The sequence below is a fragment of the Streptomyces eurythermus genome (assembly GCF_014649115.1).
GTDB classification, from domain to species: Bacteria; Actinomycetota; Actinomycetes; order Streptomycetales; family Streptomycetaceae; genus Streptomyces; species Streptomyces eurythermus.
In genome coordinates, this window is sequence record NZ_BMSK01000018.1 from 125,895 (window position 1) to 218,642 (window position 92,748).

Sequence of the window (92,748 nt, forward strand, 5' to 3'; positions counted from 1 at the left end):
CACCCCAAGGGGCCGTGCGAACCCGCGTAATGCCCCGGGGCCGCCTCCCTCTCACCTCTCGACGCATCCGCGTCCATGACCGAGAGGGAGGCTTTTTCGATGACTGGGACGAAGACGGCCGTCGCGTGGCTGGCATCCGTCGCACCGGACCCCGAGGCCTGCCGCCGGGAGTGGGAGCGCAACCCCCTCGGGGTCGCCCTGCTGCCCGCCGGCAAGGCCTGGGACGTCCTGATCCTGCCGGGCGACCTCGGCCATCCGACCCTGGACGTGCTCACCCGCCTGCTCGACCGGCCCGGCCCGGTGCTCGCCGGATTCGGTGACAGCCGGCTCGGGTTCCTGGTGCCCGCGGGCACCGCGGCCCGCTGGGTCGGCACCGGCGTCCGCACCGCGGGGGCCGGCACCTGGATCGTCGTGCCGTACCCGGGCCGGGCGGCCCGGGGCGTGCGCTGGCTGGTGCCGCCGGACGGCTCCGGCACGCTGACCGACCCGGCGCTGCTGGAACTGGCGATGCACGAGGCGGCGGCGGAGCGGGCCCGGCGCGGTGATGCGGACCGGTAACGCCCGCACACCTTGACAGCGGGATTGGTCTGGACCAAATTGTGTGCGCTCCGCTCCTCCAACTCCCCCGGCCCCGGAGGCCCTTGTGGAACGCACCAGACGTCGCAGATCCGTCCTCGCCGCGCTCACGGCCGTAGCCCTGGCCGTGCCCGGCATCACCGCGCTCTCGTCGGCCGCCCGTGCGGCCGACGCGGACGTCGCCGTCAACGGCGGGTTCGAGTCCGGCCTGACCAGCTGGACCTGCACCGCCGGTACGACGGTCGGCTCACCCGTGCACAGCGGGAGTTCGGCGCTCCAGGCCACCCCGGCCGGCGGCGACAACGCCCAGTGCTCCCAGACGGTGACCGTCCAGCCCAATGCCCAGTACACCCTGTCCGGATACGTCCGCGGCTCCTACGTCTACCTCGGCGCGAGCGGCACCGGCACCACCGACGTCTCCGCCTGGACCCAGTCCGCCCCCGACTGGCAGAAACTGAGCACCACCTTCCGCACCGGGGCCACCACCACCAAGGTCACGATCTACACCCACGGCTGGTACGGCACCGGCGCCTACCAGGCCGACGACATCACCCTCGTCGGTCCCGGCGGCAGCGGCACCACCCAGCCGCCCGCCGCCCCGGCCGGCCTCAAGACCACCACCGTGACCTCCTCCTCCGTCGGACTGTCCTGGTCGGCGGTGACCGGCGCGACGAGTTACGCGGTCTACCGCGACGGCGTCAAGGTCCAGACGGTGACCGGGACTTCGGCGACCGTCTCCGGACTCGCCGCCTCCACGGCGTACGGCTTCCAGGTGACCGCGGTCAACGAGGCCGGCGAGTCCGCGAAGTCCGCGGTCGTCACCGCGACGACCAGCCCCGGCACGGGCGGCGGCGGGGGCGGCGGCTCGTCCGACCTGCCCGCCCACGCCCTCGTCGGCTATCTGCACGCCAGCTTCGCCAACGGCGCCGGCTACACCCGGCTCGCCGACGTCCCCGACAGCTGGGACGTCATCGACCTGGCCTTCGGCGAGCCCACCTCGGTCACCTCCGGGGACATCCGCTTCAACCGCTGCCCGGTCACCGAGTGCCCGAACGTGGAGAGCGACGCCGAGTTCAAGGCGGCGATCAAGGCCAAGCAGGCGGCCGGCAAGAAGGTGCTGATCTCCATCGGCGGCCAGAACGGCCAGGTCCAGCTGACCACGGCCGCGGCCCGCGACGCCTTCGTCTCCTCGGTCTCGAACATCATCGACACCTACGGCCTGGACGGCCTCGACATCGACTTCGAGGGCCACTCGCTGTCGCTGAACGCGGGCGACACGGACTTCAAGAACCCGACCACACCCGTGATCGTCAACCTGATCTCGGCGCTGAAGACCCTGAAGGCCAAGTACGGCGCCAAGTTCGTCCTCACCATGGCCCCGGAGACGTTCTTCGTGCAGAACGGCTACCAGTACTACGGCACCGGCAAGTGGGGCGGCCAGGACCCGCGCTGCGGCGCCTACCTCCCGGTGATCCACGCCCTGCGCGACGACCTGACCCTGCTGCACGTCCAGGACTACAACTCGGGTCCGATCATGGGCCTGGACAACCAGTACCACTCCATGGGCGGCGCCGACTTCCACATCGCCATGACCGACATGCTCCTGACCGGCTTCCCGGTCGCCGGCGACCAGAACAACGTCTTCCCGCCGCTGCGCCCCGACCAGGTCGCCATCGGCATGCCGGCGTCCACGAACGCGGGCAACGGCCATGTCTCCCCGGCCGAGGTCACCAAGGCCCTGGACTGCCTCACGAAGAAGACGAACTGCGGCTCGTACACCACCCACGGGACCTGGCCGGCCCTGCGCGGCCTGATGACCTGGTCGGTGAACTGGGACCGGTACGCGAACTGGGAGTTCCAGAAGAACTTCGACGCGTACTTCGGCTGACCGCGCCTACTTCGGCTGATCGGCCTGCTTCGGGTGACCGCGCCCGCTCCGGCTGACCACGCGGGCGAGGAGGGCCAGCGGCACGGCGCCCAGGCACCAGCCGGCCAGCACGTCCAGCGGCCAGTGGTAGCCGTGCCGGACCAGGCCGTAGGACACCCCGAGGACCAGGACCCCGCAGCCGGCCGCCAGCGCGCGGCGGGCGGCGGGGGAGCGGAGCCAGGGCAGCAGGAGCAGGGCCGCCGAGCCGTAGGCCACCACCGCCGTCGCGGTGTGACCGGACGGGAAGTAGCCCGTCGCCGGGGGCACCGCCGGTGTCCCCGGCCGGTCGGTCCACTCCTTCAGCGGTACGACGACCGCCGGGACCAGCGCCATCAGCACGGCGGCGGTCAGCGGCGGCAGCCACCAGCGGGGGGCGCCCCGGACCCGGCCGAGCCACAGGGCGGCGGCGAGGGCGAGGGCCAGCACCGGGACGGCGACCTGGACGTTGCCGAGGTCGGAGAGGAACCGGGAGAACCTGTCCGGCTGGACCAGGGCCCGGCTCACCTCGGCGTCCGGCCGCAGCAGCGGGCCATCGGCGACGACCTGCCAGGTGATCAGGGCGAGGAGGACCACCGGGAGGACCAGGAGCAGCATGGGCCCAGCTTGGCAGGTCGAATCCGGCGGGGAGGAAGGAGGTCGGCCGCCCCGGAACAGGGGGGATGGTTCCGAGGCGGCCGTCCGGACCGGTGTGCCGCGCGCCCCGGGGGGTTTGGGGCGGCGACCGTCCGATCGGTGAGGAGATCCCGGAGCCGGGAGGCACCGGAGGTGTGCGCGAGGGCACGACCGGATCGAAGCTGGGGAGGCCTCGGCCCGGATCCGTCCACGGTCCCCCGTGGGCGGGGTGTATCTCTCATCGGGAGAGAACCTACGGCAGGCGGGGGCGGTTGGGCAGACGGAATCCCTTCCTCTCATCCACCCCGCACACGTTCTTCACACGGCCTGCCGCAGGCACCTCCACAGGTCCGGACCTCTCGGCCGGCGCACGCTCGGACGCGAGGTCGGACGTGGGGCCGGACGTGAGGCCGGACGCGCGGGTCAGATGCGCGCGAAGGCCTGCTCGATGATGTCGAGACCCTCGTTCAGCAGGTCCTCGCCGATGACCAGCGGGGGCAGGAAACGGAGCACGTTGCCGTAGGTGCCACAGGTCAGGACGAGCAGGCCCTCGGCGTGGCAGGCCTTGGCGAGCGCGGCGGTGGCCTCCGGGTTCGGCTCCTTGGTGGTCCGGTCCTTGACCAGCTCGATCGCGATCATCGCGCCGCGCCCGCGCACGTCGCCGATGATGTCGAACTTCTCGGCCATCGCGGTGAGGCGACCCTTCATGATCTCCTCGATGCGCTTGGCCTTGCCGTTGAGGTCCAGCTCCTTCATCGTCTCGATCGCGCCGAGCGCGCCGGCGCAGGCGACGGGGTTGCCGCCGTAGGTGCCACCGAGGCCACCGGCGTGCGCGGCGTCCATGATCTCCGCGCGGCCGGTCACGGCGGCGAGCGGCAGACCGCCGGCGATGCCCTTGGCGGTCGTGATCAGGTCCGGGACGATGCCCTCGTCCTCGCACGCGAACCACTGGCCGGTCCGGCAGAAACCGCTCTGGATCTCGTCGGCGACGAAGACGATGCCGTTGTCGGCGGCGAACTGGCGGATCGCGGGCAGGAAGCCCTTGGCGGGCTCGATGAAGCCGCCCTCGCCCAGCACCGGCTCGATGATGATCGCGGCGACGTTGTCCGGGCCGACCTGCTTGGTGATCTGCTCGATGGCCTGCTTGGCGGCCTCCGGGCCGGCGTTCTCCGGGCCGGTCGGCCAGCGGTAGCCGTACGCCACCGGCACGCGGTAGACCTCGGGGGCGAACGGACCGAAGCCGTGCTTGTACGGCATGTTCTTCGCGGTCAGCGCCATGGTCAGGTTGGTCCGGCCGTGGTAACCGTGGTCGAACACGACGACGGCCTGCCGCTTGGTGTAGGCGCGGGCGATCTTGACGGCGTTCTCGACGGCCTCGGCGCCGGAGTTGAACAGCGCGGACTTCTTGGCGTGGTCGCCCGGGGTCAGCTCGGCGAGGGCCTCCGCGACCGCCACGTAGCCCTCGTAGGGGGTGACCATGAAACAGGTGTGTGTGAAGTCGGCGAGCTGGGCGCTCGCGCGGCGCACCACGGCCTCGGCGGAGGCGCCGACGGAGGTCACGGCGATACCGGAGCCGAAGTCGATGAGGCTGTTGCCGTCCACGTCCTCGATGACACCGCCGCCGGCGCGGGTGACGAAGACCGGCAGCGTGGAACCCACACCCTGGGCGACCACGGCGGTACGGCGGGCCTGAAGCTCCTGCGACTTCGGGCCGGGGATGGCGGTGACGACGCGGCGCTCCTGCGGAAGTGCGGTCATGGGGGCTCCCTGATGATCTTGCGTACCGGGCGGTCCCGGGCGGTTCCGGGCGGTGCGTTTACGGACGCATACCTTCTTTTCTCGCAGGCTAAGACCGGTTCCGGGGGGTGGGCATGCTCCATGTGGGCGTTGTCGGCGCGTCCCCTTGTCCGCGGTGGACATAGCCCGCCCGGACGGCTGTGGCCCGCTTTAGCCGTGTAAGCGGTGAACTCCCCTTGCCGGGGCGTTAGATTGGCTCGCTGATGGCGGACGGAACGGCTGGTCAGGGGGCAGGGTCCATGGACACCGACGGCACACGGGACGCACGCGAAACGCCTGCGACACCGGTACCGCGCCCACCAGCACCCCGAGAGGCACCCGCGGCACCGCCGGCGGGGGTGGGGGTGCCGCCCATGCCGCCGGGGCTGCCCCCGGCGCCCCTCGCGCCCCCCGGCGCGCCTCCGAAGCCGGAGACCTCCCCCTTTCTGACCTGGCTGCGGACCCCCCGTCCGGAGGCGGCGCCCGGCATCTGGCGCTTCGGGCACCGGCCCAGGCCCCAACAGGAGCCCGAGCAGATCCCGACCCGGCAGCTGCTCAGCGGAGCCCTGATCGCCTTCCTCGTGGGCTGGCTGGTGTGGTCCCTGCTGTGGAACGGCTACTTCGGTACCTGGTGGGTGCTGCCGCTGGACCTGTTCACCCCGGACTCCTGGCGCCGGAGCAACGACCGCGTCGGCAACGCGATCCTCTGGTACTCGTACTACGCCGTCATCGCCTTGGCCATCCTGCTGGTGGTCGGCCGGCTCGGCCGGTGGGGTGAGGTCTGGCGCCGTTTCGGACCGCGCACCTGGGGTGCCACCGCCCCCGCGACGGCGCCCCCGCCCACCCCCGACCAGGACCCTGCCGAATGGCCCCAGCTCCGGCAGGCCGGGGCCTATGAGGCTGCGGAGCGGCTTGCCGCCGAGGCGAAGGCCGGGCTCATGCGGGACGTGGACCACGCCCGGCTCAGCCGGGCCTGGCAGGGCGTACGGACCGGCCGGCACAGCCTCGCCACCTTCACCGGTGCCGTACTGAAGGACGGCGCCGCCGCCTGCCCGCACCCCTCGGGCGCCCGCGACCTGCCCGCCCGGCACGCCCGGCACGACCTGCTCACCGGCCAGGTCCGGCTCGGCACCACGGCCGACGACCCGCGCAACCCGTACCACTACCGCGGCGCCGGCCTCGCCCTCGGCCCGGACCTGCTGGGCACCTCCCTGCTCGCCGTCGGCCCGGCCGGCTCCGGCAAGACCGGCGCCCTGGTGCGCCCGCTCGCCGAGTCGCTGTGCCTGCAGGCGCTGGCCGGCCAGGCGTCCGTCGTGGTGGTCGGCGCGGCGGGCGCCGGACTCGGCCCGTCGGAGTCCTATGACGTCGTCGTACGCATCGGCCACCCCGACTCCGTGTACGACCTCGATCTCTACGGCGGAACCACCGACCCCGACGAGGCCGCCGCCATACTCGCCGAGGCCCTCGTCGGTGACCTCGCCGACCCGCACCCCGGCAGCGACAGCCGCCGTTCCACCACCGTCCTCGCCCAGTTGCTGGGCCCCTTCCGCGCGGTCCACGGCCGATTCCCCTCCGTGCCGGAGCTGCGGCAGCTGCTCGACGGCGCCCCCGGACCGCTGGCCGCGCTGCGCAAGGCGCTGACCGACGCCGGACACGCCTCCCTGCTCAGGGAGCTCGACGCCCGGGAGCGGCAGCTGGCCCACCCGGGGGACGTCGGTTCGGTCCTGGCCGACCGGATCGCCCTGCTCGACCGGCCCGCCTTCGCCGCCTTCTTCGACACCTCCGGCCAGAGCCGGCCGTTCTCGCTGCGGTCCCTCGACCACCCGGTCCGGGTCCGCATCGACCTGCCCCAGCGTGGCCACGCCGACGCCTCCCGGATCCTGGCCCGGCTGGTGCTCGCCCAGTTCACCGCCTCCGTGACGGTGCGGGAGGACCGCTCGCTCTTCGCCTGCCTGCTGCTCGACGACGCCTCGGGGGTCGTCACCCCGGAGGCCGTGCGCGGCATCCAGCGGCTGCGCAGCGCCAACGCCGGTACCGTGCTCACCCTGCGCTCCCTGGACGACGTACCCCGGCCGCTGCGCGGTCCGCTGCTCGGTGCCACGGGCTGCAGGATGGCGCTGTCCGGGCTCACCCCCTGGGACGGTCAGGACTTCGCCGAGGTGTGGGGCAAGGAGTGGATCGAGGCCCGGGACGTCACCGATCGCCAGATCATCGCCGAGACCCCGGCCGGCAAGGCCGTGCACATGCTGCGCCGGGTCATCACCGGCCAGGCGCCCACCGCCCGTGCCGTCACCGTCCGTCAAGTGGAGCGGGAGCGCTGGTCCGCGTCCGAGTTGGCTCATGGGGTGCCGCCGGGGCACGCGGTGTTGTCGTTGACCACCGTGCGGGGCGAGCACGCGCCGCCGTTGCTGGTCGATCTGCGGGGGTGAGCGGTCGTACGGTGAGGCAGAATCGGGGTGGGCCGTTCATACACCGCGGCCAAAAGATCACCGGATCCCTCACCGTGAAGGCCCCATGCCCCCGACTCTCGCCTCGCTCGTCAACCACTCCGCGCTCAAGCTGACCGTGCGCGCGGGCGAGGACCACCTCGACGTGCCCGTCCGCTGGGCGCACGTCAGCGAGCTGGCCGACCCCGTGCCCTACATGGAGGGCGGCGAGCTGCTGCTGATCACCGCGCTCAAGCTGGACGCGGAGGACCGGGAGGCCATGCGGCGCTACGTGCGCCGGCTGGTCGGCGCCGGCGTCGTCGGGCTCGGGTTCGCCGTCGGGGTGAACTACGACGAGACGCCCGAGCCGCTCGTCGACGCCTGCGCGCAGGAGGGCCTGCCCCTGCTGGAGGTGCCCCGCCGCACCCCGTTCCTCGCCATCAGCAAGGCCGTCTCCGCGGCCATTGCCGCCGACCAGTACCGCGCCGTCACGGCAGGTTTCGCCGCCCAGCGGGAGCTGACCAGGCAGGCCCTCGGCGCCGGCCCCGAGGGCGTCCTCGGCGCGCTCGCCGCCCAGGTCGACGGCTGGGCGGCGCTCTACGACGCCTCCGGCGCCGTCGTCGCCGCCGCCCCGGAGTGGGCCGGCCGCCGCGCCGCCCGGCTCACCGCCGAGGTGGAGCGGCTGCGTGAACGCCCCGCCCCCGCCTCCTCCGTGGTCGGCGGACCGGACCACGAGGACCGGGTGGAGCTGCACAGCCTCGGCACCGGCCGCCGCCCCCGCGCCGCGCTCGCCGTCGGCACCGCCGCCGCCCTCGGCACCGCCGAACGGTACGCCGTCCACTCCGCCATCGCCCTGCTCACCCTCACCACCGAGCGCTCCCGCTCCCTGCACGCGGCCGAGCAGCGCGTGGGCACGGCGGTGCTGCGCATGCTGCTCGCCGGGGAGCCGGACCACGCCCGGGCCGTCGCCGGCGACCTGTACGGCGCGCTGCTGGACGCCCCGTTCCGGATGATCGTCGCCGAGTCCGCGTCCGGTCCGGCGGGCGAGCACCTCGACGAGCTCGCGGAGACCGTGGAGTCCGCCGCGGCCCGGGCCGGGGAGGCCGTACTGGTGGTGCCCGAGGGGGAGCGGCTGGTGGTGCTGGCCGCCGACGAGGGCGCGGCGGTGGCCGCGTGCACCGCCTACGCCGCCGCGCGCGAGACCGCGCGCGAGACCGAGCGGGCGCGGCCCGAGCAGGCGCGGGCGGACGAGGACGGCCTGGTCGTGGGCCTGTCCGCGCCCACCGGGCCCACCGCGGCGTCGGCGGCGTACAAGCAGGCCGAACAGGCGCTGTCGGTGGCGCGGCGGCGGGGCCGGGTGTTCGTGGAGCACGAGCAGCTGGCGGCCGGGTCCGTGCTGCCGCTGCTGGCCGACGACGCGGTGAAGGCGTTCGCCGACGGGCTGCTGCGGGCGCTGCACGAGCACGACGCCACCGGGCGGGGGGATTTGGTCGCCTCGCTGCGGGCGTGGCTGTCCCGGCACGGGCAGTGGGACGCCGCCGCGGCCGATCTGGGGGTCCACCGGCACACCCTGCGGTACCGGATGCGGCGGGTCGAGGAGATCCTCGGGCGCAGCCTGGACGATCCCGACGTCCGCATGGAGCTGTGGCTGGCGCTGAAGGCGACGGCGACCGAGTGACCGAGGGGGCCCAGTCCCTCCGGCCGGCGTCCCGGCGCCGATTACCTCGCCAAACCGGCGCACCACCCGCACCGACTGCTACGACTCGGACAAACGACCCCCGGCCGCCCCCGCCCTACCGTGGACCACGCAAGCCAAGCACACCCCCAACGCGGAAGGGCCGGGACTCGTACATGACTTCCACCCATGCCTTCTGGCTCGCCGGCCGCCAGGTCACCGGCGAGGACAGCTTCGACGTCACCTCCCCGTGGGACGGCCGGCTCGTCGCCTCGGTCAGCGTGCCGAGCGAGGCCCAGGTCGAGGAGGCCGTGGCCGCCGCGTACGCCGTGCGGGACGAGTTCGCCGCCACCCCGGCGCACGTACGCGCCGCCGCCCTGGACCACGTCAGCAAGCGGCTCGCCGAGCGCACCGAGGAGATCGCCCAGCTGATCTCCGCCGAGAACGGCAAGCCGATCAAGTGGGCCCGGGGCGAGGTCGGCCGCGCGGTCTCGGTGTTCCGGTTCGCCGCCGAGGAGGCCCGCCGGTTCAACGGCGGCGAGGCCCAGCGGCTCGACACGGACGCCGGCGGCCAGGGCCGGCTCGCGCTCACCCGCCGCTTCCCCAAGGGCGTCGTGCTCGGCATCGCGCCGTTCAACTTCCCGCTGAACCTGTGCGCCCACAAGGTCGCCCCGGCCATCGCCGCCGGCGCTCCGATCATCCTGAAGCCGGCTCCGGCCACCCCGCTGTCCGGCCTGATCCTCGGTGACCTGCTCGCCGAGACCGAGCTGCCGGCCGGCTCCTGGTCGATCCTGCCGGTCCCGAACGACCGCATGCCCGCCCTGGTCCAGGACGAGCGCCTGCCGGTCATCTCCTTCACCGGGTCCGACAAGGTCGGCTACGCGATCATGGACTCGGTGCCGCGCAAGCACTGCACGCTGGAGCTGGGCGGCAACGGCGCCGCGGTCGTCCTCGGCGACTTCTCCTCCGACGCCGACCTGGACTGGGCCGCGACCCGCATCGCGACCTTCTCCAACTACCAGGGCGGCCAGTCCTGCATCTCGGTGCAGCGGGTGATCGCCGACGCGTCGGTGTACGACCGGCTGCTGCCGCGCATCGTCGCCGCCGTCGAGGCCCAGGTCACCGGCGACCCGTCCGACCCCAAGACCGATGTCGGCCCGCTGGTCAGCGAGGACGCCGCCAAGCGCGTGGAGTCCTGGGTGGACGAGGCGGTCGCGGCCGGCGCCACCCTGCTCACCGGCGGCAAGCGGGACGGCGCCTCCTACGCGCCGACCGTCCTCGCCGACGTGCCGGCGGATGTCACGATCGCCTGCGAGGAGGTCTTCGGCCCCGTCCTCACCGTGCGCAAGGTGAACGGCGAGGAGGAGGCGTTCGCCGCGGTCAACGACTCCAAGTTCGGCCTCCAGGCGGGCGTGTTCACCCACGACCTCCAGATCGCCTTCCGTGCCCACCGCGCCCTCGAGGTCGGCGGTGTGGTGATCGGCGACGTCCCGTCCTACCGCGCCGACCAGATGCCGTACGGCGGTGCCAAGCAGTCCGGCGTGGGCCGCGAAGGCGTCCGGTACGCGATGGAGGACTACACCTACGAGCGCGTACTGGTCCTGACCGGTCTCGCGCTCTGACCTGCCACGGACAGGTCAGGAACAGAACGGCCGCAGCCTACTGTGCGGAGGCTGCGGCCGTTCGCATGTCCGGGTACCGGACTCTGGTTGATGGGAACCGTTTTCAGGTAGCCTGGGTGTGGACCGCCGATCCGAAGGGGCCCGGTGCCGCTGCCTTCCGGTGCCGGGCCCCTTCCTCGTGCCGGGCTTCTCCGGACCCTCAACCGGAGAAGCCGGCGTGCGCGAGCCGGACGGGGCCGCGCAGTCCGAGGCGGACGTCGTGAACGCCCTCGGCGGTGAGGCCGGCCGAGAGGGTGGTGTAGGTGTACGGGTCCGCCGTGGGGGACTCCAGGGTGAGCGCCGCCAGGGCCGGGCCGCCGTCCAGGGAGATCTCCACCGTGCCCCGGCCCGCCACCTGCACGGTCACCTCGCGCACACCGGTGCCGAAGTCGCAGTCCTGGTAGACCAGTTCGGCCGTGGTGCCGTGCGCCGGGGTCACCGCGTCGCCCGCCGTCTTCGTGCGGTCCACGATCGCGGCGCCGGACTGCTCGTCGAAGTCCGCGGCAGGCAGGCCGTGTCCGCGCACCGCGCGCGGGGCCGGCGGCTCGCCGTCGAGGTGCACGGTCGTCCGCAGCCGCACATCCTCGCTGGACGCGCCCAGCAGTAGTTCGTACGGGCCCTCCTCCAGCCGCCACGCGCCCCGCCGGACGTCCCAGAACCCCAGTTCCTCCAGCGGGACCTCGAAGGAGACGGCGGCCGTCTCGCCGGGGGCGAGCGTGATCCTGCGGTGTGCCAGCAGCTCGCGGCGCGGGCGCGGCACCGACGCCTGGACCGCCCGGCCGTAGAGCTGGACCACCTCGTCGGCCGTGCGGTCCCCGGTGTTGGTGACCGAGCACTCCACCAGCACCGAGCCCGCCGTCACCCGGGCGGCCGGGCCGGCGTAGGCGAAGGACGCGTACGACAGGCCGTGGCCGAAGGGGAACAGCGGGGTGCCCTCGAAGTACAGGTAGGTCTGGCGGCTGCCGATCACGTCGTAGTCGAACAGGTCGGGCAGGTCGGCGTCGGCCGCGTACCAGGTCTGGGGCAGCCGGCCGGCCGGAGAGACGTCACCGGCCAGCACCCGGGCCAGCGCCGTGCCCGCCGCCTGCCCGCCGTGCGCCGTCCAGAGCGCGGCCGGCAGCCGGGCCGTGTCCACCGCGTACGGGTACGCCGACACCAGCGCCAGCACCGTGCGCGGGTTGGCGGCGCGGGCCGCGTCCAGCAGCCGCCGCTGGTGCCCGGGCAGCAGCAGGGTCGTACGGTCCTCCGTCTCCCGGCCGTTGATGTGCGGGTCGTTGCCCGCCACCACCACGACGACGTCCGCCCCGGCCGCCACCCGGGCCACGGCCTCCTCGCCCCGCTCGACCGTGACCACCTCGAAGACATCGCCCTCGTCGGCAACCTTCACCCCGTCGGCGGCGACCCGTACCCGGCGGCCCGTGCCCAGATGCTCGAGGAGGTGACCACCGGCGTGCGGCTCCAGACGGAACGTCTCCTGCACGACCCAGCCGCCGGGCTGGTCGGCGGAGGCGCGCAGGAAGCCGTCCTCGGCGACCGAGAGGTAGCGGCCGTCGGGGGCGCGCAGGGTCAGCACCCCCTCGCCCCAGTCGACCAGCGCGAACTCGCTGCCGGTCGCGTCGGTGGTGAGCGGCGGCAGATCGGTGCGCCCGGACAGCCGCGCCGGGTCCAGCGCGCCCTCGGCGCCGCGCGCCCGGTCCGGGGCGTCCGCCGCCGGCACCGCCAGGAACGCGCCGGCCGCCGTCCGCAGCCGGATCCGGTCCACGCCCTCCGCGAACTCCACCCGCCGCGCCCCGAACCGCTTCCGCAGGCCCTCCAGCGGGGTGGAGCGGCGCAGGAGACCGCCGCTGTACCAGTCGAGCTTGCACTCGTCGGCGAGCGGTCCGACGACCGCGATCCGGGTGTCCGGGGCCAGCGGCAACAGGCCGCCGTCGTTCTTCAGCAGGACGATCGCCTGCTCGGCGGCCTCCTGGGCGAGCGCCCGGTGCTCCGGGGTGTCGAACGCGCCGGTGGCCGCGTGCGGATCCCCGTCCGGGTCGAACTCGCCGAGCCGGAACCGGACGGAGAGCTGGCGGCGCACGGCGGCGTCGATGTCCGCCTCCGTCAACAGCCCCTGTGCCACGGCCCCCTTGACCCGCGCGGTGATCAGCGAGCCGTCCGTGCCGTGGTCGGTGAAGCTGTCCACGCCGGCCAGCAGGGCCGCCGCGGTGGCCTCCTCGTGGGTGTCGAAGTAGTGCTCGGCGTCGACCAGGTTGGACGGCGCGCCCGCGTCCGAGCAGACCAGCAGCTCCTCGTCGGTCCAGGTGCGCAGGTGCTCGCGCAGATACGGGGAGACGTGGTTGGGGCGGCCGTTGACCAGGTTGTAGGCGGGCATCACCCCGGCCACCGCGCCCGCCCGGACCGTCTCCCGGAAGGCGCGCAGGTCGTACTCGTGCAGCACTCGCGGGCGCACGGAGGCCGACGAAGTGGCCCGGTCCGTCTCGTTGTTGTGCGCCAGCCAGTGCTTGAGCACGGGCGCGGTACGCCAGTACAGGGGGTGGTCGCCGCGCAGGCCCCGGGTGTACGCCGTGGCGATGGCGCTGGTCAGCTTCGGGTCCTCCGCGTAGCCCTCCTCGTTGCGGCCCCACAGCGGGTGGCGCAGCAGGTTGACCGTGGGGGACCAGACGTTCAGGCCGACGCGGTCGTCCCGGGCGCGCATCGCGCGGGCCTCCTTGCCGACGGCCTCGCCGATCCGCCGGACCAGCTCCGGGTTCCAGGTCGCACCGAGGCCGACGGCCTGCGGGAACACGGTCGCCGGGCCCATCCACGCCACCCCGTGCAGAGCCTCCTGGCCGGTGCGCCAGGCGGCGATGCCGAGGCGCTCCACGGCGGGCACGAACTGGTGCAGGAAGGAGATCTTCTCGTCCAGGGTGAGCCGCCCCAGCAGGTCGTCGACGCGCTTCGCGAACGGCAGCCGCGGATCGCGGAAAGGCGGTGTGGACGGCGAGTCAACGGTCACGAGTGGTTCCCCTTGCGCATGGAGCGGCTGACGCTTTCGAAGCGCTTCGATGCTCAATGCGCGGGAGCCGGAGTGTCAAGGTGCCGGTCCGAAACAGGGCCGACAACTCTCCGGCAGTGCAAGGAGCTACGCGGAGCCGGAGGCCCCTCGGGCATCCGAGGAAACTTGGGATCGACCCTTGTGCGCCCCCAGGTGTTCACTTAACCTCGCAGCAACATCGAAGCGCTTCGACTGCTGCCCACGCACCCCAGCGCTTCCGCTCAGCCGATCCACTGAAGACACCGCAACCGACGGTCCGCCGCCGGGTGTCTGGTGCGCCATGAAGGGTTGACGCAATGACGCCGAACGCCGCCTCCTTCGCCCCCAGCAGGAGAAGCTTCCTCGCCTCCACCGCGGTCGCCGCCGCGGCGGTGGCCGGCGGACTCCCGCTGCTCACCGCCTGCGGCGGCGGGCAGGAGGGCCGCAAGGAAGGCACCACCTCCGGCAAGGCGGCCCGGAAGATCCTCCCCGCGTACGTGGCATCGAGCGTCGTCGCCCCCGACATCCCCGCGAAGAACGGCTCCTCCGCCGGCTTCACCAAGGCCATCGCCCTCGACCGGCTCAAGACGTCCGTGCCGAAGAAGCTCGGCAGCGGCGGCGAGCTGACGGTCATGGCACCGCTGTGGGGCACCCCGCCGGACAACGACAACCCGTACTACAAGGCCATGAACGAGGCCATCGGCGTCCGGACCAGGTGGCAGAACCAGGACGGCAACACCTACGACGAGAAGCTCGGCGCGATCCTCGCCTCCAGCGACATCCCGGACGTCGTGGTCGTCCCCGGCTGGAACCTGAACGGCAAGATCCCCAACGCGGTCAACGCCAAGTTCGCCGACCTCGGCCCCTACCTGTCCGGCGACAAGGTCAAGGACTACCCCAACCTCGCCGCCGTCCCCACCGACGCCTGGCAGCGCTGCATCTTCGGCGGACAGCTGCGCGCGATCCCGCTGCCCGGCTCCTACGTCCCCAACATCGCGCCCTTCTACCGCAAGGACGTCTTCGACGAGCGCGGCTGGCAACTCCCCAAGAGCACCGACGAGTTCCTCGCCTGGGCGAAGGAGGCCACCGACGCCAAGGGCGGGGTGTGGGCCTGCTCCGACATGAAGTGGACCGCGTTCAACGCCTTCGGCGTCCTCAACGGCGGCGACAAGGCGCTGTGGTGGAACCTCCAGGGCGGCAAGCTGATCAACCGCATCGAGACCGAGGAGTACCTCGAAGCCCTCGAATGGGCCCGCAAGCTGTTCGCCGCCGGCGTGGTCCACCCCGACGACAAGGCCGGCAAGACCACCAACCCGGCCGGCACCCGCTTCACCGCAGGCAAGCTCCTCGTCTACAACAACGACCTGTCCGACTGGTTCGGCAAGACCTCCGAACAGCACGCCCAGAACCCGGACTTCGAGATGGCCGCGATGGACATCTTCACCCACGACGGCGGCGACCCCGTGCTGTGGGCGGGCCAGCCCTGCAACATCTTCACCTTCGTCAACAGGAAGGCGTCCGAGCAGAAGATCAAGGACTTCCTCGCCATCGCCAACTTCTGCGCCGCCCCCTACGGCACGAAGGAGCGCCTGCTCGCCGAGTACGGCGTCGAGGGCACCGACTTCACCCTGGACGACAAGGGCGTACCCACCAAGACCACGAAGGGCGTCAACGAGGTCCTCGGCGCCTTCGACTACACCGGCAAGCCCGCCGCCTACGTCGCCCACCCCGACTTCCCCGAGGTCACCCGGGGCATGATCGAGTGGCAGCAGCGCATGGGCGCCTTCACCAAGAAGTCCTCCTTCTACGGCCTGACGATCACCGAACCCGGCCGCTGGTCCAACCTCGCCGACGACTTCGAGCAGCTGGAGGACGACGTCGTCCGCGGCCGGAAGAAGATCGGCGACGTGCAGCAGGCCGTCTCCGAGTGGAAGAAGCAGGGCGGCGACGACCTGCGCGACTGGTACCGCAAGCTGCTCGACACCACCGGTTCGGCGCGGTGACCAGCACGGTGCCCCGCAGCGGCGCCGGGGCGAAGCGGAAACCGGTGGCGTCCGGCGGCGCCGCCGGACGGCGGGAGCGCACCCGGGGGCACGGCCTGCACACCAGGTTCCGGCGCGACCGCACCCTGATCCTGATGACCCTGCCCGTGGTGGTGCTGCTCCTGGTCTTCAACTACGTCCCGATCCTCGGCAACGTCGTCGCCTTCCAGGACTACGACCCCTACCTCAGCGACAACGGCTTCATCGCCGTCTTCCAGAGCCCCTGGGTCGGCCTGGAGCAGTTCCGGCGGGTCTTCGAGGACGCCGGGTTCTGGCACGCCGTGCAGAACACGTTCGTCCTGTTCCTGCTCCAGCTGGTGCTGTTCTTCCCGATCCCGATCGCGCTGGCCCTGCTCGTCAACAGCGTGATCCGGCCCCGGGTCCGCGCCGTCGCCCAGGCGGTGATGTACCTGCCGCACTTCTTCTCCTGGGTGCTGGTCGTCACCGTCTTCCAGCAGATCTTCGGCGGCGCCGGCGTCCTCGCGCAGACCCTGCGCCAACACGGGCACCCGGGCTTCGACATCATGACCGATCCGGCGGTCTTCAAGTACCTGGTGACCGCCGAGATGGTCTGGAAGGACGCGGGCTGGGGCATCATCGTCTTCCTCGCGGCCCTCGCCGCCGTCCCCCACGACCTGTACGAGGCCGCCGCGATGGACGGCGCCGGGCGCTGGCGCCGCATGTGGCACATCACGCTGCCCGCGCTGCGGCCGGTGATCGCCCTGCTGCTCGTGCTGCGCGTCGGCGACGCCCTCACCGTCGGCTTCGAGCAGTTCCTGCTCCAGCGGCAGGCGGTCGGCCCCGACGCCTCCGAGGTGCTCGACACCTACGTGTGGTGGAACGGCATCCGCAACCAGGACTTCAGCTACGCGGCGGCGGCCGGCCTGATCAAGGGCGTCGTCGGACTGTCCCTCGTCCTCGTGGCGAACAAGGCGGCCCACCTGATGGGCGAGCAGGGGGTGTACAAGAAGTGAGCGCCGTGGTCGGCCGGCCGGTGCCGGAGGGCGTACGGGAACGGACCCGGTGGGCCGCGCCGCCCCGGCCGGTCTGGGAGGAGGAGCCGGCGAGGGCCGGGCTCGCCGCGAAGGGGCTGGTCCTCGGGATCGCGTGCTTCGCCGTGCTCTTCCCGCTGTGGATCGTGATCGTCACCAGCCTGTCCCCGAAGAAGGTCATCGACGACACCGGCGGCCTCGTGGTGATCCCCAAGGGCATCACGTTCGTCGCCTACCAGGAACTGCTCGGCGGCGGCCAGGTGCAGCGGGCCGCGCTGGTCAGCCTCGGGGTGACCCTCGTCGGCACGCTGTTCAGCATGACGGTGTCGGTGCTGTGCGCCTACGGCCTGTCCCGCCGGGACTCGCTGGGCCACCGCTGGATCCTGATGACGCTGCTCGCCACGATGTTCTTCGGCGCCGGGCTCATCCCGACGTACCTGCTGGTGCAGGCGCTCGGCCTCACCGACACCTACCTGGCGCTGATCCTGCCGAGCGCGGTGAGCGTGTTCAACATCCTCGTGCTGCGCGGGTTCTTCATGGGCATCTCGCCCGAACTCGTCGACAGCGCGCGGATCGACGGGGCGGGGGACTGGCGGATCCTGTGGCGGATCGTGCTGCCGCTGTCCCGGGCCGTGCTCGCGGTGATCACGCTGTTCTACGCGGTCGGGTACTGGAGCGCGTGGTTCAACGCGTCGATCTATCTGACCGACCAGAAGATGATGCCGCTGCAGAACGTGATGATCCAGCTGGTGCAGAAGCAGGAACGGCCGGTGGGGCTGGCGGCCCAGATCAACACCGGGCAACTGTCGCCGCTGGCGATCCAGATGGCCGTGATGGTCCTGGCCCTGCTGCCGGTCGCCGTCCTCTCGCCGTTCGTCCAGAAGCATTTCCGCAAGGGGATGCTGACGGGAGCGGTGAAGGGGTGACGGGGGCGCCTGATCAAAGGGGCGGTGCGGATCGTCGGCGACTGCGGCCCCGCGTGGGTCGCTCGCGCAGTTCCCCGCGCCCCTAGGGAACTGCAGCTCCGTCGGCCGCACAATGCCGCCCCAGTCTGCGGGCAGTCGTGCCGCTAGGGCGGCACGGGTGGGCGCAGGCGGCACCCCGCCAGCGCAGGTGAGCGTCCCCACCCCCACCTCAGCACCAGTACCGGACCACCCCACCAAGACCCCCACCCGAGGTACCCCATGCCCACCCGCAGAACCGTCCTCGCAGGCACGGCAGCCGCCGCCGCACTGGCAACCCTGCCCGCCCGAGCACACGCGGCCGAAGCCGGAAGAGCCGCCGCCTACCGCTGGCGCACCGCCGTCATCGGCGGTACCGGATTCGTCACCGGTCTCCTCTTCCACCCCGCCACCCCCGGCCTGGCCTACGCCCGCACCGACATCGGCGGCGCCTACCGCTGGGACCGGGACACCGACCGCTGGACCCCCCTGACCGACCACCTCGGCTGGGACGACTGGAACCTGCTCGGCGTGGAGGCCCTGGCGGTCGACCCGGCCCACCCCGACCGGCTGTACCTGGCGCTCGGCACGTACACCCAGCCCTGGGCCGGCAACGGAGCCCTCCTGCGCTCGGAGGACCGCGGCCGCACCTGGCACCGCGCCGGCCTCCCCGTACAGCTCGGCGCCAACGAGGACGGCCGAGGCACCGGCGAACGGCTCCTCGTGGACCCCCGCGACAGCGACACCCTGTGGCTGGGCACCCGCCACGACGGGCTGCTCAAGTCCACCGACCGGGGCGGCACGTGGCAGCGGCAGACCGGATTCCCGGGCACCCCGGCCGGCACCGGCCAAGGCGTCACCCTGCTCGTCGCCGCCGGCCGTACCCTCTACGCCGGCTGGGGCGACGGCGACGGCACGAGCGCGCACCCGAACCTGTACCGCACCACCGACGGCACCACCTGGGAGGCGGTCCCGGGACAGCCGGCCGGCGCCTCCGCCAGGGTTCCGGTACGCGCCGCCCACGACCCCCGCGCCCACGCGCTGTACGTCACGTACGCCGACGCGCCCGGCCCGAACGGGCAGAGCACCGGCAGTGTGCACAAGCTGGACACGGTCACCGGTGCCTGGAGCGATGTCACCCCGGTCGTCCCGGGCGGCGCCGACACCTTCGGGTACGGCGGGGTCGCCGTGGCCGCCCGCCGTCCGGGCACGGTCGTGGTGTCCACCAACAACCGCTGGTCGGCGGTCGACACCCTGTACCGCAGCACCGACGGCGGCCGCAGCTGGGTCTCCCTGAAGGACACCGCCGTCCTCGACGTGTCCGAGACGCCGTACCTCGACTGGGGCGCGGAGAAGCCGAAGTTCGGCTGGTGGATCCAGGCCGTCGCCGTGGACCCGTACGACAGCGCGCACATCCTCTACGGCACCGGCGCCACCGTCTACGGCACCCGCGACCTCGTCCACTGGGCGCCCCGGGTCCGCGGCCTGGAGGAGACCTCGGTCCGGCAGCTGATCTCGCCGCCCGCCGGCCCGGCCCACCTGATCAGCGCCAACGGGGACATCGGAGTCATGTACCACGAGCGGCTGACCGCCTCCCCGAAGCCCGGCATGGCCACGAACCCCGTCTTCGGCACGGCGACCGGTCTCGCGCTGGCCGCGGCGAAGCCGTCGTACGTCGTGCGCACCGGCTGGGGCGACCACGGCAACGGCGCCTTCTCCACCGACGGCGGACGCACCTGGGCGCCGTTCCCGGCCCAGCCCGCCCTCGCCGAGGACGCCCCCGGGCCCATCGCCGTCAGCGCCGACGGCCGCGTGCTGCTGTGGAGCCTCGGGCAGGGGAACGGGACCGAGCACCCCGCCCACCGCTCGGCGGACGGCGGGCGCACCTGGACCGAGGTGCCGTCCTTCCCCAAGGGCGCCACCCCGGTCGCCGACCCCGTCGACCCGGCCGTCTTCTACGCCTACGACACCGGCACCGGGACCCTGTACGGCAGTACCGACCACGGACGTACTTTCGTCGCCCGGTTCTCCCGACTGCCGTCCGGTGACAGCCAGTTCCAGCTGGCCGTTGCGCCGGGGCGGACGGGTGACCTGTGGGTGAGCGCCAAGGAGAACGGGCTGTACCGGTCCGCCGACGCGGGGGAGAGCTTCACCAGGGCCGACGGGATCCGGGCCTCGTACACCGTCGGGTTCGGCAAGGCCGCCCCCGGCGCCCGCTACCCGGCCGTCTACCACGTGGGCGCGCTCACCGGCTCCGGCGCGGCCGTCCTGCGCTCCGACGACGGCGGCCGCACCTGGGTCCGCATCAACGACGACGCCCACCAGTGGGGCTGGACCGGGCAGACCGTCACCGGCGACCCGCGCCGGTACGGCCGGGTCTACCTCGGCACGAACGGGCGGGGCATCCAGTACGGGGAGCCCGCATGAGGCCCACCCTCGACGATGTCACCCGGGGCCGCATCCTCTTCGGCGGCGACTACAACCCCGAGCAGTGGCCGGAGCAGACCTGGCACGAGGACGTCCGGCTGATGCGGGAGGCCGGGGTCAACTCCGTCACGCTCGGCGTCTTCTCCTGGTCCCGGCTCGAACCGGAGCCCGGCGCGCGGGAGTTCGGCTGGCTGGACCGGCTGATGGACCTCCTGCACGAGCACGGCGTCGGGGTCGTCCTCGCCACGCCCACCTCCTCCCCGCCGCCCTGGATGGGCCGCCTGCACCCGGACACCCTGCCCCGGGACGCCGACGGCCGGATCGAGTGGTGGGGCGGGCGGCAGCACTTCTCGCACTCCAGCGCCACCTACCGCCGCTACGCCGCCGCCATCACCGAGGACCTGGCCGCCCGTTACGCCGGCCACCCGGCGCTGACCATGTGGCACATCAACAACGAGTACTGCACCTTCGACCACGGCGACGAGGCCGCCGCCGCCTTCCGCCGCTGGCTGCGGGAGAAGTACGGCACCCTGGACGCCCTCAACTCCGCCTGGGGCACGGCCTTCTGGAGCCAGGGCTACGACACCTGGGGCGGCATCCTGCCGCCGCGCCGCCCGCACTACATGAGGAACCCCGGCCAGACGCTGGACTTCCGCCGGTTCACCTCCGACATGCTCCTGGAGTGCTGCACCGCCGAACGGGACATCGTCCGCCGGCACACCCCGCACCTGCCGGTGACCACCAACTTCATGCCGCTGTGGACCGGGCAGGACGGCTGGCGCTGGGCCCGCGAGGAGGACGTCGTCTCCGTCGACCTGTATCCCGACCCGCGCGACCCGCTCGGCGGGCAGCGCGGCGCGCTGGTGCAGGACCTCACCCGGTCGCAGGCGCGCGGGCCGTGGATGCTGATGGAACAGGCGGCCGGGCCGGTCAACTGGCGCGGGGTGAACCACCCCAAGCCGCGCGGGCTGAACCGGCTGTGGTCCCTCCAGGCCGTCGCCCGCGGCGCCGACGCCGTCTGCTACTTCCAGTGGCGCCAGTCCCGGCAGGGCGCCGAGAAGTTCCACTCCGGGATGGTCGGCCACGCCGGACCCGAGGGGCGCACCTTCCAGGAGGTCAAGCGGCTCGGCGCCGACCTCGCCCGGGTCGCGGACCAGGTGTCCGGCACCCGGATCACCGCCGATGTGGCCATCCTGCACGACTGGCACTCCTGGTGGGCCGGGGACCACGAGGGGCGCCTGTCGACGCGGGTCGACTACCCCGAGGTGCTCACCGCCTGGCACCGCGCCCTGTGGGAGGCCCACCTCACCGCCGACTTCGCCCACCCGGAGGACGACCTGTCCGGCTACCGGCTCGTCGTCGCCCCGCAGCTGTACCTCCTCACCGACTCCGCCGTCGCCGAGCTCCTCGCGTACACCCGTGAGGGCGGCACCCTCGTCTGCGGTTTCCTCACCGGAGTCGTCGACGAGGACGACCGGGTCCGCCCCGGCGGCATGGACGCCCGGCTGCGCGAGCTGTTCGGCATCCGCACCCTGCACGAGTGGTGGCCGCTCCAAGAGGGGGAGACGGTCGACTGCGAGGGCTTCCGCGGGACGCTGTGGTCGGAGGAGATCGAGCCGGAGCCCGGGGCCGCCGAGACCGTGCCCTACCGGGGCGGGGAACTGGACGGGCTGCCCGCCGTACTGCGCCGGGACCGCGCCTGGTACCTGTCCACGCTGCCCGAACCGGACGCGCTGCGCTCCCTGCTGGCCGGCATCGCCGCCGGGGCCGGGGTCCGGCCGGTGCTGGACGGGCTGCCCGGGGGAGTGGAGGCGGTGCGCCGGGGCGACCTGCTGTTCCTGCTGAACCACGGGCGGGAGCCGGTCACCGTCCCGGTCCCGGGCACCCACCGCGAGCTGCTCGGCGGCGCGGACGTCACGGACGCGGTCACCCTCGGCCGCTACGGCGTGGCGGTGCTGCGGTCATGAGCGCCACGCCGGTCCACGGCACCTGGGAGCCGGCCCCGGCCGCGCGCTGGGAGGACGCCTTCCTGAGCGGCAACGGCCACCATGGCGCCCTTGTGTCCGGCGACCCGGACGACGAGCGGGTCATCGTCACCCAGCACACCCTCGTCCGGCCCAACGGCGCCGAACACGCCCGGCCGCCCCGGCTGGCCGCCGCCCTGCCCCGGGTCCAGGACCGGCTGCTCGCCGGCGACCTCACCGCCGCCGAGCGCTTCACCGACGGCCGCCCGCTCCAGTGGGTGCAGCCCTTCCACCCCGCCTTCCAGGTCCGGGTGCGCCGGCCGGCGGGCGGCGGGCGGGAGGTGCGCCGGGCCGTCGACTTCACCAGCGGCGAGGTGACCGCGGCCGGCCGCGGCGCCGCCGGCCGGGTCTTCGTCTCCCGCGCGGACGACGTGATCGCGCACGAGGTCTCCGCCGGCGACCTGGCCGTCACCCTGGACCACCGGCTGCCCGGCGCCCCGGCCGGGCTGCGCGTCGGACACGGCGCGCTGCTCACCCCCGAGGGCGCCCTGCTGAGCCTGCGCGTGCGCTACCCGGACAGCGACCGCGCCTACACCGGTGTCACCCTCGTCGCCGTCACCGGCGGCCGGACGGAACTCACCCCGCCGGGCGTCCGTGTCACCGGCTGCCGTTCCGCGCTGCTGCTCACCCGGGTGCTGAGGCACACCGGCGAGGCGGACGTCATCGCCGAGTCCCGGCGTCTCCAGGACCTGCTCGACGGCACCGAACGCCCCTACGAGGGCCTGCTCGCCCGCCATCTCGACCACCACCGCCCCGCCTATCTCCGGGTCACCCTCGACCTCGGCGCCGACCCGGCCGAGCGCGCCCTGCCCGGCTCCGAGCTGCTGACGCGCCCGCACAGCCCGGCCCTGCTGGAACGGCTGTTCGCGGCCGGCCGCTACCACCTGCTCTCCAGCAGCGGCCACCACCCGCCCCGGCTCACCGGACTGTGGACCGGCGACTGGGACACCGCCTGGTCCGGGGCGTTCACCACCAACGCCAACCTCAACCTCCAGACCGCCGCCGCGCCCGCCGCCGCACTGCCCGAGGTCACCGAGGCGCTGGCCGGCTTCGTCACCCGGCAACTGCCGCACTGGCGGGCCAACGCCCGCGCCGTCTTCGGCACCCGGGGCGCGGTCGCGCCCTCGCACAGCGACGGCGAGTCCGGGCTGACGTACCACTTCAGCCGCGAGTACCCGCTGCACCTGTGGACCGCGGGCGCCGACTGGCTGCTCAAACCGCTGGTCGACCACGACGAGATCCGCGGCGAGCAGGATCCGCGCACCGCCGCCGCCCTCGCCGAAGCGGCCCTCTTCTACGAGGACTTCCTCACCCGCACCGACGCCGACGGCCGCCTCGTGATCGTGCCCTCCTACTCCCCGGAGAACCGCCCCGCGAACGGAAGCTGGGGAGCGCTCAACGCGGCCATGGACCTCTCCGCCGCCCGGCACACCCTGCTCACCGCCGCCCGCTACCACCCCGAACACGCCGAGAGGTGGCGGGCGTTGGCCGAGCGGCTGCCCCCGCACCGGATCAACTCCGACGGCGCCCTCGCCGAATGGGCCTGGCCCGGCCTCCACGACACCTACGACCACCGCCACCTCAGCCACCTCTACGGCGTCTGGCCCCTGGAGGAGATCACCCCGTACGGCACCCCGCGCCTGGCCGCCGCCGCCCACCGGGCTCTGGACCTGCGCGGCGCGGAGAACGACTCCGCCCACGGCCATCTGCACCACGCCCTGATCGCCGCCCGGCTCGGCGACGGGGAGCGGGCCGGGCGTGCCCTGCGCCGGGTCCTCGACGGCGACTTCTTCCACGCCTCCCTGATGAGCGCCCACTACCCCCACCGCGACGTCTACAACGCGGACGCCGCGCACACCCTCCCCGGCGTGCTCATCGAGACGCTGCTCCAGTCCACCCCGGACCGCCTGATCCTGCTCCCCGCCGTCCCGGACGCCTGCCCGCGCGGCGAACTGCGCGGCATCCGCACCCGGTTCGGCGCCGAGGTCGACCTCGCCTGGGGCCCGGACGGCGCCCGGGCGGTCGTACGACCGGGCCGCACCCACCGCGTCGAACTGCGGACTTCCTCCGGCACCGAACCCCTCGAACTGGTCGCCGGGGAAGACCGCGTCCTCACCCTGAGGGCGCGGTGAACTCTCCCCACCACCCCCACCCATGGAAGGGACGCCATGGCAACGAGCACCGTCAGCAGGGTCGCCAAGGCCCTGATCGCCCCCGCACTCGCCCTCGGCGCCACCGTCGGCCTCGCCTCGGCACCGGCCTCCGCCGCCGTCTGGAGCACCTGCGACCAGTGGGGCAACACCACCCTGAACGGCTACACCCTCTACAACAACATCTGGGGCTCCGGCGCCGGCAGCCAGTGTGTCTGGGCCAACTCCGGCACCAACTGGGGCGTGCACGCCGACCACCCCAACACCGGCGGCATCAAGTCCTACCCCGACGCCAAGAAGGTGATCAACAAGCCGATCACCTCCCTGACCTCGCTCACCAGCAACTACAACGTCACCGTCCCGTCGTCCGGCGCGTACAACACGTCGTACGACATCTGGGACACGGACTACGACTACGAGATCATGCTCTGGGTCAACAAGACCGGACCCGTCGGACCGCTCGGCACCTCGCAGGGCAATGTCACCCTGGGCGGGCACACCTGGACCGTCTACAAGGGCAGCAACGGCGCCAACGAGGTCTTCTCCTTCATCCGCACCTCCAACTCCGCCTCCGGCACGGTGAACATCCTGCCGATCCTGAAGTGGATCAAGGACACCAAGCACTGGTTCGGCGACGAGACCATCGGCGACGTCCAGTTCGGCTACGAGATCACGTCCGCGTCCGGCGGCCTGGACTTCACCACCAACAACCTGACGGTCAGCAGCAGCTGACCGACCGGGGCCGGCCCCGCGCCATCAGGACGCGGCCGGCGCCGGCCCCGAACTCGCCCGCCGGGTCAGCCCGGGCGGGAGCAGGACGACCTCGTCGCCGCCGCGCCCGTCCAGCTTGGCCACCAGGCGCTCCACGGCCCGCCGGCCCATCTCCTGGGCCGGGATGGCGACCGAGGTCAGCCGCACCGAGGCCTGCACGGCGACCTGGTCCGGGCAGATCGCGACCACGGACACGTCCTCGGGCACCGCCCGGCCCTGCTGGCGCAGCAGCGCGAGCAGCGGCTCCACCGCCGACTCGTTCTGCACCACGAACCCGGTCGTCGCCGGGCGCTCGTCGAAGACCCGGGCCAGGGTGAGGGCCATCGCGTCGTACCCGCCCTCGCACGGCCGGTGCAGCAGCCGCACGCCGGTCTCGCGGGCCGCGGAGCGCAGCCCGTCCAGGGTGCGCTCGGCGAAGCCGGTGTGCCGTTCGTAGACCGCGGGGGCCTCGCCGATGACAGCGATGTCGCGGTGTCCGAGCCCGGCCAGATGCTCCACGCACAGCGCGCCGGTCGCGCTCCAGTCCAGGTCCACACAGGTCAGTCCGCCGGTGTCGGCGGGCAGCCCGATCAGTACGGAGGGCTGGTCGGTGCCCCGCAGCAGCGGCAGCCGCTCGTCCTCCAGCTCGACGTCCATCAGGATCATCGCGTCGGCGAGCCCGCTGCCGGTGACCCGGCGCACCGCGTCGGGGCCCTCCTCGCCGGTGAGCAGCAGCACGTCGTAGCCGTGCGTGCGGGCGGTGGTGGCCACGGCGATGGCGATCTCCATCATCACCGGCACATACAGGTCGGTGCGCAGCGGGATCATCAGCGCGATGATGTTCGACCGTTTGCCGGCCAGGGCGCGGGCGCCCGCGTTCGGGTGGTAGCCCAGTTCCCGGATGCTCTGCTCGACCCGCTGCCGGGTGCCGGCGGAGATGGACCGCTTGCCGCTGAGGACATAGCTCACCGTGCTCGCCGAGACTCCGGCGTGCTGGGCGACCTCGGCGAGGGTGACCATCCAGCTCTCCAAGCTTTGTGAAGCGCTTCGACACTGCGCGTTTCCGACAGGGTGGGTGAGGGTGGAAACGACCCTAACGCCAAGGGAGGCGGGGTGTCCATAGGCTGTCGAAGCGCTTCGACAGCCACTCGCACCCCTGACACGGCAACCTCCGCGCCGGACGGCCGTCATGGAAGCTCCACGCTAGACCCGGCCGGCTCCGCCCGGGTGGTGGGCCCCGCCCGTTTCGGGTACCAACGATCCAGTAGCACCGGTCGGTGCCGATCGGTCCCGGTCGTCCTTCTCAGCGGCGAGGTGAGCCTCGATGTCCGCCACCACCACCCCACGCACCACCGTCACCGAGCGCGAGGCCCGCCGGGTGGCGGAGGCCGCGCGGCAGCGGGACTGGCACAAGCCGAGCTTCGCCAGGGAGCTGTTCCTCGGGCGCTTCCGGCTCGACCTCATCCACCCGCACCCGCTGCCCGACGAGGAGTCCGTCCGGCGCGGCGAGGAGTTCCTGGCGAAGCTGCGCGCCTTCTGCGAGACGGAGATCGACCCCGCCCGCATCGAGCGCGAGGCCCGCATCCCCGACGAAGTGGTGGCGGGCCTGAAGGAGCTGGGCGCCCTCGGCATGAAGATCGACCCCCGGTACGGCGGCCTCGGCCTCACCCAGCTCTACTACAACAAGGCCCTCGCCCTGGTCGGCTCCGTCAGCCCCGCCGTCGGCGCGCTGCTCTCCGCCCACCAGTCGATCGGCGTGCCGCAGCCGCTGAAGCTGTTCGGCACCCAGGAGCAGAAGGACGCCTTCCTGCCCCGCTGCGCCCGCACGGACATCTCCGCGTTCCTGCTCACCGAGCCGGACGTGGGCTCCGACCCCGCCCGGCTGGCCACCACGGCCGTGCCCGAGGGCGAGGAGTACGTCCTGGACGGGGTGAAGCTGTGGACCACCAACGGCGTGGTCGCCGACCTGCTGGTGGTCATGGCACGGGTGCCCGAGTCCGAGGGGCACCCGGGCGGCATCACCGCGTTCGTGGTGGAGGCCGCCTCCGAGGGCATCACCGTGGAGAACCGCAACGCCTTCATGGGCCTGCGCGGCATCGAGAACGGCGTCACCCGCTTCCACCGGGTCAGGGTCCCGGCGGCGAACCGGATCGGCCCCGAGGGCGCGGGCCTGAAGATCGCGCTCACCACGCTGAACACCGGCCGGCTGTCGCTGCCCGCGATGTGCGCGGGCGCCGGCAAATGGTGTCTGAAAATCGCCCGCGAGTGGGCGGCGGAGCGCGAGCAGTGGGGCAAGCCGGTCGCGCTGCACGAGGCCGTCGGCTCGAAGATCGCGTTCATCGCGGCGACCACCTTCGCCCTGGAGGCCGTGCTCGACCTGTCCTCCCAGATGGCCGACGAGGACCGCCACGACATCCGCATCGAGGCCGCCCTCGCCAAGCTGTACGGCTCGGAGATGGCGTGGAAGATGGCCGACGAGCTGGTCCAGATCCGCGGCGGACGCGGCTACGAGACGGCCGAGTCGCTCCGGGCGCGCGGCGAACGCCCGGTCCCGGCCGAGCAGATCCTGCGCGACCTGCGCATCAACCGCATCTTCGAGGGCTCGACGGAGATCATGCACCTGCTGATCGCCCGGGAGGCGGTGGACGCCCACCTGTCGGTCGCCGGCGACCTCATCGACCCCGACAAGTCCCTGGCCGACAAGGCGAGGGCGGGCGCGAACGCGGGCGTCTTCTACGCCAAGTGGCTCCCGAAACTCCTCACGGGCCGCGGCCAACTGCCCACGTCGTACGGCGAGTTCCGGCACGGCACCGATCTGTCCGGGCACCTGCGCTATGTCGAGCGCACCTCCCGCAGGCTCGCCCGCTGCACCTTCTACGCCATGTCCCGCTGGCAGGGCCGGATGGAGTCCAAGCAGGGCTTCCTCGGCCGGGTCGTGGACATCGGCGCGGAACTGTTCGCGATGAGCGCGGCCTGCGTACGCGCCGAGCGGCTGCGCGCCGAGGGCCGCCACGGCCGCGAGGCCTACCAGCTCGCCGACGCCTTCTGCCGCCAGGCCCGCATCCGCGCGGACGAACTGTTCACGCGCCTGTGGGCCAACACCGACGACCTGGACCGGCGGCTGGTCAAGGCGGTCCTGGCCGGCTCCCACACCTGGCTGGAGGAGGGCGTCCTCGATCCGTCGGGGCAGGGCCCGTGGATCGCCGACGCGACCCCCGGACCCTCGGCGCGCGAGAACGCCCGCCGTCCCTACGGGAGTTAGCAGTACTTGTCGCTCGGGTCCCGCGTCGTCCAGGAGCAGGAGGAGACCTTGCTGCCGCTCGCCTTGGTCAGGGTGGCCGTGTCCTTGTCGTTGTTCCAGACGTAGGCGCGGCGCCCCTGGTACCGGTCGGAGGCGGTGTTCGTGCCGCTGCCGGTGTGGATCTTGAGGTACTTCCCGGCGCCGATCTTGACGTCAGGGAAGACGTACTTGTGGTTGGAGGCGTCCTTCAGGATCCAGCCCTTGAGCGAGACGGCCTGGCCGCCGGTGTTCTTCAGCTGGACCCACTCGCCGTTCAGGCTCTTGTTGGAGCGGTTGTCCGTGCCGGGGCTGTCGAACCACACGTGGTGGATCCTCACACCGCCGGCGGCCTGGGCCGGGGTGCTGAGCAGGGTGCCGGTGAGCAGCGCCGCGCCCGCGAGCGCGGGCAGGGCGGCGCGGAGGCGCACAGAGCGCATGGAGATATCCCCCCAGGATGTCGTCCGTGAATCATGCGGAACGAAGTGTTTATCACAAGATCTTCATGCCGGTTTCACAGGAGGAATTCCGGCCACCGCACCCGCCCGGGGGACGCACTGTCCGGCCCGCCGCCGCTTGCCGCAACAATGGGGGGATGACCGACAGTCCCGCCCATCCGGCACCCCTCGCCGATCCGCACCTCGTCTACGACCCCGTCGCCGCCGACGGACCCAAGGACGTGGTGATCCTCGGCTCCACCGGATCCATCGGCACCCAGGCCATCGACCTCGTGCTGCGCAACCCCGACCGCTTCCGGGTCACCGCCCTGTCCGCGAACGGCGGCCGGGTGGCCCTCCTCGCCGAGCAGGCCCACCGGCTGCGGGTGCGGACCGTGGCGGTCGCCCGCGAGGACGTCGTACCCGCGCTGCGCGAGGCGCTCGCCGCCGCGTACGGCACCGAGCCGCTGCCCGAGATCCTCGCCGGGCCCGACGCGGCCGCCCAGGTCGCCGCCTCCGACTGCCACACCGTCCTGAACGGCATCACCGGCTCCATCGGCCTCGCCCCGACCCTGGCCGCCCTGGAGGCGGGCCGCACCCTCGCGCTCGCCAACAAGGAGTCGCTGATCGTCGGCGGCCCGCTGGTCACCGCGCTCGCCAAGCCCGGCCAGATCATCCCGGTGGACTCCGAGCACGCGGCCCTCTTCCAGGCCCTCGCCGCCGGCACCCGCGCCGATGTGCGCAAGCTCGTCGTCACCGCCTCCGGCGGCCCCTTCCGCGGCCGGACCAAGGCCGAGCTGGCCGGCGTCACCGTCCAGGACGCCCTCGCCCACCCCACCTGGGCGATGGGCCCGGTGATCACGGTGAACTCCGCGACGCTGGTCAACAAGGGGCTGGAGGTCATCGAGGCACACCTGCTGTACGACATCCCCTTCGACCGCATCGAGGTCGTCGTGCACCCCCAGTCGTACGTCCACTCGATGGTCGAGTTCACCGACGGCTCCACGATCGCCCAGGCGACGCCCCCCGACATGCGCGGGCCCATCGCCATCGGCCTCGGCTGGCCCGAACGCGTCCCCGACGCCGCGCCCGCCTTCGACTGGAGCAAGGCGTCCACCTGGGAATTCTTCCCGCTGGACAACGAGGCCTTCCCCTCCGTGAACCTCGCCCGGCACGTGGGGCGGCTCGCGGGCACGGCCCCGGCGGTGTTCAATGCGGCCAACGAGGAGTGCGTCGCGGCCTTCCTGGACGGCGCGCTGCCCTTCAACGGGATCATGGAGACCGTCACCCGGGTGGTCGAGGAGCACGGCACCCCGGCCACGGGAACCTCACTCACGGTGTCGGACGTCCTCGAAGCGGAGACCTGGGCCCGCGCCCGGGCCCGCGAACTCACAGCCACGACGGCGACCGCGGAGGCGCGTGCATGACGACCTTGATGTTCATCCTCGGCATAGTGGTCTTCGTGATCGGCCTGCTCGTCTCCATCGCCTGGCACGAGCTGGGACACCTGTCCACGGCCAAGCTCTTCGGCATCCGCGTGCCCCAGTACATGGTCGGCTTCGGCCCGACCATCTGGTCACGCAAGAAGGGCGAGACCGAGTACGGCATCAAGGCCATCCCGGCCGGCGGCTACATCCGCATGATCGGCATGTTCCCGCCCGACGACCAGGGCCGGGTCGCCGCCCGCTCCACCTCCCCGTGGCGCGGCATGATCGAGGACGCCCGCTCGGCGGCCTTCGAGGAACTCCAGCCCGGCGACGAGACGCGCATGTTCTACACGCGCAAACCGTGGAAACGGGTCATCGTCATGTTCGCCGGGCCCTTCATGAACCTGGTCCTCGCGATCGGCCTGTTCTTCTCCGTGCTCATGGGCTTCGGCGTCCAGCAGCAGACCACCACCGTCTCCTCCGTCTCGCCCTGCGTCATCGCCCAGAGCGAGAACCGCGACACCTGCAAGAAGACCGACAAGCCGTCCCCGGCCCAGGCCGCCGGCATCCGCACCCGCGACAAGATCGTCTCCTTCGACGGCAAGCCCACCAAGGACTGGGACACGCTCTCGGACCTCATCCGGGACAGCGCCGGCAAGGACGTGCCGATCGTCGTGGAGCGCGACGGCGAGCGGCTGACCCTGCACGCCAGGATCGCCACCAACCTGGTCGCCAAGAAGGACTCCAACGGCGGCTACGTCCAGGGCAAGTACGTCGAAGCGGGCTTCCTCGGCTTCGGCGCCGCCACCGGCGTGGTCAAGATGGACTTCGACGACTCCGTGTCCTGGATGACCGACCGGGTCGGCGACGCCGTCGACTCCCTCGCCGCCCTGCCCGGCAAGATCCCCGCCCTGTGGGACGCCGCCTTCGGCGACGGCCCGCGCGAACCGGACTCCCCGGTCGGCATCGTCGGCGCCGCCCGCATCACCGGCGACATCGCCACCCTGGACATCCCCGCCTCCCAGCAGGTGGCGATGTCCGTGATGATGCTCGGGATGTTCAACCTCTCCCTGTTCCTGTTCAACATGCTCCCGCTGCTCCCGCTGGACGGCGGGCACATCGCGGGCGCCCTGTGGGAGGCCCTCAGGCGGAACCTGGCCAGGGTGCTGCGCCGCCCCGACCCGGGGCCGTTCGACGTCGCCAAGCTGATGCCGGTGGCGTACGTGGTGGCCGGGATCTTCGTCTGCTTCACCGTCCTGGTGCTCATCGCGGACGTCGTCAACCCGGTGAAGATCTCCTAGCCACCCGGTGTTCACGCGGCCCGGAACCCCCGGGGTTCCGGGCCGCGCGGGAGCGCGCCGGATTCACGGGTGTGATGTGTGGCGCGCGGCCCGGTGCCGTAATCTCGGACCCTGGAGCCCGCCGTTCACGGGACCCGGATCCTGAACCACGACTTGGGGTTGCACAGCAGATGACTGCGATTTCTCTCGGCATGCCGTCCGTTCCGACCAAGCTCGCCGAGCGCCGGAAGAGCCGGCAGATCCAGGTCGGAAACGTGGCGGTCGGCGGGGACGCGCCGGTGTCGGTGCAGTCGATGACCACGACCCGTACGTCCGACATCGGTGCCACGCTCCAGCAGATCGCCGAGCTGACCGCCTCCGGCTGCCAGATCGTGCGGGTGGCGTGCCCCACGCAGGACGACGCGGACGCCCTGGCGACCATCGCGAAGAAGTCGCAGATCCCGGTCATCGCCGACATCCACTTCCAGCCCAAGTACGTGTTCGCCGCCATCGAGGCCGGCTGCGCCGCGGTCCGCGTCAACCCCGGCAACATCAAGCAGTTCGACGACAAGGTCAAGGAGATCGCCAAGGCCGCCAAGGACCACGGCACCCCGATCCGGATCGGCGTCAACGCCGGCTCCCTGGACCGGCGCCTGCTCCAGAAGTACGGCAAGGCGACCCCCGAGGCGCTGGTCGAGTCCGCCCTGTGGGAGGCGTCCCTCTTCGAGGAGCACGACTTCCGGGACATCAAGATCTCCGTCAAGCACAACGACCCGGTCGTCATGATCGAGGCCTACCGCCAGCTCGCCGAGCAGTGCGACTACCCGCTGCACCTCGGCGTGACCGAGGCCGGCCCCGCCTTCCAGGGCACGATCAAGTCGGCGGTCGCCTTCGGCGCGCTGCTGTCGCAGGGCATCGGCGACACCATCCGCGTGTCGCTGAGCGCGCCGCCGGTGGAGGAGATCAAGGTCGGCATCCAGATCCTGGAGTCCCTGAACCTGCGCCAGCGCGGCCTGGAGATCGTCTCCTGCCCGTCCTGCGGCCGGGCCCAGGTGGACGTCTACAAGCTCGCCGAAGAGGTCACCGCGGGTCTGACCGGCATGGAGGTCCCGCTCCGCGTCGCCGTCATGGGCTGTGTCGTCAACGGCCCCGGCGAGGCCCGCGAGGCCGACCTCGGCGTGGCCTCCGGCAACGGCAAGGGCCAGATCTTCGTCAAGGGCGAGGTCATCAAGACCGTCCCCGAGTCCAAGATCGTGGAAACCCTCATCGAGGAGGCCATGAAGCTGGCCGAGCAGATGGAGAAGGACGGCGTGACCTCCGGCGAGCCGTCGGTGTCGGTCGCGGGCTGACCCTCGTACGTTCTGTGAGTCCCGTCACCGCTGGGTGGCGGGACTCGGCCATACCTCCACGCGCGGGCAGAACCGCTCGGTTCGCTCGACCTGACAGGTCGCATCGTCCGTCACGGAAAGAGCCGGCTCATGGAATATTGGAAGGTCGACTGGCTTCACGACTTCGAGTCGGAACCGACAAGGATCTACGGTGAGATCGGTCATGACGGCTATGAGGTGCGCAAAGTGCAGCATTACCGGGATGGCCGAAGGCTGAAATCTGACGAATTCCACGAGTCTGCCGAGATCGGGCTGAGTGAAATCCCGGTAGGCGCTATCGGGGATGTGGCAGGTCAGCCTGAGTTCACCGCGTCTTCGATCACCCTGGAAGAGTTCGAACGAGCGTGGCGGGACGCTTCCTGGCCGCCCGGACCCCGGAATCCTTCAGGAAGTGCGATCCCGGAGACCTGAGGGGAGGCTTCCGCGCAGAAAGGGCCCCCCGCTCCGGGGCGCCGCACAAGCGCACGGGGTACAGTGCCGGGACCAGCAGAACCCCACCGTGAGGCCCCGTAGTGTTGACCCAGACCACCACCCGGGTCCTGGAACCGAACGACCTGGACGCGGCGCTCGCCGTGCTCGACCGTGAGCCGGTCGCCAATGCCTTCGTGACGTCCAGGGTCCGGGTCGCAGGACTGGACCCCTGGCGGCTCGGCGGCGAGATGTGGGGCTGGTACGAGGACGGCATGCTCACGTCCCTCTGCTACGCGGGCGCGAACCTCGTCCCCATCTGCGCCACCCCGCGCGCCGTGCGCGCCTTCGCCGACCGCGCCCGCCGGGCCGGCCGCCGCTGCTCCTCCATCGTCGGCCCCGCCGAGGCCACCGCAGAGCTGTGGCGGCTGCTGGAACCGCACTGGGGCCCGGCCCGCGACGTCCGCGCCCACCAGCCGCTGATGGTCACCGACCGCATGCCCGACGACATCGCCCCGGACCCCTACGTCCGCCGCGTCCGCAAGGACGAGATGGAAACGATCATGCCGGCGTGCGTGGCGATGTTCACCGAGGAGGTCGGCGTCTCCCCGCTGTCCGGCGACGGCGGCCTGCTCTACCAGGCCCGCGTCGCCGAACTCGTCGGCTCCGGCCGCTCCTTCGCCCGCGTCGACGAACACGGCCGGGTCGTGTTCAAGGCGGAGATCGGCGCCGCCACCCCGCAGGCCTGCCAGATCCAGGGCGTATGGGTGGCCCCCGAGTACCGGGGAAGGGGCCTGGCGGCCCCCGGCATGGCCGCCGTGCTGCGCTACGCCCTCGCCGACTTCGCCCCCGTGGCGAGCCTCTACGTCAACGACTTCAACACCGCGGCGCGAAGGACGTACCGGCGGGTGGGGTTCGAAGAGGTCGGCGCCTTCATGAGTGTGCTCTTCTGACCGCCCTGTACGCTCCCCGCATGGACCCAGAGATCGGCCCCCTGGACCTCACCGCCCACGTGGACGAGGCGTTGGCTGTCCAAGCCGTCGCCTTCGGCCTGGGCCCCGAGGAGGTCGCCGTACGCCGGCAGATCGTCCAGCGCCACATGCAGTACCAGGGCGCCCGGGCCTACGGCGCGACCGCCGGCGGCCGGCTCGTCGGCTTCGTGTACGGCATGCCCAACAGCCGCACCCACTGGTGGTCCACCGTCGTGGAGCCCTACCTGCGCGCGAACGGCAACGACTTCTGGCTGGACGACTCCTTCGTCATCACCGAACTGCACGTCCACCCCGACCACCAGAACCGCGGCCTCGGCCGGAAGCTGATCACCACCATCACCGACACCGCCGACGAACCCCGCTCGATCCTCTCCGCGATCGACACCGACAGCCCCGCCCGCGGCCTGTACCACTCCCTCGGCTACACCGACCTCGCCCGCCAGGTGCACTTCCCGAGCGCACCCCGCCCCTACGCCGTGATGGGCGCCCCGCTGCCGCTGCGCCGGCGTTAACCGATTTCCGCCGGTGCGGGCGGCCCGGATAACCTCCATGCCACCACCTTTACCCGGCAGGAGTACGAGAACCATGGCCAAGGCACCGGTCCAGCGCATGTCCCAGTTGATGGCGAAGACGCTGCGCGACGACCCGGCGGACGCCGAGGTCCTCAGCCACAAGCTCCTCGTCCGCGCCGGCTACGTCCGCCGCACGGCGGCCGGCATCTGGAGCTGGCTGCCCCTCGGCAAGAAGGTCCTCGCCAACGTCGAGCGCGTCGTCCGCGAGGAGATGGACGCCATCGGCGCCCAGGAGGTCACCCTCCCCGCCCTGCTGCCGCGCGAGCCCTACGAGGCGACCGGCCGCTGGGACGAGTACGGCCAGGAGCTGTTCCGGCTCAAGGACCGCAAGGGCGGCGACTACCTCCTCGGCCCCACCCACGAGGAGATCTTCACCCTCCTGGTCAAGGACCAGTGCACGTCCTACAAGGACCTGCCGGTGATCCTGTACCAGATCCAGACCAAGTTCCGCGACGAGGCCCGCCCCCGCGCCGGCATCCTGCGCGGCCGCGAGTTCCTGATGAAGGACTCGTACTCCTTCGACCTGGACGACGAGGGCCTCGGCGCCTCCTACGCCCTGCACCGCGAGGCCTACCAGCGGATCTTCGCCCGCCTCGGCCTCGACTACCGCATCTGCGCGGCCACCGCCGGCGCCATGGGCGGCTCCAAGTCCGAGGAGTTCCTCGCCCCGGCCGAGGCCGGCGAGGACACCTTCGCCGACTGCCCGAACTGTGACTTCGCCGCCAACACCGAGGCGATCACCTACCAGCTCACGCCGGTCGACGGCTCCGCCGTGCCCGCGCTGGAGGAGATCCCCACCCCCGACACCCCGACCATCGAGACGCTGGCCGCCACGCTCGGCGTCCCCGCCTCCGCCACGCTGAAGAACCTGCTGGTCAAGGTGGACGGCGAGATCGTCGCCGTGGGCGTGCCCGGCGACCGCGAGGTGGACCTGGACAAGGTCGAGGCGCACTTCGCCCCGGCCGCCGTCGAGATGGTCACCGAGACCGACTTCGCCGCCCACCCCGAGCTGGTCCGCGGCTACGTCGGCCCGCAGGGCCTGGGCGAGAAGGTGAAGTACATCGCCGACCCGCGCGTCGCCCCCGGCACCGCCTGGATCACCGGCGCCAACAAGGAGCACACGCACGCGAAGAACGTCGTCGCCGGCCGTGACTTCGAGGTCGACGAGTACGTGGACGTCGTCGTGGTCCAGGACGGCGACCCCTGCCCGAAGTGCGGCACCGGCCTGAAGCTGGACCGCGCCATCGAGATCGGCCACATCTTCCAGCTGGGCCGCAAGTACGCCGACGCCCTCAAGCTGGACGTCCTCGGCCAGAACGGCAAGCCGGTCCGCGTCACCATGGGCTCCTACGGCATCGGCGTCTCCCGCGCCGTCGCCGCGCTCGCCGAGCAGACCGCCGACGACAAGGGCCTGGTGTGGCCCAAGGAGGTCGCCCCGGCCGACGTGCACGTGGTCGCCGCCGGCAAGGCGCTCCAGACCGATCTGGCGCTGGACGTCGCCGGGAAGCTCGCCGACGCGGGCGTCCGCGTCCTGGTGGACGACCGGGCCGGGGTCTCCCCGGGCGTGAAGTTCACCGACTCCGAGCTGATCGGCATCCCCCAGATCCTGGTCGCCGGCCGCCGCGCCGCCGAGGGCGTCCTGGAACTGAAGGACCGCAAGACCGGCGAACGCGAGGAACTCACGGTCGAGGAAGCCATCGCCCGCCTGACGGCCTGACCCCCGGCCCACCGCTGGTCGCCTGGCCTACCGACGACGCCCTCGGGGACTTCCCCGGGGGCGTCGCCACGCTCGGCCGCCGCACCGGCCGGCAGCCGGCCGGCCGTGTCTCGGGGCAGCCGCCCCTCCGGCCGACCGCCGCTACGGCCCGCCGCCGCTACGGCCCGCCGCCGCTGCGGCCAGTCGTCCTACGGTCGGTCGTGTCTCGGGACAGTCGTTGCTGCGGTTGGCCGCAGCCATCGCCCGTCGCTGCTGCGCCCAGTCGTCCTACGGTGGCCGCCGCTCCGGTCGGTAGTCGCCATAGCGGGCCGCCGTCACGGCCCGCCGCCGCTGCGGCCAGTCGTCCCACGGTCGGTCGTGTCTCGGGGCAGTCGTTGCTGCGGTCGGTCGTCGCACAGCCGGTCGCCGCCACGGCCCGTCGCCGCTGCGGCCAGTCGTCGCAACAGCCGGCCGCCGCTAACGGTCAGTCGTCCTACGGTCGGCCATTTCTCCGGGCAGCCGTTGCCGCCGTCGGTGGTGGCTACGGCCGGTCGCCTCTCCGGGGAGCCGTCGTCGCGGTCGGCCGTCGCTCCGGGCTGCCGCCGCTGCGGACAGTCGGGCCACGGTCCGTCGTCACTCAGGCCGGCCGGGGCTACGTCCCATCGGCCCTCGCTACAGCCAGGCCGCGAACTCCAGCAGCAGTTCCGCGTCCGTCGGGCGGCCGACGCGGAGGGCCCGGACGCCGGACTCCACCGCGCGGAACAGCGTCCAGCCCCGCAGGCGGTCCTGGTCGACCTCCAGGGACTCCGCGAGCCGCTTGATCCGGCGGCGGGTGGTGGCCGGGCCGGCCGACTGGGCGATCAGGTCCTCCACCCGGTCCCGGACCAGCCGCGCCAGGTCGAAGGCGCTCTCGCCGACCACGGGGTCCGGGCCCACCGCGAGCCACGGCATCCGCTCGCCCGACAGCACCTTGCTCTGCCGGAACGTGCCGTGCAGCAGCCGCTCCTCGGGCGGCGCGGCCAGCAGCTCCTCGCGGGCGGCCAGTGCCGACTCCACCAGCGGGGCCACCTCGGGGTCGGCCCCGGCGCTGGCCCGCATGGCCGCCGCCTGCCGCCCGGTGCGCTCGGCGACGGTCTCGAAGGCGTGCCCGGCCGGCGGCTCCACCCACAGCCTGCGCAGCGTCCCCGCCGCCTCCAGCAGCGCCTTGGCCTCCGGCAGCGAACGCACCGACACATCCGGGTGCAGCCGCTCCAGCAGCAGCGCCCCGTCCTGCGCGCCGTCCTCCAGGAGCTGTACGGCGCCCAGCCCGGCCCAGTGCGCCAGCGCGGCCCGCTCGCTCTCCGGGCGGGCCCGGGGCGGGGCGAGCTTCAGCACGGCCGGGGTGCCGTCCGGCAGCCGTACCAGCATCACCAGGCTGCTGCGCCCGCCGGGCACCTGCACCCGCTCCACGGTCAACCCGCGCCGGGCGACGGCCTCCTCGGCCGCCGCGGGCAGCCGCGCCAGCCAGTCGTCCCCGGCCGGTGCCGTCTCACCGAGCGCCCGTACCAGGCGCGGCGGCGCTTCCCAAGCCATGCGCGAGTCGTTCCCTTCCTGTGGGTCCTTGTCGGCTCCCGGTCCGTCCTCCGACGGGCGTACGGGCCTCCTGCCGGTGCCTCAGCGCCTCGCCGGAGCCGTGGCGGAGGCGGCGGACGCGGTGGCCGTCGCAGTCGTGCCGGCCGCGCCGGTCCGCTCGTCGGTCCGGTCACCGGACCGCTCGGCGAGCCCAGGGAAGGCTACGCTCTGTCCGCTCCAGCGCACCGCCCGCACCGCGGTCTCCCGCAGCGCCCCGGCCGCGTCGGCCCGCCGCGCGCCGGTCGCCGCCCGCACCAGGTCCGAGTAGACCCCGGCCAGCCGCTCCTCCAGCCGCGCGGCCAGCCGCACCGCCGCCGCCCCGTCCCCGACCGGGAACGGAAGCTCGTACGCGGCGCTCGCGGCGACCGGGGCGGCGCCCAGGTCACGCACCGCGCGCACCAGCGCGTCCCGGCGCGCCCGGTGGGCGTCGTACGCCGCCCGCGCCTCCGCCCGGCGCCGCTCGCCGATCCGCCCGCCGACGACCCCGTAGCCGTAGATCGCCGCGTGCTCCGCCGCCAGCGCCGCCTGGAGCGCGGTCACCTCGGCCTGCCGTACCTCCTCGCTCACTTGGCCACCTCCGTCAGCAGGTACGCGTGCGCGGCCCCGGCCGCCGCGACCGACGCCAGCAGCCGCGCCAGCTCGCCCGGCACCTGGAGCAGCTCCTTGGCCCGCCGGTCGGCCAGGGCACGCTCGGCGGCGGCCAGCTGGGCCACGGCGTCCTTCTCGGCGGCGGGCACGGGCGCGGGCGCGGCCGAGGACTTCGACACCGCCGGCGAGGGCTTCGTACCGTCCTCGAACGCGGCCGCGTGCGCCGCGACCTGGGCCCGCAGCGGGCGCAGCCGGTCCGTCAGGGCGGGATGCGCGGCCAGCACGGCGTCGTAGCGCGCGAGCAGCCCCCGGCTGTCCCGCGCCGCACGCGCGCGTGCCCGCGCGCCGGCCGACGGGCCGTCGTCGCCGGAGTCCGCTCCGGCCGAGCAGCCCGCCAGCAGGGCGGCGCCGGCGGCCGAGGCCAGCAGGGTTCTTCTGCGCGGCCCCGAGGGGGTGCGCGACGGCGGGGGGTACGGCACGGCTGACGTCCTCGGGGGGCTCGTACGAACACACGGGCGGAACGGCGCCCGCCGTTGATCACGGTACCCGCGCATCCGCCCCCCGCATGTCACCGGCTCAGCGGTCCCACCCGAGGGCACGCGGCCGTACCGGCACGCGGCCCCGGGCTCCGCTGCGAAGCACCCCCCGCCGGAGGCAGTACCCTTTGACCAGACACGCGACCCATCCCACAACAGCACACGCGGCCGAGGAGTCACCCGGATGAGCACCACCCAGAGCGAGAGGCTGCGAGAGCTGCTGGAACCGCTCGTCACCTCCCATGGGCTGGATCTCGAAGAGATCGCCGTGGACTCCGTAGGACGCAAGCGGGTGCTGCGCGTCGTGGTCGACTCCGACACCGGAGCGGACCTGGACCGGATCGCCGATGTGAGCCGCGCGCTCTCGGCGCGGCTGGACGAGACGAACGCGATGGGCGAGGGCGCGTACGACCTGGAGGTCGGAACCCCCGGCGCGGAGCGCCTCCTCACCGAGCACCGGCACTTCGTGCGCGCCGTCGACCGGCTCGTGAAGTTCCAGCTCACGGAGGGCGGCGAGCTGGTCGCGCGGATCCTGGACGTCGACGACGAGGGCATCGACGTGGAGGTGCCCGGGGTGAAGGGCCGCAAGGCCACCACCCGCAGACTCGGCTTCCCCGAGATCGCCAAGGCGCGCGTGCAGGTCGAGTTCAACCGCAAGGACAGCAAGAAGGACATGAAGGAAGAGGAGGAGGCGTAGCCGTGGACATCGACATGAGCGCCCTGCGGGGTTTGGTCCGGGAGAAGGAGATCTCCTTCGACCTGCTGGTCGAGGCGATCGAGTCGGCCCTCCTCATCGCCTACCACCGCACCGAGGGAAGCCGCCGACACGCGCGCGTGGAGCTCAACCGGGAGACCGGGCATGTGACCGTGTGGGCGAAGGAGGACCCCGAGGACCTCGCCGAGGGCCAGGCGCCCCGTGAGTTCGACGACACCCCGTCCGGTTTCGGCCGTATCGCCGCCACCACCGCCAAGCAGGTGATCCTGCAGCGGCTGCGCGACGCCGAGGACGACGCGACGCTCGGCGAGTACGCCGGCCGCGAGGGCGACATCGTCACCGGCGTGGTCCAGCAGGGCCGCGACCCGAAGAACGTGCTCGTGGACATCGGCAAGCTGGAGGCCATCCTGCCGGTGCAGGAGCAGGTGCCCGGCGAGACCTACCCGCACGGCATGCGCCTGCGGTCGTACGTGGTCCGCGTGGCCAAGGGCGTGCGCGGCCCGTCCGTGACGCTCTCCCGCACCCACCCGAACCTGGTGAAGAAGCTCTTCGCCCTGGAGGTGCCGGAGATCGCCGACGGCTCGGTGGAGATCGCCGCGATCGCCCGTGAGGCCGGTCACCGCACGAAGATCGCCGTACGGTCCACCCGTTCGGGCCTGAACGCCAAGGGTGCCTGCATCGGCCCCATGGGCGGCCGGGTGCGCAATGTGATGGGCGAACTGAACGGCGAGAAGATCGACATCGTCGACTGGTCGGACGACCCGGCGGAGATGGTCGCGAACGCCCTGTCACCCGCCCGGGTGAGCAAGGTGGAGGTCGTGGACATGGCCGCCCGCTCCGCACGGGTGACCGTGCCGGACTACCAGCTGTCGCTGGCGATCGGCAAGGAGGGCCAGAACGCCCGCCTCGCCGCCCGCCTCACCGGCTGGAGGATCGATATCCGGCCAGACACCGAGCAGGCCGGCGCGTAGCCGCGACACGCACCAAGGGTGCCCGGACCAGCCCCGGAGCCGCACGGCGGACCCGGGGCCGGGGAATAGATCCCGGCCGCCCGACGCTGAGATCACGACAACAGCCGTTCGATTCTTGCCCCAAAGGGGTGAGGTCGGTACGGGGAGGTAGACTTAACTGTGTCTGGCCGGACGCACACCCGAGCATGCCCTGAACGCACCTGTGTGGGGTGCCGGGAGCGGGCGGCCAAGAACGACCTCCTGCGGATCGTGGGAATCGAGGACGCATGCGTCCCCGATCCTCGCGGTACGCTGCCCGGCCGGGGTGTCTACGTGCACCCCGCCCTGGTCTGTCTCGACCAGGCGGTACGCCGCCGGGCGTTCCCGCGGGCACTGCGCGTCCCGGGACCGCTCGACACAAAGGCGTTGCGTCGATACGTCGAGCAGACAACAGTTGCCGAGCAGGCAACGCCGTAAGACGTGCCGTACGGAACCCCGTACGGCCTGGTACCTCGCGAGTCGAAAGCAGGTCGAGATTGCGATGAGCACTCGATGAGTACGCGATGAGTACGCCCATGAACTAGCGACGGTCCGGCTTCAACCCGGACCTCAAAGGAGCGAAGTGGCTAAGGTCCGGGTATACGAACTCGCCAAGGAGTTCGGTGTCGAGAGCAAGGTCGTCATGGCCAAGCTCCAGGAACTCGGTGAATTCGTCCGTTCGGCGTCTTCGACCATCGAAGCGCCGGTTGTACGTAAGCTGACCGACGCCTTCCAGGGCGGTGGCAGCGGCAAGTCCGCGAAGCCCGCCCCGCGCAAGGCCTCCCCCAAGCCCGCCGCGCCCTCTCCGGCGCAGGCGGCACGTCCCGCTGCCCCGGCCCCGCGGCCGGCTGCGGCTCCCAAGCCCCCGACGGCGCCCGCTGCCCAGCAGCCGGCCGCCCCGTCGGCCCCCGCGGCGTCCGCGCCGGCCCCGGCTCCGGGTCCGCGCCCGGTGCCCGGTCCCAAGCCCGCGCCGCGCCCGGCCCCGGCCGCCCCGGAGTTCACCGCTCCGCCGGCCGCTCCGGCCGCGCAGACCCCGCAGGCCCCGGCCGCCCAGGGTCCGCGTCCCGGCGGCGCCCGTCCCGGCGCCCCGAAGCCCGGCGGTGCCCGTCCCGCTTCCGGCCAGGGCCAGGCGCCCCGTCCGGGCCAGGGCGGTCAGCGTCCCGGCGGCCAGGCCCCGCGTCCGGGTGCCCGTCCGTCCGGTCCGCGTCCGGGCAACAACCCCTTCACGTCCGGCGGCAACGCCGGCATGGCCCGCCCGCAGGCCCCGCGCCCGCAGGGCGGCCCGCGTCCCGGCCCCGGCGGTCCCGGCGGCGCCCCCCGTCCCCAGGCGCCCGGCGCCCAGGGCGGCGGTCCGCGTCCGCAGGCTCCCGGCGGTCCCCGGCCGTCCCCGGCCGGCATGCCCCGCCCGCAGGGCGGCCCGCGTCCCGGCCCGGCCGGTCCGCGGCCGAACCCGGGCATGATGCCGCAGCGTCCCGCTGCCGGCCCGCGTCCCGGCCCCGGTGGCGGCGGTCGCGGTCCCGGTGCCGGTGGTCGTCCCGGTGGCGGCGGCGGTCGTCCCGGCGGCGGCTTCGCCGGTCGTCCCGGTGGTGGCGGCGGCTTCGCCGGCCGTCCGGCCGGTCCCGGTGGCGGCGGCGGTGGCTTCGCCGGCCGTCCGGGTGGTCCCGGCGGTGGCGGCGGTGGCCGTCCCGGCTTCGGCGGCCGTCCCGGCGGTCCCGGTGGCCGTGGTGGTACGCAGGGCGCCTTCGGCCGTCCCGGCGGTCCGGCGCGTCGTGGCCGCAAGTCGAAGCGGCAGCGGCGCCAGGAGTACGAGGCCATGCAGGCCCCGAGCGTCGGCGGCGTGATGCTGCCGCGCGGCAACGGCGAGACCATCCGTCTCTCCCGCGGCGCGTCGCTCACCGACTTCGCGGAGAAGATCAACGCCAACCCGGCGTCCCTCGTCGCGGTCATGATGAACCTCGGCGAGATGGTCACCGCGACCCAGTCCGTCTCCGACGAGACCCTCCAGCTCCTCGCCGACGAGATGAACTACGCGGTTCAGATCGTCAGCCCGGAGGAGGAGGACCGCGAGCTGCTCGAGTCCTTCGACATCGAGTTCGGCGAGGACGAGGGCGACGAGGAGGACCTGGTGGTCCGCCCGCCGGTCGTCACCGTCATGGGTCACGTCGACCACGGTAAGACCCGACTGCTCGACGCGATCCGCAAGACGAACGTCATCGCGGGCGAGGCCGGCGGCATCACCCAGCACATCGGTGCCTACCAGGTCGCGACCGAGGTCAACGGGGAAGACCGCAAGATCACCTTCATCGACACCCCGGGTCACGAGGCGTTCACCGCCATGCGTGCCCGTGGTGCGAAGTCGACCGACATCGCGATCCTGGTCGTCGCGGCCAACGACGGCGTCATGCCGCAGACGGTCGAGGCGCTCAACCACGCCAAGGCGGCCGACGTGCCGATCGTGGTCGCGGTCAACAAGATCGACGTCGAGGGTGCCGACCCGACCAAGGTGCGCGGTCAGCTGACCGAGTACGGCCTCGTGGCCGAGGAGTATGGCGGCGACACCATGTTCGTCGACATCTCCGCCAAGCAGGGTCTGCACATCGACTCGCTGCTGGAGGCCGTGATCCTCACGGCCGACGCCTCGCTCGACCTGCGGGCCAACCCGAACCAGGACGCGCAGGGCATCTCGATCGAGTCCCGTCTCGACCGCGGCCGTGGTGCCGTGGCGACGGTCCTCGTCCAGCGAGGCACGCTGCGGGTCGGCGACACGATGGTGGTCGGCGACGCCTACGGCCGAGTCCGCGCCATGCTCGACGACAACGGCAACAACGTCGCCGAAGCCGGCCCGTCGACGCCGGTCCAGGTCCTCGGCCTGACCAACGTCCCGGGTGCGGGCGACAACTTCCTGGTGGTCGACGAGGACCGTACGGCCCGTCAGATCGCCGAGAAGCGCGCCGCCCGCGAGCGCAACGCGGCCTTCGCCAAGCGCACGCGCCGTGTGTCGCTGGAGGACCTGGACAAGGTGCTCAAGGCCGGCGAGGTCCAGCAGCTGAACCTGATCATCAAGGGTGACGCTTCCGGTTCCGTCGAGGCCCTCGAGTCCTCCCTGCTCCAGCTGGACGTCGGCGAAGAGGTCGACATCCGCGTCCTGCACCGCGGCGTCGGTGCGGTCACGGAGTCCGACATCGACCTGGCGATGGGCTCCGACGCCATCGTCATCGGCTTCAACGTCCGTGCGGCCGGCCGTGCCGCGCAGATGGCGGAGCGCGAGGGCGTGGACGTCCGGTACTACTCGGTCATCTACCAGGCGATCGAGGAGATCGAGGCGGCCCTCAAGGGCATGCTCAAGCCGGAGTACGAAGAGGTCGAGCTGGGTACGGCGGAGATCCGCGAGGTCTTCAAGTCGTCCAAGCTGGGCAACATCGCCGGTGTCCTCATCCGCTCCGGCGAGGTGCGCCGCAACACCAAGGCCCGCCTCATCCGCGACGGCAAGGTGGTCGCGGAGAACCTCACCATCGAGGGCCTGCGTCGCTTCAAGGACGACGTCACCGAGATCCGCGAAGGCTACGAGGGTGGTATCAACCTCGGAAACTTCAACGACATCAAGGTCGACGACGTCATCGCGACGTACGAGATGCGCGAGAAGCCGCGGGCGTAACGGCCCACGGCATCCGAAGCTGGCCGGCGGGATCTCGGTCCCGCCGGCCAGCGCGCCGTTTTCCGGGCGGCACGGCGGCTCCGGGCGCCGGAAAACCCGGTCGAGCCGTCGCCGGGCACGGGGTAACGTGGCTCCAGGCCATCGATCCCGTACCGGCGGGTAAACCCGGCACGAACATGTACGTGGGGACTCTGTCCTTCGACCTCCTCCTCGGCGACGTCCACTCGCTGAAGGAGAAGCGCTCCGTCGTCCGCCCGATCGTCGCCGAGCTCCAGCGGAAGTACGCCGTGAGCGCGGCCGAGGTGGATCACATGAACCTCCACCGGCGGGCGGTCATCGGCCTCGCCCTGGTCTCCGGCGACGCGGCGCACCTCACCGACGTACTGGACCGGTGCGAACGGCTGGTCGCCGCCCGCCCCGAGGTGGAGCTGCTGTCGGTCCGACGCCGCTTCCACGGCGAAGACGACTGACGACGACCAGACCACAGAACGCAAGCAAGAAGAAAGAACGGGAGACGGACCAGTGGCCGACAACGCGCGGGCGAAAAGGCTGGCGGACCTCATCCGGGAGGTGGTGGCCCAGAAGCTGCAGCGCGGGATCAAGGACCCGCGGCTCGGCTCGCACGTCACCATCACGGACACCCGGGTCACGGGTGACCTGCGGGAGGCGACCGTCTTCTACACGGTCTACGGCGACGACGAGGAGCGGAAGGCCGCCGCGGCCGGCCTGGAGAGCGCCAAGGGCATCCTGCGCTCCGAGGTGGGCCGTGCGGCCGGGGTGAAGTTCACCCCCACCCTGACCTTCGTGGCGGACGCCCTGCCGGACACCGCCCGGACCATCGAGGACCTCCTCGACAAGGCCCGGCAGTCCGACGAGAAGGTGCGCGAGGCGGCCACCGGCGCGACGTACGCCGCCGGCGCCGACCCCTACCGCAAGCCGGCGGACGACGAGACCGACACGGACGGCGACGCCACCGAATGACCCAGAAGCACACCACGCCCGACGGCCTCGTCATCGTCGACAAGCCGTCGGGCTTCACTTCGCACGACGTGGTCGCCAAGATGCGCGGGATCGCCAAGACCCGCCGTGTCGGCCACGCCGGCACCCTCGACCCCATGGCGACCGGCGTCCTGGTCCTCGGGGTCGAGCGCGCCACCAAGCTCCTCGGGCACCTCGCGCTCACCGAGAAGGAGTACCTGGGCACCGTCCGCCTGGGCCAGACCACCCTCACCGACGACGCCGAGGGCGAGATCACCTCGTCCACCGACGCCTCCAAGGTGACCCGGGACGCCATCGACGCCGGCATCGCCAAGCTCACCGGCGACATCATGCAGGTGCCGTCCAAGGTCAGCGCCATCAAGATCAACGGCGTACGGTCGTACAAGCGGGCGCGTGAGGGCGAGGAGTTCGAGATCCCCGCCCGGCCGGTGACCATCTCCTCCTTCGCGGTCTACGACGTCCGGGACGCGGTCGCCGAGGACGGCACCCCGGTGCTCGACCTGGTCGTGTCGGTGGTCTGCTCCTCCGGCACCTACATCCGCGCCCTCGCCCGCGACCTGGGCGCCGGTCTCGGCGTCGGCGGCCACCTCACCGCGCTGCGCCGCACCCGCGTCGGGCCCTACAAGCTGGACGCGGCCAAGACGCTGGACCAGCTCCAGCAGGACCTGACCGTGATGCCGATCGCCGAGGCCGCCACCGCCGCGTTCCCGCGCTGGCAGGTCGACGCCAAGCGGGCCCGGCTGCTGCTCAACGGCGTCCGGCTGGAGATCCCCGACGAGTACGCGGGCGCCGGTCCGGTGGGCGTGTTCGACCACGAGGGCCGTTTCCTCGCGCTCGTCGAAGAGCACCGGGGCAAGGCCAAGAGCCTGGCCGTCTTCGGCTGAGCGGGGCGGGACGCCGCAGCGGCCGGTGCCGTAGCGGTCGGTCCCGTCTCGGCCTGCTGTAACGGCTGTCCCGGGGGAGGCCGCCGTAGGGCGTCTGCCGGGGCCGACGTCCGCGGTGGCCGTCTGCGGTGGGCGCCGTCGCCGGGTCCGTCTGCTGTGGGCGGTCTTCCGTGGCCGTCTGCCGTGGAGCGGCGGCCCGCCCTGGCCGGGCCCTGCCGCCGCTCCACGGTCCCCCCTCTTCCCCCTTCCTAAGGTTCTCCAGCAGCCCCCGCCTATTCACCCGACCGGCCGGGCGCTCGGAGCGAACCGGGGGAGCGGAAGGGGGCGCGTTCAGGCGAGAACAGCCCCGCCGTGCCTCGCGTGCCTACCGTCGGGTCAGGGCACAGGGACGGGCGGGGAGGTACGGCCATGGCGGAACGGGGCCCGCGCACCGAAGGCGGGCGCCGGGAGCGGGAGGGGCACGAGCGGCCGGAATCGGGCGCACCGGCCCGTACGGGCGCCTTGCCCGACGTCGTACGGACCACCGGCACCGACCCCGTCCTCGTACGCATCCACGACCCGGCCGGCCGCCCCCTCGGCCTCGGCTTCCTCGCCGACCACGAGGGCACCCTCCTCACCAGCCACGAGACCGTCGACGGCCGCCCCCGGATGCTGCTGCACGCGCCAGGGGAACGCACCCGCACGGTCACCGCCGACGCGGTCACCCCGCTGCCCCGCCTGGGCCTCGCCCTGATCCGCACCGAGGGCCTCGGCGCGGACCCGCTGCCGCTGACCGTACGGAGCCGGATCGGCGCGGGCACCTACGTACGGATCGCCGCCGGCTGCTGGCGCCAGGCGCGGGTACTGGCCGCGACCCGGGCCACGTACTCCGCCGGGGACGGACCTCACCTCCTCGAGGACGTACTGGAGCTGGCCATCGGCACGGCCGGCCGGGACGCGCTCAGGCCCGGCGGCGGCGCGGCCGGGGGACCGGTGTGCGACGCCCGCACCGGCGCGGTCGTCGGCGTCCTCGGCACCGCCCTGAGCGCCGCCGGGCGCGAGGCGGGCTTCGCCGTCCCGTTGCGGCCCGCCGACGACGCCCTCGCCGCGCTCCTCGCCCGCAACGCGGCCACCGTGCCCGCCTACGGCGCCGACCTCAACCTCGCCGGCATCCTCCAGCTGACCACGACCTCCGTGGGCCAGGACGGCCCCCCGGGCGCCACCGACCCGGTCGAGCGTCCCGGCATCGCGCGGGAGCTGACCGCCTTCACCGCCGGCGACCGGCCCGTGCTCGGCCTGGTCGGCGCCCCGGGCAGCGGCCGTACGACGCAGCTCGCGGCCCTCGCCGCCCGCCGGGCCCGGGGTGAGCGGCCCGCGCCCACGCTGTGGCTGCGCGGCGCCGACCTGGCGGCCACCGACGGCTCGGTGGCCGACGCCGCGCGCCGCGCCCTGGCCCGCGCCGCCCGGATCGTCGCCGCGTCCCGGGCCGTCCGCCCCGAGGACCTGGGCGACGTCACCCCGGAGCACCTGGCCCGCCTCGCCGCCCGGGCCGGCCGCCCGCTGCTGCTCCTCCTCGACGGCCCCGAGGAGATGCCCCCGGCCCTCGCCCACCGCCTGCCCGAGTGGACCCGCGGCACGGCCGACTGGCTCCACGGCACCGGGGCCCGTCTGCTGGTCGCCTGCCGGGAGGAACACTGGGAACGCGCGGGGCGGGCGTTCCCCGACAACCTGCTCCACGCGCCGGCGCCTGAAGAAGGCCCCGCTTCCGCCGCCCCCTTGCCCCCCTGCCTCCCGATCGGCGACCTCACCGCCGACGAGGCGCGCCGGGCCCGCGCCCGGTACGGCATCGCGGACGGCGTCCTCGCCGAGCGGGACGCCCGGCATCCGCTCACCCTCCGGCTGCTGTCCGAGGTCCGGGCCGCCGCCCCGGCCGCCCCGCTCGCCGGGCCCCTGGACCGCCACGACGTCTTCGCCGCCTACCTCGACCTGGTGTGCCTGCGCGTCGCGGTCCGGCTCGCCGCCGCCGGCGGGCCGCGCGGTACGGCCGTACGGCGGCTCGCCGCGCGGGTGGCCGGGCAGGTGCACGAGGCGGCCCGGCGCAGCCTCGGACCGGGGCAGGGCGAACTGGACCGGGAGTCGTTCGAGGCCGTGTTCCCCTGGGGGCCCGCCCCGGCCCGTCTCGGCGCGGGCACCGGCTGGGCCTCCGCCGTCCTCGCCGAGGGCCTCCTCGTGCCGGCCGGCGGCGGCTACCGCTTCGCCCACGAGGACCTGGCCGACTGGCTGCACGGCATGCACCTGGACCTCGACGAGGCCCTGCGCGCCCTGGTGCGCTCACCCGGCGAGCGGCCCGAGGCGGACCGTCCGGTCCCGGTGCCGCACCACCGTACCGGCCCCGTCGTCCAAGCCCTGCTGCTCCTCGCCCGCCAGCACGGAAGCCGGCAACTGGGCGCGCGGTTACGCGAGTTGGCCGACGCCTTGGACCGCGACACCGGCTCCTGGTGGGCCGCCCGGCTGCTCGCCCGTACCCTGCTCCAGGTCCCGGACGCGACCCCGTACACCGAGGTGCTGCGGCTGCTCGCCGACCGGGTCGCCGCCTGGCGCCAGGAACGGCGGCCGGTACCGGCCGAGTTCGGCCCCGCCTTCTGGACCGCGCTGCCCGTCACCGCCCCCGAGCGCCTGGACCTGCTGCGCCGCCTCCTGCCGGCCGACCCGGCACCGTCCGCGTCGGCCCCCCGCCACCTGGACGCCGTCGCCGGACTCCTCGCCGCCGCACCGGAGGCCGTACAACCCCTGCTGACCCGCTGGTTCACCGACGAGCGCCCGCTGCCCGCGACCCCGCACGCCACCGTGGCCACGGCCGCGCAGGCGCTGCTGCACACCCACCGGCACCGCGCCCCGGACGACCTCACCGAGGTCCTGGTGGACTGCCCCCACCCCCGCGCGGAGGAACTGCTCGGCGCCCTCGCCGAGGACGAGCCGTCGGCCGTCTGCCGGGCCGCGGACCGCTGGGCGCACGACGAGCGCCCCGCCCGCCGGGCCGCGGCCGTCACCCACGCACTGCGCGCCGCCCCCCACGTCCGTACGGCGGCGGACCGCGCGCTGCTCGGCCGCGCCGCCCTCGCCGTGCTCGCCCGCCCCGCCGACCACGCCCTGCACGGCGCCGCCCGCGCCGTCCTGGCCCACGACCCGGACAGCCGCGACCGCCATCTGCCCGAGGCCCTGCGCCACTTCGCCGACGGCGACCCGCGCATCCCGCCCGGCGCCCTCGTCCCGGCCCTGGCCACCCACCCCGAACCGGTCCTGGACGCCTTCCGCGCCCGGCTGCGCGCCCCCGAGGACGCCGTCCTGCGCGCCCTCACCGAGATCACCGCCCCGGCCCTCGCCCGTCCGGTCGCCGCGCTGCTCCAGGAGGCGGTGCGGCTGCGCCCGGAGACCGCCGGGCGCCTCGCCCGCCGCGTCGACCGCCGGCTCGGCCTCGGCGCCGCCGCGCGCCCCGTCCTGCTGCCGCTGGTCACCGCCCTGCTCGACGGCGGCCCGGAACCCCTCAGGGCCTGCGTCGCCACCGTCCTGGCCGGCGCCGGCACGCCCGCCTCCCGTCCGCTCCGCCGCGAGCTGCTGGAGTTCCTGCTCGACCGGGAGCGGGACCCGGCCGTCCTGGACGCCGTCCTGCGCGCGGCGGTGGCCCGGGACGACCCCCGGACGGGGCCGGGGGAGGAGGAGACCCGGGACCTGGTCCACCGCACCGGCCTGCTCCTCGTCCGCACGCCCGAGGGCGCCGCCCGCTGCGACCGGGGCCTGGCCGACCTCGTCCGGCACGTGCCCGGCTTCGCCGCCCGCCTGGCCCGCTGGCTGACCGACGCCCCGGACGACTGGGCCGCGCTGACCGGCCCCGGCACCCGCCGCATGATCGAGAACCTGGCGGGCGTGCGCGTACCCGCGTGAGGAGCGAACCCGTATCGGCCTGGGCGGATACGGGGCATACGCCCACCGCCCGGGCGCCACCACGGACGTGCGCCCCGTCACAGCCCCCATGCCGATGCTGGCGCGGAGCACCCGGCATGGCACCCTTAGACCTGCACAACGAGGTCAAGACAGACACGGACAAGGGTTCGAGGAGCGGTCACAGTGCAGCGCTGGCGTGGCTTGGAGGACATCCCCCAGGACTGGGGGCGCAGCGTCGTCACCATCGGTTCCTACGACGGCGTCCACCGCGGCCACCAGCTGATCATCAAGCACGCCGTCGACCGCGCCCGCGAACTGGGCGTGCCCGCCGTCGTCGTCACCTTCGACCCGCACCCCAGCGAGGTGGTCCGCCCCGGCAGCCACCCCCCGCTGCTCGCCCCGCACCACCGCCGCGCCGAGCTGATGGCCGAGCTGGGCGTCGACGCGGTCCTCGTCCTGCCGTTCACCACCGAGTTCTCCAAGCTGTCGCCCGCCGACTTCGTGGTGAAGGTGCTGGTGGACAAGTTGCACGCCAAGGCGGTCGTGGAGGGCCCCAACTTCCGCTTCGGCCACAAGGCCGCCGGCAACGTCGAGTTCCTCACCGAGCAGGGCAAGACCTACGACTTCGAGGTGGATGTCGTCGACCTCTATGTCACCGGCGAGGCGGGCGGCGGCGAGCCGTTCTCCTCCACGCTGACCCGCCGCCTGGTCGCCGAGGGCGATGTCGCGGGCGCCCGCGAGATCCTGGGCCGCCCGCACCGTGTGGAGGGTGTCGTCGTCCGCGGCGCCCAGCGCGGCCGGGAACTGGGCTTCCCGACGGCCAACGTCGAGACGCTCCCGCACACCGCCATCCCCGCCGACGGCGTGTACGCGGGCTTCCTGCACGCCCAGGGCGAGGTCATGCCGGCCGCCGTCTCCGTGGGCACCAACCCGCAGTTCGACGGCACCGAGCGCACGGTGGAGGCGTACGCCATCGACCGCGTCGGCCTTGATCTGTACGGGCTGCACGTCGCCGTCGACTTCCTCGCCTATGTGCGCGGCCAGGCGAAGTTCGAGTCGCTGGAGGCCCTGCTGGAGCAGATGGCCGTGGACGTGCAGCGCTGCCGGGAGATCGTGGCGGCGGAGCGGTAGTCCGCCGGCCCGCGGACGGATCCACGACGGATCCACGACGGTTCCGGCGACGGTTCCACGACGCGAAAGGGCGGCCGGTGCGATGCGCACCGGCCGCCCTTTCACTTGCCCTGCCCGCTACTGCTGGGGCGGAGCCTGCGGCGGCTGCTGGCCCTGGCCCGGGTACGGCTGAGGCTGGGCCTGCGGCTGTCCGGGCTGCGGGTAGCCGCCCGGCTGGGGCTGGCCCGGATACGGCTGCGGCTGGCCCTGCTGCGGCGGGTAGGGCTGCTGCGCCGGGGCGTACGGCTGACCGGGCGCCTGCGGGTACGGCTGGCCGGGGGCCTGCGGGTAGGGCTGGCCCGGTGCCTGCGGGTACGGCTGGTCCGGGGCCTGGGGCGGCTGGCCCGCGCCGTACGGCTGTTGGCCCGCGCCGTACGGCTGCTGGCCCGGCACGGCCTGGCCCGGCATCGGCGGGGCGGCCACCGGCGGCGGGTTGCCGTCGCTCGTCCACAGCCCCTGCGACTGCTGGTGCCGGGTGAAGTCCTCGGCGACCATCGCGGCCAGGTTGAAGTACGCCTCGCGGGTCTTCGGCCGCATCATGTCCAGGTCGACCTCGGCGCCGGCGGCCAGGTGCTCGTCGAAGGGCACGACGATGACCCCGCGCGTACGGGTCTCGAAGTGCGCCACGATGTCCTCGACCTTGATCATCTTGCCGGTCTCGCGGACCCCGGAGATCACGGTCAGGGACCGGGAGACCAGGTCGGAGTACCCGTGCGCGGACAGCCAGTCCAGCGTCGTACTGGCACTGCTCGCGCCGTCCACCGAGGGCGTGGAGATGATGATCAGCTGGTCGGCGAGGTCCAGCACCCCGCGCATGGCGCTGTACAGCAGACCGGTGCCCGAGTCGGTCAGGATGACCGGGTACTGCCGGCCGAGGACGTCGATCGCCCGCCGGTAGTCCTCGTCGTTGAACGTGGTCGAGACGGCCGGGTCCACGTCGTTGGCGATGATCTCCAGACCGGAGGGCGCCTGGGAGGTGAACCGCCGGATGTCCATGTACGAGTTCAGGTACGGGATGGCCTGGACGAGGTCACGGATGGTGGCCCCGGTCTCCCGGCGCACCCGGCGCCCGAGCGTGCCCGCGTCCGGGTTGGCGTCGATGGCCAGGATCTTGTCCTGCCGCTCGGTGGCCAGGGTGGAGCCGAGCGCGGTCGTCGTGGTCGTCTTGCCCACACCGCCCTTGAGGCTGATCACCGCGATCCGGTAGCAGGACAGCACCGGCGTGCGGATCAGCTCCAGCTTCCGCTGCCGCTCGGCCTCCTCCTTCTTCCCGCCCAGCTTGAACCGGCCGCCGCCCGCGGCGGGCCGGCCGCTCTTCGCCTTCTGCCTCTTGTTGTTGAGCAGCCGGTCCGAGGACAGCTCCACGGCGGCGGTGTAACCGAGCGGCGCGGCACCGGGGTTGGTCGGCTGCCGCTGGTCGTGCTGCACGGGCTGCGGCCACGCCGCGCCGGAACGCGGATCGACCGGAGCCTGCGGCGCGCCGGACTCCGGGCCTTGCGGCGGCTGGGGGAAGCCGTAACCGCCCGGCTGGGCCGGGGGGTTGGGCGGGCCGGGCTGCGGGAAGCCGTAGCCGCCGGGCGGAGTGGGGCCGTTGGGGTTCGGCGGAGTCGGGCCGCCGGGGGCCGGCTGGGGTGCCGGGGGCTGGGGGAAGCCGTAACCGCCGGGCTGGGCAGGGGAGTTGGGCGCACCTGGCTGCGGGAAGCCGTAGCCGCCGGGCGGGGTGGGACCGTTGGGAACCGGCTGCGGACCGGCGGCCGGCCCGGCGGGCTGGTTCGGTCGGTCAGGGTTGCCGGGCTGGCCTTGGTTCCCGGGCTGACCGGGGGTGTCGGGCTGGTTGGGGTTGTTCGGCTGCTGCCACGCGGCGGGCGCGGGCTGCGGGGCCTGCGGCTGGAACGGCGGCTGCGCACCGGGCGCACCGGCCGGGCCCTGCCCGTCCGCCGGCTGCGGCTGCTGACCCGGCATCGGTCCGGGCTGCTGCGGCCACTGGGCGGCGGGCGCCGGAGCGGCGGGCTGGTACGCGGGCGGCAGCGGAGGCACCCCGTTCTGCGGCGCGGGCGGCGGCGTCCAGCCGGGCTGGGCGCCCTGCGGAGCCGGGGGAGCGGGCGGCGCGGCGGCGTACGGGGCACCGGGGGCGGGCTGGGGGGCACCGGGCTGCGGGTTCGCCGGGGGCGGCGGGAAACCGTAACCCCCGGGCTGGGGCACGCCGGGCTGCTGGGGCGCCGGGTGCGGCGGGAAGCCGTAGCCGCCGGGCTGCGGGGGTGTCGGGGGCTGGGGGAAGCCGTAGCCGCCGGGCTGGGGGGCGGCGGACGACTGGACGTCCGTGGGCTGCTGGGCCGCGTCACTCGAGGCATCGGTGGCCGAGGCATCGGGGCCCGGGGCACCGTCGCTCGCGGCGCCGTCACTCGCGGTGCTGCCGACCGGGGTGCCGTCGCCCGGGGCGCTGTCCTTCGGTGTGCCGTCCTCGGGAGTGCTCTGCTGCTCGGTGGTGTCCTGGGCCGTACCGTCTGCCGGTACGGCGTCCGAGGGCGCCGAGGCGTCGGTCCGCGCGGAGTCGGCGGCGCCCTCTCCGGCGCCCCCCTCCTGGGCGGTCGCCCCGGCGGGCTTGTCGTCCGTGCCCTCCTCCGCCACGGCACCGTCGGCGGCGGACCCCGAGTCCCCCTGACCGGCCTCGCCCTCCTCGGACGGGGAGTCACCCGAGGCACCAGCGTCCGACGACACCCCAGCGTCCGACGTCGTACCGGCATCCGAGGCGACGGAGTCCGACGCAACGCTCTCCGAGCCGGCGGCCCCGGCCACCGCGCCTCCGCCGCTCGTCCGGTCCCCGGAATCCCCGGCACCGGCCCCCTCGGCCGAACCGTCGGCGCCCTCGGCCGGCTTGACCTCGGCCGCCACGCGCTCGGCGAACTCGGCCATCTCGCGCTTGAGGGCGGCTGCGGAGAACCGCATGGTCGCCCCGCTCTCCAGGTCCCCGTTGTCCGTCTCCGGCCCGACCGAGGCGGGAGCGGCCGACGCCTCCTGCCCGGCCGACTGCGGCTGCTGCGGCTGCTGCGGTTCGAAGCCCTCGGGCAGCCGCGGCATCGGAACCGGGCTGCCGGCCGGCGGCGCGGGCTGCGCGGGCGGGGCGTACGACGCGCCCTCGGGGGCGTACGGCGCACCCTCAGGAGCGTAAGGCGCCCCCTGCGGAGGCGTGCCCGAAGGCCCCTGCGCGGGAGCGGGCGGCGGATACGCGGTCCCCTGCGGCGGGGTGAACGGAGCGCCCTGCGGCGGAGCGAACGGAGTGCCCTGCGCGGGCGTGCCCGTCGGCTGGGCGGCCGGCGGCGTGGCACCAGGAGCAGGAGCAGGAGCCGGGGCCGGCGGGCTCGCCGGGAACGACGGCACCGCGGAGCCGGCCGGAGCGCCCGGATCCGCGGAACCGGTGAACCCGCTCGCGCCTCCCGACGTACCGGAGGCGTTCTGCGTGTACCAGGCGGGGGGAGCGTAGTCGATGGTGAACTCGCCGGTGGTCTCGACGGCCTCCGCGTCGGGCTGGTCATCGCCGGGTGTGTCCCAGCCCCCGCGCATCCCGTCCCGATCGCTGCTCACAATTCCTCCTGGTGTGGTCGAGCACCCTCATGCCGTGCCGGGGCGACCATGTCGTGTCGTACCGAGTCGTCCGTAGTCGTTCGGGGCGGTCCGACTCACCGGACCTCCCCCGGGACACCGACGCCCGGCCCACGGGTCCTGCCATCGCGCCCACTCCCAGCCTAATCACCGGACGCCGCACCTCGGCAGGCCCGCCCGCCTCTCGGCGCCCGCCCGGTGGGCCGGTGCCCGCCCGAGGACGCCTCAACCGTCCCACCGGTCCACCAGGCCACCCGAACAAAAGGGACGGGAAAGGGCAGTTCAGTCCATCCGGCGCGGTGTGCCCAACAATCCGATCTCGGCGTCCGTGGGTTGCGTCAGCACGTACTGCCGGTCACGGTCGGTGCACCACAGGGTGACCCCGTCGGGCAGCGCGGGCAGCGACTCCACCTCGGTCCTCGACAGCCCCATCGTGCGCCCGAGTTCGGCCGCCTCGTCCGGCGAGACCCGCTGGATGCCGGCGAGCCGTGCCTGCCGCAGCAGCCGGGGCGCGACCGGGCTGAGATACGGCAGCAGCGTCAGCACCGACTGCCAGGGACCGGAGACCACCCGGCCGCGCGGGGGCCGCATACCGCAGTCCCGCACCACCAGCACCGGCGTACCGGCGGAGGCGCCCTGCGGCGGCACCCGCCCGACGTCGTACACGGACAGGCCGTTCTGTCCGCCGCCCATCGCGTGCACCATCTGCATCCAGGCCTGCGGCCGGCCGGTCTCCACGGCGACCCGGGCGCCGGTGGCGGCCGAGCGCAGCGCCAGTACCTGCGCGGTCCACAGGCCGCCGATCAGAACGACGTCGTAGGGCGTGGGCCGGTTGATGCCCAGTACGGCCGGCTGTCCCTCGGCGTCGACACCGGCCACCACCCCGTCGTCCCCGATGGGCAGGGCGAGCGCGTCCAGTTGCTGCGCGGGCAGCCCGTGCCGGCCGTGCCGGGGCCCGATCAGGCCCAGGCCGTGCCGCAGCCGGTCCACCGTCCGCCGCAGCCCGGACGGCTCCTGGGCTCCCGGCGCCGCCTGGCCCGCCGGGGCGGTCGTCGGAATCGTCGTCACCGCGCACCTCCGAGGGGCAGAGTGGCCAGCATGCCGGGCAGCTGCTCGCGGTCGAGCCGGGCCAGCCCCGCACCGGACTGCCGGGCGGCGGTCTCCAGGGCGCGCCGCGCCGCCACGAGTTCGTCGTCACTGCGCCCGGTCACCCGCAGGTGCCCGCACAGCGACACCTCCTGCCGCTCCCCGGGCGCGAGCGTCAGACTGAAGGTGGTCGCCAGGGCCGGTATCGCCGTGACCCGGGCGACGAACTGGGGGAGGGACTCGGCCCGGCCGCCGCCCAGCGGGGGCCAGCGCCGCACCCAGTAGGTGGTGTGCCGCCGGTTGTCACAGCGCCAGCTGCGCCCCGACTCCTCCGTGCGGCGCTCCCGGGTCTCGCTGCGCCCCGCCTCCGCGGTGACCAGCGGATTGGCGCAGGCCGAGGTGGCGAGGGCGGCGACCAGCTCCTCCTCGTCCAGCACCCGGGCGCGGAACCCGGCGCCGGTGAGCCGGCTCGCCAGGTGGTCCGCGGCCCGTACGACGCACTTCTGCGCGCCCTCCAGCCCGCCGCCGCGCGCGGCCACGGCCTCCGCGCACAGCTCGGGATCCAGCTTCAGCGCGATCCAGGTGATGCGCACGGCCGGGGCGCCGGTCTGCTCCTGCAACGGGACGTAGTTGGCGACGGCCACCGACTGCTGGGGCAGGTGCAGCGCGGGCGCCGGCTGCGTGTGCAGCACGATCTGCGCGGACTCCAGACGGATGCCGTCCACCTCCAGCGCGCCCCGCACCAGGCCCAGCGGCAGCGGCTGGCGGCTCCGCTCGGCGCGCAGCGCGGTCGCGTCGGCCTCCACCTGCAGCACGGCCGTGACGAACGTGCCGTCCCCGACGATGCCGACCGGCCGCCGGTCGCGCGCGCCGTACGAGTACGTGCGCAGGGCCGGCTCGCACTCCACGGCCGGGACCAGTCCGGGCTCGGTGCCCGGCGGTATCGGGGTGTTCGCGGCCCGCTTCTGCCGCGCCCGCAGCTCCCGCGCGGTGGCGAGCCACTCCGGCAGGGACCGGCCCCGCCGCCGTACGAACGCCAGCAGGAGCAGCACCAGCGCGACCACCGCCGCCGGCACCAGGGCCGCCATGCCGACGGCCCAGCCGACGAGCAGCACGGCCGCCGCCAGCTCCACCAGCACAAGCCGTTGCAAACGGAACGACCCGGCCTGGCCCGGCCGTTGCCGGAGCCCGGGCGTGACCTGCTGGCGGTCCGCGCCGCGCCGGGCGGACGCGGCGCGCGGCGCGGACCCGGACCCGGCCGCACGACCTCGTGCCGCCGACCGGCCGCGCGCTCGCGTCCGCGTTCCGGAAGCCATCACTGCATCCCCCCGATTTGCTCACAACTCGCTGGAACCAGGCCACTGAACAAGGCCCTTGAGGGCCCAGGTACCCTACCCGCTCCACGAGACCCGCTCCGTACCAGGCATAGTAGGGGCCGGGTCCGACAACGGAGGGCGGGGGAGCGTGGTCCCCGGGCGCGCTCCGGGCGAGTCACGGGGAGAAACAGGCACAGATGGCATCTCGGCGGGACCAACTCAACGCCTACACCTTCGCGAAGCGCCGCATGCTCGCGTCGTTCGTGCAGTCGTCACCGGATGCCTCCGACGAAGGAGCGCCCCGGCCGCTGCGCGCCATCCTGCCCGGCGCGATCGTCGGCGTGGTCGTGCTCGCGGCCTTCGGTGCCTGGGGGATGTTCAAACCGACGGCCCCGCAGGGCTGGGACACCCCCGGACAGAAGGTGATCATCGCCAGCAAGTCCACCACCCGGTACGTCGTCCTGAAGACCAAGGACAAGGTCCAGCTCCACCCGGTCCTCAACATGGCGTCGGCCAAGCTCGTCCTCGACACCCAGAGCGACGTCGACGTGGTCACCGTCGACGAGTCGGTCCTCGACAACGGCAAGATCCCGCACGGCGTCACCATCGGCATCCCCTACGCCCCCGACCGGCTGCCCTCCGGCAAGGAGGCCGGCGCGGCCAAGGAGTGGGCCGTGTGCGAGCGCCCGAGCGGCAGCGGCGGCTCCGTCCAGAAGGCCGCGTTCGTCCTGGCCGAACGGGACCGGGACAAGCTCCGGGGCGGCCGGCAGAAGCTGCGCGGCGGCGAACTCCTCTACGTCGCCACGCCGGACCAGAAGCAGTACGTGATCGACGCGCACGGCCGGGCCTACCCCGTGGACGCCGGCGACAGCCTCCTGCTCCAGACCATCGTGGGCGCCGACCGCACCCCGCAGCGGGTGACCAAGGAGTGGATCGACACCCTGCACCCGGGCGACCCGATCAGCTTCCCGTCGGTCACGGGGGCACCCGGCGCCGCCGCGAACGCCCCCGGCCAGCTGGACGCCCGGGCCAACCGCGTCGGCATGGTGCTGCGGGCGCCCGTCAACGGCCAGGAGCAGTACTTCGTCGTCCTGCCCGGCCGGGTCGCGCCCGTCTCCGACTTCGTCGCCCAGCTGCTGCTGGCCAGCACCGACCTGGTGAAGCTCGGCCAGGCCGGGCACGCCCAGGAGGTCAGCGCGGGCGCCATCACCCGGGGCGAGCCGTTCGCCGCCGAGCACACCTGGCCCACCGAGAAGCCCAGCGCCGTCAACAACCCGGCGACGGCCGACGGCAGCCGCAACACCGTCTGCACCATCCTCAACCACGTCGACCCCGACACCGGCGCCACCACCCTGAGCACCTGGGCCGGCACCGACTTCCCCGCGGTGCTGCCCACCGGCTCCTCCAGCGCCTACGTCACCGCCGGCTCCGGCCAGCTCTACCGCCAGTTCCAGGGCCGGGAGACCAAGGCCGGCCCGGTCTTCCTGGTCACCGACACCGGCCTGCGCTACGCGCTCCAGTCCAACGACGACAGCGCCGGCGTGGACAAGGGCATCGGCGTCAGCGACAAGCAGCGCAAGCAGCTCCAGCAGGAGGCCAAGCTCGCGCAGACCCGCCTCGGCTACGCCGACGTGAACCCCGCGCCCATCCCCGCGCCCTGGTCCAAGTTCCTGCCGACCGGCCCCCGCCTGTCGACCGCGGCCGCCCGCCAGCCGCAGGGCTCCTGAGGGGTACGCCGATGACGTCCACGTCCCGCACCCGTACGACTCTCGTGGCGGCGACCGCAGCGGTGACCGCCACCCTGCTGACGGCACCCGCGGCCACGGCGGACTCCGCCTCCGACCAGTGCACGTTCGACAAGACCAACCACAAGTACGCCGGCACGCCCTGGGCCCTGCAACGCGTCAACCTGGACGAGCTGTGGACCCAGTCCAAGGGCAAGAACGTCAGGGTCGCTGTCATCGACACCGGCGTGGACACGGCCAACCCCCAGCTCGCGCACGCCGTCGACGCCTCCCGGGGCGCCAACTTCCTGCCCACCAAGGACAAGAAGGGCCAGCCCCTCGACCGCGGCAACAACAAGGGCACGACCGACACCGTCGGGCACGGCACACGGGTGGCGGGCATCATCGCGGCCCGCCCCATGAAGGGCACCGGTTTCGTCGGCCTCGCCCCCGAGGCCACCATCATCCCGATCAAGCAGAACGACGCGGACGGCAACGGCACGGCCACCACCCTCGCCCAGGCGATCCGGCACGCGATCCGGGTCAAGGCCGACGTCATCAACATCTCCCAGGACACCGCCAACGCCGCCTCCCCGGACCCCGACCTCCAGCGCTCGGTGAACGAGGCCCTGGCGGCCGGCATCGTCGTGGTCGCCTCGGCGGGCAACGACGGCCTGGGCGGCAACCGGAAGAAGACGTACCCGGCGTCGTACCCGGGAGTCCTCGCGGTGGCGGCCTCGGACCGCAACAACGAACGCGCGGCCTTCTCCCAGTCCGGCGACTTCGTCGGCGTGGCGGCCCCGGGCGTCGACATGATCTCCACCGTCCCGAAGGGCGGCCACTGCCCGGACAACGGTACGAGTTTCTCCGCGCCCTACGTGGCCGGCGTGGCCGCGCTGATCAAGGCCAAGCACCAGAACTGGACGCCCCGGCAGATCGTGGCCCAGATCGAGCAGACCGCCGAACGCTCCATCGCCGGCCACGACCCCCTGGTCGGCTGGGGCGTGGTGGACCCGGTCCGCGCCCTCACCGAGGACGACCACCCGATAGAGACCCCGCACCCCGACGCGGGCCTCACCCACGCGGAGGCACCCACCCCCGCCAAGCTCACCCTCGGCGAGACCCCACGCGAACGCACGGCCCGCATCGCGACCTACGTCGCCGTGGCCGTGGCGGTCCTGGTGGCGGCCCTGAGCGGCGGAGCGGTGGCGGTACGCGACGCCCGCCGCCGGCGCCGCGCCCTCCGGGAAGGCGCCTGATGGACACGCTGGACAAGATGAACGTGCTGAGCCTCGTCCTGTCCGCCGTGCTCGTGGCCATGGCCTGCGTGAAGTCGGACCGGGTGCGCTCCTGGCGCGCGAACATCAACCCGTCGGCACCCGACCTGCCCGACTCCGCCTTCGTCGCCGCCCGAATCCTCTTCCTGACCCTGGCGGGCATTGGCGTCTACACGGCCGTCCAGGGCTTCGGCGTCTCCGACGACGCCTCCTGGAGCGACGGCGAACTCACCAGCGCGGTCCAGCAGACGACCGACGACCTGAACGGCTACACCTTCCAGGCCGACGACTCGGGCACCCCGCTCGCGTTCCCCGGCTACGCGTCCCTGATCGAGGACAAGGTCCTCGAGCACGGCGGCGGCGACGCCCCCGGCTACGGGGTGACGGTGGACCCGGCCGAGACCAACACGCCCGCGAAGGCATCCTTCACCATCACCGCCGACGGCACGGACACCGCCTTCTGCACCCACCTCACCCGCACCCGCTCCAAGAAGGACGACTACACCCCACCGGGCATCACAGGCGGCGAAGGCACCCTGACCTACCAGGGCTACCGCCTCACCACGTCCCTGGAAAAGGGCGAGTGCTGACGAAGACCGCGCCCACATCCCACCCAAAAGAGCGAACCAACAACGACCCGGACCAGACAGGACCACCGACGTTACGCACAGCCCGCGACCGCGACGGCCGACCGGGCCGGAGGCATGTTCACCCCGCCACCTTGGCCGGCGCATCACACTTCGCCTGCTGGTGCGCGAACACCGCGGCGTTGCGCGCGAGTGAGACCAACCCTTCACGTGCCTCGGCATCGCCGGCACCACTGCGCTGCTTGAGCTCCACGACGACGCTCAGATGCTCACGGGGGCCTTTGGCACGGCACGGGACGTAAATGGCGGCGATCCTCCCCGAAGCGACCGCCTTGTCACCGGCCTGGAACGACGTCACGTCCGAGGACACCGAGGCATTCGCGACCACGTCCTGCACCCATTCATCGGCCTTGTCGTAGCGCACCATCTCGGCAGTCGCCACGAGGAGCATCTTCCCGTCACCGTTGACGAAGCAGGACGTCTCGTACGTGCGGTCGGTGTCGTCGGTGCGACGGTGCATGAACTGGTCGTCGAAGGAGTACGAGGACTTGTCGGGCAGAACCTTCCGCAACGCGTCAGTCGACCCGGTGAGGTTCCCAGAGTCTTACAGACAGCCGAGGCCCTAATCTCGCCGCCTCCTCTTCGAATGGGGCAGCGCCGTATGCGTAGGTGAGCCCGAAACCAAGCCCCACACCACTTATGGCGCTGCCGGCGAGTGAAAGCAATGATCGGTCAACCATTGCAGTCACGGTCCTCTTGCGGGAGTGGTAAACGAGTACTTATGAGCACTCGCGGGACCGCTTCACTGCGTCGGTGAAGGCGGCCGACAAATTCTTCATGGCAGCGGTGTCGCCGAGATCCGAGTCATTGACCTGGATCGAGGTGTACAACAGATGTCGGGCGTGGACCGGGTTCTTACATCCTTTGACCAGCTTGACGGCACCTGTGCTGGCATAGAAGAAGTCATCGTCAGTCGACTGTGCCGATTTTTCGGTCTCCGGGTTGGCTGTGACGACAGTCGAGACATCGACGTCATCCTCCCACCACTGGAGGTCCGCCATCACCGCCCATGTGCCATCCACATCCACCCGGCACATTTTCCTGGAGGGTACTGGACGCGATTCCCCGACCTTGACCGTGTTACCCGCCGGAAGGAACGGAGAAAGTAGGCCCGGGTTCACCGGCACACCACACAGGGCCTTGGGCACGGCGTATTCCTTCTTCGGTGCCGGCTCCGAGCACGCGGCCACCAAGCCGAGCACTGTAATGACCGTCGCGCCCGCCATGACTCCAGTACGCTTACACCCGACCTTCTTCGGCCGACTCGATGTCGGCATTAGATGTCCGTGATGAGCTCGGGGCCAACTTGCTGCATGTAATTTCCACCTTCCAAGAACCCCTTGGAGGAGGAATCCTCCGCCCAGGAAGCGACGTCATCAGTGTTGGCGATATGGTAGGCGGTGGCTGTGTCGAAAGCGGCCTTCCTGGTGTACTTCATGTTGTTCGCGTTGCCGAACTGCCAGTTCTCCCCCATCTTGGGGCCAGCATTTTCCTTGGCGTCGCCCTCGGCGTCCTTGAAGAGCTCCTCAAGCATCATGCTGGTTCCGGTTCCAGCGGCGCCGCCGACTCCAGCGCCCACTGCCGGAGACGCAATGAAGGAAGTTCCCACGCCGACGCCGGTACCGACCGTCCCAGAGATGAAATTCTTCCACTGGGCAACCGAGTGGTCGAAGTCTTTGTCCTTGGCTTCGGCAGGGCCTGCGACCGCTTCGTTCCGACCCATGGCCAAGGTCCCGGAAACTTGGCCGGAGTGCCGCCCGATGTCCCGCACTGTGAGTTCCAGGTCATGGTGCGGACGTTCACTTTCGGGTAGGTCGGGATTCAGGTGGTATTCCATCAGCTTGCCCATGTAATTCTTCTGGCCTACTTCCACGGCCGCGTATCCCTTCGGGTCCTGGCCGACGGCGAAGAGGAAGCGCGTCACTTCGCGACGGTCGAGTTCGGCCTCCGAGCCTTGGACCGGGTACAGCTTTTGAATTCGGTCCCAAGCGGCCCGATCGTCCGCGTCACCCTTCTCGGGATGCTGATCCACATCGGTCATCGCGCGGTCGATGTCCGGAAGGTATTCGGAGGCGATCTGGCCGATACTGTCCGACATGTAACCGTGATCGGTGAGGCGTCCATTGTCGTCCGAGACCGAAGACACGATGCTCTCGAACAGTTTGGCCTGTCCCGGAGTATGCGCCGGAGTGTCGGCGGTGGGTAGCTCACCCGCAGGATGTCCTGTGGCGGCCGCTTCCAGGGCCGAGGCCAGATTGTTGCGGCCGTCCGTGCTCTCGCCACGGCTCAGGTCGCTGTTGCTCTCATGCGGCCAGTGACGGTCCTCGAAGAGGTACTTGAAGTTGGAGACGGCGGTCTTGTGGTCCCCGTCCTTCGGGATGAAGTCGTCGTTGAAGAAGTCGGTCGCGGCGTCAGGGTTGTTCGAGAGGCCCTTGAGGTAGCCCGACAAGGGGTCGAAGCCGGAGTCACCCTTCATATGGTTGAGATAGGGACTGAATCCCATCCGCTGCCAGGCCGTGGTCTTTCCGTCATGCGTGAACTTCCGCTCTGTCTCCATGAGGCTCTTGCCGTACTGCTTCATGAAGTCGTCGTCGTAATCACCGACGCGCATGAGGTTGCTCATGACCTGGAACCCGAGCAGGCCGCCGCGCTTGCCACCGACCTCCTGGTCGCCGATGTCGACCATGCGCCGCTTCCACTCGGTCATGTCGGCCGTGTCGCTCTGGCTCGCCGTGGCGAGCGTGAGGCCGAGGTTCTTCTGGAGCTCTCCCAACTGGTCGCGACGGTCGTGGCCGATGTCCCAGGCGACCTGGGGGTCACTGACGTTGGCCCAGAAGGACAACGTCTTGTCCGGCCCGAGGTCCTTCGCGAACCGCTCCGAGAACAGCGGGTCATCGTGGTACTTCTTGAGTCCCGCGTTGAGCCGGTCGAAGTCCTTCACCGACAGGTCGTCGATGTTCTTCTTGGCCAGCTTCGCCAACTCGTCGGCTTCCTTGACGGCCGCTGCCGCGCTGTCCCGGTCCTTGTAACTGGCGTCCGAGAACCCCATCCGGGCCTGGTCGACGATCGCCATGAGAACGTCCTTGGCAGAGTTGTCGCTCTCCGTGGCCTTGCTGAGGATGCCCTGGATCTCGTCGCGGAGGTCGTCGACGTCCTTCTGGTTGGTCGCGCTCTTGTTGCCGCTCGGGTCCGAGCTCCAGTCGGGCCGCGTGTTGCCCATGACCGTGAACTTGCCGCCGCCCGCGTCGACGACGGTCAGGTTCTTCTTCTGGCCACGCGAGACGGCGTCCGTCAGCTGCTGGTGGAACGTCTTCAGCTCGTCCCGGGTGTCGAGCAGGATCTTGTGGATGGTGGTGGCCTGCGTGTGGGCGTCGCCGAACTCACCGGCCGTCTTCCCGATGAACTGCTTCGAGACCTGGGCGTTCACACCGGCCCAGTCGGCCGCGTTGGCGGCCTTGTGCAGATCATCTTCGGCGTCCTTCTTCAGGTCCGCCAGGTGCTTCACCAGTGTCGACCAGTCGCTGACGGCGTCGTCGAGGAGCTTGAAGTTGGCGTGGTAGAGAGCGTTGAAGTCCATTGGTGCTCGTCCCAGGGATAGCGTGTCGGCGGTGTGATCGTCTGCGTCGTCAACAACCCGACGCCGCTACTCCTTCTTCTTGCCCTTGTCCTTGCCGTCGTCCCCGTAGTCGTTCTTCTCGCCCGGCGCCCCCACCCGTTCGTCGAACCCGTCGTCCAGGGCGTCGATGCTGCTCATCTGCCGCTGGATGTAGTGCTCGTCGTTCGCGTGCACGGCCTTGGTGGTCTGCATGTGGTTGGAGATCTGGGCGCAGGCGTCCATCAGGGACTTCAACTGCTCTTCCCAGCGGTTCGACACGTGCTGGAGGCCGGCGCCGAGGGCGAAGCCCTGCTTGGTGAGGTCGCCGGCCGCGGAGTCGCTGCTCGGGGTCGCCACACGGGCCTTGTCCCACAACTGGTCGTACAGGTGGTGGGCGGCGCTGCCGATCTTCTCCAGGTCCTTGTGACCGACCTTGAGGTCACCGGTCTTGCTGGGGATGACATAGGGGCCGTACGTACCACCGCCCCCGTCGACATGGTTGAGCTGCATATGTGCCGACTGCCCCTGGGCAGCCTGCGCCTTGAGCTGCTCCCATTCGTCCCATGCCATGGAAGGGCCCCTTCCCCCGCGGTTAGTCCGGTGCCGGCACAACCTAGCAACCAACGCCATGGAAAATTTGCGCCATGTCCGCTATGTGCGACCTGTCGGACGTGAAAATTCGGCGGAGGGTACAGCTCAGGGGCGTGGTTCCGGGATTGCGACGCCCCGGTCCAGGCCACTCGGACAGCTTCGGCCGCCGTGCGCGTGTGAAGCTTCTGCGTAGAAAACGAAACCCTTCTGTCGTTATTGACCGCCTTGTCGGAATCCGGTGGCTCATGAGTCGGTCACTTCGGGACAGCTTCGCAACTGAACCGTCGCATAGTTCAGTTGGCCGCCATTTCGGCAGTGACTACAGTGGTCCGCGACGGACCGGTGGTGCGGCCGGGTGCCGGCCCGGTCCGTCCAGCTCTACCAACGGGGAAACGGGGAAGGGGTCGCGGTGGGCGACGGTGGCGGCTCGGGCATGAGGCGCGGCATCGATGCGCTGCAGGAGTTCAAGAACAAGCTCGACGGCGCGCTGAAGGACTTCGAGGGCGGGCAAGGTGGTCCGTCCCAGATCGCGCAGCAGACGCTCAGCCGGTCGTCGTTCGGAGGCACGAATGCCCCGTTCGACGAGGCGACCGATCTGCACACGGCCTACGAGACCGTGCACTCACGCCTCACTCACCTTTCGAAGACCCTGGGAATGCACATCGAGGCCCTGAAGCTGGCCTCGCACTCGGCGGATGCCACCTATGACGGGACCGAGGCCGAGGTCCACCGTCGGTTCTGGAAGATCCGTACGGAACTCGACGCGCAGTACCAGGACGAGGTGCAGAAGGCCGCCGGCAAGCAGAGGGCGGAAGGCAAGTCGACGGGGAAGACGGACCTCACGTGAGCGACGACTGGAAGAAGCAACCGGAGTACAAGTCCGCTGCGCAGCAGGTCGACAAGGAGGTCGGCCAGCAGGTCAGGCCCATCACGACCGCGCAGAACATGCTGGCGAACATGCCGTTCTTCGGCGGTGTCCGGGTCAACCTCGTCGGATCGACGAACTTCGAGGGTCACAAGCTCAACGAGATGATCGACCTGGTCGAGCATGCCAATCCGGAGCACCTCGAGCTGACCAGCAAGTCCCTGTTCGACGCCGGCAAGGACATCCGCAAGGCCGCGTCGGACCTGGAGCAGCACCTCAGGGTCGACTGGGAGGGCGAGGGTGCCGAGGCCTTCCACAAGTACACGCAGCAGCTCATCCACTACACCAACAGCCTCGCGGGATACGCCGAAGCGGCCGGCACCCACCTCTCCGTAGCGGCCACGGGGCTCGCCTCCGCCCGCAGCTCCATGCCGCCCAGGGACACCCGCCCGGCGGCCGAGCAGAAGCTGCCCACAGAGCTGCCCAAGGCCAAGCAGGTCGACAGCAACCCGGACTACGTGGCCGCGCTGAAGGTCGAGAAGAACCGGCAAGAGGCCATCAACCAGATGAACCGGCTGGCCTCGTACTACAAGGTCGCGGCGATAGACCTCAGCAAGGAGAAGGAGCCGGAGCCGATCCAGCCCATTCCGGGCCTTGGAGTGCCCAGGCCTTTTACTGACGAAGGTAGGGAAGGGTACGGCTCTGGCCCGACGTCGTCCGCGTCGACACCCAGGACTGCAATCCGGGGCGATGGCGGTGAAGGTTACGTTGATACGGCCACGTCGAACGGGACAACCGCCCACGGCCACGTGAGCGTTCCGCCGCTCAAGGAAGTCCACGAGCCCGGCGCGCCCTCCGGCCACGATGTCGGCACGGAGATCAACACCACGACCACCCTGCCCCCGCAGGTACCCACCGCTCCGTCACCCACCTCCCCGACGCCCACTCTGCCGACGACCAGCGGCGGCGGGCCGATGCCGCCACTGCCCACCGGGCCGATGGCGCCTCCGGTCACGCCGACCGGTCGTACCCCCGGCTACGGGCCCGGCGGACGGCCCCCGGTGACCGCGCAGGGACGTACGGGCCCTGCGGGTACCGGAACCGGCCGAGTGCCGCAGGGGCCGGCGGGCCAGTCAGGGCGTACCGTCTCCACCGGTCGTGTTCCGCAGGGACCGGTGGGTCAGGCAGGACGTTCCGTACCGGGCAGCCGGGTGCCGCAGGGTCCGACGGGCCAGGCCGCTCGTGCGATGGGACGCGCGACTCCCGCGGGTCAGCCGGGTGCCCGGGGGCCCGTTCAGTCCGGGCGCACCCCGGTAGGCCGCCCCGTCACCGGCGGTACACCGAGGACGACCGGCACCCCTGGGACGCGTCCGGGAGCGACCGGTCCCACGGGCCCGGCGCGCAACGGTGTCGTGGGCGGCAAGCCCGTCACGGGCCGTACGTCCGGATCCACGGCCAATCCCCGTGTCCCGCGCGGTATGGTCGTCGGCGCCGAGGAACCGGCCTCCACCACACCGGCGAAGGGCGCCTTCGGCCAGCGTGGAGTCGTGGGCGGCCCTGCGGCCAAGCCGGAACCCGGTGCGGGTCAAGCGGTGCTGCGGTCGGCGAGCAATCCCGAGGGTGTCATCGGCGCGGCGCGCAACACCACCGGTTCTCAGCTCAAGGGCTCCGAGCCCGGCGCCACGGGGCTGGGCCGCGGTGCGGTGGGCGGTCGACAGGCTCCGGCCGGTGAGAACGGCCGCGTCGGCGGAGCCGCCTCGACGGACCAGCACCGCTCGTCGCAGCAGCGGCGCGATGCGCCTCGGCAGAGCGACTGAACAGCGAGCGAGGACGTACACAGGCATGAAGCCAGGGACCAGCCGAAGCGGCCCGAGGAGGGCCATCCTGACAAGGCCCAACGCGCGGCGTCTGTCCGCCGTGTGTTCGGCGCTTGGAGCGCTTGTCGTGATGTCGGCGACGCTTGCTCCGGAAGCTGCCGCCGTCGATATCCGGTCCAAGGAGTGGTACCTGGACTTCATGGGTGCTGACGACATCTGGAAGATCAGCACGGGTAAGGGGGTGAAAGTCGCTGTGATCGACAGTGGGGTCAATCCGGCGACTCCCTCCCTCAAGGGGCAGGTACTCGTGGACGAAGTACCCAAGTCCGTTTCCTACCACGTCACCCATGACAAGGACGGGCACGGCACTTCCATGGCCGAGATCATCGCGGGCACGGGAGCCGGAGGCGGTATCAAGGGTCTTGCTCCGGACGCCAAAATCATTCCCTTTCGCATTGATGGTGGGGGACTGGTAGGCGAGGAAATCGCCAGGACACCCAGCGTCCCCAAAGCGATTCGGGCAGCCGCCGACAGTGATGCGAGAATCATCAACATGTCTTTCGGGGGCGGGGACGTCCACGATGGCACGGACACCGCTATTAAGTACGCGGTTTCAAAGGGGAAATTGCTTTTCGCTGCCATCGGTAACGACGGCGACAAGGGAAACATGCCTTCCTACCCGGCCAACTTCCCCGGCGTCATCGGCGTATCCGCCCTCGACAAGACCGGCACGGTCGCCAAGTTCTCCACGTACGGAAACTACGTGGATCTCTCGGCCCCGGGCCTGCACGTCCCTTCCTGGTGCGACGGTACGTTCACCGAGTACTGCGACACCCGGGGCACCAGCCCCGCCTCCGCCATCGCCTCCGCCTCCGCCGCGCTGATCTGGTCGGCTCACCCGGACTGGACGGCCAACCAGGTCCTGCGGTCCCTCGTCGACACGGCCGCCCGTGACTGGCCGAAGGACACGCCCAGCAAGTACCTCGGCTACGGCGGTGTCCGTCCTCGGCGGGTGTTGATCAACAAGAACATCGACCCCGGACCGCCCGACGTCGATCCGCTTGCCGCCGAGAACGGCACGTTGTCGGCGTCCCCGAGCCCCTCGGCCAAGACTCCGTCCGATAAGCCGAGCAAGGAGGCTGGTTCCTCCGGCGGTCCCACCTCCGCCGCCGCGAAGGACACCGATTCCGGCAGTGGCACCCAGACCTGGGTGATCATCGGCGCCGTAGCCGCCGTACTGGTCATCGGAGGCGCCGGTTTCGCCGTGCTGCGCGCACGCCGTAACGCCTGAGCGGTCTCCCGCATACCTGCTCATTCGCCGAGTGAGCAGAGACCCGCTTGCCATCAGTGCTGACGCCCGACACACGACTCAGCGCCCGGCAAGGTCAGTTCACACAGAAAGGCATGGAAATGGCGACGCAGCGCCAGAAGGTAAGTGACAAGGACATCATCGTCCTCGAAAAGGAGCTTCTGCACCGTTTCGAGGGCATCAAGGGCCAGCTGAAGGAACTGCAGGCCCTCATCGACAGCCTCGAGGGCAACTGGAAGGGCATCGGCGCCGGCGCGTTCAACGCCAAGCAGACCGAGATCAACGAGCGCATGGTCCGGATCGGCAACATCCTCGCCAAGTTCATCGAGGCCATGAGCACGACCCGGAAGATCAAGGACGGCACGGAGGACGAGGTCCGTTCGCAGGTCCAGAGCATCGACGTCAGCGTCGGCGGCTCGACTTCGGCCCTGTCCAGCTACTGATCCCCGCCAGGTCACCACTTCTCAGCAACGGAGCAATCATGGGCGTCAACAACAGCGGCGAGCTCGAAGTTTCCTACGGCAGCCTCGACGAGACCGCCACCCAGCTGGCCAACCACGCGCGGCGGCTCGAAGAGGGCCTTGAGGCCATCAAGCAGAAGGTCGCCGGCGTCGCCAGCATGTGGGAGGGCGAGGCCCACAACGCGTACACCGAGCAGCAGGCCGCCTGGGACCGCGAGGCCCAGGGCATCCACGAGGCCCTGGTCCAGATCGGCAAGGTCGTGCACGCGGCCGGCGGTGACTACCAGGGCGGCGACCGCAAGGCCGCCAGCTACTTCATGTAAGCCGGACCGCCACGGTACGGCAACGGGGTGGGCACGCACGGGAGGTGCCCACCCCCTGTCGCGCCCGACGGACCAGCGCGACGAAGGACACCGGGACGGGAATGCGTGCCACACAGGGCGCCGGGGAGGGCGCGGGCAGAGCCGCCGCGGCACGGCGGCGGGTGGGCCCCTACACCCTGATCACCGCCCTGGACGACCCCCGTGCGAAGGTGCCCGTCCCCGAGCGGCGGTACATCGCCCGCAGCACCGACGGCCTGCACACCGTCCTGCTGTCCCTCCCGCACCCCGGCGGCGACGCCCGACGCTTCCTCACCGAAGCCGAGGGCTCCCGTTATCTCCTCGGCCCCTGCGCCGCGCCCGCCACGGCCCTCGCCGCACCCGGTGAGGCGCCCTGGTACGTCCGCCCGTACCTGCCCGCCCTTCCGCTGCCGGCCGCCCTCGCCGTACACGGCGGTCCGCTGCCCGAGCGCACGGTACGCGTCCTGGGCGTGGCCCTCGCCGAGACCTTGGCCATCGTGCACGGACAGGGTCTGGCCTTCGCGGGCGTGTCACCCGCGGCCGTCCTGCTCGCCGCCGACGGCCCGCGCCTCACCTGCTTCGGCGCCGTACGCGCCGCCGCCCCGGACGGCACGCCCCGCTCCGGCCTGCCGGGCCTGGAGGCGGGCAGCCTGCCACCGGAGCAGGCGTCCGGCGGGCGCCCGCGCCCCCTGGGGGACGTGTACGCCCTCGGCGCGACGCTCGCCTACGCCGCCACGGGACACACGACGCCGGAACGCGACGAACTCCCGGCCGCGCTCCGCCCGGTTGTCGGCCGGTGCCTGGCCCGCGACCCCGGCGCCCAACCGCAACTGGCCGAGATCATCCGCGCGTTGGCCGGCGATCCCGCCGCCGACTCCGCCACCCTCCGTACCCCCGGCTGGCTTCCCGGCCGCGTGATCGCCGCCCTCGCACACCAGTCGGCGACGGTGCTCAGGGCGGAGATCCCAGCCGAGACCGCGCCCGTACCCCACCCGGACTGAAGACGGCCATGCCCTCCCCACTCACCCACGACGACCCCCGCGCGATCGGCCCCTATCGGCCCGTGGCCCGCCTCGGCAGCGGCGGTATGGGCACCGTCTACCTGGCCCGCAGCGCGGGCGGTCGTACCGTCGCGTTGAAGACGATGCACGCCCGCATCGCCTCCGACCCGGCCTTCCGCACCCGGTTCCGGCTGGAGATCGACGCGGCACGGGTCGTGGGGGAGCGGTACGGCGCGGGGGTCGTGGACGCGGACGTGCGGGCCGAGACACCGTGGCTGGCCACGGAGTACGTGCTCGGACCGCCCCTCGACGAGGCGGTGGAGCTGTGCGGCCCGCTGCCCGAGCGAACCGTACGGGCGCTCGGCGCGGCGCTGTGCGGCGCGCTCGGGCAACTGCACGCGTCCGACGTCGTACACCGGGACCTCAAGCCGTCCAATGTGCTCGTCACCGCCTACGGCCCGAAGGTCATCGACTTCGGCATCGCCCGCGCGGCCGGCGACGAGCGCCTCACCCGGGTGGGGGTCGCGGTCGGCACCCCCGCCTACATGTCACCGGAGCAGGCGAGCGGCCAGGAGCACCAGGCGGCGGGGGATGTGTTCGCGCTCGCCGGGCTGCTCGTCTTCGCGGTCACCGAGCACCCGCCCTTCGGCCATGGCCAGGCGGCCGACCTGCTCTACCGGGTGCGGTACACCGAGCCCGATCTGACCGGCGTACCTGACGCCCTGGTGCCCGTCCTCGCCCGCTGCCTGGACAAGAACGCCTACCGCCGGCCGACCACAGACTGGCTGGCGGCCCACTTGCACGACGGCACGGGCGAGTTCGCCGACCACCTGCCGGACACCCTCCTGGCCGACATAGGGCGCCGGGCGACCGAGGTCTGGCAGCTCACTCCCCGGCGGCTGCCGGCTCCGGCCGAGGAACCGGAGACGCCGCCCACCGCGGTGTCACGGGGCTGGTCGCGTCGGCGGTTGCTCCTCACCGGAGCGGGTGCGGCAGCCGGGTTGACGGGGGCCGGCGCGGGGGCGTGGGCCTTCACCCGGGACGCCGGAAGAGCGAGGCCCCAGCCCACCCCCGGGCCCCGCAACAGCCTGTTGCCGAGGAGGCGGCTGGACTCCCTGTGGCAGATCCAGATCGGCGAGCAGAGCCGCTTCGAGAGCTCCATGCCGTCACACCCGAGCCCCCTCGGGAACCTGGTGACGACGGTGGTGGGTGATGTGGCCGGTGTCGTGGCGCGGACCGGGCACCGGGCGTGGACGGTGCCGTACCTGGACATGGCCTGGCAGATCGCCTCCGACGGTACGCGTCTCGTCGCGATCGTCTCCTCCGACCACCCCGCCGCCGACCGCGGCTCCGCCGGCGGGCCCGCGCTGCTCCTCGCCTCCCTCGACCTCGTCAAGGGCGAGATGAACAAGCCGTTCGCCCGCCTGTCCGACTTCAACGGGGACCTCTTCCCGGACCAACTGGTGTGCACCGCCGACGGCGTCGCCTATGTGGCGGCCGGCCGCGGACGGTACGTCCACAACACGTTCTCGGCCGAGCAGACCTGGTATCTGCTCGCCGTCGACATCGGCACCGGCAAGCCGTTGTGGCACACACCACTGCCCGCACGTCGTCCGGGCACCGAGCGGTTCTACTTCCTCGCCGCCGCCGTGGTGGGAGGCCATCTGGTGGCACTCCAGGAGGCCGACGACGGCACCGTGCACGCGGTCGTACGCGACACCCGCGACGGTGCCGTCCGCTGGGACCACCCGCTCGACGGCGTCAGGGCGGATCGCGTACGTCTGCCGCTGACCACCGACGAACAGCACCTGTACGTGGGAACCGGCCGGCTGCGGGCTCTCAGGCTTCGCGACGGCAAGGTGGCCTGGGACTCGAAGACCACGCGCCCAGGACGCACCTACGGGCCACCGGCCGTGAAGGACGGCACCCTGTACGCGGTGGAGAAGGGACTCGGGCTGGTCGCCCTCGACCCCGCGAGCGGTCGTGTCCGATGGGAGGAGAAGGGTGGCGGGGGGCGCCGAGGCGGACGTGAACTGCGCACCCGTGATCGGCACCGACTACGCGTACAGCAAGCGCGGGTCCAAGCTCTGGACGATCGCGCTCTCCTCCCGCACTCCGGCACAGGCGTACGAGACCACCGGTGACCGTTTCATCGCCCATGAGACCTCCAACGTGGTCATCGCCCAGGGCGGTGGTTTCCTGGCGGCTTTCCCGTTGCGATGAGCCGTCCGGTCAGAAGAGAGAGCGATCAGCGATGAGACCCCTGGAGACCGGCGACCCGATCCGCCTCGGCCCGTACCGGCTGCTCGGTGTGCTGGGCGAGGGCGGCATGGGCAAGGTGTATGTCGGGCAGGACCACGCCGGTACGGTCGCCGCCGTGAAGGTGCTCCGCCCGGAAATGGCCCACGACACCGACCTCGCCCAGCGCTTCCTGCGCGAGGCACTGGCGGCGCAGGCGGTCCGGAGCCCCGGTGTCGCGGCGGTGCTGGCGGCACAGCGGGAGGGCGGACGGCCATGGATCGCCACCGAATTCCTCGCCGGCCCCACACTGGACCAGATCGTGGACCGGCACGGCCCGCTGGACGACGCACGGCTCCGCGCCCTGGCCGTGTCGATCGCCCGCACCCTGCGCGACATCCACGCGAGCGGCTTCGTCCATCGCGACCTCAAGCCGCCGAACATCGTGCTCACCTCGGCCGGCCCCCGCGTCATCGACTTCGGCATCGCCCGCCCCGAACACGGGCTCACCCTGACCACCACCGGTCAGATCCCGGTCACACCGGGGTACGGCGCCCCAGAGCAGGTACTGGGCCGCCGCGTCACCCCCGCGGCCGATGTCTTCTCGCTCGGTGCCCTCCTGGTCTACGCGGCCACCGGGCACCGGGCGTTCCAGGGCACGAACGTGGCCACCGTCCAGTACGCGGTCGTCCACGGCGAGCCGGACTGGCGGGGCGTCAGTCCCGAGCAGCACGCGCTGATCGCACCCTGCCTCGCCAAGGACGCGGCCGCCCGGCCCACTCCGGAACAGATCGCCACCGCCTTCCGGGGACCGAAGAAGGCCGCGGCGGTGTGGAAGCGCGGACCCGTGGCGGACGCCGTCAAGGAGCGGGAGCGCGAGATAAGGGACCTCTCCGCACCGCTGCTGACGACGCGAGCGGCGGCGGGTCACTCCAGGCGGCGCCTGCTCACCCGGGTCGCCGCCGGCGGGGCCGTGCTCGCGGCCGCCGGAACCGGGGCGGGCTGGTGGCTGCTTCGCGGGAGCGGAAGCGACAAGCGCGATGACGACTTGTTCACTTACCCTCCCGCTGCGCGGACGCCGACGGCACGTCTGCTCTCCGCCGACGAGGGTGACTACATCATCGGGGGGTCGCCCAAAGCCTTGTGGAAGACGATCGGTGCGACCAGCGCCATGGCACCGGCGCCGCTGCCGATACGGGACGTCGTCATAGTCGGCCATCCCGTCACCGGCGTGGTGGCCTACAACGTCGTGGACGGCAAGCGCCGCTGGAGCGCGCCGACGATGCAGATGACGTGCCGCTACCTGTCGCTGTCCGATCGCCTGCTCGTGGCCGCCGACGACCACGGCACCCTGCACACCTTCCTCCCGTCGACCGGAGAGCCCAAGTGGACCGCCAGGGCCGACACCGAGATGTTGCTGACCGCGGACGCGGAAGCGATCTACCTGTTGACGAAGGACCAGCGACTGCGGGCCGTAGGCCGCTTCGACGCCCGGATCCGCTGGACCGTGCCCGTACCGGGGGATTTCCGCGACAAGCTCCTTCCCCGGTCCGTGGCCCATAGAGGACGGCTGGTCGTCACCACGAGCACGGGCCACGCCATGGCCGTCAGCACGCGGAACGGCCGTACCGAGTGGACCGCCCGCGACCTGGCGAGGGACCGGGCCCTTTTCGCGGCGGTCCGGGACGGCGTCGTCTATCTCAACGGCAGGGAACTCTCGGCCCGCAGGATCTCGGACGGCCGGAAACTGTGGTCCCGCACGGAGCGGCATTACTACGACGACGAGAACTACGAGTGGTCCAGGCCTTGCGTCGACGGCGACCGGCTCTACACCAGCTTCTGTGACGATCAAGCCTTCCCGCACGCATATGGCCTCCCCGAGGGCAAGGAACAGTGGCTCGCCAACATGGCTCTGAGCAGCAACGACCATCCGATCCTCTTGCAGGGGAAGGGCGTCTGGCTGCTGGACGGCACCACCGTGCGGACCGTGAGCAAGGAGTCGTCGGACGAGGAATGGACCTATGAGGTGGAGGGGGGCAAGGACGACGTGGCCTTCGCGGCCCACGGCAACCGGGTCTTCGTGAAGACCGCCGTCGCCCTCTATGCCCTCCCGGTCTTCTGAGGCCTCAGTACTCCACTTCCACCAACCCCGTCTGAACCAGCGGCTTGCCCCGTTTGCGGGAGACGAAGACGCCGCGGCCCGGTGGCATCGGGCGGTGGCGGACGCCGCCGAGGATGTCGCCCTCGGCCGGGTCGCCGGCCAGGATCAGGCCCTGGGCGCCGAGTTCCTTCATGCGCTGCATGAACGGCTCGTACGAGGCCCGGCCCGCGCCCGCGGAGGAGCGGGCGATGATGAAGCGGACGCCGACGTCGCGGGCGAACGGCAGCATCTCGGTCAGTCCGCTGAGCGGGTTGCCGCTGGAGGTGGAGACCAGGTCGTAGTCGTCGATGACGACGAACACCTGCGGCCCCCGCCACCAGCTGCGGTCCCGCAGCTGCTGCGGCGTGACGTCCGCCGTCGGCGTGCGGCGCTGCATCAGGTCGGCCAGCGCCGCCATGTGGTGGTCCATCTGGCTGGACATGGGGATGTACTCCGCCAGGTGGGAGGCGGGGGTGACGTCCAGCAGGGCGCGGCGGTTGTCGACCACGAAGAACTTCGCCTCGTCGCCGCCGTACCGCAGCGACAGCTGCCGGATCAGCAGCCGCAGCAGGTTGGACTTGCCGGACTCGCTCTCGCCGAAGATCAGGAAGAACGGGTCCTGGTCGAAGTCCACGAACACCGGCTCCAGGTTCTCCTCGTCCAGCGCGAACGCTACGCCCCGCCGCGGGAACCGGTCGCCCGGAGGCAGCTCGGCCGCGTCGAGCCGGCGCGGCAGCAGCCGTACCTTGGGCGCGCCCGGCGCCTGCCAGTGCCGTCCGACCTCGGTGGTCAGCGCGGCCGTGGCCTCGGCCAGGTCCGTGTCGGAGGTGAGGCCGTCGATCCGCGGCACCGCCGCCATGAAGTGCAGCTTCTGCGGGGACAGACCACGGCCGGGGACGCCCGCGGGCACGTTCGCCGCCACCTTGCGGTCGATCTCCGAGTCCATGACATCGCCCAGGCGCAGCTCCAGGCGGTTCATCAGATGGTCCTTGAGGTTGGCGCGGACCTCCATCGAGCGGGACGCCGTGATGACGAGGTGGATGCCGTAGCCGAGGCCGCGCGCGGCGATGTCCAGGACCGCCGGCTCCAGGCCCTCGTAGTCCGTACGGAAGTTGCCCCAGCCGTCGATGACCAGGAACACGTCACCCCAGGGCTGGTCGGTGACCGAGATGTCGCCCCGGGCGCGCCGCGCGCGGTAGTCGGCGATCGAGGCGATGCCGGCCGTGCGGAAGTACTCCTCGCGGCGGGTCAGGACGCCGTACACCTCGGAGACCGTACGGCGCACCCGCTCCGGGTCCAGGCGGGAGGCGATGCCGCCGACGTGCGGCAGGCCGTCCACCGCGGCCATACCGCCGCCACCGAAGTCGAGGCCGTAGAACTGCACCTCGTGCGGGGTGTGGGTGAGCGCGAAGGCGCAGATCAGGGTGCGCAGCAGGGTGGACTTGCCGGACTGCGGGCCGCCGATGATCTGCATGTGGCCGGCCGCGCCCGAGAAGTCCAGCATGAGGCGGTCGCGGCGCTGCTCGTACGGCTTGTCGACCAGGCCGGCCGGGACCACCAGTCGGCCCGCGCCCTCGTAGTTCGGCTGGGTCAGGCCGCGGCCCGGCACCGCCGCCAGGCCGGGCAGCAGGGAGTCCAGCGCGGGCGGGCTCTCCAGCGGCGGCAGCCACACCTGGTGGGCCGCCGGGCCCTGCGCCTCCAGCCGGCGCACGATCACGTCGAGGACGGTGTCGGCCAGCGCCTCGTCCACCTCGGGCTCGGACTCGGTGCGCTGCTGCGGGATCGCGGTGTACTGCACCGGCACCTCGGTGGCCGTGAACAGCACCGGGCGGCGGTCCACCGGGAGCCGCCCGCCGGACAGGTCCGTCCGCCGGCCCCCGGAGCGGTACACGCCCGAGACGTAGGCGGCCTTGAACCGGACCATCTCGTCCGTGCCGTACTTCAGGAAGCCGGAGCCGGGGACGTTCGGCAGCTCGTAGGCGTCGGGGACGCCGAGCGCGGCGCGGGACTCGGCCGCGGAGAAGGTGCGCAGACCGATCCGGTACGACAGGTAGGTCTCCAGGCCGCGCAGCCGGCCCTCCTCCAGGCGCTGTGAGGCCAGCAGCAGGTGCACGCCCAGCGAACGGCCGATGCGGCCGATCTGCACGAACATCTCGATGAAGTCCGGTTTGGCGGTCAGCAGCTCGCTGAACTCGTCGATCACCAGCACCAGGGACGGGATCGGCTGGAGCGGGGCGCCGGCCGCGCGGGCCTTCTCGTAGTCGTGGATGTTGGCGTAGTTGCCCGCGTCGCGCAGCAGCTCCTGACGGCGGTTCAGCTCGCCGCGGATGGAGTCGCCCATGCGGTCGACCAGGGTCAGGTCGTCCGCGAGGTTGGTGATGACCGCCGCCACGTGCGGCATCTGCGCCATGCCGGCGAAGGTCGCGCCGCCCTTGAAGTCGGCGAGGACGAAGTTCAGCGTCTCCGAGGAGTGGGTGACCGCGAGACCGAGCACCAGGGTGCGCAGCAGCTCCGACTTGCCGGAACCGGTCGCGCCGACGCACAGGCCGTGCGGGCCCATGCCCTCCTGCGCGGCCTCCTTCAGGTCCAGCATCACGGGCCGGCCGTCCTCGCCGAGACCGATCGGCACCCGCAGGCGTTCGGCGAGCGCGCGCGGGCGCCAGGTCCGCTTGGTGTCGACGGAGGCCGCGTCGCCGAGGCCCAGCAGGTCGGTGAACTCCAGGTTGGCGAGCAGCGGCTCGTCGTCGTCGCCGCCGGAGGCCATGCGCAGCGGCGCCAGCTGCCGGGCCAGCGCCTCGGCGGACTCGTACGACAGTGCGTCCGGGCTGCCCTCGTACACCTCGCCGTGCCCGGACTCCAGGCGCAGCAGGCCGGGCTGGACGACGATGGAAAGGTCACCGCCCGCCGTGGTCAGCTCGCCCGGCACCACCTCCAGGACCGTGACGCCCTGCAGGCCCTCCGGGTTCGCGAGGACCGAGTCCGGCAGCAGGGACAGGTCGTCCAGGACGAGCACGATGTGCGGCTCGTCCAGCAGCGGCGCGGCGGCGGGGTGGAAACGCGGCCGACCGGCCAGCCGCGTGGCCAGCAGGTCCTCCAGCTCGCGCGGGTCGGAGCCGATCAGCCGGCGGGAACCCGCGCCGTCCACCGCGCCGGGCGCCTGGGCGTGCGGCAGCCACTTCGCCCAGTCCCAGTGCGCCAGTGCCTCCCGGCCCGCGGCCACCGCGATGACCAGGTCCTGCGGGGAGTGCAGCGAGGCCAGCGAGCCGACCAGGGCGCGGGCCGAGGCCCGTACGGACTGCGCCTCGCCGCTGACCGTGACGTGGTAGAAGGCGCGCAGCGACACCGCCATGGGCAGGTCGCCTACGGTGCCGTGCGCGGCGAGGAAGCGCTGCATCGCGCCCGCGGTCAGCGGCTCCAGCTGCTCGACCGGCCCCGTCTCGGGGGCGATGAGCGGGGTGGCCAGCGGCTGCGCGCCCAGCCCGATGCGGACGTGCGCGAAGTCCTCGTCGCCGGGCCGCCGCTCCCACACCCGGCTGCCCTCGGCGACCAGCGCCCACAGCTGCTCGGGGGAGGGGTGCAGGTAGTACTGCGCGTCCCGCTGCTTGCGCGCCGTTGCCACGGCGGACCTGCGGGTCTGCGACAGATAGCTGAGGTAGTCGCGGCGCATGTCGGCCAGCTGGCCCTGTGAGCCGCGGCGGAAGCGGACCACCATCGCGATGGACATGGCCACCGTCGAGGCGATCATGATCATGCCCATGATCTTCATGAACGGCTGGCCGTTCGTGAAGAAGAAGACCACCGAGCCACCCATGCCCAGTGTGGGCAGGAGCTGCATCAGCACGCTCTCCTGATGCCCCCGCGGCAATTCGGGCGGTGGCTGGACAACGACCACTTCCGTGGGCACTTCGGACGGAAGCGCCCTAGGGGGGCGCTTGACGACAATCTGGCTCACCGCTCACCAATTCCCTTGCCCGACCCAGGCTTTCCGCCCGCCGCCCCGTGTCCGGCGAGCGCAGGCCGCCGCGTGATCCTACTGAGTTCACGCGGGGCGGGTGGGCGGTAGGGTGCCGGATGTTCGCGTGAGCACACGCCGAGCAGGGCGGACATACCGGAACGAACTCCTCGAGGAAGAGGCGGAAAGACCCCGGAATCCCGCCCTGCGGCACCCGGGTCGCCGCGCACCGGGCAAACCGGCACGGGACCTTCACGACACAGCCGCACCACCACCACCGAGCACGACACAGCACCAGTACCAGCACCAGCACTGACCACGACACAGCGCCAGCACCACCGCTGAGCACGACACAGACGCATCACCACCACCACTGAGGGGGAGCAGCAGGTGAGCATGACGGCCGCCGCCACCGGCGGACCCGGGACGGGAGCCCCTTCCGGGTCCGGCACCGGACTCGGCTTCTGCCGGGTCACCATCGTCGCGCCGGACAGCCGTATCGACGTGGCCCTGCCCGACGACGTCCCGGTCGCCGACCTCTACCCGGAGATCCTCCGGCTGTCCCAGCAGAGCCCCGCGGCCGGCGCCCCGGTCGGCTACCACCTCGTCCGCACCGACGGCACCGTGCTGGACAGCGCCCGGTCCTTCGCCGCCCAGCGCATCCTCGACGGCGAACTGCTCACCCTGCGCCCGTTCGCCGAGTCCCTGCCGCCGGCCGTCTTCGACGACGTCGCCGAGGCCGTGGCCTCCTCCGTCACCAAGCAGCACAAGCTGTGGAGCGGCGACCTCACCCGGGCCGCCGGGCTCGCCGGCGGCGGTGTGCTGCCCGCGCTGCTCGCGTTCGTCGCCTGGACCGCCGACCCGCGCCACGACATGCACGGCCTGGCCGGCATCCTGGCCGCCGTCACGGGCGTCCTCCTGGTCGTGCTCTCCGCCGTCCGCGCCCGCGTCTACGACGACCGTGGCTCGGCCGTCGCCCTCGGCCTCGGCGCGCTGCCCAACATCGGCGTCGCCGGCAGCGGACTGCTGCCGCTGAGCGCCGGCGAGGGCATCGGCAGACTCCAGTTCCTGCTGGCGTGCGCGGCCGTCCTCGTCGCCGCCCTCGTCCTCGCCCTGTGCTCACCCCATGGCGACGGCCCCTTCGTCGCCTTCGTCTTCGCCTCCGCGGTCGCCTTGGTCGCCGTCTTTATCGCGACCCTCACCGACTGGGCCCCCCGGGAGACCGCCGCCCTGTGCGCCCCGGTCGCCGTCTGCGCCCTCGCCTTCCTGCCCGGCATGTCCATGCGGTTCGCCCGGCTGCCGATCGGCTTCGAGAACCCCAGCGGCGGCGGCGCCCCCCGCCCCGCCTACGGCAACGAGCCCGCCGCCCAGGAACCGGTGGACACCGAGCGCATCGAGGCACAGGCGCGGCGCGGCCACGAACTCCTCGTCGGCATGGTCGGCGGCTGTGCGCTGCTCGCCGTCGGCGCCGCGGCCGTGCTCGGCTTCTCCGACGACGTCTGGGCCCAACTGCTCGCCCTCGCCACCGGCATCGCCATGCTGATGCGCGCCGGCATGTTCCGCTACACCGCCCAGGTCGCCCCCGTGCTCGCCGCCGGCCTCACCTGCCTGGTCCTGCTCGGCCTCGGCCTCGCCCTCAACCCGCCGCAGCACATCATGCGCGCCGCGCTGGCCGGCGACCGCACCGACCTCGACATCCGCACCATCTGGCTGATCGCGGCCATCGCCCTGGCCACGGCCCTGGTGACGGCTCTCGGCCTGATCCTGCCGCGCGGCGGTCTGACCCCCTTCTGGGGCCGCTTCCTGGAGATCTGCGAGGGCTTCGTCCTGCTCACCCTGATCCCGCTCGCCCTGGCCGTCTTCGACGTGTACGCCAAGGCCCGCGCCATGACCAGCTGACGGGATCGGCCGAGAGGACCGGCTGACGGGACCAGGACGCGGAAAGGGGCGGCACGCGCGCGTGCCGCCCCTTTCTCACACCGTGCCGCTCACTGCACGTCCAGGCCCCCGTTGTGCGCCATCGGCTTCAGATCGAACTCCCCGTCGCGCGCCCCGAGCACGAACGCGGTCCACTCCGCCTCCGTGTAGCGCAGCACGGTGTCCGGGTCGAGGGAGGACCGCATCGCCACCGCGCCACCGGGCAGGTACGCGATCTCCACCCGCTCCTCGTGCTCCTCCGTACCCGGCGCGCAGTGCCACTCCACGCCCGAGATGTCGAGCGCGTACAGCTCGTCCCGCTCGCGCTCCTTGCGCGCCTTCATCTCCGCTTCCGTTTCCGCCATCTGCGGCGACCCCTTCCCGAGGTAGGTACGATCCCGGGGCTCACCCTAGTGGCGCGCGCCACCGCGCCGACGGCGTTCGCCGGCCGGGCGTAAGCCGCCCGCCATCGCCTGGTACCCTGAGTGACGGCCGTTTGTGTACGCACCCCCGGAACCGTCCGTGTTCTGGAGGCCGCGCCCAGCGGATCCCCGCCTCCCGAGTAACGGAAGCTCCCCCGAGATGTAGACCGGGGGCACTCGGTGGCCACTCACACACCATGAGGAGTACGCGTGTCGCTCGACGCCGCTACGAAGAAGCAGATCATCGCCGAGTTCGGTACCAAGGAGGGTGACACCGGCTCCCCCGAGGTCCAGGTCGCTCTGCTCTCCCGTCGGATCTCCGACCTGACGGAGCACCTCAAGACCCACAAGCACGACCACCACTCCCGCCGTGGCCTGCTGATCCTGGTCGGTCAGCGCCGCCGGCTGCTGCAGTACCTGGCGAAGAAGGACATCCAGCGCTTCCGTGCGCTGGTCGACCGCCTCGGCATCCGCCGCGGTGCGGCGGGCGGCGCCAAGTAAGTCGCCATGAGGGGAGCGGTTCCCGACGCCTCGGGGACCGCTCCCTTTGCCGTATGCGGGGCTGAGCCGCGCACACGGTGACCACGGTGGTACACGTGGAAACGTGCGGAGTGTCACTCACGCTTTGTAGTGTGGTAGCACAACGCACCGCGTAGAAGACAGAACGAGGAGAAGCGCACCCAGTCGCCGCCGGTCCTCGGTAGTGGCCCCCGGGGAGAAGCCCCGGGTGCTTCGATCGAAGACCGGCCCGCACCGCACGGAGCGCCTCTCCACACGCCGTCCCCCTGCCACACGGGCAGGCACAGGACGAAGACGAGGAGAAAACGCTAGTGGAGAACGAGACCCACTACGCCGAAGCCGTCATCGACAACGGCCCCTTCGGCACCCGCACCATCCGCTTCGAGACGGGCCGCCTGGCCAAGCAGGCCGCCGGCTCCGCCGTGGCGTACCTGGACGACGACACCATGGTGCTGTCGGCCACCACCGCTTCCAAGAACCCCAAGGACCAGCTCGACTTCTTCCCGCTCACGGTGGACGTCGAGGAGCGGATGTACGCCGCCGGCAAGATCCCCGGCAGCTTCTTCCGCCGTGAGGGCCGGCCCTCCGAGGACGCCATCCTCACCTGCCGCCTCATCGACCGCCCGCTGCGCCCGTCCTTCAAGAAGGGCCTGCGCAACGAGATCCAGGTTGTCGCCACGATCATGGCCCTCAACCCCGACCACCTGTACGACGTCGTGGCGATCAACGCCGCGTCCGCGTCCACGCAGCTGGCCGGCCTGCCCTTCTCCGGCCCGATCGGCGGCGTCCGCGTCGCGCTGATCAGCGGCCAGTGGGTTGCCTTCCCGACCCACACCGAGCTGGAGGACGCCGTCTTCGACATGGTCGTCGCCGGCCGTGTCCTGGAGGACGGCGATGTCGCGATCATGATGGTCGAGGCCGAGGCCACCGAGAAGACCATCAAGCTGGTCGAGGGCGGCGCCGAGGCGCCGACCGAGGAGGTCGTCGCCGCCGGTCTGGAGGCCGCCAAGCCCTTCATCAAGGTGCTGTGCCGCGCCCAGGCCGACCTCGCCGCCAAGGCCGCGAAGCCGACCGCCGAGTTCCCGATCTTCCTGGACTACCAGGACGACGTGTTCGAGGCCCTGACCGCGGCCGTCCGCCCCGAGCTGGCCCAGGCGCTCACCATCGCCGGCAAGCAGGAGCGCGAGTCCGAGCTGGACCGCGTCAAGGCGCTCGCCGCCGAGAAGCTCCTGCCGGAGTTCGAGGGCCGCGAGAAGGAGATCTCCGCCGCGTACCGCTCGCTCACCAAGCAGCTGGTCCGCGAGCGCGTGATCAAGGAGAAGAAGCGCATCGACGGCCGCGGTGTCACCGACATCCGCACCCTGGCCGCCGAGGTCGAGGCCATCCCGCGGGTGCACGGCTCCGCGGTGTTCGAGCGTGGCGAGACCCAGATCCTGGGCGTCACCACCCTCAACATGCTCCGCATGGAGCAGCAGCTGGACACCCTCTCCCCGGTGACCCGCAAGCGCTACATGCACAACTACAACTTCCCGCCGTACTCCACCGGTGAGACCGGCCGCGTCGGCTCCCCCAAGCGCCGCGAGATCGGCCACGGCGCCCTCGCCGAGCGCGCCCTCGTCCCGGTCCTGCCGACCCGCGAGGAGTTCCCCTACGCGATCCGCCAGGTCTCCGAGGCGCTGAGCTCCAACGGCTCGACGTCCATGGGCTCGGTCTGCGCCTCCACCATGTCGCTGCTGAACGCCGGTGTGCCGCTCAAGGCCCCGGTCGCCGGTATCGCCATGGGCCTGATCTCCCAGGAGATCGACGGCGAGACGCACTACGTCACCCTCACCGACATCCTCGGTGCGGAGGACGCCTTCGGCGACATGGACTTCAAGGTCGCCGGCACCAAGGAGTTCGTCACCGCCCTCCAGCTCGACACCAAGCTGGACGGCATCCCGGCCTCCGTCCTGGCCGCGGCCCTCAAGCAGGCCCGCGACGCGCGTCTCCACATCCTCGACGTGATGATGGAGGCCATCGACCGGCCCGACGAGATGAGCCCGCACGCCCCGCGGATCATCACCGTCAAGATCCCGGTCGACAAGATCGGCGAGGTCATCGGCCCCAAGGGCAAGATGATCAACCAGATCCAGGAGGACACGGGCGCCGAGATCACCATCGAGGACGACGGCACCATCTACATCGGTGCCGCCGACGGTCCCTCGGCGGAGGCCGCCCGTGCCACGATCAACGGCATCGCCAACCCGACGATGCCCGAGGTCGGCGAGCGCTACCTGGGCACGGTCGTCAAGACGACCACCTTCGGCGCGTTCGTCTCCCTGCTGCCCGGCAAGGACGGTCTGCTGCACATCTCGCAGATCCGCAAGCTCGCCGGCGGCAAGCGCGTGGAGAACGTCGAGGACGTCCTCGGCGTGGGCCAGAAGGTCCAGGTCGAGATCGCCGAGATCGACTCCCGCGGCAAGCTCTCCCTCATCCCGGTGATCGAGGGCGAGGAAGGCGACGAGAACGCGAAGGACGACGCCGAGCAGTGACGTCCCGTAGCTCCAAGGCGACGGCCCGCCCCTCTTCGGAGGCGCGGGCCGTCGCCCGTACCCAAACCCTCATCCAGGGCGCGGGCGGCATCGGCACGGTCCGCAAGACCACCCTCCCGGGCGGCCTGCGCATCGTCACCGAGACGCTGCCCTCGGTCCGCTCCGCGACCTTCGGCATCTGGGCCCACGTCGGCTCCCGTGACGAGACCCGGTCCCTGAACGGCGCCACCCACTACCTGGAGCACCTGCTCTTCAAGGGCACGGCCCGCCGCAGCGCGCTCGACATCTCCGCCGCGCTCGACGCGGTCGGCGGCGAGATGAACGCGTTCACGGCCAAGGAGTACACGTGCTACTACGCGCGCGTGCTCGACACCGACCTGCCGCTGGCCATCGACGTGGTCTGCGACATGCTGACCGGCTCGCTGATCCTCGAGGAGGACGTCGACGTCGAACGCGGCGCGATCCTCGAAGAGATCGCCATGACCGAGGACGACCCCGGCGACTGCGTGCACGACCTGTTCGCGCACACCATGTTCGGCGACAACGCCCTCGGCCGCCCGGTCCTCGGTACGGTCGACACGGTCAACGCCCTCACCGCCGACCGCATCCGCCGCTTCTACAAGAAGCACTACGACCCGACCCACCTCGTGGTCGCCTGCGCGGGCAACATCGACCACGCCAAGGTCGTCCGCCAGGTCCGCGCGGCCTTCGAGAAGGCCGGCGCCCTGAAGAACCCGGAGGCGAAGCCCATCGCCCCGCGCGACGGCCGCCGTACGATCCGCACCTCCGGCAAGGTCGAGCTGCTCGGCCGCAAGACCGAGCAGGCGCACATCGTCCTCGGCATGCCCGGCCTCGCCCGCTCCGACGACCGCCGCTGGGCCATGGGCGTGCTCAACACCGCCCTCGGCGGCGGCATGTCCTCCCGCCTCTTCCAGGAGGTCCGGGAGAAGCGCGGCCTCGCCTACAGCGTGTACTCGTACACCTCCGGCTTCGCCGACTGCGGCCTGTTCGGCGTCTACGCCGGCTGCCGGCCCAGCCAGGTCCACGACGTGCTGCGGATCTGCCGCGACGAACTCGACCAGGTCGCGCGGAACGGCCTGTCGGACGACGAGATCGCCCGCGCCATCGGCCAGCTGCGGGGCTCCACCGTCCTCGGCCTGGAGGACACCGGCGCGCTGATGAACCGCATCGGCAAGAGCGAGCTGTGCTGGGGCGAGCAGATGTCCGTGGACGACATGCTGGCGAAGATAGCCGCGGTCACCCCGGACGAGGTCCGTTCGGTCGCCCGCGACATCCTGGGACAGCGTCCGTCGCTGTCGGTCATCGGCCCGCTCAAGGACAAGCAGGCCGCCCGGCTGCACGACGCGGTCGCCTGAAACACCACCGGTTAGGAAGCAGGAACATGAGCAAGCTGCGCGTGGCGGTCCTCGGTGCCAAGGGCCGGATCGGATCCGAGGCGGTCAAGGCGGTCGAGGCCGCCGAGGACATGGAACTGGTCGCCGCCCTCGGCCGGGGCGACAAGCTGGAGACCCTGGCCGAGACCGGCGCCCAGGTCGCGGTCGAGCTGACCACCCCGGCCTCGGTCATGGGCAATCTCGACTTCTGCGTGCGCCACGGCATCCACGCGGTCGTCGGGACCACCGGCTGGACCGACGAGCGCCTCGCGCAGCTGAAGGGCTGGCTCGACCGGTCCCCGGAGACCGGCGTGCTCATCGCGCCGAACTTCTCCATCGGGGCCGTGCTCACGATGAGGTTCGCGCAGCTCGCCGCGCCCTACTTCGAGTCGGTCGAGGTGGTCGAGCTGCACCACCCGAACAAGGTGGACGCCCCCTCCGGCACCGCCACGCGCACCGCCCAGCTCATCGCCGAGGCCCGCCGGGCGGCCGGCACGGCCCCGGCACCGGACGCCACCGCCACCGCCCTCGACGGCGCCCGGGGTGCCAGCGTCGACGGCATCCCCGTGCACGCCGTACGGCTGCGCGGCCTGCTCGCCCACCAGGAGGTGCTGCTCGGCGGCGAGGGGGAGACCCTGACCGTCCGGCACGACTCGCTGCACCACAGCAGCTTCATGCCGGGCATCCTGCTCGGCGCCCGCCGCGTGGTGACCACTCCGGGCCTCACCTTCGGCCTGGAACACTTCCTGGACCTGAGCTGAGCCCGAACACGTCATGCGCGCGAAGATCACCTACCTCGTCACGGCCGCCGTCCTGGTCTTCTACTTCGTCCTGGTCGGCAGCCGAGGCGTGATGCTCATCCAGGCCGGCTCGCTGATCACCGTCACCTTCGGCGTGGCGGTGCTGATCCTGCCGGTCATCGGCCTGTGGTTCCTGTGGAAGAACACCGAGTTCGTCCGCAAGGCCAACCAGCTGGCCGCCGAACTGGAGGCCGAGGGCGGCCTGCCGGTGGACGAGCTGAAACGCCTGCCCAGCGGCCGGATCGACCGTGACTCGGCCGACGAGGTCTTCGCCAGGCGCAAGGCCGAGACGGAGGCGTCCCCCGGCGACTGGCGCTGCTGGTTCCGCCTCGCCGTCGCCTACCACGACGCCCGCGACACCCCGCGGGCCCGCAAGGCGATGCAGAGGGCCATCGCCCTGCACGACGGAAAGCCCGTACGGGCCTGACACCGGCCCTGCGCCGCCCGGCCGGCTCGGCGCGGCGGCCGGGGCGGACGCCGTCGGCCTCGGCCTGGCGGCCGGTCGCGCCGACGAGCCGGTCACGGTGGCTGCCGACGGAGCGCGGCACGAGGACGTCCGCGTAGGCGCAGCCGGCCGAGGCGGCGGGCGCCGACGCGCCCGCCCACCGAACCGCCCCGGGCCTTCGAGCCTCGGGGCGGTCAGCCGCGCCCGCACTCCGCCGCCCACGCCTCCACCGTGTCCGCCGCCCGGTCGAAGGCCATCGGCCGGCCCAGGAAGTCCAGGGTGTGCGTGGTCAGCAGCGGCGGGGTGTCGTCCGGCGGCAGATCCGTGCGGACGAGGGCCAGCGCCTGCCCCTGCACCGTGCGCGGCAGCCCCAGCCAGCGCACCGGCCGCTGCACCGTCCGCACCGACACCACCCGCTCCCACGGCAGCGTCCGCGTCCGCAGGAAGCCGGTCCGGCGCAGCCCGCGCCGGCTCACCCACACCCCCATGCGCAGCAGCCGCAGCGCGCTCGCGATGATCAGCAGGCCCACGACGAGCACCGCCGTCGCGCTGGGCACCGAGCCGGTCAGCGCGGTGAGCACCGTGCCGAACAGCATGAACGAGGCGAGCAGCAGCCACAGCGCGGCCATGCCCACCCGCCAGGGCCCGGGCCGGTAGGGGCGCCGCCAGCGGTCCGGGTCGTCATGGGGCAGCGCGCTCTCGGCTGCCGTCTCGAAGCTGCGGTCGGCCGTCAGAAAGGGCAGGGGCACGGCTGGTCCTCACTCGGTCCTCGCGGGGGCTGTGCCCGGTGAGGCTATCCGGCCGGGTGTGCGCCCACCAGCCGTGCGCGTCCGGAAGGGTCAGCGCCCCTGGGACGCCTGGGACTGCTGAGCCGGTGCGTCGGACGGCGTGGAGAGCGCCGGCATGCCGGCTATCAGGGCCCCCACGATCCCGGCGACGAGGGTGAGGCCCAGCAGCCAGCGCCCGGCCAGCTCACCGAACGAGGCCCGCTGACGGGGCGGGGGAGTCACATTGCTGCGGAACCTGTCCGCCTCGGCCAGGAAGGCGAAGGGTACGGGTTCGCGCCGACTGAACATGGCGGCTGCCGCTCCTTTCGGGGATCGAAGATCGAATGGGCACGCTTCACCGGTAAAGACGTTCGAGTGACACAAAAGGTGCCCCATGTCCGGAAAAAATCGCAGCGAAGGTCACTTTCGTTCGCGGCCGGGTGCCCCCGTACAGTGGGCGCGAACCTCAAGCAGCAGTGGGAAGGACCTGTCCAACCGTGACCCGCACCCCGGATGAGCCGAAGATCGACCTGCGCAGTGACGTCACCGTCGAACTGGTCAAGCACAGCGCGACGGATTCCGACGTGCTCTTCGCTGCCCGTGTGTCGACCATCGGGGAGCAGTCCCTGGACGAGCTGAACAAGGACCCCGAGCGCTCCAAGGGCCTGATCAACTACCTGATGCGCGACCGGCACGGCAGCCCGTTCGAGCACAACTCGATGACGTTCTTCATCAGCGCCCCGATCTTCGTCTTCCGCGAGTTCATGCGGCACCGCGTCGGCTGGTCGTACAACGAGGAGTCGGGCCGCTACCGCGAGCTCCAGCCGGTCTTCTACGTCCCCGACACCGGCCGCAAGCTGGTCCAGGAGGGCCGGCCGGGCAAGTACGTCTTCGTGGAGGGGACCGAGGAGCAGCACGCCCTCGCCGGACAGGCCATGGAGGACTCCTACCGCCAGGCCTACGCCGCCTACCAGGAGATGCTCGCCCAGGGCATCGCCCGCGAGGTCGCCCGCTCGGTCCTCCCCGTCGGCCTCTACTCCTCGATGTACGCCACCTGCAACGCGCGCTCCCTGATGCACTTCCTCGGCCTGCGCACCCAGCACGAGCTGGCCAAGGTGCCCTCCTTCCCGCAGCGGGAGATCGAGATGGTCGGCGAGAAGATGGAGGCGGAGTGGGCGAAGCTCATGCCGTTGACGTACGCCGCCTTCAACGCGAACGGACGTGTGGCCCCGTAACGAAGCCTTGTTCCCGCACCGGGAACGGGCGTACGGATCAGCCTGGCGAAGTGTCCGTATTGCGGCATTTAGAGAAGTTCATCTAGCCTGATCAAACGGACCCGGCACTGCTTGAACCCCCGAGCAGGCAGTGCCGGGCTCCATCTTTGTCCTGACTTTCCCGACACCCCGCGAGCAGACCCCGCAGCGCGCACCGAGTAGCGTGTTACCCATGGCTCCGACCTCGACTCCGCAGACCCCCTTCGGGCGGGTCCTCACCGCCATGGTCACGCCTTTCACGGCGGACGGCGCACTCGACCTCGACGGCGCGCAGCGGCTCGCCGCCCACCTGGTGGACGCAGGCAACGACGGCCTGATCGTCAACGGCACCACCGGCGAGTCCCCGACCACCAGCGACGCGGAGAAATCGGACCTGGTACGAGCCGTCCTGGAGGCCGTCGGCGACCGCGCCCACGTCGTCGCCGGCGTCGGGACCAACGACACCCACCACAGCGTCGAGCTGGCCCGCGAGGCCGAGCGCGTCGGCGCCCACGGGCTGCTGGTCGTCACGCCGTACTACAACAAGCCCCCGCAGGAGGGCCTGTACCGGCACTTCACGACCGTCGCCGACGCCACCGGCCTGCCGGTCATGCTCTACGACATCCCCGGCCGCAGCGGTGTCCCGATCAACACCGAGACCCTGGTCCGGCTCGCGGAGCACCCCCGGATCGTCGCCAACAAGGACGCCAAGGGCGACCTCGGCCGCGCCAGCTGGGCCATCGCACGCTCCGGCCTCGCCTGGTACTCCGGCGACGACATGCTGAACCTGCCGCTGCTCTCGGTCGGCGCGGTCGGCTTCGTCTCGGTCGTCGGCCACCTGGTCACCCCCGACCTGCGCGCCCTGGTGGACGCGTTCGTCTCCGGTGACGTCGTCAAGGCCACCGAGATCCACCAGAAGCTGCTCCCGGTCTACACCGGCATGTTCCGCACCCAGGGCGTCATGACCACCAAGGCCGCCCTCGCGCTCCAGGGCCTGCCCGCCGGACCGCTGCGCTCGCCCATGGTCGAGTGCTCCGCCGAGGAGATCGCCCAGCTCAAGATCGATCTTGCTGCCGGCGGGGTACAGCTCTGAATAAAGACTTGGCACCACAGCACGGGCTTCACAACTGAATCGACAACCGCAGACGCGGGCCACCGGTGCCCGCACCCCACACAACAACTGCTTCTGCACGAACGTCACGCGCGCCACGTGCCCGACCGGTACGTGGCGCGTGTGGTTGAGGAGAGTCTTTTGAGTCATCCGCATCCTGAACTGGGCCCGCCCCCGCCGCTCCCCGAAGGCGGCCTGCGGGTCACCCCGCTCGGCGGCCTCGGCGAAATCGGCCGGAACATGACCGTGTTCGAGTACGGCGGCCGCCTGCTGATCGTCGACTGCGGAGTGCTCTTCCCCGAGGAGGAGCAGCCCGGAATCGACCTGATCCTGCCGGACTTCTCGTCCATCAGGGACCGCCTCGACGACATCGAGGGCATCGTCCTCACCCACGGTCACGAGGACCACATCGGCGGTGTCCCGTTCCTGCTCCGCGAGAAGCCGGACATCCCGCTGATCGGCTCCAAGCTCACGCTCGCCCTGATCGAGGCGAAGCTCCAGGAGCACCGGATCCGTCCGTACACCCTGGAGGTGGCGGAGGGGGACCGGGAGCGCGTCGGCCCCTTCGACTGCGAGTTCGTCGCCGTCAACCACTCCATCCCGGACGCCCTGGCCGTCGCCATCCGCACCCCCGCCGGCATGGTGGTGCACACCGGCGACTTCAAGATGGACCAGCTCCCGCTGGACAACCGCCTCACCGACCTGCACGCGTTCGCACGGCTGAGCGAAGAGGGCATCGACCTCCTCCTCAGTGACTCCACGAACGCCGAGGTCCCGGGCTTCACCCCGCACGAGCGCGACATCTCCAACGTCCTGCGGCAGGTCTTCGCCGGCGCCCGCAAGCGGATCATCGTGGCGAGTTTCGCCAGCCATGTCCACCGCATCCAGCAGATTCTGGACGCGGCGCACGAGTACGGCCGCCGGGTCGCCTTCGTCGGCCGCTCCATGGTCCGCAACATGGGCATCGCCCGCGACCTCGGCTATCTGAAGGTCCCGGCGGGCCTGGTCGTCGACGTCCGGGCGCTGGACGACCTGCCCGACGACGAGGTGGTCCTGGTCTGCACGGGTTCCCAGGGCGAACCGATGGCGGCCCTGTCCCGCATGGCCAACCGCGACCACCAGATCCGCATCGTGGAGGGTGACACGGTCATCCTCGCCTCCTCGCTGATCCCGGGGAACGAGAACGCGGTCTACCGCGTGATCAACGGCCTGACCCGCTGGGGCGCCAACGTCGTCCACAAGGGCAACGCCAAGGTGCATGTCTCCGGCCACGCGTCCGCGGGCGAGCTGCTGTACTTCTACAACATCTGCCGCCCGAGAAACCTGATGCCGGTCCACGGCGAATGGCGCCACCTGCGGGCCAACGCCGAGCTGGGCGCCCTGACCGGCGTCCCGCACGACCGGATCGTCATCGCCGAGGACGGCGTGGCGGTCGACCTGGTCGGGGGCAAGGCCAAGATCTCCGGCAAGGTCCAGGCCGGTTACGTCTACGTCGACGGCCTGTCGGTCGGCGATGTCGGCGAGCCGGCGCTGAAGGACCGCAAGATCCTCGGCGACGAGGGCATCATCTCGGTCTTCGTCGTCATCGACGCCTCCACCGGCAAGATCACCGGGGGCCCGCACATCCAGGCCCGTGGCTCCGGCATCGAGGACTCGGCGTTCGCCGACGTCCTCCCGAAGATCACGGACTCCCTGGAGCGGTCCGCCCAGGACGGCGTGGTGGAGCCCCACCAGCTCCAGCAGCTGGTCCGCCGGACCCTCGGCAAGTGGGTCTCGGACACCTACCGCCGCAGGCCGATGATCCTCCCCGTGGTCGTGGAGGTCTGACGCCCCGTCGGCACCTGACCTGGAGCGGGGCGCCTCGATTTGCATCGAGGCGCCCCGCTCCAGTACGTTTACGGCTCCGCCCACCCGGGAACCCCAGCACTTCACGTGCCGGACATGGTTGCCCGGAGCGGGTGGGAAAACCGGCTCAGAACTTCTGATAAAGTCGGAACCGCCGGAAAGGGAAACGCGAGAGCGGGAACCTGGAAAGCACCGAGGAAATCGGATCGAGAAAAGATCTGATAGAGTCGGAAACGCAAGACCGAAG

Annotated in this window: 67 protein-coding genes and 2 pseudogenes; 49 read left to right on the forward strand and 20 right to left on the reverse strand. The window is 72.0% G+C overall.

Annotation, left to right across the window (positions count from 1 at the left end):
- Positions 1–99: 99 nt before the first annotated feature.
- Positions 100–546, forward strand: a pseudogene (locus tag IE251_RS30630) (hypothetical protein); the annotation flags it as partial.
- Positions 547–643: 97 nt separating this feature from the next.
- The gene (locus IE251_RS30635; RefSeq protein WP_189756225.1) at positions 644–2,464 is read left to right on the forward strand and encodes a chitinase; all 1,821 of its coding nucleotides are present in this window, start codon (positions 644–646) and stop codon (positions 2,462–2,464) included.
- A gap of 6 nt (positions 2,465–2,470) precedes the next feature.
- Here the strand turns inward: IE251_RS30635 and IE251_RS30640 are convergent, their stop codons facing one another.
- Both IE251_RS30640 and gabT read right to left on the reverse strand, forming a co-directional pair.
- Complete coding sequence (locus tag IE251_RS30640; protein WP_189756226.1) at positions 2,471–3,097, reverse strand: phosphatase PAP2 family protein; 627 nt, start codon at positions 3,095–3,097, stop codon at positions 2,471–2,473.
- A 441-nt stretch (positions 3,098–3,538) separates the two neighbouring features.
- Positions 3,539–4,873 (reverse strand): 4-aminobutyrate--2-oxoglutarate transaminase, encoded by a 1,335-nt coding sequence (gene gabT / locus IE251_RS30645; RefSeq protein ID WP_189756227.1) that lies wholly within the window; start codon positions 4,871–4,873, stop codon positions 3,539–3,541.
- Positions 4,874–5,151: 278 nt separating this feature from the next.
- Between gabT and IE251_RS30650 the strand changes: the two genes are divergently transcribed.
- The 3 genes from IE251_RS30650 (at position 5,152) to IE251_RS30660 (ending at position 10,614) form a co-directional block, all read left to right on the forward strand.
- The gene (locus tag IE251_RS30650; protein ID WP_189756228.1) at positions 5,152–7,320 is read left to right on the forward strand and encodes a type IV secretory system conjugative DNA transfer family protein; all 2,169 of its coding nucleotides are present in this window, start codon (positions 5,152–5,154) and stop codon (positions 7,318–7,320) included.
- Positions 7,321–7,405: 85 nt separating this feature from the next.
- The gene (locus IE251_RS30655) at positions 7,406–8,995 is read left to right on the forward strand and encodes a PucR family transcriptional regulator (protein WP_189756229.1); all 1,590 of its coding nucleotides are present in this window, start codon (positions 7,406–7,408) and stop codon (positions 8,993–8,995) included.
- A 173-nt stretch (positions 8,996–9,168) separates the two neighbouring features.
- Positions 9,169–10,614 (forward strand): aldehyde dehydrogenase family protein, encoded by a 1,446-nt coding sequence (locus IE251_RS30660; RefSeq protein ID WP_189756230.1) that lies wholly within the window; start codon positions 9,169–9,171, stop codon positions 10,612–10,614.
- Positions 10,615–10,813: 199 nt separating this feature from the next.
- Here IE251_RS30660 and IE251_RS30665 read toward each other — a convergent pair whose 3' ends face one another.
- Positions 10,814–13,648 carry a glycoside hydrolase family 3 protein gene (locus tag IE251_RS30665; protein ID WP_189756231.1) on the reverse strand — a complete coding sequence of 945 codons (2,835 nt, stop codon included), beginning with the start codon at positions 13,646–13,648 and terminating at the stop codon, positions 10,814–10,816.
- A gap of 335 nt (positions 13,649–13,983) precedes the next feature.
- Here IE251_RS30665 and IE251_RS30670 point away from each other — a divergent pair, with 335 nt between their 5' ends.
- The 7 genes from IE251_RS30670 to IE251_RS30700 all read left to right on the forward strand — a co-directional run bounded on the left by IE251_RS30670 (position 13,984) and on the right by IE251_RS30700 (position 24,974).
- Positions 13,984–15,669, forward strand: coding sequence for an extracellular solute-binding protein (locus IE251_RS30670; protein ID WP_189756232.1), 1,686 nt, complete (start codon positions 13,984–13,986; stop codon positions 15,667–15,669).
- The gene (locus IE251_RS30675) at positions 15,666–16,682 is read left to right on the forward strand and encodes an ABC transporter permease (RefSeq protein WP_189756233.1); all 1,017 of its coding nucleotides are present in this window, start codon (positions 15,666–15,668) and stop codon (positions 16,680–16,682) included. The genes IE251_RS30670 and IE251_RS30675 overlap by 4 nt, the downstream gene beginning before the upstream one ends.
- Positions 16,679–17,626 (forward strand): carbohydrate ABC transporter permease, encoded by a 948-nt coding sequence (locus tag IE251_RS30680; protein ID WP_189756234.1) that lies wholly within the window; start codon positions 16,679–16,681, stop codon positions 17,624–17,626. The genes IE251_RS30675 and IE251_RS30680 overlap by 4 nt, the downstream gene beginning before the upstream one ends.
- 258 nt (positions 17,627–17,884) lie before the next feature.
- The gene (locus IE251_RS30685) at positions 17,885–20,068 is read left to right on the forward strand and encodes a WD40/YVTN/BNR-like repeat-containing protein (RefSeq protein ID WP_189756235.1); all 2,184 of its coding nucleotides are present in this window, start codon (positions 17,885–17,887) and stop codon (positions 20,066–20,068) included.
- A complete protein-coding gene (locus IE251_RS30690; RefSeq protein WP_189756236.1) occupies positions 20,065–22,035 on the forward strand; it encodes a beta-galactosidase in 1,971 nt (656 codons plus the stop codon). Before IE251_RS30685 ends, IE251_RS30690 begins: the two co-directional genes overlap by 4 nt.
- Positions 22,032–24,224, forward strand: coding sequence for a glycosyl hydrolase family 95 catalytic domain-containing protein (locus IE251_RS30695; protein WP_189756237.1), 2,193 nt, complete (start codon positions 22,032–22,034; stop codon positions 24,222–24,224). The genes IE251_RS30690 and IE251_RS30695 overlap by 4 nt, the downstream gene beginning before the upstream one ends.
- A 36-nt stretch (positions 24,225–24,260) precedes the next feature.
- Positions 24,261–24,974, forward strand: a complete 714-nt coding sequence (locus IE251_RS30700; RefSeq protein ID WP_189756238.1) for a glycoside hydrolase family 12 protein — start codon at positions 24,261–24,263, stop codon at positions 24,972–24,974.
- Positions 24,975–24,998: 24 nt separating this feature from the next.
- On the opposite strand, the gene IE251_RS30705 is transcribed toward IE251_RS30700, so the two are convergent.
- Positions 24,999–26,012: a LacI family DNA-binding transcriptional regulator gene (locus IE251_RS30705; RefSeq protein ID WP_189756239.1), complete on the reverse strand. Its 1,014-nt coding sequence runs from the start codon at positions 26,010–26,012 to the stop codon at positions 24,999–25,001.
- A 304-nt stretch (positions 26,013–26,316) separates the two neighbouring features.
- On the opposite strand from IE251_RS30705, the gene IE251_RS30710 reads away from it, so the two are divergent.
- A complete protein-coding gene (locus IE251_RS30710) occupies positions 26,317–28,254 on the forward strand; it encodes an acyl-CoA dehydrogenase family protein (RefSeq protein ID WP_189756240.1) in 1,938 nt (645 codons plus the stop codon).
- Here IE251_RS30710 and IE251_RS30715 read toward each other — a convergent pair.
- Positions 28,251–28,709 (reverse strand): lamin tail domain-containing protein, encoded by a 459-nt coding sequence (locus IE251_RS30715; RefSeq protein WP_189756241.1) that lies wholly within the window; start codon positions 28,707–28,709, stop codon positions 28,251–28,253. The genes IE251_RS30710 and IE251_RS30715 overlap by 4 nt on opposite strands.
- A gap of 155 nt (positions 28,710–28,864) precedes the next feature.
- Between IE251_RS30715 and dxr the strand changes: the two genes are divergently transcribed.
- From dxr to IE251_RS30750, 7 genes are all read left to right on the forward strand, one after another.
- Entirely contained in the window at positions 28,865–30,133 is a 1,269-nt protein-coding gene (gene dxr, locus IE251_RS30720; RefSeq protein ID WP_189756242.1) for a 1-deoxy-D-xylulose-5-phosphate reductoisomerase, read from the forward strand.
- A complete protein-coding gene (locus IE251_RS30725) occupies positions 30,130–31,434 on the forward strand; it encodes a M50 family metallopeptidase (protein ID WP_189756243.1) in 1,305 nt (434 codons plus the stop codon). Before dxr ends, IE251_RS30725 begins: the two co-directional genes overlap by 4 nt.
- A gap of 170 nt (positions 31,435–31,604) precedes the next feature.
- Positions 31,605–32,762, forward strand: a complete 1,158-nt coding sequence (gene ispG, locus IE251_RS30730) for a flavodoxin-dependent (E)-4-hydroxy-3-methylbut-2-enyl-diphosphate synthase (RefSeq protein ID WP_189756244.1) — start codon at positions 31,605–31,607, stop codon at positions 32,760–32,762.
- 129 nt (positions 32,763–32,891) lie between these two features.
- Positions 32,892–33,212 carry a DUF6881 domain-containing protein gene (locus IE251_RS30735; RefSeq protein WP_189756245.1) on the forward strand — a complete coding sequence of 107 codons (321 nt, stop codon included), beginning with the start codon at positions 32,892–32,894 and terminating at the stop codon, positions 33,210–33,212.
- A 101-nt stretch (positions 33,213–33,313) separates the two neighbouring features.
- Positions 33,314–34,162 (forward strand): GNAT family N-acetyltransferase, encoded by an 849-nt coding sequence (locus IE251_RS30740; RefSeq protein WP_030784875.1) that lies wholly within the window; start codon positions 33,314–33,316, stop codon positions 34,160–34,162.
- 20 nt (positions 34,163–34,182) lie between these two features.
- Positions 34,183–34,713 carry a GNAT family N-acetyltransferase gene (locus IE251_RS30745; RefSeq protein ID WP_189756246.1) on the forward strand — a complete coding sequence of 177 codons (531 nt, stop codon included), beginning with the start codon at positions 34,183–34,185 and terminating at the stop codon, positions 34,711–34,713.
- A 73-nt stretch (positions 34,714–34,786) separates the two neighbouring features.
- Complete coding sequence (locus IE251_RS30750; RefSeq protein WP_189756247.1) at positions 34,787–36,490, forward strand: proline--tRNA ligase; 1,704 nt, start codon at positions 34,787–34,789, stop codon at positions 36,488–36,490.
- 651 nt (positions 36,491–37,141) lie between these two features.
- Here IE251_RS30750 and IE251_RS30755 read toward each other — a convergent pair.
- The 3 genes from IE251_RS30755 to IE251_RS30765 form a co-directional block, all read right to left on the reverse strand.
- Positions 37,142–38,041 (reverse strand): aminoglycoside phosphotransferase family protein, encoded by a 900-nt coding sequence (locus tag IE251_RS30755; RefSeq protein ID WP_189756248.1) that lies wholly within the window; start codon positions 38,039–38,041, stop codon positions 37,142–37,144.
- Positions 38,042–38,122: 81 nt separating this feature from the next.
- Positions 38,123–38,647, reverse strand: coding sequence for a ferritin-like domain-containing protein (locus IE251_RS30760; protein ID WP_189756249.1), 525 nt, complete (start codon positions 38,645–38,647; stop codon positions 38,123–38,125).
- A complete protein-coding gene (locus tag IE251_RS30765) occupies positions 38,644–39,147 on the reverse strand; it encodes a hypothetical protein (RefSeq protein ID WP_189756250.1) in 504 nt (167 codons plus the stop codon). Before IE251_RS30765 ends, IE251_RS30760 begins: the two co-directional genes overlap by 4 nt.
- 241 nt (positions 39,148–39,388) lie before the next feature.
- Here IE251_RS30765 and rimP point away from each other — a divergent pair, with 241 nt between their 5' ends.
- The 9 genes from rimP (at position 39,389) to IE251_RS30810 (ending at position 51,498) form a co-directional block, all read left to right on the forward strand.
- Positions 39,389–39,901 (forward strand): ribosome maturation factor RimP, encoded by a 513-nt coding sequence (rimP, locus tag IE251_RS30770; RefSeq protein WP_030784862.1) that lies wholly within the window; start codon positions 39,389–39,391, stop codon positions 39,899–39,901.
- A 2-nt stretch (positions 39,902–39,903) separates the two neighbouring features.
- Positions 39,904–40,890 carry a transcription termination factor NusA gene (nusA, locus tag IE251_RS30775; protein WP_030784860.1) on the forward strand — a complete coding sequence of 329 codons (987 nt, stop codon included), beginning with the start codon at positions 39,904–39,906 and terminating at the stop codon, positions 40,888–40,890.
- A 159-nt stretch (positions 40,891–41,049) separates the two neighbouring features.
- A complete protein-coding gene (locus IE251_RS30780; protein ID WP_078637567.1) occupies positions 41,050–41,346 on the forward strand; it encodes a YlxR family protein in 297 nt (98 codons plus the stop codon).
- A gap of 145 nt (positions 41,347–41,491) precedes the next feature.
- Positions 41,492–44,563 carry a translation initiation factor IF-2 gene (gene infB, locus IE251_RS30785; RefSeq protein ID WP_189756251.1) on the forward strand — a complete coding sequence of 1,024 codons (3,072 nt, stop codon included), beginning with the start codon at positions 41,492–41,494 and terminating at the stop codon, positions 44,561–44,563.
- 176 nt (positions 44,564–44,739) lie between these two features.
- Positions 44,740–45,033: a DUF503 domain-containing protein gene (locus IE251_RS30790; protein ID WP_030784857.1), complete on the forward strand. Its 294-nt coding sequence runs from the start codon at positions 44,740–44,742 to the stop codon at positions 45,031–45,033.
- Between the two features lie 52 nt (positions 45,034–45,085).
- Entirely contained in the window at positions 45,086–45,544 is a 459-nt protein-coding gene (rbfA, locus tag IE251_RS30795) for a 30S ribosome-binding factor RbfA (RefSeq protein ID WP_189756252.1), read from the forward strand.
- Entirely contained in the window at positions 45,541–46,446 is a 906-nt protein-coding gene (truB, locus tag IE251_RS30800; RefSeq protein WP_189756253.1) for a tRNA pseudouridine(55) synthase TruB, read from the forward strand. Before rbfA ends, truB begins: the two co-directional genes overlap by 4 nt.
- A gap of 408 nt (positions 46,447–46,854) precedes the next feature.
- Positions 46,855–50,367, forward strand: a complete 3,513-nt coding sequence (locus IE251_RS30805; RefSeq protein ID WP_229897009.1) for a trypsin-like peptidase domain-containing protein — start codon at positions 46,855–46,857, stop codon at positions 50,365–50,367.
- Between the two features lie 183 nt (positions 50,368–50,550).
- Positions 50,551–51,498, forward strand: coding sequence for a bifunctional riboflavin kinase/FAD synthetase (locus tag IE251_RS30810; protein WP_189756254.1), 948 nt, complete (start codon positions 50,551–50,553; stop codon positions 51,496–51,498).
- Positions 51,499–51,615: 117 nt separating this feature from the next.
- On the opposite strand, the gene IE251_RS30815 is transcribed toward IE251_RS30810, so the two are convergent.
- The 3 genes from IE251_RS30815 to eccE all read right to left on the reverse strand — a co-directional run bounded on the left by IE251_RS30815 (position 51,616) and on the right by eccE (position 57,539).
- A complete protein-coding gene (locus tag IE251_RS30815; protein WP_229897010.1) occupies positions 51,616–55,119 on the reverse strand; it encodes an SCO5717 family growth-regulating ATPase in 3,504 nt (1,167 codons plus the stop codon).
- A gap of 300 nt (positions 55,120–55,419) precedes the next feature.
- Positions 55,420–56,205, reverse strand: a complete 786-nt coding sequence (locus IE251_RS30820; RefSeq protein WP_189756255.1) for a hypothetical protein — start codon at positions 56,203–56,205, stop codon at positions 55,420–55,422.
- Positions 56,202–57,539 (reverse strand): type VII secretion protein EccE, encoded by a 1,338-nt coding sequence (eccE, locus tag IE251_RS30825; RefSeq protein ID WP_189756256.1) that lies wholly within the window; start codon positions 57,537–57,539, stop codon positions 56,202–56,204. Before eccE ends, IE251_RS30820 begins: the two co-directional genes overlap by 4 nt.
- Positions 57,540–57,736: 197 nt before the next feature.
- On the opposite strand from eccE, the gene eccB reads away from it, so the two are divergent.
- Genes eccB through IE251_RS30840 form a run of 3 tightly spaced genes read left to right on the forward strand, consistent with a single transcriptional unit; the run spans position 57,737 to position 61,130 of the window.
- Positions 57,737–59,266, forward strand: a complete 1,530-nt coding sequence (eccB, locus tag IE251_RS30830; RefSeq protein WP_189756257.1) for a type VII secretion protein EccB — start codon at positions 57,737–57,739, stop codon at positions 59,264–59,266.
- A gap of 11 nt (positions 59,267–59,277) precedes the next feature.
- Positions 59,278–60,522 (forward strand): type VII secretion-associated serine protease mycosin, encoded by a 1,245-nt coding sequence (gene mycP / locus IE251_RS30835; protein WP_189756258.1) that lies wholly within the window; start codon positions 59,278–59,280, stop codon positions 60,520–60,522.
- Positions 60,522–61,130, forward strand: a complete 609-nt coding sequence (locus tag IE251_RS30840) for a hypothetical protein (RefSeq protein WP_189756259.1) — start codon at positions 60,522–60,524, stop codon at positions 61,128–61,130. Before mycP ends, IE251_RS30840 begins: the two co-directional genes overlap by 1 nt.
- 118 nt (positions 61,131–61,248) lie before the next feature.
- Here the strand turns inward: IE251_RS30840 and IE251_RS30845 are convergent, their stop codons facing one another.
- The 4 genes from IE251_RS30845 to IE251_RS30860 all read right to left on the reverse strand — a co-directional run bounded on the left by IE251_RS30845 (position 61,249) and on the right by IE251_RS30860 (position 65,352).
- A complete protein-coding gene (locus IE251_RS30845; RefSeq protein ID WP_189756260.1) occupies positions 61,249–61,698 on the reverse strand; it encodes a hypothetical protein in 450 nt (149 codons plus the stop codon).
- A gap of 208 nt (positions 61,699–61,906) precedes the next feature.
- A complete protein-coding gene (locus IE251_RS30850) occupies positions 61,907–62,413 on the reverse strand; it encodes a hypothetical protein (RefSeq protein ID WP_189756261.1) in 507 nt (168 codons plus the stop codon).
- Positions 62,414–62,463: 50 nt separating this feature from the next.
- Complete coding sequence (locus IE251_RS30855) at positions 62,464–64,764, reverse strand: DUF6571 family protein (RefSeq protein WP_189756262.1); 2,301 nt, start codon at positions 64,762–64,764, stop codon at positions 62,464–62,466.
- A gap of 66 nt (positions 64,765–64,830) precedes the next feature.
- Positions 64,831–65,352, reverse strand: coding sequence for a hypothetical protein (locus tag IE251_RS30860; protein WP_189756263.1), 522 nt, complete (start codon positions 65,350–65,352; stop codon positions 64,831–64,833).
- Between the two features lie 430 nt (positions 65,353–65,782).
- Between IE251_RS30860 and IE251_RS30865 the strand changes: the two genes are divergently transcribed.
- The 8 genes from IE251_RS30865 (at position 65,783) to IE251_RS30900 (ending at position 75,527) form a co-directional block, all read left to right on the forward strand.
- Complete coding sequence (locus tag IE251_RS30865; RefSeq protein ID WP_189756264.1) at positions 65,783–66,220, forward strand: DUF2563 family protein; 438 nt, start codon at positions 65,783–65,785, stop codon at positions 66,218–66,220.
- Positions 66,217–68,055 carry a hypothetical protein gene (locus IE251_RS30870; protein ID WP_189756265.1) on the forward strand — a complete coding sequence of 613 codons (1,839 nt, stop codon included), beginning with the start codon at positions 66,217–66,219 and terminating at the stop codon, positions 68,053–68,055. The genes IE251_RS30865 and IE251_RS30870 overlap by 4 nt, the downstream gene beginning before the upstream one ends.
- A 130-nt stretch (positions 68,056–68,185) precedes the next feature.
- Positions 68,186–69,346 carry a S8 family serine peptidase gene (locus IE251_RS30875; RefSeq protein WP_189756284.1) on the forward strand — a complete coding sequence of 387 codons (1,161 nt, stop codon included), beginning with the start codon at positions 68,186–68,188 and terminating at the stop codon, positions 69,344–69,346.
- 119 nt (positions 69,347–69,465) lie between these two features.
- Positions 69,466–69,807 carry a WXG100 family type VII secretion target gene (locus tag IE251_RS30880; protein WP_189756285.1) on the forward strand — a complete coding sequence of 114 codons (342 nt, stop codon included), beginning with the start codon at positions 69,466–69,468 and terminating at the stop codon, positions 69,805–69,807.
- Between the two features lie 38 nt (positions 69,808–69,845).
- Positions 69,846–70,148 carry a WXG100 family type VII secretion target gene (locus tag IE251_RS30885; protein ID WP_030619120.1) on the forward strand — a complete coding sequence of 101 codons (303 nt, stop codon included), beginning with the start codon at positions 69,846–69,848 and terminating at the stop codon, positions 70,146–70,148.
- 101 nt (positions 70,149–70,249) lie between these two features.
- A complete protein-coding gene (locus IE251_RS30890; RefSeq protein WP_189756266.1) occupies positions 70,250–71,167 on the forward strand; it encodes a protein kinase family protein in 918 nt (305 codons plus the stop codon).
- 8 nt (positions 71,168–71,175) lie between these two features.
- Positions 71,176–73,311: a protein kinase domain-containing protein gene (locus IE251_RS30895; RefSeq protein ID WP_229897011.1), complete on the forward strand. Its 2,136-nt coding sequence runs from the start codon at positions 71,176–71,178 to the stop codon at positions 73,309–73,311.
- A gap of 110 nt (positions 73,312–73,421) precedes the next feature.
- Positions 73,422–75,527, forward strand: a complete 2,106-nt coding sequence (locus IE251_RS30900) for a serine/threonine-protein kinase (protein ID WP_189756267.1) — start codon at positions 73,422–73,424, stop codon at positions 75,525–75,527.
- A gap of 4 nt (positions 75,528–75,531) precedes the next feature.
- Here IE251_RS30900 and eccCa read toward each other — a convergent pair whose 3' ends face one another.
- Positions 75,532–79,497, reverse strand: a complete 3,966-nt coding sequence (eccCa, locus tag IE251_RS30905) for a type VII secretion protein EccCa (RefSeq protein ID WP_189756268.1) — start codon at positions 79,495–79,497, stop codon at positions 75,532–75,534.
- A 396-nt stretch (positions 79,498–79,893) separates the two neighbouring features.
- On the opposite strand from eccCa, the gene eccD reads away from it, so the two are divergent.
- On the forward strand, positions 79,894–81,396 hold the full coding sequence (gene eccD / locus IE251_RS30910; protein ID WP_189756286.1) for a type VII secretion integral membrane protein EccD: 1,503 nt from the start codon (positions 79,894–79,896) through the stop codon (positions 81,394–81,396).
- 89 nt (positions 81,397–81,485) lie between these two features.
- Here eccD and IE251_RS30915 read toward each other — a convergent pair whose 3' ends face one another.
- Positions 81,486–81,779, reverse strand: coding sequence for a DUF397 domain-containing protein (locus IE251_RS30915; RefSeq protein WP_030619136.1), 294 nt, complete (start codon positions 81,777–81,779; stop codon positions 81,486–81,488).
- A gap of 267 nt (positions 81,780–82,046) precedes the next feature.
- On the opposite strand from IE251_RS30915, the gene rpsO reads away from it, so the two are divergent.
- The 5 genes from rpsO to IE251_RS30940 all read left to right on the forward strand — a co-directional run bounded on the left by rpsO (position 82,047) and on the right by IE251_RS30940 (position 87,507).
- Positions 82,047–82,337, forward strand: coding sequence for a 30S ribosomal protein S15 (gene rpsO / locus IE251_RS30920; protein ID WP_030784803.1), 291 nt, complete (start codon positions 82,047–82,049; stop codon positions 82,335–82,337).
- A 329-nt stretch (positions 82,338–82,666) separates the two neighbouring features.
- Positions 82,667–84,886, forward strand: coding sequence for a polyribonucleotide nucleotidyltransferase (locus IE251_RS30925; protein ID WP_189756269.1), 2,220 nt, complete (start codon positions 82,667–82,669; stop codon positions 84,884–84,886).
- Positions 84,883–86,262: a M16 family metallopeptidase gene (locus tag IE251_RS30930; protein WP_189756270.1), complete on the forward strand. Its 1,380-nt coding sequence runs from the start codon at positions 84,883–84,885 to the stop codon at positions 86,260–86,262. Before IE251_RS30925 ends, IE251_RS30930 begins: the two co-directional genes overlap by 4 nt.
- A 26-nt stretch (positions 86,263–86,288) precedes the next feature.
- Positions 86,289–87,041 (forward strand): 4-hydroxy-tetrahydrodipicolinate reductase, encoded by a 753-nt coding sequence (dapB, locus tag IE251_RS30935; RefSeq protein WP_189756271.1) that lies wholly within the window; start codon positions 86,289–86,291, stop codon positions 87,039–87,041.
- Positions 87,042–87,054: 13 nt separating this feature from the next.
- The gene (locus IE251_RS30940; protein ID WP_189756272.1) at positions 87,055–87,507 is read left to right on the forward strand and encodes a tetratricopeptide repeat protein; all 453 of its coding nucleotides are present in this window, start codon (positions 87,055–87,057) and stop codon (positions 87,505–87,507) included.
- A gap of 28 nt (positions 87,508–87,535) precedes the next feature.
- Here the strand turns inward: IE251_RS30940 and IE251_RS41310 are convergent.
- The 3 genes and pseudogenes from IE251_RS41310 to IE251_RS30950 form a co-directional block, all read right to left on the reverse strand.
- Positions 87,536–87,673: pseudogene (locus IE251_RS41310) on the reverse strand (septation protein SepH); the annotation flags it as partial.
- A gap of 46 nt (positions 87,674–87,719) precedes the next feature.
- On the reverse strand, positions 87,720–88,274 hold the full coding sequence (locus IE251_RS30945) for an SCO5741 family PH domain-containing membrane protein (protein ID WP_189756273.1): 555 nt from the start codon (positions 88,272–88,274) through the stop codon (positions 87,720–87,722).
- 90 nt (positions 88,275–88,364) lie between these two features.
- A complete protein-coding gene (locus IE251_RS30950) occupies positions 88,365–88,601 on the reverse strand; it encodes a hypothetical protein (RefSeq protein ID WP_189756274.1) in 237 nt (78 codons plus the stop codon).
- A gap of 188 nt (positions 88,602–88,789) precedes the next feature.
- Between IE251_RS30950 and thyX the strand changes: the two genes are divergently transcribed.
- The 3 genes from thyX (at position 88,790) to IE251_RS30965 (ending at position 92,483) form a co-directional block, all read left to right on the forward strand.
- Positions 88,790–89,527, forward strand: coding sequence for an FAD-dependent thymidylate synthase (gene thyX, locus IE251_RS30955; RefSeq protein WP_030784784.1), 738 nt, complete (start codon positions 88,790–88,792; stop codon positions 89,525–89,527).
- 211 nt (positions 89,528–89,738) lie between these two features.
- Positions 89,739–90,638: a 4-hydroxy-tetrahydrodipicolinate synthase gene (dapA, locus tag IE251_RS30960; RefSeq protein WP_030619160.1), complete on the forward strand. Its 900-nt coding sequence runs from the start codon at positions 89,739–89,741 to the stop codon at positions 90,636–90,638.
- A 159-nt stretch (positions 90,639–90,797) separates the two neighbouring features.
- Positions 90,798–92,483: a ribonuclease J gene (locus tag IE251_RS30965; protein WP_189756275.1), complete on the forward strand. Its 1,686-nt coding sequence runs from the start codon at positions 90,798–90,800 to the stop codon at positions 92,481–92,483.
- Positions 92,484–92,748: the final 265 nt, after the last annotated feature.

Coding starts and splice junctions, on each gene's coding strand:
- IE251_RS30735 (WP_189756245.1), top strand. CDS start 32,892: ATGGAATATTGGAAGGTCGACTGGCTTCACGACTTCGAGTCGGAACCG.
- IE251_RS30915 (WP_030619136.1), bottom strand. CDS start 81,779: ATGGCGGAAACGGAAGCGGAGATGAAGGCGCGCAAGGAGCGCGAGCGG.
- gabT (WP_189756227.1), bottom strand. CDS start 4,873: ATGACCGCACTTCCGCAGGAGCGCCGCGTCGTCACCGCCATCCCCGGC.
- IE251_RS30745 (WP_189756246.1), top strand. CDS start 34,183: ATGGACCCAGAGATCGGCCCCCTGGACCTCACCGCCCACGTGGACGAG.
- IE251_RS30890 (WP_189756266.1), top strand. CDS start 70,250: ATGCGTGCCACACAGGGCGCCGGGGAGGGCGCGGGCAGAGCCGCCGCG.
- IE251_RS30725 (WP_189756243.1), top strand. CDS start 30,130: ATGACGACCTTGATGTTCATCCTCGGCATAGTGGTCTTCGTGATCGGC.
- IE251_RS30655 (WP_189756229.1), top strand. CDS start 7,406: ATGCCCCCGACTCTCGCCTCGCTCGTCAACCACTCCGCGCTCAAGCTG.
- IE251_RS30750 (WP_189756247.1), top strand. CDS start 34,787: ATGGCCAAGGCACCGGTCCAGCGCATGTCCCAGTTGATGGCGAAGACG.
- IE251_RS30860 (WP_189756263.1), bottom strand. CDS start 65,352: ATGGCATGGGACGAATGGGAGCAGCTCAAGGCGCAGGCTGCCCAGGGG.
- IE251_RS30875 (WP_189756284.1), top strand. CDS start 68,186: ATGTCGGCGACGCTTGCTCCGGAAGCTGCCGCCGTCGATATCCGGTCC.
- IE251_RS30670 (WP_189756232.1), top strand. CDS start 13,984: ATGACGCCGAACGCCGCCTCCTTCGCCCCCAGCAGGAGAAGCTTCCTC.
- IE251_RS30855 (WP_189756262.1), bottom strand. CDS start 64,764: ATGGACTTCAACGCTCTCTACCACGCCAACTTCAAGCTCCTCGACGAC.
- IE251_RS30755 (WP_189756248.1), bottom strand. CDS start 38,041: ATGGCTTGGGAAGCGCCGCCGCGCCTGGTACGGGCGCTCGGTGAGACG.
- eccE (WP_189756256.1), bottom strand. CDS start 57,539: ATGGCTTCCGGAACGCGGACGCGAGCGCGCGGCCGGTCGGCGGCACGA.
- IE251_RS30715 (WP_189756241.1), bottom strand. CDS start 28,709: ATGCGCTCTGTGCGCCTCCGCGCCGCCCTGCCCGCGCTCGCGGGCGCG.
- IE251_RS30840 (WP_189756259.1), top strand. CDS start 60,522: ATGGACACGCTGGACAAGATGAACGTGCTGAGCCTCGTCCTGTCCGCC.
- IE251_RS30940 (WP_189756272.1), top strand. CDS start 87,055: ATGCGCGCGAAGATCACCTACCTCGTCACGGCCGCCGTCCTGGTCTTC.
- truB (WP_189756253.1), top strand. CDS start 45,541: ATGACCCAGAAGCACACCACGCCCGACGGCCTCGTCATCGTCGACAAG.
- ispG (WP_189756244.1), top strand. CDS start 31,605: ATGACTGCGATTTCTCTCGGCATGCCGTCCGTTCCGACCAAGCTCGCC.
- IE251_RS30900 (WP_189756267.1), top strand. CDS start 73,422: ATGAGACCCCTGGAGACCGGCGACCCGATCCGCCTCGGCCCGTACCGG.
- IE251_RS30710 (WP_189756240.1), top strand. CDS start 26,317: ATGTCCGCCACCACCACCCCACGCACCACCGTCACCGAGCGCGAGGCC.
- IE251_RS30650 (WP_189756228.1), top strand. CDS start 5,152: ATGGACACCGACGGCACACGGGACGCACGCGAAACGCCTGCGACACCG.
- rimP (WP_030784862.1), top strand. CDS start 39,389: ATGAGCACCACCCAGAGCGAGAGGCTGCGAGAGCTGCTGGAACCGCTC.
- dapA (WP_030619160.1), top strand. CDS start 89,739: ATGGCTCCGACCTCGACTCCGCAGACCCCCTTCGGGCGGGTCCTCACC.
- mycP (WP_189756258.1), top strand. CDS start 59,278: ATGACGTCCACGTCCCGCACCCGTACGACTCTCGTGGCGGCGACCGCA.
- IE251_RS30880 (WP_189756285.1), top strand. CDS start 69,466: ATGGCGACGCAGCGCCAGAAGGTAAGTGACAAGGACATCATCGTCCTC.
- dapB (WP_189756271.1), top strand. CDS start 86,289: ATGAGCAAGCTGCGCGTGGCGGTCCTCGGTGCCAAGGGCCGGATCGGA.
- IE251_RS30690 (WP_189756236.1), top strand. CDS start 20,065: ATGAGGCCCACCCTCGACGATGTCACCCGGGGCCGCATCCTCTTCGGC.
- IE251_RS30805 (WP_229897009.1), top strand. CDS start 46,855: ATGGCGGAACGGGGCCCGCGCACCGAAGGCGGGCGCCGGGAGCGGGAG.
- IE251_RS30850 (WP_189756261.1), bottom strand. CDS start 62,413: ATGGCGGGCGCGACGGTCATTACAGTGCTCGGCTTGGTGGCCGCGTGC.
- IE251_RS30685 (WP_189756235.1), top strand. CDS start 17,885: ATGCCCACCCGCAGAACCGTCCTCGCAGGCACGGCAGCCGCCGCCGCA.
- IE251_RS30790 (WP_030784857.1), top strand. CDS start 44,740: ATGTACGTGGGGACTCTGTCCTTCGACCTCCTCCTCGGCGACGTCCAC.
- IE251_RS30640 (WP_189756226.1), bottom strand. CDS start 3,097: ATGCTGCTCCTGGTCCTCCCGGTGGTCCTCCTCGCCCTGATCACCTGG.
- IE251_RS30695 (WP_189756237.1), top strand. CDS start 22,032: ATGAGCGCCACGCCGGTCCACGGCACCTGGGAGCCGGCCCCGGCCGCG.
- IE251_RS30950 (WP_189756274.1), bottom strand. CDS start 88,601: ATGTTCAGTCGGCGCGAACCCGTACCCTTCGCCTTCCTGGCCGAGGCG.
- IE251_RS30705 (WP_189756239.1), bottom strand. CDS start 26,012: ATGGTCACCCTCGCCGAGGTCGCCCAGCACGCCGGAGTCTCGGCGAGC.
- dxr (WP_189756242.1), top strand. CDS start 28,865: ATGACCGACAGTCCCGCCCATCCGGCACCCCTCGCCGATCCGCACCTC.
- IE251_RS30885 (WP_030619120.1), top strand. CDS start 69,846: ATGGGCGTCAACAACAGCGGCGAGCTCGAAGTTTCCTACGGCAGCCTC.
- IE251_RS30700 (WP_189756238.1), top strand. CDS start 24,261: ATGGCAACGAGCACCGTCAGCAGGGTCGCCAAGGCCCTGATCGCCCCC.
- eccD (WP_189756286.1), top strand. CDS start 79,894: ATGACGGCCGCCGCCACCGGCGGACCCGGGACGGGAGCCCCTTCCGGG.
- eccB (WP_189756257.1), top strand. CDS start 57,737: ATGGCATCTCGGCGGGACCAACTCAACGCCTACACCTTCGCGAAGCGC.
- IE251_RS30660 (WP_189756230.1), top strand. CDS start 9,169: ATGACTTCCACCCATGCCTTCTGGCTCGCCGGCCGCCAGGTCACCGGC.
- IE251_RS30895 (WP_229897011.1), top strand. CDS start 71,176: ATGCCCTCCCCACTCACCCACGACGACCCCCGCGCGATCGGCCCCTAT.